Here is a 110,660-nt window from a genome sequence, read left to right as displayed (position 1 = left end):
GCGGCCTCATGATCACACCTGTGATCATGAGGCCGCTCTCTTTGCTTTTGCCGAGAGTCTGTCCGATAGCCGAACTGCGGGGCGAATGCTGAGGCCTGCGGAGGTATGCGCCCGTCGGTGAACTTGCCGTTGGCTCCTATGCCTTGCAGCTGATGCGGCTGCCCCGGAATCGGCCGCAGCGGTCGTCCCTGGGGCAGCCGCCGGGTTCTGCGGACCATGACCGCCTCGGTGCTGTGGAGGGCGATCCCAGCACATCGTGACGACCACAAAACGACACAGACGCCCGGAGGGACACGTTGCGCCTTCATTCAGCTACTCAACGTAACGACACGAAGGATCGCATGGACCCGTCACTCCTGATGACCGGTCGTCAACGAGTCACCCAGTACATGGAATCGGTATTCCGCCAGACCAGCGATACCGTACGGCTTCGGAGACGTACATCGGCCACCGCGGGGCTCGCCAGCGCTCGACGCAGTCACCGGCGTGGTCTACGGGCCCTCCAGCATGCTCGAGGAAATTCAATGCCGCCCGCGTGTTTCGCGGCCTTGGTCGCCAGCGGCTGGATTAAGGTGGCGTTGCCGACATCGCATGATCACTCTGTGATACGAGGCGATCTCCCCTCATGCCCAGAAAAGCCGAGGTTGAGGAGAGACTCCATGCCCCGCAGCCATGCCGTGAGTACGGGATGCGCCCTCGCGATCACTGCCCTTGGTCTGGCCGCCATCCCGGCCGGCGCCGAAGGCCAGACAACAACCATCCCCGCCGCGATCCCCGCCGCCATGACCGCCGCGACCATGCTGAAGCCGCCGCCGGGCATGCTGGAGGCGCTCGCACGCGACCTGCATCTCAGTATTGCGCAGGCCCAGGCCCGCCTGCTCAATGAGGCCCGCCTGACTCCGATCGCGGCGCAGCTGACCAGGCGGCTCGGCAGCCGCTTCGCCGGCACCTGGCTCCGGGGAGGCAGCGCGCACACCCTCGTGGTGGCCACCACCAGCGCCGCCGACATTCCCCAGATTCTCAACGCTGGCGCCGCTGCTGAGATCGTCACCAGGTCGCTGGGGGAACTGGCCGCGATCAAGACGAAGCTCGACCATGCTCTGCCCGTGAAGCCGCTGCTGTCGAGCGCGCGCTACGTCGACGTCAAGCGCAACAAAGTGGTCATCCTGGCCCCGAAACCCGACGAGACCCAGACCGTCGTCGAGGGCACCGGCGTGAACAAAGAGTCGGTGCTCGTGCTGCCCTCCACCGAAGTCGCCCAGCCCTTGCATGACCTGGTGGGCGGCAATGCCTACTACATCGGCACCACCAGCCGCTGCTCGATCGGCTTCCCCGTGGTCAAGGGCACCCAGAGCGGGTTCGTCAGCGCCGGCCACTGCGGTAAAGCCGGCGACACCACCACCGGCTTCAACCGCGTAGCCCAAGGCGTCTTCCAGGGATCGACCTTCCCCGGCAGCGACTACTCCTGGATCGCGGTGAACTCCAACTGGACACCCCAGCCCGCGGTGGACAACGGCGAGGGCGGCACCGTGCCCGTCGCCGGCGCCAGAGTCGCCATCGAAGGCGCGTCGGTCTGCCGGTCCGGCTCCACCACCGACTGGCACTGCGGCGTCATCCAGCAGCGCGACGCCAGCGTCACCTACCCCCAAGGCACCATCTACCAGCTGACCCGCACCAACGTCTGCGCCGAACCCGGCGACTCGGGCGGCTCCTTCATCTCCATCGACCAGGCCCAAGGAGTCACCTCCGGCGGTTCGGGCGACTGCAGTTCGGGCGGCACCACCTACTTCCAGCCGATCGGCGAGATCCTCACCGCCTACGGCCTGACACTGAGGACCACCGCGGGCAACCCGCCGCCGCCGGTCACGGGCACCTGCACCGGCTTCCCGAGCACCTACACCGGCTCCCTGACCAACGGCCAGTCCGCCTACCAGCCGGGCGGCTCGTACTACTACTCGAACGCCACAGGCGTCCATGCCGGCTGCCTGGACGCGAACGACGGCGCCGACTTCGACCTGTACCTGCAGAAATGGAACGGCCGCACCTGGCCGACTGTCGCCACCTCCAACAGCGCGAGCCCCGACGAGAAGATCACCTACACCGGCACAGCCGGCTACTACCGCTACCAGGTGGTCTCCTCAAGCGGCTCCAGCCCCTACACCCTCGGCTACCGCAAGCCGTAACCCACTCCGGCCCTTGCTGCGGCGGTGGGAAGGAAAAGTCGCGGTTGAGCGGTCGTCCCGCTGGCAACGGAGTGAGACGCCGAAAACGCAGGGCACTATCTAACACTGAGCAAGGCGCGGGAACGGTCTAGGAAGCTGCGGGCGGCTGGTCCCGTTCTGTAGGGGGCTATCAGCTCGATGTGAGCCGACCGAGGGAAAGATCGCGAGGGCATCGGATCTGTGTAGGAGTAGCCCTGGCCGGTGGTAGCCCTGGCCGGTGGTAGGCCGGGGCGGTGCCATGGTTGGGGCGGTGGGCTCGCACAACCACGGCGCCGGGATAAGCCTATTTCAAGAGGTGGCAATCGTCATCTCGGCCACGACGGCTCTGTGGTCCGATTTCGGCTTCTTTTCCTGGATGACGTGGTGACTGATCAGCGCCTTCTGCGGCAGATTGGTGGTTGGGTCGGGTCCGAACGCGGTGCCGAGATTGCTCCCGGTCCGTTTCCCGGACCCGCCCGCCGAACCCGGCGTGCCCGTCTCCGAGCACCGGGCTCTCCACGTGTTCATGTCAATGGGCTTGCGGTTGTGGGGCCCACGGTGAGGGGATCCTGTCCCCGCGATAGCGATAGCGGACTACTGCGACGCTGGAAGCGCCGTTGTAGGTGGCCCCGTTGTAGGCGAGACTCCATCCCTCGACGCAGAACCGTTGCCGGATCACTTTGAGAGAGATGCGGGAGTGCTTCCGGCGTATCCACTGGACAAGCCGCCACCAGACAAAGTTGTCGAGGGTGTTGAATACGGCCTTTGATACGCCGTGCCTGAAGTAGTTCGCCCAACCCCGAATCATGCGGTCCACCGTGCGGATCATGACGTCGGTGGCCGTGTTCCGAGTTGATCTGTGTGTCAGACGTCTCACCTTGTCGCGGATCGCCATAACGGCTTTCTTTGATGGAATGGTGTAGATGTACTGCTTGTTTGTTCCGCGTTTCCTTCTCCGTTGGATTTGGAATCCGAGGAACTCAAAGCCCTCATCTATGTGGACGATGCGGGTCTTCTCCGGCGACAGACGCAGCCCAAGGGGCTTTAGTACGCCTGCCACTTCGGCTCGTAGAGCCTCGGCGTGGTCACGTTTCCCATACACCATAATCACGAAATCGTCGGCGTATCGGATCAGCTTCCAATTCCCATGCCCTTTACGACGGAGATATTGCCGTTTCTACCCTCTGGGCTCCCACTGCCGGGCGATGTATTCGTCCAGCGCGGAGAGCGCAATGTTCGCGAGGACGGGCGACAGAATGCCGCCTTGCGGTGCACCTGCCGGTGACTGCTCCCATCCATCCGAGGTCATGACCCCAGACTTAAGAAACGCCTTTACCAGAGTACATACTTGCTTGTCCTTGATCCTTGCCCGAAGGCGTTCCATTAGTGCCGTATGCGAAATCTCGTCAAAGCATGCGGCGATGTCGGCGTCGAGCACCCATTCGTATCCGACGCCGCTGGAGGCCAGCTGGTGGATCTCGGCGATAGCATCGTGTGCTCTGCGGTTTGGGCGGAACCCATACGAGCACGGCAGAAAGTCCGCCTCGAAAATCGGCTCCAGTACCAGTTTGAGCGCCGCCTGCACCACCCGGTCAGTCACGGTTGGGATCCCCAGCTTCCGAGTCTTCCCGTTGGCCTTGGGGATGGCCACTCGTCGGACCGGGTCCGGTTGAAACGTTCGCGATTTGACCTCCTCGCGGACGCGGTGCAGGTAAGGGACGACACCGAACCTGGCCTCGATCCAGCGGACCGTGACCCGGTCGATGCCTGCCGTCCTTGACCCGGTATTCCTGGAAACCCGCTCCCACGCGTGTACCAGAAAGGCCGGATCATAAATGAGATTGAACAGATCATAAAACCGGCGCGAAGGATTGTCCTTCGCCCATTGATGCAATTTGGCCTGCATCTTCCGTACCCTGAAGTAGGCCGCGTCTGGATGCGGCCACTCCAAGACACCGGTGTTCACCGGCGTATCTCCGGACATTACAGTTCCTTCCTTGCTGAACACGCTGCCGCCCTTTCCCATGTGGCCGGTTTTCCCGACCTCGGAGTACTACGGCGGCTCCGTCCCGCCCGCATCGTTCGGCAGGCATCGCACCTATCCAGGACTCCGTCGCGGCAGCGAAAGTTCCCTGGAATGGAATGCGGGCGGTTCCCACGTTCACTGCCATCCGGTCGGCAGGTTAGGCACCCGACTCTGCTCCCGCGGCATCGCCACGGCTACGCCGTGGGCTTTCACCGTGGCCTCCCAAGCCTGAGATCCATCACGGGCTTGAGAGTTCTCCCACAGGTGTATCAGTGGGAGACGCACCGCAATTCCAGCCCGAATCCACCGGGTTTTGAGCTGGCGCGACTTTAGGAAGCTTTCCCACACATCGGTTCCTCTCGTATACCTTCCTGCCTTGCTCACCGGGCCCGGCCCATCCGGTAGTCCTGGACCGTCCCGACTTTGTCGAGGCTGCTCCCAGCTTTCCCGGCAATCCCCGGGTTAGCCTGCCTCCAGCTTCACTCCGCTGCCACGACAGCGAAGCGACGAAGGTCTTTCACCTCCGTCCGGTAAATGGCAGCGCCTCGTGGCGCACTGGATGCGGTCACAGCGGTACGCCAGGCCGCTGCGATGTCCCACAGTCGGGGCAGCATCACCTAGGAGCGCGCCCATGTCGCGTAGGCCCGCCCCTTCCAGCTCTTTTGCCGGTCCGCGCTTGTACTTCTTGCGTTCCTTCAACGGCAGCTTGCTACCGGCGGGGAGGTGCGGGTCGCTGATGGAGAAAGCGTTCATATCCCCCACCACGATCGCAGGCCCCTGCTGCGGGATCAGGCTGCACGCCTCGGCTTCCATTTTCCGGATGCTCGGTGCCGAAGGGGCGAAATGAACGTTGGCCAGGTGTACTTTAACCCCGTCGATGTCCACCCGCAGGCCGCATAAGGCGTGCCACCAGGGTGTTGCCTGGTCGTGGCACTCCTCGATGACCCGGATGGGCTCGCGGATCAGCCAGGCCAAGTGGCATCCGTGATGATTACTCTTCACGGGGTAGGCCCGCATGCCCAGGACCTGTTCCACCTGCCGGAGCCGCCACCACGGTCTCCACCACGACCTTCCAGCGACGTCGAAATGCTTCAGCTCTTGCAGCGCCAGCGCATGCAGGTTGAGGCCGGCCAGCTGTCGAGCTGCTGCCGGAGCCGGGCATCGTGTTTGCCGTCCAGCCCTCCCTCCTTCAGGTTGTACGTGCCAACTCGGATGATTGTCACTGAGGCCTCCGGAACAGTGCAGGTAAGCGGCTGATGCTGTCGATCACGTAGCCGCGTTCAGGCAAGTCCTCGCCCTCGCGGAGTTGGCCTTCCGGGCGGATGAGGAACGCCTCGCCGAACCCACAGGCCAGTGGCGCCGTCACATCCGTGAGGAGGTTGTTGCCGACCATTGCTATCTCGGCCGCAGGCAGTCCCAGCGCATCCGTCACGCGGCGATAGAACGCCGGGTCGGGTTTGCTGACGCCGACCTCCTGCGATTCGATCACCGCGGCGAACAGGTCCAGCACCCCGGCCGCCTGCAGGGCCTTCCGCCGGGACTGGCCTGGTCGGTTGTTGGATCCAAGCGCCAGCGGCACCCGGAAACCGTGGAGTGTCCACAGCACCGCGGCGGCGCCCGGCGACACCAGCCGCTGACCGAGCTCAGGGCAGAAGTCGGGGCCCGTGAGGGTGCCGCCGTAGTCCACCACTAGGGCCTGGCAGGGCACGGAACCTCCGTCTCTGTGGTCTGGTCCGTACCGCTCGAAGGGCGTCGGCCTAACAGGTTGGCTAGACGCGTCCAGCACGGGCGGACCTCCGCGGTTCCCAGGTCCGGTACCCAGCCGTAGAAGCCGCCGTCAGGGGGTGCGGGGAGAGAGTCCATGGGGGTTCTTCGCGCAAACGGTCGGTCGGGGAGGTGCCGTGGGACGGCGGGCGGGGGTCCGCCGTCCCACGGCCGCGCCGCCCGACCGGGCCGGTGCCGGGCGGCTGCCGTGGCTGGTGCGGGGGTGCGCAACCACGGCCGGGATGGTTCCTAGGCGGGCGCATGCCTGTTGACTCGCGTATGCGTGCCCAGGCTGCGCTCTATCACCGTCTCGCTCTTACGCATTGCGGCGAGGAGGTCGTCCATCAGCGGGGCCGGGACGGCGCCGAGTCCGAGCCCGGCGTCATGCACGGCCGAGGAGAGTTCGTGCTGCTCAGCGAGGCTGAGCAGCGCGCTGCAGCGACAGCCGCTCACGCTGGCCGGGCAGGTGGCCATGCTCTCGGGAGGTCACTTCGTGCGGGAGGCGGGGCGGTTCGGCGGGTCTGCCGGCCGCGGTGAGCGGGATCACGATCTCGTGGGCGTGACCGCCGATCCATCCGGCCGCGTCAGCGCCGGGTGCGACGCGCAGCACGGCGGTGCCGGCGCGGTCCACCTGGCAAAACGCGATCATCGTGGCCACCACCGAGCGCCTGGCGGCGAGCTAGGCCTTCGCCAGCGCCGCGAGCAGCCGGTCCTCGGTCACCTCCGCGCCGGTGAGCTGCTCGCTGATCGCGCCGTCGCGCAGGACCACCACGCTGTCGCAGTTGCCCGCCAGCTCGGCCACGTCCGAGGAGATCAGCAGGATGGCCAGCCCGTCGACGGCCAGCTCGTCGAGCAGCGCCTGCATCTCCAGCTTGGTCGCCACGTCGACGCCGCGGGTCGGCTCGTCGAGCAGCAGCACCTTGGGGTGCATGGCCAGCCAGCGGGCCAGCAGCACCTTCTGCTGGTTGCCGCCCGACAGCTCGCCCGCGGGCTGCCGGGGTGAGACGGCCTTGATGCCGAGCCGCTTCATGAACGTCTCCACGATGCCGTCGATCTGCGCGTCGGAGACGATTCCGGCGCGGGACAGCCGGGGGAGCGCGGCCAGGGCGATGTTGTCGCGTACCGAGAGGGTGGGGACGATGCCCTCGGTCTTCCTGTTCTCGGGCACGAGGCCGACGCCGGCGCGGATGGCGCTCCTGATCGACCACTTGCGCGCCGCCGCCCCGGCCACGGTCACCTGGCCCGCGTCCACCGGCATGACGCCCGCGATCGCTCTGGCCGTCTCGCTGCGCCCGGCGCCGAGCAGGCCGCCGAGGCCGACGACCTCGCCCGCGCGCACCGCCAGCGACACGCCGTCGAGCACATGGTGGCGGGTCAGCCCCTTCGCCTCCAGGACGGGGTCGTCGCCGGGTTCGTCGGGCTGGGCGGCGGAGTGCGGCTCCTCGACGGGGTGGAACGGCCGGCCGAGCATGAGCGACACCAGCCGGAGGCGATCCAGTCCGGCCAGCGGGCCGGTGTGCACGACGCGGCCGTCACGCAGCACGGTGACGCGGTCGCAGACCTCGTACAGCTCCTCCAGCCGATGGGTGACGTAGACGACCGAGCGGCCCTCGTCGCGCAGCCGGGCCACCGCGCCGAACAGGGTCTCCAGCTCGGCGTGTTCGAGTGCGGAAGTGGGCTCGTCCATGATGACCAGCCGGGCGTCGGCGGTGGCCGCCCTGGCCAGGGCCACGAGCTGCCGGGCCCCCTCGCCCAGCGTGCCGAGGGGTCTGCGGACGTCGGTGCGCAGGCCGTACTCGGCCAGGATCCGCTCGGCGCGGGCGTTGGCGGCCGTGAAGTCGATCAGCCCGAGGCGGCCGCGCGGCTCCCGGCCGAGCAGCAGGTTGCGGGCGATGCTCATGGTCGGGACGAGGTTCGTCTCCTGGTGGATGGTGGCGATGCCGGCCCGCCTGGCCTCGGCCGGGCTGCCGAACCTGATGGGCTCGCCCAGGTAGCGCAGCTGGCCCGCGTCCGGCTGGCACACGCCGGAGAGCACCTTGACCAGCGTGGACTTGCCGGCGCCGTTGCCGCCGATCAGCGCGTGCACCTCGCCGGGGCGCACGGAGAGCGTGACGTGGTCGAGCGCGGTCACGCCCTGGAACGTCTTGAGAACTCCAGCCACCTGTAGCACGGTTGCCTCCGCCTCGATCGTGGTCGCGGCAGGAAACAATCCAGTAACAGAAGCGTCACATTCGATCAGATCCGGGCGACGTGCAGTCTGACGCCCCTGCCGCTCAGCTCGTCGAGCACGTCGCCGGGCGCGCCCTCGTCGGTGACCAGGTGACCGATCTGCTCGGCCGCGACGGTCTGCACCATCGTGTCGACGCCGATCTTGGTGTGGTCGGCCAGCACCACGACCTCCTCGGCCGCCGCGGCCAGCGCCCGGTCGACGCCCGCCACCTGCATGTTGGGCGTGGACAGGCCGCGCTCGGCGGTGAGCCCGTTGCCGGAGATGAACGCCCGCCGCACCCGCAGCCCGGACAGCGAATGCTCGGCCGCGCTGCCCACCAGGGCCAGGATCGAGCCGCGCAGCGTGCCGCCGGTCAGCATCACCTCGATCCGCGGCGAACCGGCGAGAACCTGGGCGACGAGCAGGGAGTTGGTCACCACGGCGAGCTCGGCGTGCCTGGTCAGACGGCGGGCGAACTCCTGCGTGGTGGTGCCGGGGCCGATCACGATGGCGTCGCCGTCCTCGACCAGCGCCGCGGCGAGGTCGGCGATGGCGCCCTTCTCGGCGGACTCCAGCGAGACCTTGTGCGCGTAGCCCGCCTCCCGCGACAGCTCGCCGGGCAGGGTGGCGCCGCCGTGGTGGCGGTTGAGCAGGCCCTCCGACTCCAGCGCGCGCAGGTCGCGGCGGACGGTCACCTCGGAGGAGTGCACGGACTGGGCGAGCTCGCGCAGGGACACGGCACCGTTGGCGCGCACCAATTCGAGGATGCGCTGCCGGCGTTCCGCGGCGAAGACCGGCCGTCGGCCGTCGCTCTGCGTGTCGCTCACGTCCCGATCATAGTCGAATGCTCAACTCCGGCTCACCTATGATCATATGAGAACGAATTTGATCGGAAATCTTGACCGGCTCGGTCCACGGGTGCTTATTTGGGAGCCAGGCAGGGTCATAACCTGTCCGATCCTGATCGAAGGACATGCCATGCGCACTCCCGGTCTCGCCTTTCTGGTCGCCCTCCTCTTATCGCTCATCGCTGTACCCGCGCAGGTCCGAGCGCAGCCGCGGACACTGCTCGACCACGGCTCCTACCTTGAGGGATTCAACGACCCCGGCTGGTACGAGGCCAACATCCCGTTCGTCGACCTGCCCGACCAGCAGATCCAGGACGTCTACTACTACCGCTGGCGCGTCTGGAAGGAACACCTGCGCTACACCGACCCGGCGAACGGATGGGTGCTGACGGAGTTCCTCGACTGCTGCGGATACGCCGCGCCGTACCAGGCGATCAACGCCGCGGCCGGGCACCACGTCTACGAAGGACGCTGGGTGCGAGACCAGACCTACTTGGACGACTACCTCAAATTCTGGCTGACCGGCCCCGGACAGCGCGCGCAGCAGGTCAACGCGAACGCGCCCGACTGGGCGCACGAGTACAGCTTCTGGGCCGCCGACGCCGTCCACGCCAGAGCCGAGGTGACCGGCGACTGGGCGTTCGCCAAACGCCTGCTGCCCGCTTTGATCAAGCAGTACGACGGATGGAACGGCCAGTACGACACCGCCACCGGCCTGTACTGGCAACTGCCCGCCTGGGACGCCAAGGAGCTGTCGCCCGCCTCGTACCAGAGCAGCGACGCCTTCAACGGCGTCAGGACGCTCCGCCCGTCGATCAACGCCTACCAGTACGGCGACGCGGTCGCGATCGGCCGCATCGCGGCCATGACCGGCGACCGGGCGACCGCCAGGCGGTTCGAGCAGCGCGCGGCCGCGCTGAAGCGCAACACGATCCAGCGGTTGTGGGACGGCGACCGGGCGTTCTTCTACGACGTCGTCCAGGAGAACAACCCCGGGCTGAAGATGCTCGACACGCGGGAGGACGTCGGCTTCGTCCCCTGGCAGTTCGGCCTGCCGGACGCGGCCCAGTCGCGGGCCTGGCAGCAGCTGCTCGACCCGCAGGGGTTCGCCGCGCCGTACGGGCCGACGACCGTGGAGCGCCGCAGCACGTGGTTCATGCACGAGACGGGGCAGGGCTGCTGCCGCTGGACCGGCCCGAGCTGGCCGTTCACCACCTCGCAGGTCCTCACGGGGATGGCGAACCTGCTCCTGGACTACCCGGCGCAGCCCTACGTCTCCAAGGACGACTACTACGGGCTGCTGCGCACGTACGCGCTCACGCAGTACCGCGACGGCAAGCCGTACGTGGCCGAGGCGCATCACCCTGACGAGAACCGATGGCTGTACGACGGGCGGAACCACAGCGAGGACTACCTGCACTCCTCCTACACGGACCTGGTGCTGTCGGGCCTGCTCGGCATCCGCGGCCAGGAGGGGGCCACGCTCCGGCTCGACCCCCTGGTGCCCGCCACCTGGGATCACTTCGCCGTCGAGAACGTGCCGTACCACGGGCACGACGTCACCGTGGTCTGGGACCGTGCCGGCTCCCACTACGGAAGCGGCGCGGGCCTGCGCGTCTCTGTCGACGGCGTCCAGGTACGGCAGGCGGACCGGGTACGCGCGCTCACCGTGCCGATCGGACCGGCCCGGCAGGACGACGGCGAACGGCTGGTCAACGACGCGGCCAACCCGCTGCGCACCGGCTTCCCGAAGCCGATCGCCTCCTTCACCTCGCGCTACGACAACCCCTGGAGCGCGATCGACGGCAAGGTCTGGTTCGACGAGGTGCCGCAGAACACCCGCTGGACCAACTACACCTCCCCGAACACGGAGGACTACTACGGTGTCGACTTCGGCGGCCCGACCCCCGTCGGCGACGTCCGCTGGTACGGCTACGACGACGGCGGGGGAGTGCGCACCGCCACCGCCTACCGCCTCCAGCAGTGGACGGGCAGCGCCTGGCAGGACATCCCCGGCCAGATCCGCTCGCCGGACAAACCCCTGGGCAACGGGCTCAACCGGATCACGTTCCCGGAGATCACCACCAGCAGGATCCGGCTACTGTTCGGCGCCGAGTCGGTCGGCGTGGTCGAGTTGCAGTCGTGGAGCCGCTCCAGTGAGGCCATGAGCCTGGCCGTCACGCCCGGCGAGGTCGTCCCCGGGAAGACCGGCACCGTGACGACCACGCTGGTCAATCAAGGGCGGCAGGCGCGGGACGTGGCGGTGCGGCTCCGGCTGCCCGCCGGGTGGGCGGCCAGAGCGCTCACCGCCACCACGAAAGAGCGGCTGCCGGCCGATGGGCGCCTGGTCACGCGATGGGAGCTGACGCCCCCGGGCGGTGCGAGCCCGTGTCAACAGGCCGCACTGAGCGCCGAGGCACGCTACACGGCCGGCGCCCGGCAGCTCACCAGGGCGCGGGCGGCACTCGACCTGGTCCCCGACCCCGTCGAGCGACACGGCCTGCGCGGCGACTATTACCTCGCCTCGGCGCCCGGCGCGTTCGACTTCGGCGAGCTCAAGGCCAGTGTCGTGGACCCGGTCATCGACTTCGCCGACCTGAACCCGGTGCTCGCCAAGCTCACCGGGCGCGAGGACGACGTCACCGTCCGGTGGATGGGACGGCTCACCGCCGGCAGCACCGGGGACCACACGTTCTCGATCACCGGCGACAACGGCTTCCGGCTCTGGGTGGACGGCAAGGCCGTCATCGACCACTGGGTGGACGACTGGGACATCGAGCAGACCGGCGCCCCCGTCCGCCTCGAAGCCGGCCAGAGCTACGACATCAAGCTCGAATACTTCGAGCACTTCGGCGGCGCCCATCTGCAGCTGCGCTGGCAGCCGCCCGGTGCCGGCAAGGAGACCATTCCGACCTGCTCCCTCCGCCCCTCAGCGTGAAAGGACAATCTGTGCGAAAGTCACTCGCGGCAATGATCGCCGTGCTGCTGGCCGTGTTATGGCAGGCTCCCACCCCCGCGGGCGCGGCGGCCGAACGGCACGGGCTGCGCGGCGACTACTACCTCGCCTCGGCGCCCGGCGCGTTCGACTTCGGCGAGCTCAAGGCCAGTGTCGTGGACCCGAGCCTCGAACAGGGCGATCTCAACCCCGTCTTCAAGCTGCTGACCGGCCGGGAGGACGACGTCACCGTCCGGTGGACCGGCAAGATCCGGCCCTCCTACTCCGAGACGTACACCTTCTCGATCATCGGCGACAACGGCTTCCGGCTCTGGGTGGACGGCAAGGCCGTCATCGACCACTGGGTGGACGACTGGGACAGGGAGCAGGTGGGCACGCCCATCGCGCTGGAGGCGGGCAAGGACTACGACATCAAGGTCGAGTACTTCGAGCACTTCGGCGGGGCGAACCTGCACCTGCGCTGGCAGAGCGCCAGCCAGCCGAAGGCCGCGGTCCCGGCGGCGGCGTTCACGCTGCCGGACGGGTTCGACCCGCCCGGGCCGGCGGCCGCGTCGGTCGGCGCCTCCGGTGACCTGGCCACGCTGACGTTCGCCAAGCCGCTGAGTTCGTTGCCGACGACTCTGACCGACCATCTGACGCTGACGGTCGCAGGCACCAAATGGCCCATAACCTCCGTAGCCCTGAAAAATCGGGACACGGTGGTTCTTAAGCTGCAATATCCGGTTCCGGCAAAAGCCGGCAACACGCTCCGCGCCACCTACGACGGCACCGGCCTGAGCTACGCCGACGGCACGCCCGTGGCGGCCTTCCCGTACGCGTACGTCGTCAACGACTCCACCTACATCCTCAGCACCCGCTGGTCCAAGGACGTCGACCCGAAGAACCCGCTGCCCGAGTACCCCCGCCCCCAGCTGGTCAGGGACAGGTGGCGCAGCCTCAACGGCGTCTGGCAGTTCGCCGCCGCCAAGCAGGGCGAGGCCGCTCCGACCGGCCGCGACCTGGCCGAGCGCATCGTCGTGCCGTACCCGGTGGAGTCGCGGCTGTCGGGCATCGGCCGCCACGAGGACCGCATGTGGTACCGCAGGACGTTCGAGGTGCCGCGCTCGTGGAGCGGTGAGCGGCTGCTCCTCCACCTGGACGCGGTCGACTGGGACGCCACGATCTACGTCAACGGCAAGCAGGTCGGCACGCACAAGGGCGGCTACGACCGCATCACCGTGGACGTCACCGACGCGCTCAAGCGCGGTGGCCGGCAAGAGCTCGTCGTCGGCGTCGCCGACCCGACCGACTCCGGCGCGCAGCCGATCGGCAAGCAGCGGCTCGACCCGAGCGGCATCTGGTACACCGCCGTCTCCGGCATCTGGCAGACGGTCTGGATGGAGCCCGTCGCCAAGGACCACATCGAGCGCGTCGACACCGTCCCCGACGTCGCGGGCCAGGCGCTGCGCGTGACCGTCCAGGGCGCGGCGGGCACGGCCACCGTGGTCGCCAAGGACGGCCACCGCGTCGTGGGCACCGTGACCGGCCCCGTCGGCACCGAGCTCAGGCTGCCGGTCCCGAACCCCAAGCTGTGGTCGCCGGACAAGCCCTTCCTGTACGACCTGAAGGTCCGCACCAAGAAGGACGAGATCTCGTCCTATTTCGGGATGCGCTCCATCGAGCTGAAGAACAACCGCATGCTGCTCAACGGCCGGCCCGTCTTCCAGCTCGGCCCCCTCGACCAGGGCTTCTGGCCTGACGGCATCTACACCGCCCCCACCGACGAGGCGCTCAAGTACGACCTCACGCAGACCAAGAAGCTCGGCTTCAACACCGTACGCAAGCACACCAAGGTCGAGTCCGACCGCTGGTACTACCACGCCGACAAGCTGGGCCTGCTCGTCTGGCAGGACATGCCCGCCATGTTCAGGACCAGCGACAAGCCCCAGTTCGAGGCCGAGCTGCGGGAGATGGTCGACCAGCACCGCAGCGTCCCGTCGATCATCATGTGGGTGCCGTTCAACGAGGGCTGGGGCCAGTACGACCAGGCGCGCATCGCCGACCTGGTCAAGAGCTGGGACCCCTCGCGCCTGGTCGACAACATGAGCGGCATCAACTGCTGCGGCGCCCAGGACGGCGGCAACGGCGACGTCAAGGACTACCACATCTACCCGGGCCCCGGCGTCCCCGGAAAGCCCACCGACACCCGGGCGGTCGTCATCGGCGAGTACGGCGGCCTGGGACTCCCGCTCATCGGCCACACCTGGTCGGGCGGCGGCTGGGGCTACGCGGTCGAGCCCGACCCGGCGGCCCTCACCACCCGCTATGTCGGCATGATCCAGGAGTTGCAGAAGCTGCACGCCTGCGACCAGCTCAGCGCCGCCATCTACACCCAGACCACCGACGTCGAGACCGAGCTCAACGGCCTCATGACCTACGACAGAGCCGTCACCAAGCCCGACATCCAGCGGGTCAGCGCCGCCAACCGGGCGCTCACCGGGCAGATCAGCCCGGCCTGCGCCTGATAGGAAGGAACCCCCATGAATCTCCGGACAGCCTGCCTGGCGCTGGCCGTACTCCTCACCGCGTCGGCCTGCGCCAAGGCGGAGGAGCCGCAGAGCGCGCCCGCCGCCACCAGCACGGCCGGGCAGCAGGTCGTGCAGAGCCCCAGCGGCACGGCCGGGCCGACGTGCACGCTCGACCAGTTCGGCGGCAAGAAGTTCGACCTCAAGACGGCCACCGTCGGCTTCTCCCAGTCGGAGAAGGAGGCCAATCCGTTCCGCATCGCCGAGACCAAGTCGATCAAGGACGAGGCGGCCAAGCTCGGCATCGCCCGCCTGAAGGTCACCAACGCCCAGTCGCAGTTCTCCAAGCAGATCACCGACGTGCAGCAGCTCATCGCCCAGGGCGCGCAGCTGCTGGTCATCGCGCCGCTGAACTCCGACGGCTGGGAACCGGTGCTCCAGCAGGCCGCTGCCAAGAAGGTGCCGATCATCACGGTCGACAGGAAGATCAACGCCAAGGCGTGCAGCGACTACCTGACCTTCATCGGCTCCGACTTCTACGAGCAGGGCAAGCGGGCCGCCGACCGGATGATCGACGCCCTCTCCGGCAAGGGCAAGGTCGCCATCCTGCTCGGCGCGCCCGGCAACAACGTCACCACCGAGCGGACGAACGGGTTCAAGGACCGGATCAAGGAGAAGGCCCCCGGCATCACGATCTCGTTCGAGCAGACCGGCGAGTTCGCCCGCGAGAAGGGCCAGCAGGTCACCGAGCAGCTCATCCAGTCCAACCCCGACATCAACGGCATCTACGCCGAGAACGACGAGATGGCGCTCGGCGCCGTCACCGCCCTGAAGGGCGCGGGCAAGGAGGCGGGCACCATCAAGATCGTGTCCGTCGACGGCACCCGCAGCGCCGTCCAGGGCATCGCCGACGGCTGGCTGCACGCGGTCATCGAGTCGAACCCCCGCTTCGGGCCGCTCGCCTTCGAGACCGCGCAGAAGTTCCTCGACGGCCAGGCCATCCCCGACAAGGTGATCATCTCCGACCGCGACTACGACACGTCCAACGCCAAGGACTCCCTCGGTGAGGCGTACTGAGTTGGCAGCGGTTCTCGAGGCGAAGGGGATCAGCAAGCGCTTCCCCGGCGTCCTCGCTCTCGACGGTGTGCATCTCGCCCTCCTCCCCGGCGAGGTGCACGCCCTCGTGGGGGAGAACGGCGCCGGCAAGTCCACCCTGATCAAGGTCTTCACCGGCGTGTACCATCCCGACGGCGGCGAGCTGCGCCACCACGGCGCGCCCGCCGCCTTCGGCACGCCGCTCGACGCGCAGCGCGCCGGGATCTCCACCATCTACCAGGAGGTCAACCTCGTCCCGATGATGAGCGTCGCCCGCAACCTGCTGCTCGGCCGCGAGCCACGCGGCCGATTCGGGGTCATCGACGCCACGAAGATGTACGCCGAAGCCGCCCGCGTCCTGTCCGGCTACGGCGTCGAGACCGACGTCCGGCGGCCGCTGCGGACGCTCGGCATCGGCGCCCAGCAGATGGTCGCCCTGGCCAGGGCCGTGGCCGTCGACGCCCGCGTGGTCATCATGGACGAGCCGACCTCCTCCCTGGAGCCGCGCGAGGTCGAGACGCTGTTCGGGGTGATCAGGCGGCTGCGCGACGAGGGCATCGCCGTCATGTACGTCAGCCACCGGCTCGACGAGCTCTACCAGGTGTGCGACCGGGTCACCGTGCTGCGTGACGGCCGCGTCGCGCACACCGGGCCCCTCGCAGGACTGGACCGGCTCAAGCTCATCTCGCTCATGCTGGGCCGCGAGCTGAACGAGGTCAAAGCGGATGGCCTGACCAGGTTCTCCCGCGACCGCCACCGCGCCGCCGACGGCCAGGGGCCACCGGCCGTCGAGGCGCGGGGTCTCACGCGGCGACACGTCCTGGACGGGATCGACGTGTCCGTACGGCCCGGCGAGGTCGTGGGTCTCGGTGGCCTGCTCGGCGCCGGCCGTACCGAGACCGCCAAGGCCATCGTCGGCGCGATGCCCCTCGACGGCGGGCAGGTGCTCGTGGCCGGGCTGCCGCTGCGCGGCGGCTCCACCACCGCGGCCATCAGGGCGGGCGTCAGCCTGCTGCCCGAGGACCGCAAGGCCGAAGGCATCGTCCCGACCCTGTCCGTCCGGGAGAACATCGCGCTGGCCGCCCTGCCCGCCCTGGCCAGGGCGGGCGTGGTGTCAGACGCGAAGATCGACCGGATGGTCGAGATCTTCATGCGGCGGCTGCGCATCAAGGCGGCCTCGCCGAACCAGCTCGTGTCGGAGCTGTCCGGCGGCAACCAGCAGAAGGTCCTGCTGGCCCGCTGGCTGGCCGTCCGCCCCAAGGTGCTGCTGCTCGACGAGCCCACGCGGGGCATCGACGTGGGCGCCAAGGCCGAGGTGCAGGCGCTGATCGACGAGCTGGCCGAGGAGGGGCTGGGCGTGCTGCTGATCTCCTCCGACCTGGAGGAACTGGTCGAGGGCGCCGACCGCATCCTGGTGCTGCGCGAGGGCGCGGTCGTCGGGGAGCTGACCGGCGACGAGGTGACCGAGGAGAGGATCATGGCAACGATCGCGGATGACCGCGCTCACCTCGACGGCGACGATCGCGGGGCGGTCCGATGACTGAGCTCACCTCGAAACCGGCGCCGCCGAGCGGGGCGAGGTCGATGGCGGACCTCAAACCGCGGATCTTCGCCTGGGTGCAGGACTACGGCGTGTACGCGGCCGTGCTGGCGTTGCTGCTGTTCAACGTGCTGTTCACGCCGCACTTCCTCGACGCCTCGAACTTCCGCACCCAGTTCGTCCAGGTCACGCCCATCGTGATCGTGTCGCTGGGCATGGCGCTGGTGATCGGCACGCAGGGCATCGACCTGTCCGTCGGGTCGGTCATGGCGCTGGCCGCCGCGCTCGTCGCCCTCTACCTGGGCTACGGCGCGCTGCCCGCGCTGATCGTCGCCGTGATCGGCGGGGCGGTCGTCGGCGCGGCGGGCGGTGCCCTGGTCTCCTACGTGGGCGTCCAGCCGATCGTGGCCACACTGGCGCTGCTGGTGGGTGTACGCGGCATCGCCAACGTCCTGGTGCCGCAGCTCGTGGAGTTCCGCAACCCGGAGCTGATCGCGCTGGGCAGCAGCTCGGTGGCCGGCATCCCGGTCATCGTGCTGATCGCGGCGGCGCTGACGCTGATCGTGCTGTTCGTGGTGCGGCGCACGACGTTCGGCCGTCAGGTCGTCGCGATCGGCGGCAACCGGTCGGCCAGCGAGCTGTCCGGGCTGCCGGTCAAACGGGTGCTGCTGATCGTGTACGTCATCTCCGGGCTGCTCGCCGCGCTGGCCGGGGTGCTGGCGACGGCCCGCCTGCAGGCCAGTGACCCGACGTCGCTCGGCCTGTTCATCGAGCTGTCGGCGATCACCGCCGTCGTGGTCGGCGGCACGCCGCTCACCGGCGGGCGCATCAGGGTGCTCAGCACGGTCATGGGCGCGCTGCTCATGCAGTTGCTCGCGGCCACACTGATCAAGCACAACCTGCCGCAGTCGTGGACCCAGATGGTCCAGGCGGTCATCATCCTGGCCGCCGTCTACGCCACGAGGGAGCGTGCGAACCGATGACCTCTGCTTCTTTTGCTTCTTTACGGCGTGAGCAGGTGAGCCGGGTGCTCCAGCAGCACGGGGCGCTCATGGTGCTGGCGCTGCTGGTGATCGTGGGCAGCGTGGCCTTCGACTCCTTCGCCACAGCGGGGAACGCGGCCAGCGTGGTGGTCTCGTCGTCGTTCCTGGCGATCATCGCGATCGGGATGACGTTCGTGATCATCAGCGGCGGGATCGACCTGTCGGTGGGATCGCTGTTCGTGCTGGGCGGGGTGCTGGCGGCCTATGGGTCCCAGTACGGCCTGCTCGTGGCGCTGGCCCTGCCGCTGGGCGCGTGCGGGGTCGTCGGCCTGCTCCAGGGCTTGGTCATAGCTCGCACCGGTATGGCCCCTTTTATCGTGACATTGGCGGGTTTGTTGGGTGTGCGGGGGTTGATGCTCGCCATTTCCGGTGAAGGGGCAACCACCTATTTAGTGAAAAATCCCGCTTTCGCGTCCTTGGGGCAGGGGGAGTTGCTCGGCCTGACGTACCCCGTGTACATCACCGCGGCGCTGGCGCTGGTCGCGATGGTGCTGCTGCAACGGACCGGCTTCGGGCAGAACGTCTACGCGATCGGCGGCAACGAGCAGGCGGCGGCGCTCATGGGCGTGCCCGTGGCGCGTACCAAGGTGACCGTGTACGTGATGTCGGCCCTGCTGGCCGGCCTCGCCGGCGCGCTGAACGCGGCGCGGCTCTCGTCCGGGGTGACGATCCTGGGCATCGGCCTGGAACTGGACGCGATCGCCGCCGTCGTCATCGGCGGCACCCTGCTGACCGGGGGCGCGGGCGGGATCACCGGGACGGTGGCGGGAGTCCTGCTGCTGGGCGTGATCCAGAGCCTCATCAACCAGGTGGGTAACCTGACGTCGGCCTTTCAGCAGGTGGTCAGCGGGGCGTTCCTGGCGCTGGTGGTGGTGGCGCAGCGACTGCTGAGCAAGGCGCAGCGGCTGTCGTAGTCGGTGGCGTGGCCTCCGGGGAGTTCCGGGGGCTGTGTCCTCTCGAACCAGCGAGACGATTACGCACTGAGGTTTTATTCACCTTTGCTTTCCCTGTCCGGGGAAGTCCCTTTCGGCGTGGCGTCGAGAGGAGACCGGTGGCGACTGTAAGCATCTTTATCGTCACGCTGGGTTGCTCAGCGGGCAGAAATGGGCCGTCTTCCGGCCAATGGGTTAGCCGCGACCGCTGGCCGCGCTCCAAAAGAAACGGTACCTCTATGTTCACGCACACTTCGAGAGCCGACGCCACAGGCATACCGACCCGACCGGCGAAGCGGCGGGTGACAAGAAGACGGATGATGCTGTCCGTGGCGGCCCCCCTGTCCGTGGCCCTTGCCGGCATCACGACCATCCCGGCCAACGCCGATCCGGTGCCGGACCCTCGGTTCCACCGCCACCACCACTTCTTCCATAAGTTCCACAAGACAGTCCTGACCGACAGTGGGAACGGCTGCGAGCCGGGAACCTTCATCAGGGCTCACTCGCTGAGGCCCCACAACTTCTTCATTCCTCGCACCAGGTACACCGACGGTCCCGGCGGCTCGATGACCGTCTCGGTCCACCACGAGTATGAGGTGCTCGCCTTCGTGGAGGCCGACAAGACCAAGACCAAATCGGTCACCGACTCGGTCGCCAAGACGATCGGCAGCACGGTCACCACCGAGGACATCCTCCGCGCGCTCACCAGGGAGGTCACTCCACACCTCGAGAAGAGGCACATGATCTTCACGGGGCACGACTACACGCAGACAATCAGCGCGGGCAAGTACGGAAACATGTGGTACCGCGTCTTCGGTTACCGCATCGGCTGGGGCCAGTGGGCCCGGCTCCACAACTGCGCCGAGGTCAGAATCGCCACCGGTATCGCCGACATTCCGTCGAGAATCGAAGGCTGGCGCTACTGGGAGACCGACCACCCGATTTTCCGCGGCCACAAACTCTCCGACAAGTAAGGGCCGAGGCGCCCGGGGCCTCCCGGCCTCGGGCGCCAAAGGCGAAGCCGGCTATCCGTTCTTCCTCTTCCCGAAGGGCAGCTATGACGGGCCGTCTTCCTCGGCTCCTCGGAGGGGTATTCCTCCATGGGGCCCGTGTCGCGACGAGCCGTCTTCTTTGCCTCCTTCGGAGGAGGTATCCCTTCAGGGGGTCTGTGCCACGACGGGCCGTCTTCTTCCTGTCCCCCGAAGGGGCATTCCGCTAAAAGGACCCCAGCCGCCACGGACCGTCACGGGCATCGGGACGGTCGTGTGGCGAACTGCCCGGGAGCCATCGTGGTCGCCGCACTAGTTGTGCTGGGGGTCTTCGGCGGGGAGGGGGATGCCGAAGTGGGCGAACAGCGTCTCGAACATCCGAGTGTGCTTGGCCAGCGTCTTACTGTGCTCGGCCAGCGTTTGGGTGTGCCCGGCTAGCGTCTTACTGTGCCCGGCTAGCGTTTGACTGTGCCCGGCTAGCGTTTGACTGTGCCCGCCCACCACCGTGGCGAGCTCATTGAGCTTCTCGTCCAGTGCGTCGATTTTCGACGTGTGCGTACGCTGGACCTTCAGGATCTCGTCCTGAGTCAGAAGGATCTTGGAGACCTCTGAGCCGATGACCTTGATGTCTTCTCGCTGGTTGTCCGAGCGCTCTTCGAGGCGCGTTACCCGGATCTCCAGCTCCTGGAGGGTTGTCATGCCGAGAATACTAACGGTGATCAATACATCGCGCTGCGTCACAAGTCGAGATCGAGGAGGGCTTCTTTACTCCCGGGATGAAGATCCTGTAACCGGGGCCCGGCCGCCGTCATGAGCGCGGCGGAGAGGAAGCTCGCCACGAGCAAGCCGCCCGCGACGCAGCAGGTCACCTGCACCGCGTCACCAGGCGAGCCGGCTATGGAGCCGTCGAGGTAGACGCTGCCCAGGACGGCGACGCCGAGCGTGGCGCCGAGTTGCTGGACGGCGTTGAGCAGGCCGGCGGCTGAGCCGATCTCTTGAGGATTGAGGGGTTTCAGCGCGGCGGTGAAGAACGACGGCGTGAACACCCCGACGCCGAGACCCGCGACTCCCAGAGCGCCGAGCAGCGGCGTGGGATAGGTCATGGGGGCGGCCGCGTGGTACGCGGCGACAGCGGCCACTATGCCCAGCGCCAGCGTGGCGAGTCCGGCGAACATCACTCGCCGTCCGTAACGAGGAACCAGATACGCGCCCGCGACCCACGACGACACCGCCAGGCCCACCGACCAAGGCGCCATGGTCAGTCCCGCGGTGCGCGCGTCGGAGCCCGCTCCCAATTGCAGGTGCAGGACCACGACGAACATCAGCCCGGTCGTCACCGCGAAGAACAGCGCGGACGTCACCAGCGCGGCCGGAAAGGCGCGGTGCGCGAACAGGCTGGTCTCCACCAGCGAGCTGCGGCCGAGCCCGGCTCTCCGTCGCTGCTGCAGGGCGAAGCCGAGGACGGCCGCCAGGCCGAGACCGATGGCCACCCAGCTCCCTGTCGACATGTGCGCCGTCCCGGCCCCGATCAGGGGGTAGACGATCAGAGCGGTGCCGAGCATCGCCAGTGCGGTGCCGACGGGGTCGAGACTCGGCCGCCGCGGCGCGTGGTCCTCGATCAGGGTCGGCGCCACGGCCAGCACGGCGACGCAGAGCGGGACGTTGACCAGGAACGCCGCCCGCCATGACGAGCCGAACAGGTCGGCTTGGGTCAGCACGCCACCGAGAATGGGACCGCAGACAGCGGCCAGACCCATGACGGGACCGATGCTGCCCAATGCCTTGGACATCTCCTCGCCGGCGAACATGGCGCGGATCAGGCCGATGGTCTGCGGAATGATCGCCGCGGCCGCGGCGCCTTGCACGACGCGGAAGCAGATCAGCATGCCGACCGAGCCCGCCAGGGCGCAGGCCAGCGACGCGCCCAGGAACCCCGCGACACCGATCCGAAAGACCAGCCGCCGACCGGCGATGTCACCCAGCCGACCTCCGGTGATCAGCAGCAGGGCGAAAGGCAAGGTGTACGCCGTGCTGAACCACTGCATGTCCGACGCCGACCCGCCCAGGTCGGCCCGGATCGCCGGTGTGGCGACCTGCACGATCGTCGAGTCCAGCAGATTCATGGCCTCGGCCAGCAGCAATGAGGCCAGCGCCACCCACCGCCACGGATAAGTCGCCCTCGGGGGCGATGACACACGTACTGACATCCCACGTTCCTCTCCAACTCCGCGAACCCACGCCATCGAGGGGCGGGGTCCCAGAGTGGAAGAGGCTGGGCCGGTTGTTCCATCCGGAACAGATAGTTGGAGACTATCTTCCATGACTGACGGTTTTGTGAGGGAAATGCTCACGCTCGACGATGTGGACCGAGGGCTGATCCACGCCCTGAGCATTGACGGGCGGGCGCCCTTCGGCCGCATCGCCGAGGTGCTCGGCACCTCCGCGCAGACCGTGGCGCGCCGCTATCGGCGACTGCGCGCCGAGGCCGCGCTGCGCGTGGTCGGGCTCCCCAACCCGGACCGGGCAGGCCAGACCCAGTGGATGATCCGGCTCACCGCCACCCCGTCCACCGTGCGGGATCTTGCGCATTCGCTGGCCCGGCGAGCCGACACCTCGTGGGTCAAACTGGCCTCCGGAGGCACGGAGATCTTCGCCGTCATCCACGCGCCGAGCGGCGCGCAGGCCGTACCCTCACTGTTGCTGCACGACATCCCCCGAAGGGCAGGCATCACCGCGGTCTCCGCCCACTGCCTGCTGCACACCTATCTGGGCGGCCCGACCGGGTGGCGAGGCCGCCTCGAGACCCTCACCGACCAGCAGCAACAGCAGCTCGCACAGGCCCGCGACACTGATCCGCAGACCCGCCGGCCATCGCCGCCCGATCAGTCGGGCCACCCGCCATCGCCGCCACCTCATCCGTCGGTCCGCCAGTCAACGCTGACCGATCCGTCGGTCGGCCAGCCATCGCCGCCACCCCATCCGTCGGCCGACCAGCCGACGTCGACCCATCCGTCGGCTGGCCGACCGACGCTGGCGCGCGTCGATCATGACCTGATCGACGCTCTGCGTCACGACGGCCGGGCCACGCACGCCGACCTCGCCGCGGCCACCGGAGTGTCCCAGGCCACCGTCGCCCGTCGTCTGGCCGAACTTCGGGCCAGCGGAACGATCTTCTTCGATGTCGAGGTCGCCCCCGCCGTCCTCGGGGCCACCACCCAAGCCCTGCTCTGGATGTCCGTCCAGCCCGGCGACCTCGACCGCGTCGCGACCACCCTGGCCGGTCACCGTGAACTCGCCCTGGTGGCCGCCACCACCGGCCGGACCAACCTGCTGGCCAACGCGCTCTGCCGCAGCCCTGCCGATCTGCACGATTACCTCACCCATCGGCTGGGTGGCCTCAATGCCATTCACACCCTCGAAACGGCTCCCGTGTTGCACACCGTCAAGGCAGCGGGCCCACTGATTCCGACAGGCACCCGCGCACCGTCGTCCATGCGTACTGACACGAAATTTCCAGACAGAGCTAGTTAAGTCATTCGCAAGAAGCATGCCCATAATTTGGTCATGCCGTCGATGAGTGAGCTGAGAGCAGGAGATCCCGCCCGTCTCGGAGGTTATGAGATCCGCGGACGGCTGGGAGAAGGCGGACAAGGCGTCGTTTATCTGGGCGTCGACGAGCAGGGCGACCAGGCCGCCATCAAGTGGTTACGCCCGAACCTGGCGGGCGATGAGGTCGCGGCCGAGCGGTTCGCGCGGGAGGCGGCCGTGGCGCAGCGGGTGGCGCCGTTCTGCACCGCGAAGGTGCTGGCGACCGGGGTGTACGAGGAGCGGCCGTTCATCGTCAGCGAGTACGTCGAGGGGCCGCCGCTGCGGCAGGTGGTTACCGAGGAGGGGCCGCGCGCGGACGCCGCCCTGTACCGGCTGGCCATCGGTAGCGTCACCGCACTGGCCGCCATCCACCAGGCGGGCATCGTGCACCGCGACTTCAGCCCGAACAACGTGCTGCTCGCCGGCGAAGGCCCCCGGGTGATCGACTTCGGCATCGCCAAGGCGCTCGACGCCACCTCCACGATCACCTCCACCCCGGTGGGGACGCCCGCGTTCATGGCGCCGGAACAGGTGCTGGGACAGCCGGTGGGACCGGCCGCTGATATGTTCGCGTGGGGGAGCACCATCGTGTTCGCCGCTACGGGCACCGGGCCGTTCGAGGCGGAGTCGGTGCCGGAGATCGTCGACCAGGTGCTCTACAACGAGCCCGATCTGTCCTCGCTGACCGGGCCGCTGCGCGAACTCGTGGCCGCCTGCCTGTCGAAGGATCCCGTCCGGCGGCCCACCGCCGAGCAGGTGATCATGCGGCTGCTGGAGCATCCCACGTCGAACCCCGCCGAGCTGGAGCAGGCGGCCGCCGTGGTCAGCGGCTCCCCGCCCCACCCCTCGGTTCCACCTCAGCCTCCGTCCCACCCCTCGCCTGTGCCTCAGCCTCCGTCCCAGCCGGGGCCGGGGTTCCCCCTGCAGCCCCCGTATGGACAACCCTCATACGGTCAGGCTCCGTACGCGCAATCGGGGCCGTACCCCCAGGCTCCGTACGCGGAGTCGGGGCCGTATCCCCAGGGGCCGTATCCCCAGGGACCGCAACCGCACCCGTACGGACCACCACTCCAAGGTCCGATCCCACAGGGCCTGCCACCACAAGGCCCGATCCCACAGGGACTGCCACTACAAGGTCCGCCACCACAGGGCCCACCACTACAGGGTCCGATCCCACAGGGTCCGCCACCACAAGGTCCGCAAGCGCAGTCGGGGCCGCACCAGCAGCCGCAGTGGGCCCCCTCGACCACGCAGGGGCAGGCCCCGCAGTACGGCTCCGGCCCCCAGTTGCCGCCGCCCCGATCGGGCGCGAAGAAGAGCTATGTGGTGGCGGCGATCGCCGCGGCCGTGGCCATCGTCGCGACCGTCGCCGTGGTGGCCGTCGCGCTGACCAACCTGCCCGTTCCGTCGACCCCGACCTCCTCCCCGAGCGCCGAAGGCACGGCCACATCCGCGGTCCCGGCGGTCGTTCCCACCGCGAACCTGGTCACCTCGACGCTCCCAGGCACCGCCGCGGTCATCTACGAGAATCCGGGCGACGCCGTCAGGCTCACCACCTACATGGTCCGCGACGCCAAGACCCAGGACTGGATCTACTACGCCCGGGACTCGCTGGCCGGACCGTTCACGAAATATCCGGACATGTGGGAGAGCATGCTGTCGCCCAACGGCCGGTACCTGGCCCAGCGCGGCAAGATCTTCGTCGACGGCTACGACAGCGTCAAGATCACCGACAAGGTGTCGGGTGAGACGTTCACGGTCAAGACCTCGCGCCAGCCGCTCAGCGCGTACGTGCAGGGGTGGTCGCGTGACAGCGGCCGTCTGCTGTTCAACGTCGGCAACCCGGTGAAGGGGGTCTGGCAGTCGACCGGGTTCGCGATCGTGACCGTCGCCACCAGGCAGGCCACGGTCGCCTCGCTCAGGGAGGGCTCGCTGCACGGCATCCGTTACGGCTTCGACCAGGCAGACACGGGCGTGGTGGCCCTGTCGAACGACGCCAAGCAGCAGGCGCTGCGCTTCTTCGACGCGAACGGGCTGCGGGTGCGCCGGATCCCGAACGTGGGGTCGGGTATCGCCGAGTCGCTGTTCTCGCCGTCGGGCAAGCAGTTCGTCACCAACTGCCCCGGTCTGGGCAGCGGCAACAACTGCGTCTACGACGCCCAGACCGGCGCCGAGCTGAAGCGCTTCGAGTCCCCCTGCACCGGCCTGGCCACCTGGTACGACGACAGCCATCTAGTCTGCTGGGTCAGGCCCGACGCGAGCGCGGACAAGCAGCAGATACAGGTGGTCGATTTCACGGGCACCGCGCTGCGCCTGCTGGCCGAGATACCGACGAACAGCTCGAACATGGACGTGATCTACACCTTCCCACGCCGGAACTAGCCCAATTCCCGCAGGCACCGGAACCAGCCCAGAACAACTAGCCCAGCTTCGGCACGTCTCCGGAACCAGCCCGGTTCTCCGCAGGTCGCTGTCCACGAGCTGCACCGATGACACCGAGTGCTGGATCAGCCCTAGCGGCTGACCTACGACAAGGCGGTATGTGCGAAAAGACAGGACTAGCGGACGCGACCCCTGGGCCGCAGCCGGGTGCCCGGCAGGATGGGCGCGGGGAGCGGGCCGCCGTCGAACCCCTCGACGGCGCCGAACCCCTCACCCTCCATCCACTCCTTGCGGAACGCGACGATCTCGTCGTGGCCGCGGCCGACGAAGTTCCACCACATCACGATCTCCTCGCCGAACGGCTCGCCGCCGATCAGCAGCACCCGCCCGCGCCCGCTCAACCGCAACAGGTCGCGGCCCGGCGGCAGATAGAGCAGCGGTCCCGCCTCCAGCGGGTCGACCTCCCCGTCGAGCAGCAGCACTCCGTGCTCGAAGGCGGGGTCGAGCGGCACCTCGGCGCTCCCTTCGACGGCCAGCTCGGCGCCCACCAAGGGGCTGTAGGTGGTCGCGGGCGAGGTCACGCCGCCGAGCGACCCCATGATCACCGTGGCGTCGAACCCGGGGCCGGACCGCACGGGCAGTGACGCGTGGTGCTCGAACCCGGGCGCGGTCCGCCGGTCCGCGCCGGGCAGCGCCACCCACAGCTGAACGCCGTGCAGCAGCGTCTCGGGCGACTCCTCCGAGTGGGAGATGCCGTGCCCGGCGGTCATCAGGTTCAGCTGGCCGGGGCGTACCTCCTGGAGACTGCCGACGCTGTCGCGGTGCAGCACCTCGCCGGCGAGCAGCCAGCTCACGGTCTGCAGGCCGGTGTGCGGATGCGGAGGCACCCGCATCACCGCCACCTCGGGGCCGTAGGCGTCCACGAAGCACCAGGCGCCGATCATGCGGCGGTGCGCGTTGGGCAGTGTCCTGCTCACCGACATGCCGCGCGGACCGCCCAGCGGCACCGCGCGCCCGGCGAGCACCTCGGTCTCGCCACCGCTCTCGGCGCCGCAGCGGATCTCGTTGGGGTCCTGCTCCAGGTTGCTCACGTTATGAACTGTACGACGGCATGGATCAGCTCTCGGCGGGGGCGGGAGCGGAGGCCCGGCGGCGGACCAGGAGCGACTGCGCGGTGCCGACCACGACCACCGCGAGCGGGAAGACGGTGCCGACCAGCAGCCCGGCACGGAGTCCGGAGCCATCGCCGAGCAAGCCGCCCTGGGGGACGAGCGGCCCCCCTTGGGCGACGGCGCCCGCCAGCCACGGACCCGCCGCCGCCCCCGCGTCGCCGAACATCGCCAGGACCCCGAACATCGCGGTCCCGCCCAACGGGAAGCGGGCGGTCGTCAGGCTGAACGTCCCCGGCCACATCAGGCTGACCGCCAGCCCGCACACCGCACACCCGACCAGGCTGAGCACCGGGTCCCGGGCCAGGGCGGCGGCGAGGTAGCAGGCGGTGGCCAGCGCGCCGCAGGCGATCACGGCCGGCAGCAGGGGGATCCGACTGCCCCAGAGACCGTAGGCGATCCGGCCGAGCCCCATGAGTACCGCGAACAGGCATGGTCCCGCGAGGTCCCCCCACACCTTGGCCACGCCCAGCCCCTGCTCGGCGAAGAGCGAGGACCACTGCGACATGGTCAGCTCGGCCGCGCCCGCGCAGAGCATCAGCAGCAGCGCCGCCGCGAAGGACGGTGTCCGCAGCAGTGTCCCGAGCCCGGTCCGGTGCTCGTCGGGCACCGTCGCGGGCAGCGGGACCCGCAGGAAGAGCACCAGGCCGGCCAGGGGTACGCACGCCCACAGCAGCGGCAGCGCCTGCCAGGCCGCGTCGCCGATCCAGGCCAGCACCAGCGTCGTGCCGAGCACGACGGCGACCTGGCCCCAGCAGTAGAAGGAGTGCAGCAGGCTCATCCTGGCGGCGCGGTGCTCAGCCGGTGCGGGCAGGGCGTCCACCACCGGGCTGACCAGGACCTCCAGCAGACCGCCGCCGATCCCGTAGACCACCACGGCCACAGCCAGCCCTATGTACGGCGAAGGCAGCGCCGACGGAGCGACCGCCAGCAGCACCAGCCCGGCCACGCTGAACACGTGCGCCAGCACCAGGGGCGCGCGGTAGCCCGTCCGGTCCACCACCTTGACCGCGATCAGGTCGGTGACGAGCTGGGTGGCGAAGTTGAGCAGGACCAGGCGGCCCAGCATCTCGTACGGCACCTGGTAGCGCGTCTGGAAGACAATGAACAGCAGTGGCGCCAGGTTGTTGACGATGGCCTGGGTGACATATCCGGCGTAGCAGGCCCGCCGGGTGTGGTCGAAGGTGGTCAGCCCAGGGTCTCCCACCAGCCGTCGACGGCCGGAGCGCCGTCGGTGTCCACGGCCTCACCGGGGCGCGGCACCACGATCTCGACGTCGCGGGCCTTCGCCTCGCGCCACAGCCGCTCCACCGGCTCCGCCCACGGGTGCAGCGCCAAGGTGAACGTCGCCCAGTGCACCGGCAACAGCAGCCGGCCGCCCAGGTCGAGGTGGGCGTTGACCGCCTCTTCGGGGTTCATGTGGATGTCGGGCCAGGAGGGGCTGTAGGCGCCGATCGGCATCAGCGTCAGGTCGAACGGGCCGTGCGCCGATCCGATGCCCCGGTAACCCTCGAAGTAGCCGGAGTCGCCCGCGTAGAAGACCCGCTTGCTCGCTCCGGCCACCACCCAGGAGCCCCACAGCGTGTCGTTGCGGGTGAGCACGCGGCCGGAGAAATGGCGGGCGGCCGTCGCGACGAAGCGCAGCCCGGCCACCTCGGCCTCCTCGTTCCAGTCGAGCTCGATGATCCGGTAGGCGGGCACGCCCCACCGCTCCAGATGGGCGCCGATGCCCAGCGGCACCAGGAAGGGCGCCTTCTGCGTCGCGGTGAGCGAGCGCACGGTCCCCATGTCGAGGTGGTCGTAGTGGTCATGCGAGATCGCGATCGCGTCGACCTGCGGCAACCGGTTCAGCGGGACGGGCACCGGGTGGTGCCGCTTCGGCCCGACAAGCTGCGACGGCGACGGCCGCCTGCTCCACACCGGGTCGAACAGCACTCGACGCCCCTCGATCTCCACCAGCGTGGAGGCGTGGCCGTACCAGATCGCTCTCAGCCCGGTCGGCGACGGGTCGCCGGTCGGCGGGACACGCAGCGGAACAGGGCCGGACGGGCGGCGCAGGTCCCTGTCCTTGGACATCTCGCGCAGCAGACCCGCGGGCGGCGCGGTCATCATGGCGGTGGGTTCCGGCATCGGGTTGTAGAAGGCGCCGTCTTTGAACTGCGGTGAGCGCCGCACCCTGGCCGCCCGGTCCGGTCCCGAGGTCAAAGGCCGCACACCCAGCTCGGCGGGTACGTCGCGCAGGGCCCAGCCCGCCGCGGCCAAGGCCGCCCCGCCTACGAGAAGCCGTCGTATAGTCCGCAGTCTCGCCATCGCTCACACTCCCCTGAAAGTCGGTCCACACCACTCAACTGATCGCGATATCTCCGATGTTCCCGATTTGGACGATATATCGCGATAGATTCAGACCGTCTTGATCGCGCCGCCGTCGATGACGTAATCGGCGCCGTTGATGCTCGCGGCGTGCGGTGAGGCCAGATAGGTCACCAGGGCGGCGACCTCCTCGGGAGCGACGAACCTGCCCGTCGTCATCCCCGCGCTCGACGGCAGCCCGGCCAGGAGCTGCTCGTGCTCCAGGCCCATCTTGGCCGCGAGTGCCGCGCCGTAACCACTGGGGTCTTCCCACATCGAAGTGCGGCAGGCGCCGGGGGAGACGGTGTTGACCCGCACCCCCTGCGGCCCGAACTCCTCGGCCAGCGCCTTGCCGAACGCGGTCAGCGCGGCCTTGGCCGTGGTGTAGGTGATCGGGCCGGCGTGCGGCATGCGAGCGCCGTTGGAGGAGATGTTGACCACGGCCCCGCCTCGGCGCAGCAGGCTGGGCAGGGCGGCCCTAGTGGCGCGGATGGCGCTGAGGAAGTTGAGATCGTGGGTCTGGTGCCAGTGTTCCTCGGTGAAGCCCAGGAACCCGTCCAGTTGTCCCTCGCCGCCGTCACCGCCGCCCACGTTGTTGACCAGCAGGTCGAGCTCGCCCAGCTCGGCCAGGGCGGTGCCGATCAGCTCGGCCGGGCCTTCGGCGCTGGACAGATCGGCCGCGATCGCCGTCGCGCCCGTCTCCTTCAGCTCGGGTGAGATCGTCCGCGAACCGGCCACGACCCGCATCCCCTCCGCTCGCAGCGCGGCGACGATGGCGAGACCGAGACCCCTGCTGGCGCCGGTGACCACGGCGGTCTTGCCGGTGAGTCGCATGTCCATGGTGATGCGTACCTCCGTAAGTGCATCGATGGTGATGCCAAGAACGTAGCACTTGCAACATCAGTGTTGCAACTCTGGAGTGTATGGTTGCACCGTGGAAGCGAGTCAGCAGGGGCGCGCGCTGCGTTCCGACGCCGAACGGACCGTACGCACGATCCTCGAGGCGGCCGAGCGCGTGCTCAGCAAGAATCCGTCGGCCAGCATGGAGCAGATCGCCGAGGCGGCCGGGGTCGCCCGCACGACCGTGCACCGGCGTTTCGCGTCCCGCGATGCCCTGGTCAGCGCGATGGAGGGGTGGGCCACGCGGCAGTTCGCGGCGGCGGTCGACTCCGCCAACCCCGAGACCACGCCGCCGCTGGTCGCGCTCTACCAGGTCACGGCCAGCGTGCTGCGGGTGAAGATCGATTGGGGCTTCGCGATGAGCCGCGCGTCGTCGGATCCCGAGGTGGCCCGCGTGCATTCAGAGGTCGAGGACAGGTGCGAGCGGCTGTTCCTCAAGGCGCAGGCCACCGGCCTGCTGCGGGCCGACGTGGATCCGGCGTGGGCCAGGCGCGTCTACTACGCGCTGATCCACGAGGCCGCGCAGAGCCAGGGCGACGACGCCGACACCCTGGCCACGCTCCTGGTCGACACCCTGCTCCGCGGCGTCGGCACTGACCGGGGCTTGGGCTAGTCGTCCTACGGGGTGGCGTCGGCGTTGACCGGGGCCCAGTACATTCCCTGCGACGCGGTGTGGGCGCTTTGGGCTAGTTGTCCTGCTGGGTGGTGTCGGTGTTGACCGGGTCCGGTCGATGCCCTGCGACGCGGTGTGGGCACCGATCGGGGTCAGGGTTGGTCGTCTGCCCGCCGTCCAGGGGCCGGAGGTCGATGGGTGGGCTCAGGTGGGAACGTGCGCGTACGGGCTGATGTCGATGAGTGGGCTCAGGCGGGGACGTACGCGTACGGGCTGATGTCGATGGGTGGGGTCTCGCCCAGGGCGAGCGCGGCGGCGAGCCGGCCGGTGAACGGGCCGGCCGTCAGGCCGTACGCGCTCAGGCCCGTCGCCACCACCACCCGCTCGGTGAGCCGGTCGATGAGCGCCGTGCCCGCCGCGTACACCGGCCGCAGGCCCACCCTCGTCTCCACCACCCTCGCGCCGTCCAGGCCGGGCGCCAGCCGCAGGCCCGCCGCCAGCACCTCGTGGACGCCGCCGACGGTGACGTACGGCGAGAACCCGGCGTCCTCCACGGTCGCGCCGACCACCAGTCGCGAGCCGGGGAACCCCAGCAGGTACGGCCCGCTCCGGGGCAGCACGATCGGCCAGGAGGCGGTGTCCACGCCGTCGAGGGCAGCATGCACGATCTGCCCCCGCCTGGGGAACACCGGGATCTCCACCCCCAGCCCCCGGCACACCTCCCCGCTCCAGGCCCCGGCGGCGACGATCACCACATCCGCCGCCACGCGCACCCCGGCCTCCTCGACCGGCCCGCGGACCCTCTCGCTCGGCACCCCCGGTCCCTCAGCCGAGGGCTTGAGCCGGTCGCCGGGCATCGCCGCTCCCTCAGCCGGGGACTTGGGCCTCTCGCTCGGCATCCGCGCCGGGGACTTGGGTCTGTCGCTGGGGCCTCCCACTCCATCGTCCGGAGACTTGAGTCTGTTGCTGGGAACTCCCGCTCCATCGCCCGGAGACCTGAGTCTGTCGCTCGGTATCCCCGACTCCCCGAACTGCGGCTCCGTTGTCGGCTCTGGGCCGGGCGCGCCGGGGGTGGTGCGGAGGAGCAGGCCGCCGTCGGGGGTGAGGGCCGCGGTGCCCGTACGGAGGTCGGCGCCTTGGCGGACGGCGGCGCGGAGGAGCGCGTCGCGTACTGCCCGACCGTCCACCCGAGCGGCCCCCGGCACGTGGATCGCGCTCAGGCCCTCCCTGAGAGGGGGGAACAGCGCCGACGGCGCCACGATTTCCGTAATGTCCCCCATCTCGGGTGCCTCCGGACGGCGGCGCTGCAGCAGGGCGCGTACCGGCTCCAGCTCGACCGGGTCCGGGGCCACCAGCAGTGCCCCCACCCGCGCGTACCCGATGTCCTCGCCCAGCGCCGACACCAGATCCGGGTAACTGCGAGCCCCCTCACGCGCCAGCGCGTACCAGGCGTCGTCGTCGGTATGGTCGACCCACGGGCACACGATCCCCGCGCCGGCCTCCGTCGCCCGCCCTGTGAAAGCCCCGTCCACCACCGTCACGGACACCCCGCGCCCGCTCAGGTGCCAGGCCGCGGCCGCTCCGACGATCCCGCTCCCGATCACCGCAACACGCATGTCCCCATGGTCGCAGCCCGGAGGAGGCCGAACGAAGCGGGTCAGCCGCTGGCGGTCCAGCCGTACGTGTTCATGAGCTGGCTCGCCACACGGGCGAACCGCGCGCCGTCGAGCACCGCGCCCTCGCGCCTGATGTCGTCCTCGTCCAGCGCGAACACGCGGTCCAGCCGCAGGTAGGACGTCTTGCCGTCGCGCCCCCACATGCCGACCTCCAGCCAGTCGGGACCGTCGTCGCCCTGGCTGGACAGCATCATGCCCAGCAGCCTGCGGCCGGTGCGGCCCACGATCAGCAGCGGCCGGTCCTTGCCGCGCTCCGGGTCCTCCTCGTAGGGCACCCACGCCCAGACGATCTCGCCGGGGTCGGCCAGTCCGTCGAGGTCGGGGGAGTAGGACAGGGTCGCCGCCTGGCTGAGCGAGTGGATCTCCCGCACCGCACCGCGGGCGGGCCGGGGGTCCTCACCTGAATCACGCACGCGAGGGAGCTTACGCCACCGGGCCGTCGTTGATCGAATCCGGTGCGGCTGTCCGGGAACGCCACGATATGTCGGCAAACGGGAGGCGGCGATCGTGCTCAGATCCGCGAGGCAGGGGCGGGAGTCCTGCTGTGGATCCAGCGTGCTTCGGGAGCGAGGGCCACAGATCCGGCGGTATGCAGAGTGAGGTGTACACGCCGGCGTGCTTGAGGAGCGAGCGCCACAGACTCGGCGGCACACGCAATGAGGTGCACAGGTCGCCACCCGCCGAATGCGCGGAATGCTCCTTCTCGCCTGGGATGCCGGATAGGCCTGGACCAACCCCGAGCGCGCCACTGGGTGGGTGAGCAGGTGCCAGACCGTCCCGAACGGTGCGGCGCCGGGGAGAGGGACCGCGACGGGGGACAGCGACCGGGGACAGGGATGGGGGATAAGGACAGGGACAGCGACGGCGCTAGGGCCAGGGGCGGAGCCGGGGCAGTGACGGGCGTCGGGGGCGAGTGACGGGGGGCGGAGGCGAGGTCGGCGCAATGGCGGGGGACCGGGGACCGGGGACCGCGACGGCGATGTCAACACGTCAACGGTCACGAGGCGGGCCCTCCGTCGGCGATCCAGAAGGGGCGAGCAGGCGGCGCAGCGCCGCCGGGGTGCGGCCGGCGTGGCGGCGGACCGTGCGGGTCAGATGGGCCTGATCGGCGAACCCCAGCTCGGCGGCCAGTAGCGCCAGGTTCGCCGCGCCGCCCTCCAGGTGGTCGAGGGCCCGCCCGACGCGTACCCGGTTGCGGTAGTGGGTCAGGGAGATGCCGAGCTCTCGGGTGAAGGCCCGGCTCAGCTGGTACGGCGAGACGGCCAGGAACTTCGCCAGCGGCAGGAGCCCGTCGGCGGCGGGATGGCCCGCGACGATGGCCTCCCTGGCACCCTCCATGATCACCTCCGAGCTCGCCGGAGCCCTGCCCCGCCGCGCCGGCATGGGGGCGAGCTGGGCGAGGGCGGTGGAGAGGAGGGGCAGCAGGGCTTCGGCGAGCTCGAAAGCCGTGTCGCCGGTGCGGGCGGCGGCCAGGAAGCGGCGGTGCGCCAGGTCGAGGCGGGCGTCCACGTAGATCGTGGAGCGGGAGGGCGCCACATTGTCTCCCGCGAGCGAGCGCCACAGGTCAGGCGTCACGCACAGAGAGGTGCACACGTCGCCACCCGCCGGGTGTGCGAAATGCTCCTCTTCGCCAGGAATGCCGAGATAGGCCATCGTCGGATCCACCACGGCGGCCCGCCCGTCGGCCTTGCGGCGGAAGCGGCCGCGGCGCACCAGGACCACCCGGTAGGCGGAGCTCGTTTCGGGCGGCGACCACTTGCGGTGATCGTCGTGGCAGGTCACCGCGTCGAGGGTGAACCCGGACCCGGTGCCGAGACGGACTGCTGAACGCACGTGCCGCACCCTACGCTCCGGCTACGACATTTCCTGGCGCCGTCGCAACGCGCATCGCCGTTGCGCCGGCGCGCGGGTGCCGTCGCCGCCGGCCGGCGAACCGTCCAGCGGTGGCGCAAGGATGTTCAAGACCCTGCCGCCCGCCCCACCCCACCCTGGACCCATGACAACCACCATCACGGTCACCACCGTGATCTTCGACTGCCAGAACCCGGCCGTCCTTGCCGACTTCTACGCCAAGGCCACCGGCGGCCGGATCACCCACAGCGACGACGACTTCGCCACCGTCGAGGGCGGCCCCGTCGGGCTGGCGTTCCAGCGGGTCCCCGGCTACCGGAGCCCAGGCTGGCCCGACGACGCCAAGCACGTCCACCTCGACCTCCAGGTGACCGACGTCGAGATCGCCGTCAAGGAGCTGGTCGGGCTCGGTGCCGCCGTACCGGAGTTCCAGCCGGGTGGCGCCGACTGGACCGTGCTCACCGACCCTGAGGGTCACCCGTTCTGTGTCGCGGCAGGTGGCTGACCCATGGCCGCCATTCACAAGGAGGCGCTGATCGACGCCCCCGCCGAGCGGGTGTGGGCGGCCCTTCGCGATGCCGGCCGGGTTGACCGGCTCGCGCCCGGGTTCGTGCTCGAGTGCCGCATGGAGGGCGATGTCAGGATCGTCACGTTCTTCAACGGAGCCGTCGCCCACGAGCTCATCGTGGACGTCGACGACGAGGCCCGCCGCATCGCGTACGCCATCGTCGACAGCCCGCTCGGCCTGCGGCACCACAACGCGTCCTCGACGGTGTTGGACGAGGGTGACGGCCGTTCGCGGTTCGTCTGGCACGCGGACCTCTACCCTGACGAGGCGGTGCCCGTCGTCGCCGAGTTCATGGATCGGGGGCTGAGCGCCATGAAGAACTCCCTGATGTCCTCGGCGAGCAGCAGCGGCGCCTGAAGCGCGGCGAAGTGGCCGCCGCCGACGGGGAACTCCGACCAGCGCACCACGTCGTGCGCGACCTTGGCGTAGCGCCGCACCGTACTGTCGCCGGGGAGGACCGCCACGGCGGTCGGCGTCCTGCCCGGCTCGGCGGGCGGCTCCCAGGCTGAGGCGCCCTCGCGGTAGAGGCGCGCGGAGGAGCCCGCTGTGTCCGTGAGCCAGTGGATCGTCACGTTGGTCAGGATGTCGTCGCGCGACAGCCCGCCGATGTCCTGACCCCAGGAGGCGTACGCGTCGAGCTTCCGGGCGAGTCGACCAGGCCGCAGTACCTGGTCGGCTGGGACGTCGACCGGCGGGACCGGCGCACCTACCGCGCCGACCGCCTGCGCCTGCGCACGCCGAACGGCCCCCGCTGCACGCCGCGCGAGCCGCCGGGAGGCGATGTCGCCGCCTGGGTCGGGCACCGCCTGGGTCGAGCACCGCCTGGGTCGAGCACCGCCTGGGTCACGACATGGGGCCGATCCAGGCGCGTCCTGCTGTACGCCCCGGCCGACCAGGTCGCGGGCCGTACGGTGGGCGTCGTCGAGCCGGTCGGCGACGACACGGGCTCGGGCGGCGCCTCACCACCCTCTAGAATCTCATTCTGTGACGTCAGCGTTCTTCACGCGTAAGACGGGCGAGTTCGTGCCCGCTCCGCACGCCCGCAGCCCTTGGTCGCCCGACATGCTCCACGGCCGCCTGCTCGGGGGCCTGGCCGCCATGGCCGTCGAGCAGGAGTACGGTGAGGCGGACCTGCGGTTCGCCCGGCTCACCGTCGATCTCTTCCGCAACAGCCCGATGCTCCCGGTCACCGTCGAGACCGAGCTGGTCAGGGACGGGCGCCGGATCCGGGTGGCCGACGTGACGATCCGCACCGACCAGGGCGTGATCGGCCGGGCCAGTGCCGTACTGCTCAGGCAGAGCGAGCAGCCGGACGGCGAGCGGAACGACACGCCCGCGTGGGACGAGCCGCCGCCCGCCGGACCGCCGGTGACGGGCGGGCAGTGGGAGCCGCCGTTCGACCTGTGGCGGCTGACCGACTGGAGTGAGCCGGGCCCCAACCGGGTCTGGCTGCGCGAGACCCATCCGCTCGTCGACGACGAGCCGGTCACGCCGTTCACCAGGGTGGCGCTCGCGGCCGACTTCGCCAGCCCGCTCAGCACCGGCGGCACCGGCGGCGTGCACTTCATCAACGCCGACTACACGATCACGCTCGGCCGGGTCCCCGAGGGGGAGCTGGTCGGGGTGGAGGCGACCGGGCACCTCAGCGACGGCGGCGTCGCCACAGGGCAGTGCACCCTGCACGACGCCACCGGGCCGATCGGCTTCTGCCTCGTGACCGCCGTGGCCAACCCGGTCCCCTTGCGGACCCGCTGAAGTACGAAGCCGCTGAAAACTAGGCGGGGCGCTCGGTGCGGTCGCCGGTCCAGTCGGTGTGGTAGGCGCCCTCACGGTCCACCCGAAGGTAGGTGTGCGCGCCGAAGAAGTCGCGCAGCCCCTGGATCAGCGCGGCGGGCAGCCGCTCGCGGCGCAGTCCGTCGTAGTAGGCCAGCGCCGAGGAGAAGCCGGGCGTCGGCACGCCGATCTGCACCGCCGTGGTCACCACGCGCCGCCAGGACTCCTGCGCCAGGTTCAGCGCCGCCGCGAACGTCGGGTCGGCCAGCAGCGTCGGCAGCGCCCGGTCGGTGTCGTAGGCGGCGCGGATCCGGTCGAGGAAGCGGGCCCTGATGATGCAGCCGCCCCGCCAGATCGTGGCCATGGCGCCCAGGTCCAGGTCCCAGCCGTACTCCTTGGAGGCGGCGGCCATCTGGTCGAAGCCCTGCGCGTAGGCGACGATCTTGGAGGCGTACAGGGCCTGCCGTACATCCTCGATCAGCTCCCGCCCGCCGACGCCCGACAGCTTCGGCCCCTCCAGGGACGCGGCGGCGGCGCGCTGCTCCGGGTGGCCCGACAGCGCGCGGGCGAACACCGCCTCGGCGATGCCCGTCACCGGAACGCCCAGGTCGAGCGCGCCCTGCACGGTCCAGCGGCCGGTGCCCTTCTGCTCGGCCTGGTCCACGACGATGTCCACGAACGGCTTGCCGGTGGCCGCGTCCACCTGGTCGAGCACCTCGGCGGTGATCTCGATCAGGTAGGACTCCAGCTCGCCCTCGTTCCACTCGCGGAACACCCCGGCGAGCTCGGCCGGGGTGGCGCCGAGAGCCTGACGCAGCAGGTCGTAGGACTCGGCGATGAGCTGCATGTCCGAGTATTCGATGCCGTTGTGCACCATCTTGACGAAGTGTCCGGCACCGTCGGGGCCGACGTGCACCGCGCACGGGACGCCGTCGACCTTGGCCGAGATGTCCTGCAGGATCGGGCCGAGCGCCTCCCATGACTCCTTGGAGCCGCCGGGCATGATGCTCGGGCCGTTGAGCGCGCCCTCCTCGCCGCCGGAGATGCCGGTGCCGACGAAGTGGATCCCCTTCTCGCGCAGGGCAGCCTCGCGCCGCCGGGTGTCGGCGAAGTGCGCGTTGCCGCCGTCGACGATCATGTCGCCCGGCTCCATCAGCTCGGCGAGCTGGTCGATCACCGCGTCGGTGCCCGGACCTGCCTTCACCATGATGATCGCCCGTCGCGGCCGCTTGAGCGAGGCCACGAAGTCCGCCAGCTCCTCCGACGGGACGAACGTGCCCTCCCCGCCGAACTCCTTGACCAGCTGCTGCGTCCGGCTGGGCGTGCGGTTGTGCACGGCCACCGCGTAGCCGTGCCTGGCCAGGTTGCGCGCCAGGTTCCTGCCCATGACCGCCAGGCCGGTGACCCCGATATCTGCCAAGTCCATATCAAGCTCCTCTGTGGGGGATACGCATGATCCAGCGGTAGAGGTTCGGCTGGATATTCCAATATTTCAATCGCTTTGGCGTACGCCCAGCTCGTCGAGCCGATGCAGCATGTCGGCCGGATCCGCGTACACGCGGAAAGCACCCGCGCGCTCCAACTCGTCCCTGCCGTATCCGCCGGACAGCACCCCGATCCCGAGCGCCCCCGCACGGCGGGCGGCGAGCAGGTCCCAGACACTGTCTCCTACCACCATCGCATGCCGCACATCGACGTTCAGCAGCGCCGCACCCGCGAGGAACAGGTCGGGGTCCGGCTTGGCCCGGCGCACCAGGTCGCGGGTCACCATCGGGGTGTCCTCCGGCAGGTCCAGCATGCCCAGCGCCAGGCGGGCCGTACGCGCGTAACCGCTGGTCGCGATCGCCCACGGCACGCCGCGCGCGGTCAGCTCGCTCAACAGCTCGGCGGCGCCCGGCAGGGGGCGTACGGAGTCGATCTGCTCGGTGTAGGCGTCACCGTGGATCGTCTGCAACTCGTCGATCTGCTCCGCCGACAGCTTCAGCCCCGTCTCCCGCAGCAGCGCGCTCACGAACAGCCCGCCGCTCATCCCGATGCGGCGGTGGATGCGCCACACCGACAGGTCGATGCCCAGCCCCGACAGCGCCTGACGCCAGGCGATGACATGCTGGTAGACGCTGTCGATCAAGGTGCCGTCGAGGTCGAAGAGAAATGCCGGTGTGGGTGCGTGCGGGAACTCCGTCATGGCTCCATGACACCACGGCCGCCATGAACGCCACCATCGCGGTGCGGATGCCCGCCGCCCAGGCGGTCATGCCAGAGTGAGGGGCATGACGGAATATCGCGTACTCGGACATACCGGTCTTAAGGTCAGCCCTCTTTGCCTCGGCGCGATGATGTTCGGCGGGTTCGGTGAGGAGTCGGCCGAGAAGTCGGCCGACATCATCGACCGCGCCCTCGACTCGGGCATCAACTTCATCGACACCGCCGACGTCTACTCGCGGGGCCAGTCGGAGGAGTTCGTCGGCCAGGCCCTGGCCAGGTCGGGCAAGCGCGACGACGTCGTCCTGGCCACCAAGTGCCACGGCGCCATGGGTGACGGCCCCAACGAGGGCGGCAACTCGAGGCGCTGGATCTTCCAGGCCGTCGAGAACAGCCTGCGCCGCCTCGGCACCGACTGGATCGACCTTTACCAGATCCACCGCCCCGACCCCGCCACCGACATCGAGGAGACGCTCGGCGCCCTCACCGACCTCGTCCGGCAGGGCAAGGTCCGCTACATCGGCAGCTCCACCTTCCCCGCGCACCAGGTGGTCGAGGCCCAGTGGGCGGCCGAGCGGCGCGGGCTCGAACGCTTCGTCTGCGAGCAGCCCCCGTACTCGCTGCTCGCCCGCGGCATCGAGGCCGACGTGCTGCCCACCGTCCAGAAGTACGGCATGGGCGCCATCGTCTGGAGCCCGCTGGCGGGCGGCTGGCTGAGCGGCCGCTACCGCAAGAACCAGGAACTGCCGGAGAGCCGCCGCGCGAGCAGGCTGCCGCACCGCTACGACATGAAGCTGGAGGTCAACCAGCGCAAGCTCGACGCCGTAGAACAGCTCGCCGTCCTGGCCGAGGAGGCCGGGCATACGCTGATCGAGCTGGCCCTGGCGTTCACGCTCAGGCACCCGGGGGTCACCTCGGCCATCATCGGGCCGCGCACGATGGAACACCTGGAGGGCCAGCTCAGCGCCCCCGACGTACGGCTCGGCGACGACGTCCTGGACAGGATCGACGCCATCGTGTCACCGGGCGTCACCATCAACCCGGGCGACGAGGGCTGGCAGCCCCCGGAGCTGTCCGACGCGAAACTCCGCCGGCGCCCCTGACCGTCACCGGGCGAGTGCCGCGAGCTTGCGGCACTCCTCCAGGGTGTGCTGGGACAGCTCCTCGCGTACGGCCGGCACGCACACCGCCGCCATGGACAGGCTCGTCACCCCCAATCCCACCAGCACCGGGGCGAGCCGGGGATCGCCGGCGGCCTCGCCGCAGACGCCGACCGGCTTGCCGGCGGCGCGGCCGGCGTCCGCGCAGGCGGCGATGAGCTTCAGCAGCGCGGGCTGCCAGGGGTCCAGGAGGTCGGCCAGGCCGGGGTGCTGGCGGTCGGCCGCGAAGGTGTACTGGCTGAGGTCGTTGGTGCCGATGCTGAGGAAGTCCACCTCCGCCAGCAGGCGGTCGGCCAGCAGGGCGGCGGCCGGCACCTCGACCATCGCGCCGACCCGGGTGAGCCCCCGTGCGCGGGCGCGGCGGGCGAAGCCGGCCGCCTCCGCCGGAGTGGTGACCATCGGGGCCATCACCCAGGCGTCGGCGCCCGTCGCTCGGGCCGCCTCCGCTATCGCGTCGAGCTGGGTGTCCAGTACGGCCGGGAGCACGCGGTCCACCCGCAGGCCGCGGATGCCGAGCGCCGGGTTCGGCTCCGGGGGCAGGCCGAGGAACGGCAGCGGCTTGTCCGTGCCCGCGTCGAGCGTGCGCACCACGACCGTCCCGGCCCGCGCGAACACCTCGGCGTAGGCGGCCACCTGCTCATCGAACGACGGCTCCTGCTTGCGGTCCAGGAACAGGAACTCGGTCCTGAACAGCCCCACCCCCTCCGCGCCCGGCCGGAGGTCGGCGGCCGAGCCGATGTTGAGCAGCAGCTTGACCGGGTGGCCGTCGGCCGTCCGGCCGGGGCCGCTGCTGTGCGCCAGGCGCTCGCGCTCCTCCCGGTCGCTCCTGCGGACCTCCGCCACGGCCTCGTCCGTCAGGCCGACGCCGATCCGGCCCGTCTTACCGTCGACCGAGATGACCGTGCCGTCGGCCAGGGCGGTGATGCCCGCGCAGGCGACCACGGCGGGCAGGCCGCGGCCGCGCGCCAGGATCGCGGTGTGGCTGGTCGGACCGCCCTTCTCGGTGACCAGCGCCACCACGTCCGTGCCCAGGCCCGCCGTGTCGGCGGGGGAGAGGTCCTCGGCCACCAGGACGTACGGGTGGCCGGGCGCGGGGATGCCGGGCATCGGCAGGCCCAGGCAGGCGGCGACGGCGCGGTGCTTGAGGTCGTCCAGGTCGGCGGCCCGCTCGGCGAGGTAGCCGCCCAGGGCGGCCAGGGTCTCGCGGTGGTGGGTGAAGGCGGCGTCCAGGGCGTGGGGCGCGTCCAGGCCGTCGCGGACGGCGGCCTCGGCGTCCTCGCGCAGCATCGGGTCGTCGGCGATCATGGCGAGGGCGTCGAGGATCTCGGCCGCGTCGTCCGCGCCCGCCGAGGCCGTGCCGTCACCGCCGCCCTTGCCCTGCGCGGCGGTGGCCGCGCGTTGCCGCAGGTCGGCGGTGACCGACTCCAGAGCCTTCACCACCGCGGCGGCCTCCGCGGCCGGGTCTGTGACCTGCCGGGGGCCGGGAAGTACGGGCGGCGGCGCCATGCGTATCACCGGCCCCGCGGCCCGCCCCTGGCTGACCCCCAGCCCCGCCAACTCCGCCCCTGCCGGCCCCGCATCCGCCCGGCCCGCGCTCGGCGGGCCCTCGCCCGGCGCGACCGGCCGGCCGGGGTCAGCCATCGAGGGCCCCTTCCGCGTCCAGGTCCTGGGCGAGCAGCGCCACCAGCGCGTCCAGCGCGGCGTCCGCGCCCGGCGCGTCCGACTCCAGCGTCACCTCGGTGCCCTGGGTGGCGCCGAGCGACAGCACGCCCAGCATGCTGTTCGCGGGCACCGACTTCTCGCCCACCCTGATCCGCACCGGAACCCCCAGCCGCACCGCCTCCTGGACGAACAGCTTCGCGGGCCGCGCGTGCAGGCCGCTCGCCGACGCCACCGTCACCGTACGTTGTGCCATCACAAACCCCCTCAGGGCTCGATCGTGACCTTGATGGCCGCGCCCCGGCTGACGAGGTCGATCCCGTCGAGCACCTGGGAGAGCGGCAGCCGGTGGGTGATCAGGTCCGCCACCGGCACCAGACCTTCGGCGATCAGCCCGAGGGCCTCGGCGTTGTGCGCCGGGCTGGAGCCGTTCGCGCCGACGATGGTCAGCTCGCGGTAGTGCACCAGGTTGGAGTCCAGGGCGATGATCGGGGCGTCCTTGGGCAGGCCGCCGAAGAAGCTGATCCTGGCCTGCCTGGCCGCCATGCGCAGCGCCTGCTCCTGGGCCGCGCCGGAGGCCGCCGCCGTGATCACCACGTCGGCGCCGCGGCCACCGGTCAGCTTGAGCACCTGGTCCACCGCGTCGGTGTCGACGACGGCGTCGGGGCGTACCAGCTCCGCCGCCATCGCCAGCCGGTCGGCGTTCACGTCGACCAGGAACACCCGCGTGGCGCCACGCGCGCGGGCCAGCCGCACGTGCAGGCAGCCGATCGGGCCCGCGCCCATGACGACCACGTCGTCACCCGGGCCGACCCGCGCCAGCGACTGGCCGTTCAGCACGCAGGCGAGCGGCTCGGCCACCGACGCCTCGGCGAAACCGACGCCTGACGGGATGACGTTGACGCCGTTCACGGCCCGCACTTTCGCCGGGATCACCATGTACTCGGCGAAACCGCCGTCGTAGTGGTAGCCCATCGACTCCTGGTTCGGGCAGACGGTGAGGCGGCCGCGCCGGCACTCCTCGCAGGTGCCGCACGGGATGGCCGCGATCACCTGCACGCGTTCGCCCGTGCCGACCACCTCGCCGGCGATCTCGTGGCCCATCACCCGGGGCGGGCGGATGTGGTGATGGCCGTGCTTGAAGATCTTGGCGTCGGTGCCGCAGGTCGAGCAGTTGCGTACCCGGATCTTCAGCTCGCCAGGACCGGCGACCGGCTCCGGCGCGTCCTCCACCCGGATGTCCCCTGGGGCGTGGAAACGGGCGACCTTCACGATCTGAGCTCCTTCATCACTTGGCCGACCTCCGTCGCCTCACGGAGTGCTCTGGCGCGTTCGGGGTCGAGCAGGATGTCGGCGAGCGCCGCCAGCAGCCGCACATGCCCGTCGTTCTTCGCGGCGATGCCGACGCAGAGGGTGACGGGCTCGCCGCCCCAGTCGACGCCGTCCGGGAAGCGTACGACGCAGATCGCGTCGTGCCGGACGACCTCCTTGGCGGCCGCGGTGCCGTGCGGGATGGCCACGCCCTCGCCGACGTAGGTGGAGATGGTCTGTTCACGTTCGAGCATGGCGTCGATGTACGGCTCGGCGACCGCGCCCACGTCCACCAGGGCGCGCCCGCACCGCCTGATCGCCTCGTCCCGGTCGGCCGCGCTCTCGTGCAGGAGTACGGCCCGTGGATCGAGCAGGTCGTCACGCATCGACCGTGCCACCGTTCTTGATGGTGGCGACCAGCTTGGTCACGGCCGGGTCGCCGAGGAAGATCTGGAAGGGCACCAGCACCTTGCCCGGCGCCGAGACCCTGGCCCGGGCGGCCAGCCCGGAGTGGCAGACCACCACGTCGGCGTCGGCCGGGATCTCGTTGACCGGCGTGTGCTCCACGGTGACGCCGGTGTCCTTGAGCTGCTTGCGCAGCTGGCTGGCGAGCATGACGCTGCTGCCCATGCCCGCGTCGCAGGCCACGATGATCTTGTGAATGTCCTTGCTGTCGATGCTGGCCATGGTTCACGCCTCCTTGGCGACGGGCTGGGCCTGGGTCTCGCGGTCGTTGTCGCCGGCCTCCCCGACGCGGCCGCTCTCCTCGACGCGGTCGGCGGCGGGTTCAGGGGCGTCGGCGGCAGGTTCGGGAGTGTCGGCGGCGGCCTGCGGGGTGTCCTCCGGTGGCTCCTCCTTTTCGCCGCGGCCGAAGCCGAGCAGGAGCGAGGAGGCCGCGAACGACACCGCCGTGGCGACGAGGATGCCGGCGATCACGCCCAGCCAGCCGCCCTTCGGCGTCACCGCCAGGTAGGCGAAGATGCTGCCCGGTGAAGGCGTCGCCACCAGCCCGGCGCCGGTGATCATGAAGGTGAACACGCCGGCCGCGCCGCCCGCGATGACCCCGAGGATCAGGCGGGGCTTCATCAGGACGTACGGGAAGTAGATCTCGTGGATCCCGCCGAAGAAGTGGATGATCATCGCGGCGGGCGTGCTCGGGCGCAGCGGACGCGGGCCGAACAGCAGGAACGCGATGAGCAGGCCGAGCCCGGGACCCGGGTTCGACTCCAGCATGAACAGGATCGACTTGCCGTGCTTGACGGACTCGGCGACGCCGAGCGGACCGAGGACGCCGTGGTTGACGGCGTTGTTGAGGAACAGCACCTTGGCGGGCTCGATCAGGACCGAGGCGAGGGGCAGCAGGTTGTTGACGATGAGCCACTCGACCGCGTTGCCCGCGGCTGTGGTCACGACCCGGACGACCGGACCGATGGCCCACATCCCCACGATGGCCATGACGGCGCCGACGATGCCGGCGGTGAAGTTGTCGACGAGCATCTCGAAGCCGGACTTGGTCCGGTCCTCCGTGAACTTGTCCACATATTTCAGGATCAGGGCGGTGAGTGGGCCGATGATCATGGCGCCCAGGAACATCGGGATGTCCGACCCCACGATGACGCCCATCACCGCGACCGCGCCCACCACCGCGCCGCGTTGCCCGTGGACCATCCGGCCGCCGGTGTAGGCGATGAGGATGGGCAGCAGCGTCTTGATGATCGGGTCGACCATCGCGCCCAGCGCCGCGTTCGGCAGCCAGCCGGTGGGGATGAACAGCGCGGTGATCAAGCCCCAGGCGATGAACGCGCCGATGTTCGGCATGATCATGCCGGCCAGGTGGCCGCCGATGCGCTGGATGGTGGCCTTGACCCCGGTCCCGTAGACCGGGGGTGTGTAGGTTTCGGCCATTGGACGTGCTCCTTCGGGGGGATGAGCAGGTTCCTGGTATGTCGAGGTCAGGTGGGGTCGGCGGGGGATTCCAGGGGGCGGGTCAGAAGGGGCGGGCCGGTGCGGACGCCGTCGCGGCGGATGTCGCCCGGCCCGGGCATCCGGCTGCCCGGCAGGCATACCGCCGCTGCGCCCCAGGCCAGCGCCTCGACCAGTGCCCGCTCGCCGTGCGCGCCGCCGGCCAGGAAGCCCGCCAGCATGGCGTCCCCGGCGCCGACCGAGCTGCGCGGCTCGGTCACGGTGGCGTGGCCGTACCAGATGCCGTTGTCCTCGACGAGAACCGCGCCGTCGGCGCCCAGGCTGGCCAGGACGGTACGCGCGCCCGCCGCCCGGAGCTTGCCCGCGGCCTCCACCACGTCGCCGACGCAGCGGATCGGCATGCCGGTGGCGGCGGCGAGCTCGTCCAGGTTCGGCTTGACGAGGGCGGGTCCTGCGGCCAGCGCGTTGGCCAGCGCCGGGCCGCTGGTGTCGACGGCGACGTGGATGCCTGCGCCGGCGAAGCGGCGGCAGAGCCTGGCGTAGACGTCGGCGGGCACCTCCGGCGGCAGGCTGCCCGAGGCCACCACCCAGTCGGCCTCGTGCGCGGCGGCCAGTACGGTATCGGCGATCGTGTCCAGCTCGCCGGGGGACAGGGCGGTGCCGGGCTCGTTGATCTTGGTGATGGTGCCGTCGGGCTCGGCCAGGGTGACGTTCGACCGGGTCGTGCCGGTCACCGGGACCGTCACCATGTCGAGCCCTTCGAGGGTGAGCAGGCGGACGAGCTGCCTGCCCTCGTCGCCGCCGAACGGGACCACGGCGCGCGAGGCGACCGCGTTGGCCAGCAGCGCGCGCGAGACGTTCACGCCCTTGCCCCCGGGGTCCAGGCGGGCGGCGGCGGCCCGGATGACGGCGCCCCGGTCGAGCGAGCCGATCTCGATCGTGCGGTCCAGGCTGGGGTTGAGCGTCAGTGTGAGGATCATGCTCGAACCACCTCCGGGCCCGCTGCGGACAGGTCGGCGGCCAGGGCGAGGTCGAGCCCCGTGTCGGTGATCACCACGTCGATCTCGCTCAGCTCGGCGAAGCTCGCGAGGTAGGTGTTGGTGAACTTGGTGTGATCGGCCAGCAGCACGCTGCGCTCCGCAGCCGACACCATCGCCCGCTTGATCGCCGCCTCCGCCGGATCCGGGGTGGTCAGGCCCTTGGCGACCGAGCAGCCGTTCGTCGCCATGAACGCCACGTCCACGTGCAACTGCGACAGCGGCCGCAGCGCCCAGTCGTCCACGGTGGCCAGCGTCCGGCCGCGCAGCCGGCCGCCGAGCATGATGACGCTGATGTTGGCGCGGGCGGCCAGCGCGGTGGCCAGCGGCGGTGAGTTGACCACGACCGTGAGCTCCCGGTCGGCGGGCAGGATCTGCACCAGGCGGCCGGTTGTGCTGCCGGCGTCGATGATGACCGAGCCGTCCTCCGGCAGCTCGGCCAAGGCGGCCTTGGCGATGCGCTCCTTCTCCGCGGTCATCACCTCGTCGCGGGTGGCGAGCGCGGGCTCGAACCCCATCCGCTCCACGGGGATCGCGCCGCCGTGCACCCTGCGCAGCACGCCCGCCCGCTCCAGCGCGGTCAGGTCGCGGCGGATCGTCTCGGTAGTCACGTCGAGCTCGCCGGCCAGCGACACCACGTCGACACGGCCCGCGGCACGGGCCCTGCGAAGGATCTCCTGCTGCCGCTCCTCGGCGTACATGATGTTGATTCACCGCCGTTTCAGTGTGGTTTCATCTGTGTTTATACCCGATTCTGTTGGCAGGTCAAGACTCTGGTAGGTATGTCGAATGCGAACCAAGCCCTGGGCCGCCGTCGCGGCAGCCTTACCTCTCGCGGTGGCATGCGTCGCCGGGACGCCGGCAGCCGCCTCCACCGGTGGCGTCAAGCCTCCGACGGTGCCGGCCGGTACGACGGCGTCGTGGCTGGTGTTCGACAGGAAGGCGGGCACGTTCGTCGCCACCCGCAACGCGCACCGCAAGTTCCGCTCGGCCTCGGTCGTCAAGATCCTCATCGCGATCGACTACCTGGAGAAGCGCAAGACCGTCCCCGCCGCCGACGCCCGGCTGCTCAAGGTCATGCTGCGCTCCAGTGACGACCACGCGGCCACCACGTTCTGGAACCGCGACGGCAAGGGCGCGATCGTCCAGCGGATGGCGCGCAAGCTCGGCCTGTCCGACACCGCGCCGCCGCCCGCGTCCAAGCCCGGGTTCTGGGGCTACACGTCGCTGAGCGCGTACGACATCGTGCGGACGTACCGCTACCTGCTCGACACGGCGGCGCCCGGCGTGCGGGACACGATCCTGGGGCACCTGCGCAACTCCACGCCGTGCGGCACCGACGGGTTCGACCAGTACTTCGGCATCCCGCGCGCGGTGCCCAGGCCATGGGCGGTCAAGCAGGGCTGGTCGGGCTTCGGCGACGTGGCGCCCACCAAGTGCGGCACCGGCGCCTCGGCGAACCCGGTCCCCCTGCGGGCGCCGGGGGCCGACCTGTCGATCAGCGGGGTCGCGTCACGGGCCACCGGCTCCGGCGTGCCCGACTACGGCCGTCCGGTGCTGCACACCACCGGCCTGTTGGGCAAGGACGACCGGTTCATCATGGCGGTGCTCACGGCCCACCCCGTGGGCGGCACCTGGAGCTCCTCGGTCAAGCGCATCACCGGGCTGACCGAGGGCCTCTACCGGAGCGTGTCCTAAAGGAAGGTGAACATCCGGACGCCCGGCTCCAGCGGCCTGGGCGGCCCGGTGTAGCGGTGCACGCCGACGCCGTAGTGGCCGTCGCTGTCCAGGTGGATCCGCTCGAACCCGTCCTGCTCGAACCAGTCGCAGATCGTCGTCAGCAGGTCGGGCGCGTGCCGGCTCAGGGACGAGCCGGGCGTGTCGTAGTGGTCGTGCCAGGTAATCCAGTCGCGCTCGCTCATGATCACGATCATGCTTGGGTGATGGGTGACGAATCAACAGCGTTGCAGCGGGTGCTCAGGAAAGCGGGCGGTCCCGAGATCCTCGACGTGCTGGCCGAGCGGCTGTCCGGCGCCGATCTGACCACGCTGCTGCTCGAGGTCATGCGGGTGCGGGCGCGCGGCCTGACCCCGGCCGACGTGCTCCGCCGCTACACGACTGACCGGTTCGTGGGGCCGGCCACGGTGCCGTTCGAGCGCATCCGCCGGGTCGAGGACGCGGTGCTGTCGGTCGTACCGGCCGATTTCGAGCTGCTCACTCTGGCGCCGGTCGCGCCGCTCGGGGCGCACTCGGCGCCGGCCACCGTGGACCAGAACAAGGTGATCACCACGATCAGGAACACCGAGGTCGCGGCCGACCCGACGAACGCCCTCGCGCTGGAGGCGGCCGTCCGGCGGCGCCGTTCCACCGACCCGGTGCGGCTGGCCGCGTTCCAGCGCGTGGTGCGGGCGCAGCACTTCGCGGGCGCGGGGGCGTACGCGCACTTCGGCCTGTTCGCGCTGGTGTCGGGCGACCGGGATACGGGGAATCTGGCGTTCGAACGTCGTCACCTGGCGGAGCACCTGCGCGTGCTGACGGACGCCGTCCGGGCGTGCGGCATCCCCGACCCGGAGGTACGGATCACCGTCCTCGATCCCCGCTTCGAGCGGGTGGCGGACGGAGTCGGCGGGACGGACGATCCGGACCGGCGGTCCGGGCGGGGCTACTACACGGGGTTGTGCTTCAAGATCTACGCGGACGGCGTCGAGGTGGGCGACGGGGGCTTCGTCGACTGGACGGCCCGCCTGCTCGGCAACCGCAAGGAACGCCTGCTGATCAGCGCACTGGGCGTTGACCGGCTGAGCTGATGTAGGCGGCGTAGACCTTCTTCGGGACCACCAGCCGCCACGCCTCGACGACCAGCTCCCGCATCTCGTCGGCGTCGATGGCGGCCATGCGCGCGACGACCCAGTTGAACCGCATGTCGGACTCGCGAGGCAGCAGGAACTTGTCCGGCTCGGCCGCCACCAGGGCGGCCCGCTCCTCCTTGGGGAAGCCGAAGCCCATGAGGGTCTCGTCGCGGGAGAAGGCCACGTAGACGATCGAGCCGACGCGGAACTTGATCCGGTCCCTGATGAGATGCTCCGACGAGCGGGGGAGCGTTATCGCCAGCCGCCGCACGTCCTCCACCGCGATCACATCGCCACCGTAGTCCATCACCCCACGGCGCGGGACTCCTCGTACGCCGCCAGTACCTGCTTGCGGCGCTTGGCCGGAAGGCGGTCGATGTAGAGATAGCCGTCGAGGTGGTCCGTCTCGTGCTGCAGGCAGCGCGACAGCATGCCGGTGCCCTCGACGGTGACGGGCGCGCCCTCGGCGTCGAAGCCGTGCACGGTGGCGTGGTCGGGGCGGGGGAGCGGGGCGTACTGGCCCAGGACCGACAGGCAGCCCTCCTCGCCCGCGTCGAGGTGCCGCTCGCCGAGCCCGGGCAGCTCGAGCGACGGGTTGACCACGACGCCCTTGTGCCGGTCGCCGTTCTCGTCGGGGCAGTCGTAGACGAACACCCGCAACGCCACGCCGATCTGGTTGGCGGCCAGGCCCACGCCCTCGGCCGCGTACATGCTCGCGAACATGTCCTCCACCAGCGCGGCCAGCGCTCCGTCGAACCGGGTGACCGGCTCGCAGGGCGCGTGCAGCACCGGGTCTCCCACCTGAACGATCGGCCGGACCTCTCCCACGACCAGTGCCCTTTCCACATGCGGATGTGTCGCCACAAAGTCTACGAGCGCCCAAGAGATGATCAGCACCCCAATGATGCTCACATAGTGAGACATATGTTCTTGGATAGTGAGATTGACGCTACTGTCGTCGTACCGAGGCGAGACGAAGGAGTTTCGATGGACGCCGTCTACACCCATGGCCACCACGAGTCCGTGCTGCGCTCCCACCGCTGGCGCACCGCCGAGAACTCGGCCGCCTACCTGCTGCCCCACCTCAAGCCCCAGATGAAGCTGCTGGACGTGGGCGCCGGGCCCGGCACCATCACGGCCGACCTGGCCGAACGGGTGGCGCACGTGACGGCCTCCGAGGTGAACGCGGAGACGCTGGAGCTGACCAGGGCCGGAGTGGGAGCCGCGGGCAACGTCGACTTCGCCGTCGCCGACGTGCACGCGCTCGACTATCCCGACGCCACGTTCTGCGTCGTCCATGCCCACCAGGTGTTGCAGCACGTCGGCGACCCCGTACAGGCGCTGCGGGAGATGCGCCGGGTGACGAAGCCCGGCGGGCTGGTGGCGGCGCGTGACAGCGATTACGCCGCCTTCGCCTGGTACCCGCTGCTGCCGGAGCTCGACGAGTGGCTGGCGCTCTATCAGCGGGTCGCCCGGAGCAACGGCGGCGAGCCGGACGCGGGGCGGCGCCTGCTGTCGTGGGCCAGGGCCACGGGCTTCGACGACGTCACCGCCACCTCGTCCACCTGGTGCTTCGCCACGCCGGAGGACCGGGCCTGGTGGGGCGGGATGTGGGCCGACCGGATCAAGCAGTCCGCCATGGCCACGCAGGCGCTCGCCACGGGCGCCGCCACGGAGGCGGACCTACAGCGCATCTCCGAGGGCTGGCTGAAGTGGGCCGCGGCCGACGACGGCTGGATCTCGATCACCCACGGCGAGATCCTCTGCCACATCGCGCGCTAGCCCGTTCTCCCCCTGACGAACCGCCTGCCTCTTCTCCGCCGGAGGGCGTATCCGTCCCTAGGGACCCGTGCCACGACGGACCGCCTGCCTCTTCTTCCCCGAAGGACCAGCCACAACGGACCGTCACAGGGAGCGGACCAAACCTGGGGGCCGTTGCTAAAGGCCGGAGGTGCGGGCCCACTGCGGGTCGCGGTAGAGGACCACGTCGGCGCCGTCCAGCAGCTCGTCAGGAGCCGACAGCATGGTGATCTCGCCCGCCGCCTGCAGCCGCAGCAGCAGGTCGCGGACCCGTGGCCCCACCGGCAGGCGGCCGGGCGGGAGCCCGAGGCCCGATCTGACCGCGTCCGCGACCTCCGACAGGTGGAACGGGCCGGCGAACTCCGCCACCACACCCCGCACCAGGCTCATGGTGATCACCTGTTCGGCCTCGGAGTGGGCCAGCTCCCAGACGATCTGCTCCTTGCGGCGGCCCGTGGCCGCGCAGGCCGTGCAGGGGCGCATCAGGCCACGCGAGAGGCCGGGCAGGATGCCGGGCGCCAGACCGGGCAGCACCGGCTGCTCCGCCGAGCCGAGGCAGACGGTGCACTGGTTGGTCTCGGAGGCGTGCAGCTCGGCGGACATGAGGTCGGGCAGGTCCGCCTCGCAGTCGCAGGAGTACGCGCCGAGAACGCCGGTCCGTGGGCTGATCGTGTGGTTCGTCATCTCCGGAGACTTTACCCTCGGGCGTCCATCAGGCCGTGCCGGCGCAGCGCCTTGCGGGCCGCCGCCACCACGCGCTCGTCCGGATGGTGGTCGATGAACACCCGCAGCACCCGTTCGGTCCAGGGATGGTCGCCGAGGGCCAGCAGGGCGATCGTGCCCGCCTGCTCGTCCTTCTCCATGCCCTGGGAGACCGACTTGATGACCTCGGCCGCCTCCCCGCCGAACTCCAGCAGCGCCGCCGCCATGTCCACGAACGCCCACGCGATCTCCTCGGGCGTCGGGGGCCGTTCCTCGCGGCCCAGCCGGGCGGCCACGACGGCGCCCAGCCTCGGCGCGCCGAGCAGCCCGTCGAGCACCTTCGTGCCCGCCTCGCCCAGCCCTGTGGCGAGCAGTTCCACGCCGACGGCCCGGCTCAGCGGGCTCACCTCGCCGAGCGCGGCCGCGATCTCGGCCGCCGCCTCGGCCTGATCCCGGCCGGCCAGCCAGCCGGCGAGCTCCTCGTCGCGCTCCGGCTCCGGGTAGGAGCGCAGGCCGTGCAGCAGCGCGCCGGCGTCCCGGCCGGCCAGCGAGCCCATGACCGGGATGTCCTGCCCGGTCGCCTCGCCGATCACCAGCCCGGCCGCCCAGATGCCGAGCGGGGTCAGGGTACGCGGCGGCGCCTGGCGTACCAGGCCCAGGTCCGTCAGGACGGCGGGCACCTCGTCGGTCAGCGGACCGCGGCCCAGGTAGAGGCGTACCACCTCCATGAACAGCGTCTCGTCGGTGCTCAGCGTGCGGCGGCAGACGTCCGCCCACACCTGGAGCACCTTGTCGTCGGAGCCGTCACGCAGGGTCTCGACCGCATCGGGCGGGGGCGCCGGATGAGCGGCGCCGCCGGTCGCCACAGGAGTCTCGCGTACGGCCGCCACCAGCTCGTCGTCGGCCGGCAGCCGGACGGGAGGCTGGAGCGGAAGTGTGTCATCGTCGTAGGAGTCCACGTCCTTATCCTGTCGGAACCCGCCTTACATTTGCGATAAAGTCCCCGCTGACCGCGAAAAGTCCGGAAGAAGGGAGGCGTCGAGATGGTCCGCAGTTTCCGGGCGCTCCACGCGTCCGCTGTTGTCACTCTCCGGAGGAATCTTGCTTTTCCGCTCCACGGTCGAGACTGACCTCGACCGACTGCTCGACTGCGCCGTCGACGAGCCCATCAGCTGGGCCGACCCCGACCGGCTGCTCTCCTTCCTCAAGAACGGCCATTACCGCCACGACCGCATCTGGGTCGCGGAACAGGACGGCCGGATCATCGCCCGCGCCGTCTGGTGGGGCCTGCCCGACGGCGACCGCCCGCTCGCGCTCGACTGCCTCTGGGTCCACCCGTCGGTGCCCGACCGCGTGGAACTGGCCGCCGAGCTGCTGCGACACGCTCATGAGGGGTACGACGACGCGCCCGCCTATCACGTGTTCGTCGCGAACGGCTGGCGGGACGACCCGGAGGTCACGGCCGCCATCGACTGGCGGTGGCGGGCCGGGGCCCTGGCCGGGCTGACCGCCGAGCTCGAACGGCTCAGGTACGCCTGGACGCGCGGCACACCGGTGCCGGCGGCGTCGGACCGGCTGGTGTTCCGGGCGGAGGCCGATGACGAGGTGTTCGTCGAGGCGTTCAGCCGCGTGGCCGTCGGCACGCTCGACCACCACACCCGGCAGGCCCTGGCCACGACCACCCCCGAGGCGCAGGCCCGCGAGGATGTCGAGGGCTACCGGAGCATGCCGGGCGACAGGGACTGGTGGCGCCTGGCGTACACGCCGGACGGCGACCTCGCCGGTGTGGCGCTGCCGTCGGCCAACGCGGGCGGGCCCGTGGTCGGCTACCTCGGCGTGGTGCCCGAGCACCGCGGTCACGGCTACGCCGACGACCTGCTCGGCGAGATCACCCGGCTGCACGCCGAGCGCGGCGCCGAACGGATCGTCGCCGACACCGACGCCGGGAACGTCCCGATGGCCAGGGCCTTCGAGCGGTCCGGCTACCACAATTTCGCGGTCAGACTCGTCCTGTCGGCGGCCACGCCTGATGCCCTGAACACCTGATCCGGCGGCGCCACTTGATGTCCTGAACACGTGATCCGGCGCCGCCGCCGGATCACGTGGACACGGTGGCGAGGCGCGCCCGGACCACGAGGTCGTGCATGGCGTCCCGGACCGTGGCGGCGTCCGGCAGCGGTGAGGAGTCCCTGGCCGCCTCCAGCTCGGCGGTCAGCCGCGCCACGTCGTCGGCCGCCGTGCTCACCCCCGGCGCGCGGCCGTGCTCGGCGTCCCGCTTGGCGGCCACCAGGTCGGGCAGGTACGCCGGGACGTACGAGAACAGGTGGGTCAGGTCGGCGTCCAGCTCGCCGGTGCGCATCAGGTGGATGCCGGTGGCCAGCACGCGGAAGGTGTAGAGCAGCGGCTTGAGCTCCCCGTTCTTCTCGAACAGCCGCCACTGCGTACGCGCGAACCCCAGATAATGGTGGGCGTGGTGCCGCGTCAGGCAGCCGGGCGCCAGGGCCTTCAGCTCCTCGTGCAGCGGTGAGGAGGACACGACCAGGGGGGAGAGGAGCTGTTCCAGGACGTAGCCGTTGCGGTTCAGCAGCAGCCCGCAGAACTTGGCCAGGTCGTGCGTGACCAGGTCCACCTCGACGCCGTCGCGCGTCCAGGTCCGGTCGAGGGTCGCCGGTCCGGTACGCAGGCCGACGACCTCCCGCAGCGGCAGCAGGTGCACCCCCCGCAGGTCCACGTCCGAGTCGGCCGAGGGGAAGCCGTAGAGGTGCGCGCCGCTGATCGTGGCGAACACCAGCGGGTACGGCTGCTCTGCGGGGATCTCCGGCAGCCAGGCAGGCAGGTTCACACGCGCTCCCGGGACAGGTGGGCCCTGCGTACGGCCACGAGGTACGTCTCGACGGACGCCCGGTCCGGCACCGCCGGCAGGACGCCGGCCGCGTCGGCCAGGTCGCCGGTCAGCTTGGCCCGCCAGGCGGCGATCTCCGCCCACGCCACCTCGCCCCGCCTGATCGCCAGCAGCCGGTCTCGGTAGTCGCCCACCTGGATCAGCGGCTCGCCGTGGCGTACCAGATGCCGGCCGCTCAGCAGCAGCCTGATCAGGTGCATCGCCTGCTTCCACTTCGGCGCGGCCGGGTCGAGGCGGCGGAACTGGGCGTCGGCGTACCGGGTGAACGTCTCGTGCGCCCGCCGCGACAGGAACGCCCCGCGCAGCTCGCGCAGCCGCTCGCCCTCCGGCGTGAGCACCTCCGTGAGGGGAGACCACAGGCACTCCAGGACCGTGGGGTTCGCGTCGAGGGCGAGGCCGCAGAAGCGCTCGACCTCCCACGAGAACTGCTCCGGCAGCGGCCCGTCGCGGTGCGTCACCGGCTTGTCCAGCCGCCAGAACGCCTCCGTCGGCGCCACGAACACGCCGCGCCGGTCGGTGTCGGAGCCGGCGGTGTCCAGACCGTAGGCCCGCGACCCCACCACGACCGAGAGGATCAGGTCTTCGCTCACGTGGCCACTTTCACGGGGTCGGGGGACAGCTCGCTCAGCAGGTCGGCCGCGCCCAGCCGGCGCACGTCGCCGAGGCCGTCCGGGTGCAGCGCGTACGCCGCGCAGCCGCCGGGAAGGGGCAGGTCGCCGTGGACGAGCATGGCGAGCTCGACCCCGTCGAACGACGCGGGCCGCCCGACGGGCGGGGCGTCGGCGCGGGCCATCAGCCGGTCGGCGAACGCGGCCACGTCCTCGCCCGGCCGCCGCTCATAGCGGACCAGTTCGCCGTGGCGGTCCCGTACCAGGACCTCGGTGGCGCGCGCGGCGGCGTGCCGGCAGCCCACCTCCCACAGCGTCACCCGGTGCGTGAACGCCTGCTCGAGCGCCGCGCCCAGCAGGCTCAGCTCGTCGGCGCTACCGGCCACGCTGTGCCGGAAACCGGCGGCGGACAGGTTGAAGTCCGCCCACCGCATCGTCCGCGTCCACAGGTCGGCCACCAGCGGCACCAAAATCTTGGCCTGCCCCGTCAGATCGAAGCGCTGCCGGACGGCCAGCGGGTCGAACAACCCCTCCGGCTGCTCCATGAACCCGGCGAATCCGCGTACCAGCTCTTCGAAGGGCACGTCGTTGTAACTGAACACGACCGGGACGAGGTAGCGGCCGCGCAGGGCCCGCACGTTCACGTCGATGAACTCCGACGAGCCCAGCGGCTCGGGCGCCGACGTCAGGTCGCCCGAGTGCGTGACGGCCGTGCCCAGCCGCAGCTGCGTGTAGTCGCACACCCCGACGAACGCCCAGCGCTCGTCGAAGACGGCCACGGACAGGTCGAGGTCCACCAGGGTGCCCTTCGGCTCGGCCCAATGGAGGAAGAACCGGAGCCGCTCGCCGGCGGGGATGGGCTGGAGGCTGCCGCGCGGCAGCCGTACCAGCGCCTTGACCGCCGTCCGCTCGGACGTCGGCGCGACCAGGTCGGCCAGGCCCTCGTCCAGCAGCACCCGCCGCAGCGATGGGAGCGCGGCGGCGCGGCGCAGCAGCTCGGCGGCCAGCGTCCGCTCGGCCTCCAGCACGATCTCGTCCGGAAGGGGCGGCCGGTCGTCGGGCCGGGTGTGGAAGCGCGCGGTGCCACCGCGCGGCAGGAACAGCCGCCGCCCGCCGGGCGGCGTCCGCAGCTGCCCCAGGGCGGCGATCAGCACGCCGGGCGCGACCCGCGCCGCCACACCCGCCAGTCCGGCGGGCGCCGGCTCGGACGCGGGCGTGTCCGTCTCCACGCGGCTCGCGAACGACGTGGCCACCAGCCGCCCGTCGCGCACCCGCAGCAGCCCTGGCCGCCGCGCGGCCAGTTCCAGCAGGGTCCGCCCGAAGGCCGTCCCCGGGTCGAGCCGGGTGCCGCGCAGGGCGGCGAAGGCCAGCGCGGCGTTCGGGTAGCGGGCGTGCTGCTCGTGGGGGTGCAGCACCTCGGCCATGCGCTTCCACTGCTCGCCGTACCGGAGCAGGTCCTCGATCGCGTACGGCATGGCGTCCAGGCACGACAGCAGGGTCCGGCGGACGGCGCGCGGCAGCGACACGCGGCGCCGCGGGCGGATCCGCAGCCCGGGGTCGGCGTCCATCAGCACGTACAGCAGCCGCAGCACGTCCGTGGCCGTCTCCAGATGCTTGCTCAGCAGCTCGGGGGCGTCCCGGCGCAGGGCGACGGCGAGCACGACGGCGCGCGTCTCCTTGACCGGGACGCTCTCCGGCAGCCAGTCGCCCGACTCCGGCCAGAACGCCTCCAGCAGCGTCTCCAGGTCGCCCCGCAGGATGTGCAGCAGCCGCCGCCCGACGCGCGTCAGCTCCTTCGACGACAGCGCCGCCAGCGCCCGATACAGCTCCGCCGAGACCAGGAAGCCCAGCTGCAGCAGCTCGAACTCCAGCGCCGCCACCCCGGACCGCACATCGGCCCCCGTCATGTTCAGGCGCTTGGGCAGCTCGCCGACGGCTTCGGGCACGCGCGGATCGGTGGCCAGCAGCGCGGGCGCGACCACCCGCGTACGGCGCAGCAGGATCTCGGCGGGACCGTTCATCCAGGCACCTCCGGCGAGCATTGAGAGAGGCCGCGTGGGAGCACCGCGCGACCTCTGAAGAGGTGGAGAGCAGGTGCGCTGAGATCATTTGAAAAATGAAGAAGGAAGCACACCCAAAGAGCCACCCCGGTGATCCACCGTAGCGGCACAAATCACGAAATGTCCCCCGAATTTCCAGTCCGGTAAGGCCCGGCATGCGCGAGAGCCGCCTCGATGGATAGGGTCTCCGAATTCGTTCAGGACAGAGACCAGGAGAGAAGGGCCGACCGGTGACCATGCGGAGCTGGCTGCTACACGGGCTGCAGCCGACGTCCGGGATGCACGACGAACATCCCGGCAAGCGTCACTCCTGGTGGCAGGTCATGTGCCTGACAGGCGTCGACTACTTCTCCACCCTCGGCTACCAGCCGGGCATCGCCGCGCTGGCCGCGGGCGCGCTGTCGCCGATCGCCACGCTCATGCTGGTGGCGCTGACGCTGTTCGGCGCGCTGCCCACCTATCGCGTGGTGGCGGCCGAGAGCCCCAACGGCATGGGCTCCATCGCCATGCTCGAACGGCTGCTGCCGAGCTGGTGGGGCAAGCTGCTGGTGCTGGTGCTGCTCGGGTTCGTGGCGACGGCGTTCATCTTCACGATCACGCTGTCGGCCTCCGACGCCACCGCCCACATCCTGCAGAACCCGTTCTTCCCTGACGCGCTCGCCGGCCAGCAGGTGCCCATCACGCTGCTGCTCATCGCCGCGCTCGGCGCGATCTTCCTGCGCGGGTTCAGCGAGGCCATCGGCCTGGCCATCGCGCTCGTGGCCGCCTATCTGACCCTGAACCTGGTCGTCGTCGGCACCGCCGTCGCCCAGGTGCTGTCCCGCCCGGAGCTGGTGGGCGACTGGCAGGACGCGCTCACCGCGGGGCACTCCAGCCCGCTCGCGATGATCGCGCTGTCCGCCTTCGCGTTGCCCAAGCTGGCGCTCGGCCTGTCCGGGTTCGAGACGGGCGTCGCCGTGATGCCGCAGATCGAGGGCGACCTCGAGCAGCGCGTCAAGGGCGCCAAGCGGCTGCTCACCACGGCCGCGTTGATCATGAGCGTGTTCCTGGTGTTCAGCGGGTTCGCCACGGCCGTGCTCATTCCGCACAAGGAGTTCGAGGAGGGCGGCCACGCGGCCGGGCGCGCCCTGGCGTACCTGGCGCACGAATACCTGGGCGACTGGTTCGGCACCCTCTATGACATCAGCACCATCGCCATCCTCTGGTTCGCCGGCGCCTCGGCGCTGACGGGGCTGCTCAACATCGTGCCGCGCTACCTGCCCCGCTACGGCATGGCCCCGGACTGGGCGCGGGCCGTACGACCGCTGGTGCTGGTGTTCACCGCGATCTCGTTCGTCATCACGATCCTGTTCGGCGCGAACGTCGAGTCGCAGGGCGGCGCCTACGCCACCGGCGTGCTCGCGCTGATCCTGTCGGCCGCGGTCGCCGTCACCATCTCGGTCGCGCGCGCCGGGCGGCGGGGCGCGGCGGCGGCGTTCGGCCTCATCTCGCTGATCCTCGCCTACACCTTCGTCGCCAACGTGATCGAACGGCCCGACGGCCTGTCGATCGCGGTGTTCTTCGTCGTGGCGATCATCGTCACCTCGATCATCTCGCGCGCCACGCGCTCCACCGAGCTGCGGGTGACGGGGGTGTCGCTCGACAAGGAGGCCGAGCGGCTCATCGACGAGCTGCCGCCGGGCGAGCTGCGCATCATCGCCAACGAGCCCGACGCCCGCGACGAGGCCGAGTACGCCGAGAAGGACCGTGAGACGCGCCAGTACCATCACCTGCCCGACGACGAGCCGATGCTGTTCCTGGAGGTCACGCTCGGCGACACCTCGGAGTTCGAGTCCGAGGTGCTCGTACGCGGCGAGGTGCGGCACGGCTACGGGGTGCTGACCGCGACGAGCGCGGCGGTGCCCAACACGATCGCCGCGATCCTGCTGCACCTGCGTGACACGTCCGGCCGCCGTCCCCACGTGTACTTCCACTGGGCGGAGGGCAATCCGGTGCTGGCGCTGCTGAGATACCTGCTGTTCGGCGGGGGTGACGTGCCGCCGCTCACGCGTGAGGTCCTGCGCCAGGCCGAGGAGGAGCCCGGCCGCCGGCCTCAGGTACACGTTGGCTGATCTGTTACGGCACAGCCGCACCCACCGCCACCCGCCGCACGGGGCGGGCGGCCTCCAGGAATACGGCCGCTGAACCCGCACGGGGCCGGCCGCCGTTACGCGCGTCTTCTTGGCCATGGCTTCCGTTTGTGCTTGCCATCGGGGGTGAGGCGCTGATCTGATCGGATTATGAGTGCTTATGATGCGGTCTACCAGCGGAGCATCGTGGAGCCCGAGGCGTTCTGGGGAGAGGCGGCCCGGGACATCGAGTGGGATGTGGCCCCCACGATCGTGTTCGACAAGGGGCGCTGGTTCGTCGACGGGCGACTGAACACCTGTCACAACGCCGTCGATCGGCACGTCGCCGGTGGGCGGGGTGAGCAGGACGCGTTGATCTACGACAGTCCGGTGACCGGCGTCGTGCGGCGCTTCAGTTACGCCGAGCTGCTCGACGCGGTGTCCAGGACCGCCGGGATGCTGCGTGACCTCGGCGTCGTCGCCGGCGACACCGTGGTGATCTACATGCCGATGGTGCCCGAGGCGGTGATCGGGATGCTGGCCTGCGCCCGGCTCGGCGCCGTGCACTCCGTGGTGTTCGGCGGATTCGCCGCCAATGAGCTGGCCGTACGCATCGACCACGCCAAGCCCAAGGTGGTGCTCTCGGCCTCCTGCGGGATCGAGCCGACCCGGATCGTGCCGTACAAGCCGCTGCTCGACACCGCCCTTGAGCAGGCCGAGCATCGGCCGGCGCGCTGCGTGATCCTCCAGCGGCCCGAGTCGCCCGCCGATCTCGCAGAAGGGCGGGACCTGGACTGGGCCGAGGCCGTACGGGACGCGGCGCCCGCCGAATGCGTCAGCGTGGCGGCCACCGATCCGCTCTACATCCTCTACACCTCCGGCACCACCGGCGTGCCCAAGGGCGTCGTCCGCGACAACGGCGGGCACGCCGTCGCGCTGCACTGGAGCATGTCCAACGTCTATGGCGCGGCGCCGGGCGAGGTCTACTGGGCGGCCTCCGACGTGGGGTGGGTCGTCGGCCATTCCTACATCGTCTACGCGCCACTGCTGGCCGGGTGCACGACTGTGCTGTACGAGGGCAAGCCGGTCGGCACACCTGATCCGGGCGCGTTCTGGCGGGTCGTGGCCACGCACGGGGTGCGGACGCTGTTCACCGCGCCGACCGCGCTCCGGGCCATCAAAAAAGACGACCCCTCCGGAAATTTCGCGCAAAAGTGGGATTTGTCGGGACTGCGGTATCTGTTCATGGCGGGGGAGCGGCTCGACCCCGACACCTACCACTGGGCGTCCGACCTCCTCGGGATCCCGGTCATCGACCACTGGTGGCAGACCGAGACCGGCTGGCCGATCGCGGCCAACTGCGTCGGCCTCGAGCCGCTGCCGATCAAGCCGGGCTCGCCGACCAAGCCCGTGCCCGGCTGGGACGTGCGCGTCCTGGACCCGGAGGGTAAGGAGTGCCCGCCCGGCGTGGAGGGCGCGGTCGCGATCAGGCTGCCCCTGCCGCCCGGCGCGCTGCCGACGCTCTACCACGACGACGCCCGCTTCACCGAGTCGTACCTGTCCCGCTACCCCGGCCACTACCTGACCGGCGACGGCGGCTTCCTCGACGACGACGGCTACCTGTACGTCATGGGGCGCATCGACGACGTCATCAACATCGCCGGCCACCGGCTGTCCACGGGCGCGATGGAGGAGGTCATCGCGGCCCACCCCGACGTGGCCGAGTGCGCGGTGATCGGCGTGGACGACGCGCTGAAGGGCCAGCTCCCGCTCGGCTTCGTGGTGCTCAAGGCGGGCGCCGAGCGCGATCCGGCCGAGGTCGAGCGCGAGCTGGTGGCCCTGGTCCGCGAGCGCATCGGCCCGGTCGCCGCCTTCCGCCGCGCCGTCGTCGTGGGCCGCCTGCCCAAGACCCGGTCCGGGAAGATCCTGCGCGCCACCATGCGCGACATCGCGGCCGGCCGCGACTACCGCGCCCCTTCGACGATCGAGGACCCGGCGGCCCTGACGGAGATCGCCGACGCCCTCTGACCTATTCCGTCTGAACCCTCATCGTTGAAAACTCTCCCTCAAGGCGATGGAACGCGCCATCATGGGAATTCCTCTGCTCTTCAGAGACCTGATGACGGAGACCGTGATGACGGAGACCTTGAGCTACGCCGACGCTCTGAAGATCCTCGGTTGCAAGGACAGCAGGCTCATCAAGGTGATCGACTTCGCCGCGACGGCCGCGCTGACCGGATGGGCGCTCGCCGGCGGCGCCGACCTGGCGCTGGGCCTGCGCGATCTGCAGGAGGACGCCGTCCGTTACGGCAACGACGTGGTGCGGCGGGTGCCCGAGTGGCGCGGCGGCGCGGGCCGGTTCGCCCGTACCCAGCGGCTGGCCGCCGTGCACGCGGTGGTGATCGTCTCGGCGTACTTCGAGGCGCTCGGCCGGGCAAGCCTGCCCTTCGGGCTGGACCGGCTCGACCGGGACCGCGCGGCCGGCGGCACCCGCGCGGCGGCGTTCGCCGAGCTGGTGGAGGAGCTGCTCACGCGGCCACTGCCCATGCCGGAGCCGTACCGCCCCTACGCGGAGACCCGTGAGGCCGTCGAACGCCACTACCGGCGGATGTCGGAGGCCGTGGCCGGGTACGTGCGCGAGGTGGCCGCCTGGGACGAGCTCCCGGCCGACGAGCGGGCCCGCGTCCCTCTCATGCTCGTGGAGGGACCGTCGGCGCACGCCCTGCGGATCTATGACGAGGACTACCGCTCGCTCACGCTCGACAGCCCCGAGTTCCGGATGTGGAGCCTGGTCACCGAGACGCAGACGTTCGCCCCCGGACTGTCGCGCGTGGCGCGGCTGCTGGCGGAGCTGGCGCCGCCGCGCGTCGGCGACCGGCCGATGATCCACCTGGTCAGGATGGCCGCCGCCGCGCTCGACCAGTCGCTCATGGCCGTCGGCAGGGCGCCGGACGACGTCACGCTGCCGCTGCTCGGCGAGGGGTACATCAGCCCCCGGTGCAAGGTCGCGGAGATGACGCGCGAGTCCGCGCCGGCGGCGAAGAGCTGGTGGAAGGGCCGGCTGGAGCTGCCCGACGCGGAGGCGTTCCTGGTGGGCCATCTCACCTCGCCGCACGCCACCCAGGCGCCCCTGGTCGTGCTGGGCGAGCCGGGGTCGGGCAAGACCAAGCTGACCGAGGTGCTCGCGGCCCGGCTGGCCGCCTCGGAGTTCCTGCCGATCAAGGTGGAGCTGCGCGACGTCGCCGCCGAGTCGTCCGTGATCTCGCAGATCGAGCAGAGCGTCTCCCCCTTACTCCGCGAGAAGGTGAAATATCGGGACTTGGTGGAGGCGGCGGAGGGGATGCTGCCCGTCGTCATGCTCGACGGGTTCGACGAGCTGCTCCAGGCCGCCGGCACCGACCGCTACGACTACCTGGAGCAGGTCCAGGAGTTCCAGGACGAGCAGTCCAGGCACGGCCGCCCCGTCGCGGTGATCGTGACCAGCCGGACCGTCGTGGCCGACCGGGTCCGCTTCCCCGAGGGCGTGCTCACGATCGAGCTCCAGCCGTTCGAGAAGGAGCAGGTCCGCCAGTGGCTGGAGATCTGGGCGGAGACCAACCGCGCGGTCCTGTCCAGGCGCGGCCGGACACCGCTGCCGGCCGATGCCGCGCTGGCCCAGGGCGAGCTGGCCAGGCAGCCGCTGCTCCTGCTGCTGCTGGCCATCCACGACGCCGCCGAGAACGCGTTGCAGCGCGACGAGGAGGTCCTCGGCCGCGGCCGCCTCTACGAGTCGCTGATCAGGGACTTCGCCTACCGCGAGCTCCTCAAGGACCCCGAGGTGCGGGCGCTGCCGGCCGCCCGGAGCGGCGGGCTGGTGGACCGGGAGCTGGTGCGGCTCGGGGCTGTGGCGCTGTCGATGTTCGTCCGCGGCCGGGCGGTCGTCTCGGAGACCGCCCTCGACCGGGACCTGCCCGCCCTGTGCGGGGCGCCGGGCGAGGAGCGGGACGACGAGGGCGGCTGGGCGCGGCGGGCGACCGAGCGGTTCTTCTTCGTGCACGCGAACGACCCAGGCGGCACTCGGGGTTATGAGTTCCTGCACGCCACGTTCGGCGAGTTCCTGGTGGCCTGGCTGGCCGTGTACGCGCTGCGCGACCTGATCAGGCGGCACGGCCACGACGAGGAACTGGCGGGCCAGCTGGTCGACGACGACCTGCTCTACGCGATCACGTCGTTCTCCTGCCTGGCCGAGCGGGGGCCGACGGTCGGCTTCGCCATGGAGCTCATGGGCGCGCTGCCGGCCGAGGTCCGGGCCAGGAGCGTGACGCTGCTCGGCGCGCTGCTGCGCGAGTCGCTCCACGAGCGCCCGCGCCGCTCCTTCCTCGCCTTCCGCCCGGTACGCCATCCCGTGCCGCGCCGCCTGGCCGCCTATTCGGCCAACCTCACCCTCCTGGTGGTGGCCGCGTCGGACAAACCGGTCAGCGTCGCAGAGCTGCTCGGCGACTCGGGGGACTTCGCCCGGTGGAGCTCGTACACGCATCTGTGGAAGAGCCAGCTCGGCGGGGAGGGCTGGACCGGCCTCATCGGCGCCATGCCGGCGCGCCGGGTCGTCGACGGCGGCAAGCGCGACATCCGGCTCGGCGGGAGCGGCGAGTCGTGGGAGTTCGAGGGCGCGGGCTGGTGGTTCGGCCGCCCGGAGCCCGCGGCGCGCACCAGGGCGCTGGGCCGCTACAAGTCCTACGCCCTGCTGGAACGGCCCTACCTGCTCAACATCGACGCCGACCTGCTGACCGACTCGCTGCGCGCCGACGACGAGACGCACCCGAGCCTGATCGTCGTGCAGCGGAGCTCCGGTCAGGTGGTGAGCTGCACCCGCCTGGTCGAGGAGGTGCTGATGAACCGCCCGTCGAGCATCGAGGCCCGCGTCGCGCTCTACGCCGACGCGATCGCGGCCGTCACCGCGTTCCGCACGCTGGAGCACCGGCGGCTGCTCGACCTGGTGCTGCGGGCGCTCGCGCTGGAGGGATCGGCCATCCCCTTCAAGGACCGGGCCGGCCTGCTCGGCGGGCTGGCCGGCGACGGCGTCGACCCGGCGCTGTGGCGGCCGCTGCTGGAGTCGATGTTCTTCGAGCGGTCCGACAGCTGGGAGCTCCTCCTGCGGGCGGGCGTCCCGGAAGCGGCCATGCGCGAGGTGCGCTCGCCCTGAGCGCCCTAAGCGGCCGTCTAAGCGGCCAAGGCGCTCAGAGCGGCTTAGGCGGCCGACCGGTCCAGGGGCAGCTCGACCGTGATCGTCAGACCGCCCTCCTCGCGCGGCCGGGCGACGACCGTGCCGCCGTGGGCCTCGGTGATGACGCGCACGATCGACAGGCCGAGGCCGCTGCCCCGGTCGGAGCGCAGCCGGTCGCCGTGCAGCCGCCGGAACGGCTCGAAGATCGTCTCGATCTCGTACGACGGCACGTGCAGGCCGGTGTTGGCCACCACCAGCTCCACCTGCTCGGTGCGCCGCCGGGTCGTCACCCACACCTCGCCCTTGGGCAGGTTGTGCCGGATCGCGTTCTCCACCAGGTTCTGGACCAGCCGCTCCACCAGCACCGCCTCGCCGGTCGTCGGCGCGGCGTCCAGCAGCCGGTGGATCGTCACCTCCCGCTCGGCCGCCTCCTCCGCCGCCTGGTCCAGCACGTGCTCGGCCACGTCCGTCAGGTCGAACGGGCGCCGGTCCAGCACCGCCTGCTCGCCCTCGGTCAGCGCCAGCAGCCCGTCGATGAGCCGCTCGTGCCGGGCGTTGACCAGCAGCAGCGACTCGCCGAGCCGCTTGACGTCGTCGGTGGCGTCCGGCCGCCGTACCGCCACGTCGACCAGCGTCCTGTTGATCGTCAACGGGGTGCGCAGCTCGTGCGAGGCGTTGGCGACGAAGCGCCGCTGGCCGTCGAAGGAGCGGGCGAGCCGGCCGAGCATGGTGTCGAAGATGCCGGTCAGCTCCTTCACCTCGTCGTTCGGCCCCTCGTACCCGATCCGCTCGGCAAGGTCGTGGCTCTGGGCGACCCGGCGCGCGGTCTCGGTGACCGACGTGATCGGCCGCAGCACCCACCCGGCCGCCCGCCAGCCCAGACCGAACGCGCCGCCCGTAACGGCCAGCACCGCCAGCGCGCCGATGTTACGCACGCTGGTCAACGTGTCGCGCTGGTAGGTCGCCATGACCTGGAGGGTCCGGGTTCGCGCCACCTCGTAGTAGTCGTCGTATCTGTAGAAGCCCCTGCCGTTGGGCAGGGTGATGGACTTGGGGGTGAGGAGATCGGCGCGGTAGGAGAGGTTCGACCGTACGAGGAAGTAGACGGCCGCCAGCAGCAGGCCGCCGCCGACGAGGAACACCCCCGCGCATGCCAGGGCGAAACGCAGACGGACGCTCATGAAATGCGATACCCCGATCCCGGCACGGTCTCGATGACCTGCGGCTCGCCCAGCTTCTTGCGTAATTTCATCATCGTGGTCCGCACCGTGTTCGTGAACGGGTCGATGTGCTCGTCCCAGACCTTCTCCAGCAGCTCCTCGGCCGAGACCACCGCGCCCTGCGCCCGCAGCAGCTCGGCCAGCACCCCGAACTCCTTGCGCGCCAGCGGCACATAGCGCCCCTCGCGGAACACCTGCCGGTGCGCCCAGTCCAGCCGCACCCCGGCGCGTTCCAGCATCGGCGGGTCGGCCCGCCGGGCCCGCCGGCCGAGCGCGTGCACCCGCGCCACCAGTTCCTCGAACGCGAACGGCTTGGTCAGGTAGTCATCGGCCCCCAGCGACAAACCCGCCACCCTCGCCCGTACGTCCCCGGCGGCGGTCAGCATCAGCACCCTGACCGGCCACCCCCGCTCCACCACCGCCCGGCACACCTCGTCGCCGTGCACCAGCGGCAGGTCCCGGTCCAGGATCAGCACGTCGTAGTCGTGCACGCCGAGCCGCTCCAGCGCCCCGTCGCCGTCGTAGGCCACATCGACGGCCAGCGCCTCCCCACGGAGCCCCTCGGCGATCGAATCGGCGAGCATGCGCTCGTCCTCCGCGACCAGAACACGCAATGTCGCCCCCATGAAGATCGAAAGTCCCGACAGTCTGCTCCAGCCTGCATAACGCGGACATAACCACTTTTGGTGACGCTCAGGTTAGCGCCGACTCGGTGGACTGCCCTCCCTACGGCCGGGACTCGCCCGGCCTCTCACGGGGGAGATGTTCATGGTTGCCGCTCTTGTGGCGCCCGCGCGGCCCCGCCCGGCCGATCCCGTCTCGGGGAGGACGGGCCACCGCCTGTTCGGGGTCGTCCTGACGCTGGCCGCGGCGCTGCGCGTGCTGGTCATGCTCGGGTACGACACCGCGCAGGTCTACTGGTACGACTCGTTCACCTACCTGAACACGGCCGTGCACATGCGGCCGCAGGGCGCCTTCCACCCGGCGGGCTACTCGTGGTTCCTGTGGCTGCTGCGCCCCTTCCACAGCGTCGAGCTGGTCGTCGGCGTACAGCACGCGATGGGCCTGGGCGTCGGTGTGCTGATCTACGTGCTGCTGCGCCGCTGGTCGCTGCCCGGCTGGGGGGCCGCGCTGGCCGCGGCGCCGGTGCTGTTCGACCCGGCGTTCCTGCGGCTGGAGCACGCCGTGCTCTCGGACCTGCAGGTGATCTTCCTCGTCATGTCCGCGCTCACGGTGCTGATGTGGCGCCAGGAGGTGTCGTCGCGCGCCGCCACGCTGGCGGGGGCGCTGCTCGCGCTGGCCGGACTGACCCGGACCGCCGCGGTGCCGCTGCTCGCCCTGGCCGCGCTCTACCTGCTGCTGCGCCGCACCCCGTGGCGGAAGGTCGTCGCCCTGGTGGCCGCCGGGGCGCTGCCGCTGCTCGCCTACGCGGGCTGGTACGCCCAGTATCACGGCAGGTTCGCGCTGAGCGGCTCCGACGGCGTCGCCCTCTGGGCCCGCACGATGACGTTCGCCGACTGCTCGATCATCAAGCCGCCCGCGGCGGAGGCCAGGCTCTGCCCGAACGGCACCGTCGTCGACGCCGCCTCCGAGTACGTCTGGGCGCCCGGCGCCGCGCTCAACCGGTTGCCCGGCGACCGGTTCGCCTACAACGACCTGGCCAGGTCGTTCGCCCTGAAGGCCATCGCCGCGCAGCCGTTCGACTATCTGCGCGAGATCGTCAAGGACACCTCGCTGGCCTTCACCTGGGAGCCGGTGCCACACCCCAGGCGGGTGGGCGCCATGTCGAACTTCCCGCACGGCTCGTGGGGGCTGCCGGAGGAGCACGCCCTCATCGGGCAGGTGCGCAAGGAGTATGACCCGGCCATCCGCGGCATGAGCTCGGTCGAGCCGTTCGGGTCCGTCCTCGCCGCCTACCCCTACCCGTGGTTCCTGCACGGCACGCTGTTCGGCGTGATCCTCCTGGCGGGGACGGCCGGGGCGATCGGCCGCCGCCGTCCGGCCCTGCTGCCGTGGGCGTTCGCGATGTTCCTGCTCGTCGCGCCGGTGGCGGCGCTGGACTTCGACCACCGCTACGTGCTGCCCGCCATCCCGGTCGCCTGCGTGGCCGCCGCGCTGGCCGTGCATGGGCTGCCGCGGCGGCGGAATCGCGCGGCGGGGAGTGAGCGGATTACCGTACCGGTGTGATCCGGATTCTGATCGCGGAGGATATGCACATCCTTCGCGAAGCGCTGGTCGAGCTGCTGTCGCTCGAGGACGACCTCACGGTGGTGGCGGGGGTCGCCTCAGGTCTGGAGATCGTCTCCGCCGCGCTGGAGCACCGGCCTGACGTGGCCGTGATCGACATCGATCTGCCGGGACTGGACGGCATCTCGGCGGCTGCCGAGCTGCGCCGCCGGCTGCCCGGCTGCCGCGTCCTGATCCTGACGGCGCTGGCCAAGCCGGGCGTCCTGCGCCGGGCGCTCGGTGCGCAGATCGCCGGATTCGTCCGGAAGGACATCCGCCCGGCCGAGCTGGCCGCGGCGATCAGGACCGTCGCCGCGGGGGGACGGGTGGTGGACCCGGCCCTGGCCCTGGTGGCGCTGGAGGCGCCGGAGAGCCCGCTCAGCCAGCGGGAGACCGAGGTGCTGCGCCTGTCGGCCAGCGGGGCCCAGCCCGCCGAGATCGCCGAGCGGCTCTTCCTGACCTACGGCACGATCCGCAACTACCTCACCTCAGCCGTCACCAAGCTGGGTGCTCGCAACCGGGTGGACGCCATCCGGATCGCCACCGAATCCGGCTGGATCTGAGCTGGGTCCCGCCGGGCCTGAGCTGGGTCCGGCTGGTCCTGAGCTGGGTCCGGTCAGGTCTGAGCCGAACTCGGCGACCACCTCGAACCTGCCGCCGGGCAGGAGCACCGCCGCCAACCGCCCGCCGGTGCGCTGCGCCAGGCTGCCGAGTCCGGAGCCGTGCCGCCCCGGCTCCACCGGCGTGGCCGGTTCGGCCCGCGAGACGGGCAGGGCGCCGTCGTTGACGACGCGCAACCGTACGAGCCCCTCACCGCCGGAGACGGTCACCTCACAGGTCCTGGCCTGGCTGTGCCGCAGGACGTTGGTGACGGTCTCGCGGAGCGCGGTGGCCACCGCCGTGTCGACCCCGGCCGGCAGCGGGCCGGTGGTGACCCGTGCCGTCGCCTCGATCCCGGCGGCCGTCAGCACCTCGCGCGCCGCGTCCAGCTCGGCCGCCAGCCGCAGCTCGACCCGGTCGCCGGCGATGGACCCCAGCTCCACCAGCGCCCGTTCGACCAGCGACACGAGCGAGGCGAGCTCGGTCCTGGCCCGGTCGGGGTCGGTGTCCAGCAGCCGCTCGGCCAGCTCGCCCTTGAGGGCGACCGCCGACAGGCTGAACCCGAGGACGTCGTGCAGGTCGCGCGCGATCCGGGTCCGTTCCCGCCGTACCGCGGCCTCGGCGAGCTCGTGCCGGGCCCGGTCCAGCACGGTGATCAGCCCGCTGAGGCGCCCCAGGCTGTAGGCCAGCCACGCGAGCATGACATGACCACCGAAGTTGGCCAGCCCGTTCAGGACGCCGGTGCCGGCGGTCATGCTGTCGTACAGGAGCCAGGCCAGATGCCCGGCCAGGACGGCGCCGGCGATCGCCCACGATCGAGGCGGCCGTACCGTGAGCAGCACCTTGCCGGTGAAGAAGCTCAGCACGCGGTCCCAGGAGCCGGGGATGACCGCGAGGGGCAGCAGGAACAGCAGACCCTGCACGACGAACGTGACCCGGGTCTGCGGCGCCACCTGCAGGATGACGATCCCGATGAGCCCGAGCAGCGCCCAGGCGAGCGTCTGCGGGGCGGCATGCTCCCAGTAATAGAGGTTGAGCAGCACGAGCACGCACTGGATGAGCAGCACCGCGAGCAGGACGAACCGCGCCAGCCGCGGTGACTCGATCCGCGCCGCGGGCTCGGCGATCGGGTCGGCGCGGTAGGCGCCCGCCGTCGCCCGCACCTCCGCCAAGGTCCGCCGGGCGAGCCCCACGCCCTCGCGAATGTCCTGCCGGGCGTCCACCGGCGCTTCCCGCGTCTGGAACGCGGCCGCTTTCCGCATCCGGAACGCGATCGCCCGCAGTTTCCCGCCCAGGACGTTCCGCAACTCGCCGTCCAGCCGCAGGCGTTCCCTGAGCAGCGCCAGCCGAGCCAGCTCTCCTTGGGCGTCGTGCAACCGCCGTACCGTCCTGACGAGCGCGGCGAGGCTGAACACGATGAGGGCGTCGTCCGCCGTGACGATCACGAACCAGACCGAGTCGTAGACCCCGTACCCGAGCAGGGCGGCCGTCGTGCCGGTGGCGGCCACGACAAGGCCGAACAGCGGCCAGGCCGGCCGCGCCGGGAGCACGCAGAGCACACCGGCGGCCACCGTCCAGGGCATCCAGTCCCACGCCGAGCCGACCACGAAGAAGGGCAGAAGGTAGAGCAGCACCAAGGCCGCCAGCAGCCCGTACCGGACGGCCGGGCGCCGGTGCCGCGCGAGGATCGCGATCAGCGGCGGATACGACGCCATGGTGAGCAGCAACGCGAGCGGGGCGGCGTCGCGCGACACCCCGCTCATCGTGCGGATGTAGACCAGGATGCCGAACGAGGCCCACAGCATGCCCTGGGCGACCCGCAGCGGGAGGTCGTCAGCGGTCCGTGCCAACCCGATCTCCCGATGAACTATGCAAAATGCATAACCGCCTGATTACAGGGACACTATCGGCGCCTTCTCGGTCGCTGTCACCCTTTGGGGAGATCACCTGAGCGGACATCCGTTCACCATGACCTGCGTCATGGCCGTACAAGAGCAGGGAGCCTGATGGAGCCCACCGAGGTTTTGCCGATCATCGCGATCGCCTCGCTGGTCACGGTCGAGTTCGGCGGGCACGCGCTGCTGCGCTTCATCACCACCGATCGCGGCAGGCTGGGCGAGTTACGCGAGCGGTTCTTCCGCGCCGGCCACGCGCACGCCGGAGTGCTGCTGCTGCTGTCCCTGGTGTACCTGCTCTACCTGCCCCGCGCCGGTTTCTCCGACGGGCTGGAGTGGCTGGCCGGCGGTGTCCTGCTGGTGGGGGTGCTGGCGCAATCGGGTGGGTTCTTCCTGCACCTGGCCGTCGGCGAGCCGGGGGCCCGCTCGTCCGGCACGATGCTCACCCGAGGCGGGGGCCTGCTCCTCGCCGCCGCGCTGATCGCCCTGGCCGTGGGCCTTGCCGGTGGGGCATAGCACAAGTCGATGACCTGATGGGAGAAATGATGATCTTAGTGACCGGCGCCACCGGCAATGTCGGATCGGCACTGGTGGCCGCTCTGGCTCAGGCCGGGCAGGGGGTGCGCGCGCTCGTACGCGATCCGCGGGCCGCCACGTTGCCGCCCGGCGTCCAGCCCGTCACCGGCGACCTGAACGAGCCCGGCAGCCTGACTGATGCCCTGAACGGCGTGCGAGGGGTGTTCTTGCTGCCGGGATATGCGGACATGCCCGGACTGCTGGCCCAGATACGGCGGGCGGGGGTGGAACGGGTCGTGCTGCTGTCGGGCGGCTCGGCCGAGCAGGCGGACATGAGCAACGCGGTCTCCCGCTACATGGCGCTGTCCGAGCAGGCTACGCGGGAGGCGGGTGTGCCCTGGACCTTCCTGCGCCCCAGGGCGTTCATGTCCAATGCGCTGCGCTGGCTGCCGCAGCTTCAGGCCGGCGACGTGGTGCGCGTACCGTTCGCCGGGGTGGCGGCCGCCGCCATCGACCCCGCCGACATCGCGGCGGTCGCGGCCCTGGCGCTGACGGGCGACGGGCACGAGGGCCGGATCTACGAGCTGACCGGCCCGGACTCGCTGCTGCCCGCCGACCAGGTCGCCGTGCTGGCCAAGGTGCTGGGCAGGGACCTGCGCTGCGAGGGACTGCCGGACGAGGAGGCGCGGGCACAGATGGAGGCGACCATGCCCGTCGAGTACGTCGACGCCTTCTTCAGCTTCTACGTCGACGGCACACTCGACGAGTCCCAGGTCCTGCCGACCGTTCAGGAGGTGACGGGACACCCGCCCCGCACCTTCGAACAGTGGGCGCAGGCACACTCCGACGCCTTCCGGTAGATCGAGGCGGACAAGCTGGGCGTGTTCACCACGGCCCGGCTCGTCGACACCGGGGTGCAGAACGTGCTGTACCTGAGCAGCATCGCCCGCATCCGCGGCTACTACCGCGAACTCGACCGCGAGGCGGCGCGCTACTTCGCCAGGTGGGACGCGGACGGCGGGGAGACCGCCGACGCGCTCGGGTCGCTGGCCGTCAAATCGGGCCCGATGGCCGGGCTCTTCACCGCCGCCAGCACCACCGCTACCGGAACATCCCGCGCTGAGCCGGCCCCGCACAAGAGCCCTGGTCCGGGGGCTGTCGATCATGGAAGCGATCGGTGAGCGCGACCGGCGGTTTCCCGGACTGTCCTCGGCGAGGCTGCCGCTCCGGCGAAATGTTACGTAGTATCCGGACATCACGAGCGTTGGGGGCGCCAGGGTGCCAGGACAGAGCGTGGGTGTGGTCGTCGATCCGGGAGTACCCCCGGAGGTCGCCGGAATGCTGCGTGCGAACGCCCCGCTCCTGTCCAGGATCAGAGCGGGCTGGGTGCCCCCTGTCGTGCAGCCGGTCGAGCGGCGCTGGCCGTCGAGCCTGGCGCTGCTCGCCGCCACGCCCCTGGTCGTCGCGCTGATGTCCGCGCTGCTGGCCTCCCCGGTGAAGCCGATCGGCTTCGTGCTGCTGGGCGGCTTCGTCTTCGTCGTGCTCGTCAAGATCGCCTCCATCAACGAGGTGTCGCCGCACGATCGCCCCTACGAGCGCGGTGTCTACGAGCGCGGTGTCTACGAGCGGGCCCGCTGGTACGACGGGCGCTACCTGCTGGCCGACGACTTCGACGCGGAGGCCAAGGTGGTGCTGGCCAGGGCGCAGCGGGCGATCGGCGCCGTGTTACGCTCCCACGTCAACGCCGAAGGACTGCTGGACGACGCGCGCAACGCCGTGATGCTGCCGGAGCAGGAGTGGGAGATCGCCCGGCTGCTGGCCAAGCTCGCGGCCCTGCGCGGCGAGCACAAGGAGTTACTGGCCCGCGGCATCGCACCGGAGGTCGCGGCGGTGATCGAGCCGCTCGACCGCGCCCTGGTCACCAGCGAGGCCGCGGTGGTGGCCCGCGTCGAGGCACTGGAACGTTACGCCGGGCACGTCGCCGAAGCCGAGCGCGCCTACCACGCCCGCGGCCAGATCGAGGAGCTGCGGGCCCGGCTGCCGCGCTACGAGGAGCTCCTGGCCGAGTCGGGCGCCGACGCGCTGGCCGTACCCGAGATCGAGAGGCTCGCCGAGGACGCCGACAGCCTGGAGCGGCTGCTGCGCAGGAGCGTGAGCTCGGCGCACGAGGCGTTCCGCCATCTGGAAGGCTGAGGCCGGAACCCGCGCGCAGGCACACGTCGCGGCAGTCGCACCTGGCCGTATGACACGTTTCAACACCTCTCCGGGTGACAATCCCATAAAATCCGTTTTCGTGGCGGATGTGGTGGTCGATCCAGATGTCCCGGAGGATGACGCCCAGCTGATCACGGAGAACGAGCATCTCCTGATCCGCATGCGGCGCGGCTGGGCGCCCGACCCCCTGCCGTCCAGGGCGTCCGGCAAGGCCGGGCGCGTGGCCCTCGCGGCGATCGCGCTGATGGCGATGTCCCTGCTGCTGTCCGGGACGCACACCTACCGGGCGGGCGGCCTGCTGCTGCTCAGCCTCATCGCCATCCCCGTCCTGCTCGTGGTCTTCCTCCGCAAGGACCTCGACGAGGACGAGGAGATGGCCGTGGACCGGGAGACCTACGAGCAGCTGCGCTGGTACGAGGGCCGCTACGTGCTCGCCGCCGACCTCGACGAGTCCTCCCGCAGGCTGCTCGCCCGCGCCAGGCGGGCCGTCGCCACGGTGACGCACTCGGCGGTCAACGTCGAAGGACTGCTGGACGACGTGCGCAACGCCGTGATGCTGCCCGCCCAGGAGTGGGAGATCGCCCGGCTGCTGGCCAAGCTGTCGGCGCTGCGGACCAAGCACCGCGAGACCATGTCGGAGGTGAACTCCCCGGAGGTCGCCGCCGTGGCCGAGCCGCTCGCCCGGGCGCTCGACAGCAGCGAGGAGGCCGTCGTGGCCCGGGTGGAGGCGTTGGAACGGTACGCCGCCAACGTGGCCGACGCCGAGCGCGCCTACCGGGCTCACCATCAGATCGAGGAGCTGCGGGGCCGGATCCACCAGTATGAGGAGCTGGTCTCGGAGTCGGGCGCGGACGGTTTCGCCGTACCGGAGATCACCAAGCTCGCGGAGGACGCCGACCAGCTGGAGCGGGCGCTGCGGCGGAGCGTGCGCTCCGCCCACGAGGCCTTCCGCTACCTGGACCCCTGAGGGGCTACCGGATGTGCGCTGCCTCCAGCAGCACGTCGCACAGAGCGTCGGCCGCGTCGATCCGGCCCAGCTTGCGCGCCGCCTCGGCCATCGCCCCGCGCAGGCCCGGGTCGGCCAGCAGCGGCATCAGCTCGGCCAGCAGCTGCTCGCCCGTCGGGCGCGGCTCCAGCAGCGCGCGGGCCGCGCCCGCCGAGGCCAGGTAGCCGGCGTTCTTGCGCTGCTCGTCGCCGCCGGTCGGGATCAGCGGGATCAGCACCGACGGCCGGCCGATGGCGGTCAGCTCGGACACCGTGCCGGCGCCGCTGCGCGAGATCACCACGTCGGCCGCGGCGAACAGATCGGCCAGCTCCGAGCCCACGTACGGCACCGGGTGGTAGCGGTCGGCCAGGTCCGGCGGTAGCTCGATGGCGCGCATCTGGTCGATCCACGCCGGCCCGCACTGGTGCACGATCTGGGCGTGCGGCAGCAGCCGCGGCAGGATCTCCGCGATCAGCGTGTTGATCTGCTTGCTACCCTGCGCGCCGCCCGTCACGTAGATCAGCGGCACCTCGAACGTCAGCCCGAACAGGTCGTACGCCGCGGCCCGGTTGCCCTGCAGCAGCTCCGGCCTGATCGGATTGCCGGTCACCACGGCCTTGGCGCGCGCCGACGGCGGCAGGTATTCGAGCGACGACTCGTGCGACAGCGCGATCCGCGTCGCCAGCCTGGCCAGGATCCGGTTGGCCAGCCCCACCACCGTGGTCTGCTCGTGCATCACCAGCGGGCGGCGGATCAGCTTGGCCGCCACACCGATCGGCACCGCCACGTAACCCCCGGTCGACAGCACCACGTCGGGCAGGTAGCGGGCGGCGTGCCCGATCGCCTGGACCACGCCCACCGGGATGCGGAACACGTCGGCGACGTTGGTGCCGAGCTCCTTGAGGTTGGGCCGGCGCCGCAGCTTTCCGGTGGTGATGGCCTTGAACGGGATGCCGTGCTCGGTGGTGATCCTGGCTTCCAGGCCGTTGGCGGTGCCCACCCAGAGCACGTCGTGCGGCACCTGACGTCGCTGGACGGCCGACAGGGTCGTCAGGGCCGGATAGGTGTGACCGCCGGTGCCGCCGCCGGTGATCAACAGTCGCAGGGTTCGTGACATGCGATCAGACTAGGGCCCCGGCGGGAAAGGTCGTCGCGCCGCTCGGTCACTTGGGGCTCGGCTTCGCCGGACAGGCTGCCGACCGGTAGCGTTTCCCCATGCGACTCGGCGTGCTGGACATCGGCTCGAACACCGTCCACCTACTCGTCGTCGATGCCCACCGCGGCGCGCGGCCCCTGCCCGCCTACTCGCACAAGGAGGAGCTGCGGCTGACCGAGCACCTCGACGAGCGCAACGAGCTGTCCGCCGAGGGCATCGAGCGGCTCGGTGAGTTCGTCGAGGAGGCGCTGAGCATCGCCGAGGACAAAGGCGTCGAGAACTTCCTGGCCTTCGCCACCTCGGCCGTGCGCGAGGCCGCCAACGGCGAGCACGTGCTCGCCCAGATCAACGACCGCTGCGGCGTGCACATCGAGGTCCTGTCCGGCAGCGACGAGGCCAGGCTGACGTTCCTGGCCGTGCGGCGCTGGTTCGGCTGGTCGTCGGGGCGGATGCTCGCCTTCGACATCGGGGGCGGCTCGCTGGAGATCGCCGCCGGGGTCGACGAGGAGCCCGACGTGGCCGTCTCGCTGCCGCTGGGCGCGGGGCGGCTCACCCGCAGCTGGTTCGCCTCCGACCCGCCGTCCGCCGACGAGGTCCGCAACCTGCGCCGGCACGTACGCGCCCAGATCGCCCGCACGGTCGGCGACGTCGTCCGATACGGCGAGCCCAACCGGGCCGTGGCCACCTCCAAGACCTTCAAGCAGCTGGCCAGGATCGCCGGGGCCGCGCCCACCAACGACGGCCTCTATGTCTCCCGGTCGCTGTCGCGGCAGGACATGGCCGAGTGGGCCGTCAAGCTGACCACGATGAGCTCCGCCGAGCGGGCCGCGCTGTCCGGCGTGTCCGACGGGCGGGCCGCGCAGCTGGCCGCGGGGGCCATCGTGGCCCACGCGACCATGGACCTCTTCGAGGTCGACCGGCTGGACGTCTGTCCCTGGGCGCTGCGCGAGGGGGTCATCCTGCGTCGCCTCGACATGCTGCCCAGTCGGCCGGTGTGACGTCGCGGTAACCGTGATCTACCCGAATCTCGCGCATAAGTGGCGGTTCTCGGGGCATCTCCGGCTGATGTTGGCAGTGCTCAGCACGATCGCCTCGCTGGTGATCGTCCTCATTCTGGCGTTCCTGGCCGTCTTCCTCATCTCCGTGGCCGTCCTGCTCGCGCTTGCGCTGATGGCGGGATCGACGGGCCGCAAGCCCGAGGTACGGCCGGTCATGGGAGGGCTCGAGGCACGGTTCCGGGGGACGACGATTGGGAGAACACGATTGGGGGGAACAGGAGAGCAGGTAAGACCGTCCGCCTGAGCGTGGGGGCCGTGCTTCGGAAGCCCGTTCAGTTGGCGATGAAGTGCGGCCCGGCCGCGCCCGGCGCGAAGCGCAGGCGCTTCTCCAGGCACACCACCGACCCGTCCTCGTGCCGGTTGGTGAAGCGGATGTCGTCGGCCAGCGCCCGCATGATCTGGATCCCCCGGCCGGACTCGGCGTTGGGCGCCGCCTCGTCGATGCTGGGCGGTGGGTCGAAGCCGCCGCCCATGTCGATCACTCTGATGACGCAGAGCTTGTCGTAGACCCCCGCGCTCACCACGTACTCGTCGCTGGGGCCCGCATGCCTGACAACGTTGGAACACGCCTCGGTGAGCATGAGCTCGATGTCGTCGCGGATCTGCGGCTCCACCCCCAATGACCTCAGTGTGCCGTCGAACATCTGCCTGATCAGGGGGACGCTGGCCGCATCCCTGGGCAGCCGGAGCGCTATCGTGGCCTCCACCGCACCTCCTCCAATAGTCCCTTGGACGCGTGGAGGCCTCTGCCCATTCAGACCCGCCCCAATCGTCCCTACGGTTCCATGAGGCGGAGCGCGACCTCCAGCGCGGCCGCGCTGATCTCCTCTTCGGTCAGCTTCTCGTCCTGCGTCATCCACTTGCCCGCGTGCAGCGTGAACAGCGCCATCGAGCGGCTGATGCGCACGGCCAGCGGGTCGGCGGGATCGTTGAGCTCGGAGGTCAGCTCCAGCATCACCTCGCGCATCCGATGGATCTTCGGGTGATCGCGCAGCGCCGTCTGGTTGCGCTCCATGAAGCGGGCGATCTGGAGGTAGCGCTGGTTCGTCAGCTTGTCGGCGTAGCGCAGGAGCAGCTCGCGGCGCGTCTCCGGCGTGTTCGCCTGGCTCCTGAACCAGACGAGCAGCTCCTCCGTGTCCGCCACCCGCAGGTCGGCCAGGCTGGTGACGATGTCTTCCTTGGTCTTGAAGTGGTAGTAGAGCGCCGCCTTCGTCACGCCGAGTTCCTCCGCGATCTCTCGCAGCGAGGTCGCCTCGTAACCCTGCTCGATGAAGAGCTTGAGCGCGATCTCCTGGATCCGGCTCCGCGTGTCTTCCCGCAATGTGCACCTATTTCGACTTGTATCGACTTGACCGGCGGCAAGTAAGGTTTCTAGCTTATTCTATGCTTGCCGGTCGGCAGGTAAGCAAGGATGTCCAGTGGGGTGGTGTGGATGGCGGAAGCGGTCGCACGGCGGCGTGAAGTCATGGTGGTCCTGCCCGGGCTGATGCTCGCGATGGCCCTGGCCATGCTCGACAACATGATCATGGGTACGGCGATGCCGCGCATCGTCGGCGAACTCGGGGGACTGACCCATCTGTCGTGGGTCGTCACAGCCTACGTTCTCGGTACGACGGTCTCCACCCCCATCTGGGGAAAGATCGGTGACCTGTACGGTCGTAAGTCCATCTTCATGATCTCGATCGTGATCTTCATGATCGGCTCCATGCTCTGCGGAATGGCGGGCTCCTCCCTGCTCGGCGGCCCCGACGGCGGCATGGCCGAGCTGATCGGGTTCCGCGCGCTGCAGGGTCTGGGCGCGGGCGGCCTCGTGGTCAACGTGATGGCCATCATCGGCGACCTGGTGCCGCCCCGCGAGCGTGGCCAGTACCAGGGCATCATGGCGGGCGTCATGTCGCTGACCATGATCGCGGGCCCCCTGGTGGGCGGCTTCATCACCGACAACCTCAACTGGCGCTGGGCCTTCTACGTGAACCTGCCGGTCGGCGCCATTGCCCTGGTCGTGCTGGCGATCAGGCTGAAGCTGCCCAAGCTGCACAACCAGGTGCGGATCGACTGGCTGGGCGCGATCCTGCTGTCCGTCAGCATCACCGCGATGGTCCTCATCACCACCTGGGGCGGCAACCAGTACGGCTGGGGCTCCTGGCAGATCCTCACCCTGGTGGCGATCGCCGTGGTCTCGCTGGCGCTGTTCATCTTCGCCGAAGGTAGGGCGGCCGAGCCGATCATGCCGCTCCAGCTGTTCCGCAACCGCAACTTCGCCCTGATCTCGGGCATCGGCTTCCTGCTCGGCTTCGCCATGTTCGGCGCCATCAACTTCCTGCCGCTGTTCCAGCAGACCGTCCAGGGCGCCTCGGCCACCAACTCGGGCCTGCTCCTGCTGCCGATGATGGCTTCGGCCATGGTGGTCTCGCTGTTCGTCGGGCGGGCCATCACCGCCACGGGCAGGTACAAGATCTACCCGGTGCTCGGCGGCGTCGGCATGGCCGTGGCCATGTGGCTGCTGTCGACCATGGACGTCGCCACGCCCAGCTGGCGGACGGGCCTCTACATCGCCGTCCTCGGCCTCGGCATGGGCTTCCTCATGCAGACCACGATGCTCATCGCGCAGAACAGCGTCGAGCAGAAGGACCTCGGCGTCTCCAGCAGCGCCGCCACGTTCTTCCGCTCGATCGGCGGCTCGTTCGGCGTCTCGATGTTCGGCGCCATCTTCAACAACCACCTCCTGTCCGAGCTGACCGGCCGGTTCGGCCCGCAGGCGGCGGACAAGATCGCCAAAGGCGGCGGCCGGTTGGACCCGGCGGCGCTCGGCCAGATGCCGCCGCAGATGCGCACCGGGCTGCTGGAGTCGCTCGCCGTGTCGATCTCCGGCGTCTTCTGGTGGGCCATCCTGTTCGCCGTGGCCGTGCCGGTGCTGGCGGTCTTCATCAAGGAGATCCCCCTACGCGGGAGCCCGTCGGCCGACGCCGCCCAGCAGGAGACGGTCAGCCCGGCGGCAGGCTGAACAGCTTGTCGAGCCCGGTCATCCGCATCAGGTTACGCAGATAGGGCGTCAACGCCACCACGCGCAACTCGGCGTCGGCGCCCTCGACCTGCCGCTGGAGGCGTACGAGGGCGGCCAGACCGGACGAGTCGATGAAGGCCAGCTCCGACAGATCAACGTCGAGCCGGCGATAACCGGCGTCGAACGTCAGCCCCGTCAGATCGGCGGCGGTGTCGAAGTCAAGGTCGCCGCTCAGCGCCAGCCGGATCGTCATTCCGTCCAGCGTGGCGACATCGATGCGCAGCGGCGTCTTGTCGAGCACCGTCTCAGCTTATCCACAGCGCGGATAATGGGAGGCGTGGGGCGCCCGGGTTCGGGAAAATCGCTGCTATGAAGCCCTCCGGTGCCCATCAGTTCAGCCGTCCACGGGCGGCGGACGCCCCCGCCATCCACGAGCTCGTCGCGGCCTGCGACCTCGCCGTCATCGGCGTTCCCGACGCAACGCCGGCCGACATCGCCGACGAGCTGGCGGAGCCGGACTTCACCCTCGACACCGACGGCTGGCTCGTCCACGACGCCGACGGCACGCTGGTCGGCTGGGCCTGGGCGTGCGCCAAGGGCGACAGCGACATGATCGACATGGAGGTCCTCGTGCGCCCCGGCGTCGAGGGGCTCGCCGACGAGCTCTGGCGGCTCGTCCTCGACCGCGCCGGGGAGCTGGCACGGGAGCGGGGCCACGACGCCGCCACGGTCGACATCGGCATCTACCGGGCCGACACCGCCAAGCAGGCGCTGGCCAAGGAGCACGGCTTCGAGCCCGGCACCAGCTTCCACCGGATGCGCGTCGACCACGAGGGCCCGGTCGAGCCGCCCGCCCCGATCCCCGGGCTGACCCTCCACAGCGGGGAGACGGACGCCGTCCGCCGGGAGGCGCACCAGATCTACCAGGAGGCGTTCGCCGACCACTTCGGCTTCATCAAGGTCGACTACGACCACTGGCTCGAACGCAGGCAGGCGCAGAGCATCACCGACTGGGCCCAGCTCGCCGTCGCCAGGATCGACGGGCGGCCGTCGGCGGTGGTGATCGGCAACAACCAGTTCGTGCCGGACGAGGACTGCGGCTATGTCGCCACGCTGGCCGTCCTGCCCGAGCACCGGGGGAAGGGGCTGGGCCGCTTCCTGCTGCGGCACGCCTTCGCCGCCGACGCGGCGCGCGGGCGGCGGGGGACGTTGCTGCACGTCGACTCCAACAACACCTCGCCGGCGCTCGACCTCTACCTGTCGGCGGGCATGCGACCGGTCCTGGTGATAGACGTCTGGCGCCGCCTGATCCGATCCACCCAAGCCTCCTGATCCGATCCACCCGAGCCTCCTGACCCGCTCCGTCCGAGCCGCCTGACGGGCGGCTCTCACGGGTGGTGCTCCTTGCGGTCTAGCCTACGAACGTACTAGTTCGTACATTTGATGGGACTGGAGGAGAGTGAGAGCGGATGAGCTCCTATCTGATCGGCCTGATCGGCGCCGGGATCGGCCCGTCGTTCAGCCCCGCGCTGCACGAGCGCGAAGCGGACGCGCACGGCCTGCGCTACATCTACCGGCTGCTCGACATCGGCGAGCTGGGGCTGGGGGCCGACGCCGCGGGAGAGCTGATCCGCACGGCGCGGCGGCTCGGGTACGACGGCCTCAACATCACCCACCCGTGCAAGCAGACCGTGATCCCCTTCCTGGACGAGCTGTCCGCGGACGCGGCGATGCTCGGCGCGGTCAACACCGTCGTGTTCGAGGGGCGGCGGGCCGTGGGGCACAACACCGACTGGACCGGGTTCGCGGAGTCGTTCGCCCGGGGACTGCCCGACGCGCCGACCCGGCAGGTGGTGCAGCTGGGTGCCGGCGGGGCGGGGGCCGCGGTGGCGCACGCCCTGCTGACCCTCGGCGCCGATCAGGTCGTCCTGGTCGACGCCGCGGAAAGCCGGGCGGCCTCGCTCGCCGCCGACCTGGCCGGACGGTTCGGGCCCGATCGGATCCGCACCGCGGCCCAGGCCGAGCTGGGCGGGCTGCTCGCGACGGCGGACGGGCTGGTGCACGCGACCCCCACCGGGATGGCGCAGCACCCCGGGCTGCCGCTCCCCGCCGAGCTGCTGCGGCCGGAACTGTGGGTGGCCGACATCGTCTACCGGCCCCTGGAGACCGAGCTGCTGCGCAGGGCCAGGGCGCTCGGCTGCCGGACCATGCACGGCGGCGGCATGGTGGTCTTCCAGGCCGCGCATGCCTTCCGCCTGTTCACGGGCCGTGAGCCCGACGCCGAACGGATGCTCACCCACCTCACCGACCTGATCGACGCCTGACCGGGAGGTCTCCCCATGCGTAAGTCCATCGCCACCGTCTCGGTCAGCGGGACGCTGGCGGAGAAGCTGACCGCCATCTCCGCCGCGGGCTTCGACGGCGTGGAGATCTTCGAGAACGACCTCCTCGTCTCCCCACTGAGCCCGGAGGAGGTGCGGGCCCGGGCCGGGGACCTCGGCCTCGGCATCGACCTGTACCAGCCGTTCCGTGACTTCGAGGCGGTGCCGGGCGACGTGCTGGCCCGTAACCTGCGCCGGGCCGAGCGCAAGTTCGAGCTGATGGAACGCCTCGGTGCCACCCTCCTGCTGGTCTGCTCCAGCGTGTCGCCCGACGCGGTCGACGACGACGAGCTGGCCGCCGAGCAACTGCGCCTGCTCGCCGAACGCGCCGCCGAACACGGCATCAGGATCGCCTACGAGGCGCTGGCCTGGGGCAGGCACGTCAACGAATACCTGCATGCCTGGCGGATCGTCCGCATGGCCGGCCACCCGAACCTCGGCACCTGCCTCGACAGCTTCCACATCCTGTCGCGCGGCTCCGACCCGATCGGCATCGAGGCGATCCCGGGCGACCGGGTGTTCTTCCTCCAGCTGGCCGACGCGCCGCTGCTGGCGATGGACGTGCTGCAGTGGAGCAGGCACTACCGCTGCTTCCCCGGCCAGGGCACCTTCGACCTGGCGGGACTGGTGAGCCACGTGCTGGACACCGGGTACGCCGGGCCGCTGTCACTGGAGGTGTTCAATGACGGCTTCCGGCAGGCGGAAGCCGGCCGTACGGCCTTGGACGCCATGCGGTCGCTCATCGCCCTGGAGGAGGCCACCGCCCAGCGCCGCGCCGCGACCCCGCCGATCGCGTCCCCGTCGACCGCGTCCCCGTCGATCCCGCGCCCGGTCATCCCACCCCCGGTCATCCCGTCCGGCTTCGCGTTCGCCGAGCTGTCCGTCCCGGGAGATGACACTTCCGAGCTGGGCGGGCTGCTGGCGGCCCTCGGATTTGTTTGCACCGGGACGCATGCCCACAAGCCGGTCGAACTCTGGGAGCAGGGAGAGGCCCGGATCCTGCTCAACGCCACCGGCGACGGACCCGCGCTCGCGGCGATCGGGCTGGAGAGCCCGGACCCCGCCGGTTCCGTACGGCGCGCCGAGTCCCTGCTGTCGCCGGTCCTGCCCCGCCACCGCGCCCCTCGGGACGCCAGGCTGGACGCGATCGCCGCGCCGGACGGGACCGAGCTCTTCTTCTGCCGCACCGAGCATCCCGACCATTCCAGCTGGACCGACGACTTCGAACCCCGCGCGGCGGGTGAACCGGTGGCGGGGGGCATCACGCACATCGACCACGTGGCGCTCACCCAGCCCAGGCACCACTTCGACGAGGCCGCGCTGTTCTACCGCACTGTCCTCGGCCTGCGCCCCCAGGAGAGCCTGGAGGTGCCCGACCCGTACGGCCTGCTGCGCAGCAAGGCGATGTCCACCGGGGACGGCGCCGTACGGATGGTGCTCAACATCAACCAGGTCGGCGCCCAGCACATCCCCTGGCAACACATCGCCCTGGCCTGCGACGACATCGTGGCCACCGCCCGCAGGCTGGGCGCCGTACACCCCGAGCTGCTGCTCGCCGTCCCCACCAACTACTACGACGACCTCGCCGCCCGGTACGACGTGCCACCCGAGCTGCGGGAGCTCGGCCTGCTGTACGACAGGGACGAGCACGGGGAGTTCCTCCACCTTTACACGATCACGGCCGGGCGGGTTTTCTTCGAGCTCGTCCAGCGCGTCGGCGGCTACCAGGGCTACGGCGCCGCCAACGCGCCCGTCCGCCTCGCCGCCCAGCACGCCCGGGTGGGACACGCCTGGGAAGGCGACGCCTCGCAAGGGCACGCCTCGCGAGGGCACACCTCACAAGGACAACGTTCATCTAGGATGAACGCGACCCCCGTCGGCCCGACCGTGGAGCCCCATGACCTCGCAGCCACTCGCTCGCGCCGCCGGTGAACGTCAGCGTGACGCCGACCGGACCAAGGCGGAGATCCTTCAGGTCGCGCAGCGGGAGTTCGCGCGGCACGGGTACGCCGGCGCCAGGGTGGACGAGATCGCCGAGCGGACGCGCACCACCAAGCGCATGATCTACTACTATTTCGGCGGTAAGGAGCAGCTCTACATCGCGGTCCTGGAGAAGGCGTACACCGAGGTGCGGGCCGCCGAGCAGACCGTCGACGTGGCGCACCTGGCGCCGGTGGAGGCCATCCGTACACTGGCGGAGCTGACCTTCGACCACCACGACGCGCACCGCGACTTCATCAAGCTGGTCGGCATCGAGAACATCCACGAGGCCGAGCACATCCGCAAGTCCGAGCTGCTCGCCAACCTGGGCGCGCCCGTGCTCGACATCATCTCCCGCATCCTCGACGCGGGGCAGGAGTCCGGCGACTTCGTCACCGAGGCCGATGCCATCGACGTGCACATGATGATCAGCGCGTTCTGCTTCTTCCGGGTCGCCAACCAGCACACGTTCGGGGCGCTGTTCGGCCGCGACATGACCGCGCCGGAGCACCGCGCCAGACTGCGCACGATGGTCGGCGAGCTGACCGTCGCCTACCTGCGTGCGGCCGGCGCCCCGGCGTAGTGCCACCCACCTGCGGCCGGACGTTCGCACCCCATCTCGGCCGCTCGGGAGAGGGTTTGGACACACTCTTGTAATGTACGAACCAGTGAGTTACTTTCGGGGCTATTCTCACCCGGGAGGAGCCCCGTGACCGACATCCCCACTCCCCAGGGAAAGCCGCGCAAGGCCGCGATCGCCGCCTGGATCGGCAGCGCCCTGGAGTACTACGACTTCTTCATCTACGGCACCGCCGCCGCCCTGGTCTTCGGCAAGGTCTTCTTCCCTTCGTCCGCCCCGGGCACCGGAACGCTGCTGGCCCTGGCCACGTTCGGCGTCGGCTACCTGGCCAGGCCCGTCGGCGCGTTCGTGCTCGGGCATGTGGGGGACAAGTTCGGGCGCAAGAAGGTGCTGGTCTCCACACTGGTGCTGATGGGGCTCTCGACGTTCCTGGTCGGCTGCCTGCCCACCTATGACCAGGTCGGGGTGCTGGCCCCGGTGCTGCTGGTGGTGCTGCGGCTGATGCAGGGGTTCTCCGTCTCGGGTGAGCAGGCGGGCGCGAACTCCATGACGCTCGAACACGCCCCGGAAGGACGCCGCGCCTACTACACCAGCTTCACCCTCAACGGCACGCAGGCCGGACAGATCATCGCGACCGCGATCTTCCTGCCGATCGCGGCGCTGCCCGATGCGCAACTGCTGAGCTGGGGCTGGCGGGTACCGTTCTGGCTGAGCATCGTGGTGGCGGCCGTCGGGTTCGTGATCCGCCGCACGCTGGAGGAGACGCCCGCCTTCGAGCGGGAGGTCGCCGAGAACGGCGTGGCCAAGCTGCCGCTGGTCGTGCTGTTCCGCGAGCATGGGACGGACGTCCTGCGGGTGATCGTGGCCGCGGTGATCGCGTCGGTGAGCACGATCTTCACCGTCCACGCGCTGTCGTACGCGGTCAACACGGTGGGGCTGGAGCGTGCGCCGATACTGTGGGTCGGCGTGCTGGCCAATGTCGCGGCGGTGATCACGATCCCGCTGTGGGGGAGGCTGTCGGACCGGGTGGGGCGCAAGCCGGTGTTCATCGGCGGCTCGCTGGGGTGCGCGGTGCTGATCTTCGCCTACCTCTGGGCGATCTCGGCCGGTGGCTATCCGCTGATCTTCGTGGTGGGGATCCTGATGTTCGGTGTCGTGCACAGCGCGACCAGCGGGGTCTGGCCGTCGTTCTACGGGGAGATGTTCAGTACCCGGGTACGGCTGTCCGGGATGGCGATCGGCACGCAGATCGGGTTCGCCATCGCCGGGTTCGCGCCCACGCTCGCCACGGCGGTGGCCGGCACGGGCCGGGACAGCTGGCTGGGCGTCTCCCTGCTCACCGCGGCGCTGTGCCTGATCAACGTGGCCGCCGTGGCCACCGCGCGAGAGACCTACCGGACTCCCACCGACCAGCTCGGCGTCAAGCCCGCCACCCCCGCACCGACCGCGACGGCACGCGCGACGTGAGCAGCGAGGGCGGCGAGGGTGGCGTGGGTGGCGAGCACAACGTGAGGGACGAGTACAGCGCAGGTGGCCGGCACAGCGCAGGTGGCGGGCACAGCGCGGATGGCGGGGAGTTCCGCGTCTACGCCTTCCAGTACGCGCGGCGCGCCGCCCTGCGCGGTGAGCACTTCCACGGCCACGACAGGCGGGCGGGCGAGCCGCACCCGACGGCCTACTACACCTGGCTGGCCGTCTCCGACCGGCACACCGTCGTCATCGACACCGGCATCAGCCGCGCCCGCGCCGCCCGGATCGACGGCCTCGACTACCTGGCCGCACCCGCCGAGACGATGGCCGAGCTGGGCGTGCGCGCCGACGCGGTCGGCCACGTGGTGCTCACCCACCTGCACTACGACCACACCGGCACGGCCCGTGAGTTCGGCGCCGCCCGGTACGTCCTGCAGCGGGCCGAGCTCGACTACTGGACCGGCCCCTGGGCCCGGCGCATCACCAGAGAGCGCTGGCTGATGGACGAGGACGACGTCGCGCACCTGCGGGCGGCGGAGAAGGAGGGCCGGATGGACCTGCTCGACGGCGACGCCGAGGTGGTCCCCGGGCTGAGCGTCCACCTGGTCGGCGGGCACACGGCGGGTATGCAGGTGGTACGGATTCGGACCGCGCGCGGCCACGTGGTGATCGCCTCGGACGCGAGCCACTTCTACGAGAACATCGAGGACGACCGGCCGTTCCCGATCCTGCACAGCATGACCGGCATGTACGGGGCCTTCGACCGGATCAACGAGCTCGCCGACGGTCCGCACCTGGTGGTGGCCGGCCACGACCCCGAGGTGCTCACCCGCTTCCCGCCACTCACCGAGGCCCTGAGCAGCCGGGTCGCCGTGATCGCCCCGTAGCACCGGCGGAGGCCCTGCGGAGGGCCGGTGGGAGGACCGGCGGGCTCACAGGCCGAGGTAGATGCGCCGGACCTGGGGATCGACTCGCAGGGCGGCCGAGGTGCCGGTGGCCGCGATCTCCCCGTTCTCCATGACCAGGCAGGCGGAGGTGACATCGAAGGTGAGCTTGGCGTTCTGCTCGACCAGCAGGATGCTCAGCCCGTCGGCGTTCAGCCTTTTCAGCCCGGTCACGATCTCCTCGACCAGGATCGGCGACAGTCCCATGGACGGCTCGTCGAGCAACATCACCCGGGGCCGGCACATGAGCGCGCGGCCGATCGCCAGCATCTGCTGCTGACCCCCGGACAACGCCCCGGCCAGGCGGTGCCGCATCTCGCCGAGCACCGGGAACAGGTCGTAGACCTCGCCGATCGGCGTCCGCTTCCAGTCGCCGGTGTAGGCGCCGAGCAGCAGGTTCTTCTCCACGGAGAGCCCCGGGAACACGTGCCGCCCCTCGGGGACGTAGCCGATGCCGTGGCGGACCAGGGTGTGCGCGGGCGCGCGCAGCAGGTCGTGCTCACCGAAGGCGATGCGTCTGGCCTGCCGGGGCGCCAGGCCCATGACGGCCTTGAGAGTGGAGGTCTTGCCCGCCCCGTTGGCGCCGATGATGCCCAGCGACTGGCCCGGCTCCACCGTGAAGCTCACGTCCCGGGCGGCCCGCACCCCGCCGTAGTGCACCGACAGTCCTTCGACGATCAGCGTGCTCATCTGGCGGCCTCCTCGGCAGCGGAATCGGTGGCGGATTCGGTGGCGGATTCGGTGGCAGCCCCGGCAGCGGACTCGGGGGCGGGCTCGTCGGCGGGCTCGGCGGCGGTCCTGGACGGTGCGGACATCGAGTCGCCGAGGTAGGCCGCGACCACGTCGGGCTGGACGGCGACGTCCGCGGGCGCGCCGTCGGCGATGACCTTCCCGCCGGACAGCACGGTGACCCGGTCGCACAGCGACATGACCAGGCCCATGTTGTGCTCGATCACCACGACCGTCACGCCGGAGTCCCTGATCGAGCGGACGATCGCGGCGAGTTGCCGTACCTCCTCGCCGTTGAGCCCGGCCGCCGGCTCGTCGAGCAGCAGCAGCGCGGGCGTCATCGCCATCGCGCGGGCCATCTCGATCCGCCGCTGGATCCCGTACGGCAGGGCGCGCGGCGCGGCGTCGGCGAAGTCCCGCAGCCCGAACCGGTCGATCAGCTCATCGGCCCGCACCCGCAGCACCCGCTCGAATCCGAGCACGCTCCAGGGAAGCGCGAGATATCGCCAGACCCAGCGCGTCCGCGTGCGATCCAGGCCGACCAGGATGTTCTCCCGGACGGTGAGGTCGCCGAACAGCCGCAGGTTCTGGAACGTGCGGGCCACCCCCAGCAGGGACAGCCGGTACGGAGCCGCGCCGGTGACCTCCCGCCCCCGGAACAGGACGCGGCCGGACGTCGGCGTGTAGAAGCCACTCACGACGTTGAACAGCGTCGTCTTGCCCGACCCGTTGGGCCCCACGACCCCGCGGATCTCGCCGGCCGTGATCGTGAGCGACACCTGGTCGAGCGCGGTCAGCCCCTTGAACCGCATGGTCACCCCGTCGACCTCCAGCAGGTCCGCGCCCGACCCCACACCCGCGTCCGCGACAGCATCCGCGCCCACCCGGTCGCGCGCCTGGCCATCTGTCCGGCCGTCCTCCCGGTCATGCACGCGGTCGTACGGCTGGAAGGAACCCAGTGCGGCCCTCGCCCCGGCGGCCCGGCGCCGCCGGAGCCGGGCGGGTAGCCCGGCCAGCCCGGTGGGGGCGAAGACCACCACGAGGACGACCACGCTGCCATAGCCGAGCTGGGCGTAGGCCGACACGTCCAGCAGCGCCTCCCTGACCAGCGACAGCGCCACCGCCCCGACGACGCAGCCGAGGATGCTCCGCCTGCCACCGATGATCACCATGGCCAGCAACAGGAACATGTTGGCGATGCTGAACGTCTCCGGCGCCACGAACCGGATGAGCCCGGCGTACAGCACCCCGGCGATGCCGCCGTACAGGCCGGACAGCACGAAGGCGGTCATGCGCAGCAGCGGGATCTCCGCGCCGAGCGCGCCGGCGGCCAGGTCGTCGTCGCGCATGGCGCGCAGCCGGCGGCCGAGCGGCGAGTGGGTCAGGAACAGCGCGAACGCCAGCGCGAGCGCGAACACCACCAGCTCGACGTAGTAGAAGAGGTACTCACTGGCCAGGTCCACCCCGAACAGCGGCGGCACCGGAATGTCGCTGATGCCCTCGGCCCGCCCGGCGACGGTCGCGTTGGTGATCCAGTTGACGAAGGCCAGCGCCAGCCCGAGCGTGACGATGCCCAGATAGTGCGACTGCATCCGCAGCGCGGGCAGGCCCACCAGCAGCCCGACCAGGACGGCGGCCAGCAGGGCCAGCGCGGCGGCGGTCCAGAAGCCGAGCCCGGCCCGGGTGGTGAGGATGGCGACGGCGTAGGCGCCGACGCCGAAGAAGGCGATCTGCGCCAGGTTGATCTGCCCGGCCACGCCCATGGCCAGCCCGAGGCCGATGCCGAGGACCGCGAAGATGATCGCCACGTCGACGACGTGGATGGCGTAGCCGCCCAGCCCGTACGGCAGCAGCCAGGCCGCCACGGCGGCGGCGATGAGAAGGATCAGCCGTTTCACGCTCGGTTCACCGTCGTCTCTCCGAAGATGCCGGTGGGGCGGACCATCACGATGGCGGCGAAGACCAGGAACGTCACCAGCTCCGAGTACTCCTGGAAATGGCCGGCCGCGAAGGAGTCGAGCAGCCCGAACGCCATGCCGCCGGCGATCGCGCCCCGCATGCTGCCGAAGCCGCCGAAGATCGCGGCGGCGAAGCCCTTGATGCCCAGCGAGCCGCCCATCGTGGGGTTGACGTAGAGCATCGGCCCGATAAGGCCGCCGGCCAGCGCCGCCAGGCCCGCGCCGATGGCGAAGGCCATGGCGTTGCTGCGGCCGACGTGTATGCCGACGGCGGTGGCCGCCTCGTGGTCCATCGCGACCGCCTGCATGGCCGCGCCGCGCTTGGTGCGCTGCAGGAACAGCCCCAGCAGGACCGTGGCCGCGGCCGCCACGGCGATGACCAGCAGGCTGTAGGTCGGGATCTTGATCCCGGCCACGTCCAGCGGCGCGGTCGCCACCGGGGACGGCACGGCGTGGCCGGTCGCGCCGAACACGCGGATCGCCCCGGCCTCCAGCACCGTGCCGAAGCCGATCGTGCCGATCAGCATGAGGTCGAAGTCCTTGTTCTCCAGCGGGCGCAGCACCCGCTCGATGACCAGGCCGATCAGCGCCGTCACCGCGATCGCCACCGCGACCGCGACGGGGAAGGGCAGCTTGGCGAACATGTACAGGTTGGACGCGGCGTAGGCGCCGATCATCACCACGTTGCCGTGGGCGAAGTTCACCAGGCCCATGGTCCGGTAGACGATCGAGAAGCCCATGGCGACCAGCGCGTACACCGCGCCGAACGTGACGCCGCCGATGAGGGTCTGCAGAAAGACCTGCACGGTGCTCCTAGCCGGCCGACTCGGCGACGATCTTCCCGGCCTTGATGAGGCCGATCTGGGTCGCGTGGATGCCTACCCCGGAGCCGTCGTAGGCGAAGTCGCCGAGCAGGCCGTCGTGCTTGACCGCGCGGATCGCGTCGGCGAGCGGCCGGCCGCCGGCGCCCTTGGTCTGCTTGAGCGCCTCGATGAGGATCTTGGCCCCGTCGTAGGCCTTGGCGCCGTGCAGTTCGGCGGCCTCGCCGAACGCGGCCTGGTAGGAGGCCGAGAAGGTCTTGCTCGCCTGGCTCGCGTCGTTGCTGAGGTAGGGCGAGCTGATGACCGAGCCCTCGGCGTTGTCCGCGCCCGCGGTGGTCACGTACACGTCGGTGCCCATCGGGGCGCCGCCCGCCAGGACCGCCTTCAGTCCCAGCTCGCGGGCCTGCTTGGCGATCAGCCCGGACTCGACCTCCTCGGCGCCGACGAACAGTACGTCGGGGTTCTTCTGCCGGATGGCGGTGAGGGAGGCGCTGAAGTCCTTCTGGTCGGGGGTGACGGCCTCGTCGGCGATGGGGGTGACGTTCCTGCTCTTGAGGGCGGCCAGGAACGCGTCGTGCTCGCCCGCGCCGTACGTGCCGTTGTTGCTGATCAGCGCGATCTTCTTGTACCCCTTGCCGTCGACCAGGTACTTGGCCAAGGTCTCGTCGTAGGTCACGCTGGTGGGCGCGTTGAGGAACAGGAACGGGCTCTTGAGCGCGGCGAGCTTGGGCGACTGTCCCGAGGTGATGTTCGGGATCCCGGCGTCCTTGAGGATGGGCGCCATGGCCAGGGTGACGGCGCTCTCGGCGGTGCCGAGCATGGCGACGTAACCTTCACCGGCGATCTTCCTGGCCAGGTTCGTGCCCACGGTGGGGTCGCCCTGGTCGTCGAACAGGTCGAGCTGGATCTGCCGCCCGTTGACGCCGCCGGCCTTGTTGGCCTCGTCGACGGCCAGTTTGACGCCCTTGTTCTCCCATTTGCCGAGCGAGCTGAGCTGGCCGCTCTGCGCGTTGATGTTGGCGACCTTGATGGGTCCTGTCGCGACGGCCTGCTTGCCGGACTGCTGTCCCGGGGCCGAGCAGGCGGTCAGTGTGACGATGAGCGATGCGGCGGCGATGGGGAATCTCGCGGGAAACACGGTTCACCTCGTTGGGGGGAAGTCGACATGGCCGCGTAATGCACGAACTAGTACGTTAGTTATACGGCCGGGTGTGACCGGAGGAAATATCGAACGCGCAACGGTTTCAGGCGGGGAAGACGCCCTGGTAGATGTCCTTGATGTTCCAGTGGCCGGGGGTCGGGACGGGCTCGTTGACCATGGGTACGTCGATCACCGCGGGCCGCCGGTCCGCCACCGCCTGGCGCAGCGCCGTACGGAGATCGCCGGGCGCGGCGACCGTGTGCCCGTCGGCCCCGCAGGCCCGCCCGAGGGCGGCGAAGTCCGGGCTGTAGGGCCGTCCGGCGGGATCGGTGAAGTCGCAGCCGTGGCTGCGGCCGAAGTGGGCGGACTGCAGGTCGGAGATCGTGCCGTGCGACCGGTTGTTCATCACCACGAAGATCACCGGTGCGCCCAGCTCCACGGCCAGCGGTACGGCGGGGAGCTGGGCGCCCATGCCGCCGTCGCCGATCAGCGCCAGCACGGTCCTGTCCGGCGCGGCGAGCTGCGCGCCGACGGCGGCGGCGGGGCCGAAGCCCATGGTGGACGCGCCGCCGGGGGTGATGAAGCGGCCCTCGGGCGGCAGTTCGTAGCACTGCGCCACGCCGTTCTTGTTCCAGCCGACGTCGGTGACCAGAATGGTGTCCGGTGGCACCGAGTCGCGCAGGTCGGCCAGGATGCGCTCGGGCCGAAGGGGAAAGTCGTCACTGCTCCCGCGTTCCCTGCTCGCGCCGAACAGCTCCGACCTGGCCGCGCGGATCCGCTCCCGCAGCGCGGGACGGCTCACCGCCGGGTGCGCCGCGGCCGCCGCGGCGATCGCCCTGATCGCCAGAGCGGCGTCGGCGACCGCGCCGATCTCCGCCGGATAGTTGCGGCCGATCTCGGCCGGGTCGAGGTCGATCTGGAGCAGCCGGCCCTTGTCCCCGAGCGCCCAGGTGAAGCGCGGGTCCCAGGAGCTCGAGTCGGTCTCGGCGAAGCGGGTGCCCAGCGCCAGCACCACGTCGGCCTCCCGGGCGTAGTCGTTGGTGAGCTCCAGCCCCCAGAACCCGGTCATGCCGAGGACCAGAGGGTGCGCGTCGGGCACGGTCCCCTTGGCCATCAGCGAATGCGCGATCGGGACGTCGAACCGCTCGGCCAGGCGGAGCAGCGCGTCGGCGGCGTCGCGCAGGCCGCCGCCCGCGTAGATCAGCGGCCGCTCGGCGCCGGCGAGCGCGGCCGCGATCCGCTCGGCGACGTCCGCGGGCAGGCCGGGCGGCTCGGCGCGGCTGATGGCCGGGTACGGCTCGGCGGGCCTGGAGAAGACGTCCATGGGCACGTTGACCAGCACCGCGCCCGGCCGGCCCGTCGTCGCCGTCCAGAAGGCGCGCTCCACGGCCCGGCCGAGGTCCTGTGCGCGGCCCACGTTCCACACCCGTTTGACGAACGGCCTGAAGACGGCCGCCTGATCGGCGTCGGCATGCAGGTTGATCTCCTGGTGCGGGTGCCGCCCGTGGTAGTAGGAGGGGACGTCGCCGGAGATCACCACCATCGGCACCGAGTCGAGCACCGCGGTCAGCACCCCGGTGGTGGCGTTGGTCAGGCCGGGGCCGACGTGGACGAGCAGCACGCCCGGCTTGCCCGACACGCGGGCGTAGCCGTCGGCGGCGTGCGCGGCGGCCTGCTCGTGCCGGGCGATGACGAACCGGATCCGGCTGTCGGCGAGCGCGTCCAGCACGGCGATGTTGGTGTGGCCGCAGGTGCCGAAGACGTGCGTGACGCCCAGGTCCTCCAACTGCCTGACGAGCGCGTGCGCGGAGGTGTCGGTCACTGTTCTCCCCAGATGCTCAGGCCCCGCAGCAGGAGGGTCTTGGTCACGGTGAAGTCCTCGATCATCCAGCGCGGCGACTCGCGGCCGATGCCGGAGTCCTTGACGCCGCCGAAGGGGACGTGGTCGAGGCGGAAGTTCGACGACCCGTTGACCACCAGCCCGCCGACCTCCAGCTCCCGCCACGCCTGGACGATCCGCCGCACGTCATGGGTGAACAGACCGGCCTGTAAGCCGTACCTGCTGCTGTTGCACGCCTCGATGACCTCGTCGAAGCCGTCGTAGGGCAGCACGGCGACGAGCGCGCCGAACACCTCCTCGCGGACCAGCCGGGCGTCGGCGGGCGGCGCGGCGACCACGGTCGGCTCCATGACCGCCCCCGACCGGGCGCCGCCGGTCGTGATCGCGGCGCCCTGGCCGGCCGCCTCCCCGGCCCGGCGGACCACCCGCTCGGCGGCGTCGTCGTCGACCATCGAGCCGACGTCGGTCGCCGGGTCCAGCGGGTCGCCCACGATGAGGGACTTCACCTCGGTGGTCAGCGCGGCCACGAACTCCTCGAACCGGCCGCGCTGGACGTAGACCCGCTGCACCGAGATGCAGCTCTGGCCCGAGTTGCTGTAGCCGGTGCGCGCGCAGACCCGCGCCGCCTCGGCCACGTCGGCGTCCTCGCACACGATCGTGGCGGCGTTGCCGCCGAGCTCCAGCAGCACCCGCTTGGGCCCGGTGGCGCGGGCGACGGCGGCGCCGGCGCTCACGCCGCCGGTGAAACTGACCACGGCGATCTCGGGCGCGGCGCACAGCCGCGCGCCCACGTCGGCGCCGCCGTGCAGCACCTGTACGGCCTCGACCGGCATCCCGGCGCCGAGCAGGATCCGTACCAGCTCCGTCGAGACCCCGGGCGCCTGCGGCGGCGGCTTGACGATCGTGGTGTTGCCCGCGGCGAAGGAGGCGCCGAGCTTGTGCGCCAGCAGGTTCGCCGGGGCGTTGAACGGGGTGATCGCCAGCACGGGACCGGCGGGGGCGCGGCAGGTCAGCGCGGTGTTGCCCACGCCGCGGGCCCAGCCGGCCACCGGCAGCACCTCGCCGCCCAGCGCCCTGGCCTCGGCCGCCGAGACCGACAGCGTGTCGGCCACCCGCAGCACCTCTCCGCGCCCATCCTTGACCGGCTTGCCGAGCTCGACGGCCAGCAGCCGGGCCAGCTCCTCGCCGCGGGCCGTGACCTCGGCCGCGGCGCGCTCGAGGATCGCGGCCCTGGTCGCCGGGGCCAGCCGCGCCACCGCCCCGGCGGCCGGTCCGGCGTAGGCCAGGGCCCGGGTGATGTCGTCCGGGGTCGCCGTGCGGGCCCGGCTGACCGTCCGGCGCAGGTAGGGGCCGGTCCGCTCGGCCGCCGGGCCGTCTGTCAGCCACGTCCCGGCGACCAGGCAGCCCGCTTGGTAGATCGCATCCATCTCGACTCCACTAGGTGGTGCATCAGAACCGCACTGTGGACTTGCTCAAAGTATGAGCACATCCCAGTCCGCGCAAGAGGAACCGCGTAGTGGAACGTCTGGACCGTATAATGGACCGAGTGTTAGCGTACGGACCGCATGAGAGGGTGAGCAGGAGTTCACCTTCGACCGACAAGTGAGGACCCGTGCCCGCGAACTTTCCGGCAGAATCCGGCGAGACCGGTGGCGTGCGCAGCGTTCAGCGAGCGTTCGACATCCTGTCCCTGCTCGGCGAGGACCGGCGGATCCTGACGATCCGCGAGGTCGTCGACGAGACCGGCCTGGCGAAGACGACGGCGCTGCGCCTGCTGCAGACCCTGGAGCACATGGGCCTGCTGTGGGCCGCGCCCAAGGGCTACACCGCCGGGCCCGCCCTGTGGCGCTGGGCGCACCTGGCCCGTAGCGCGTGGGAGCTGCCGCCGGAGACCGTCAAGCTCATGCGTGACCTGGCGGCCCGGCAGCGGGAGACCGTCAACCTCTACGTCGCCAGGGACGTCCACCGGATCTGCATCGCCCAGCAGGAGAGCCCGCAGCCGCTGCGCCACGTGGTGCGGGTCGGCGACGAGCTGCCCATGTGGGCGGGCGCCTCCTCGAAGGTCCTGCTCAGGGACGCGCCGGCGCGGCTCCTGTCACGGATCGCCCGCTCCTCCCCGTACGGAGAGGCGCACCTGGAGACGCTGCGGCACTGGATCGCCCAGGCGGCGGACGACGGCCACGCGGTCAGCCACGGCGAGCGCGAGCCCGGCCTGTCCGCCGTCGCCGTGCCCGTGACCGGCGGCACCAAGGCGATCGTGGCGGCGCTCACCCTCAGCGGGCCGACCGTGCGCTTCACGGACGAGCGCGTGGCGGAGTTCGTCGCGGACCTGGGCGAGGTGGCGGGGCGGATGTCGGAGCGCGGGTTCGACCATCCACTGACTTGACCGATGGGGAGCCTTAAGTGATGGGGAGAGCGTGAATGCAGTTGCCACTGGACGGGGTCAAGGTCGTCGATCTGACCAGCGTGCTCGCCGGACCCTACTGCGGCTACCAGCTGATGCTGTTCGGCGCCGAGGTCGTCAAGGTCGAGCTGCCCGGCAGCGGCGACCTGGCCAGGCGCCTCGGCCCTGACGACGAGCTCAACCGGGACCGGATCGGCGCCTCCTTCCTGGCCCAGAACGCGGGCAAGAAGTCGGTGGAGCTCGACCTGAAGAGCCCGGCGGGGCGGATGGCCTTCGAAGCGATGGTCACCGGCGCCGACGTCCTGCTGGAGAACTTCCGGGCCGGGGTGCTGGCCAGGCTCGGCTACGACCATGACCGGCTGCGTGAGCTCAACCCGCGGCTGATCTACTGCGCGATCTCCGGCTTCGGGCAGAGCGGCCCGATGAGCGGGGCCCCCGCCTACGACCAGATCATCCAGGGCTTGTCGGGCATGATGAGCGTGACCGGCACCCCCGACACGGTGCCGATGCGCGTCGGCTTCCCGGTCTGCGACACCATCGGCGGGCTGATGGCCGCCATGGCGATCTGCGCCGCGCTCGCCGGACGGCACCGCACCGGCCGCGGTAGCTTCCTCGACCTGTCCATGCTGGAGGCGTCGATCTCGGCCATGGGCTGGACCGTGTCCAACTACCTGGTCAGCGGCGTCGAGCCGGAGCCGATGGGTGACCAGAACGCCACCGCCGCGCCGTCCGGCACGTTCGAGACCGCCGACGGGCCGCTCAACATCGCCGCCAACCAGCAGACACAGTTCGAGACGCTCTGCCGCCTGATCGGCCGCCCCGAGCTGCCGGCCGACCCGCGCTTCGTCCTCCCGGAGGGGCGCAAGGCCCACAGGAAGGCGCTGAACGCCGAGCTCAACGCCGCGCTGCGGGCCAGGACCGCGCTGGAGTGGGAGGAGCTGCTGTCGGGTCACGGCGTGCCCGCGGCCCGCATCCTCACCGTCCCGCAGGCCCTGGCGCTCGACCAGCTGCGTCATCGCGGCTTCCTCACCGAGCTGAGCTTCCCCGACGGGACCGATCGCCGCCTGACCGTGACCGGCAACGGCGTGCTCGTGGACGGCGAACCGCTGCGTCCCCCGGCCTCCCCACCGCGGCTGGGCTCGCACAACGAGGAGTACGCGCATGAGTGAGGCGGCCGACTGGTGGGGCACCGCCGTCTCCAGGATCGAGCCGGACGTCATCGAGCTGCGCGGCCGGCCGGTCCAGGAGCTGATCGGCCGGGTGGGGTTCGCGGAGATGGTCTGGCTCATGCTCCGCGGCGACCTGCCCGACCCGCGGCGGGCCGCGCTGCTGGAGGCCGCGCTCGTCTCCTCGGTCGACCACGGCCCGCACGCGCCGTCCATCGCCGTCGCGCGGATGGCGATCACCTGCGGCGTCGGTCTGAACAACGCCGTCGCCACCGGCGTCAACCTGCTGGGGGACGTCCACGGCGGCGCGGGGGAGCAGTGCGTGGAGCTGCTGGAGGAGGCGCTGGCCGGCGGCGACACCGCGGCCACGGTGGCCCGCCGACGGGCCCGCGACAAATACCTGCCCGGGTTCGGGCACCGTTTCCACTCCCGCGACCCGCGCCGTGACCCGCTGCTCGGCCTGGTGGAGCAGGCCGTGGCGGACGGTGTCGTGCCGGGCGACCATCTGCGGGTGGCCAAGGAGGTCGAGGAGCTGATCAGCCCGGTCCCGATGAACATCGACGGCGCGACCGCCGTCGTCTACGCCGAGCTCGGCTTCCCCGCGCCGCTGGCCAGGGGGCTGTTCGTGCTCGGCCGCAGCGTCGGCATCCTCGCGCACGCCTGGGAGGAGTCGGGGCAGGGGCGGCGCAACAAGGGCCCCCTGCCCCCCTCGATCCGGCCGACCTACCTTGGCCGGCACGGTCCCGGTCAGTAGACGACGATCTTCCCGGTGTTCTGCGGGAAGATCGCGTCGTTGTAGAAGTACTCGCCGGGCGTGGCGAACGTGTGCGTGAACGACTGCCCCGGCATCAGCACGCCGCTGTCGAACTCGTACTCGAAGAATGACACGGCGGCGTGCGCGAAGGCGTTGTCCGCCGGATTGACGAACGTGACGGTCGTCCCCTTGGGCACCCGCAGGTGCTGCGGCGACATGGCGTTCTGGGCGACGGTGTTCTCGGCCGGGCCCGGACGCTGGTTCGCCGCGTCCCAGACGCGGCCCAGCGTGACCGTCGTGCCGGCGACGGCGGCGGTCCTGATGTCGTTGCGCTTCTTGGGCGGGACCGGGGCCGCCGCGGGCGCCACCTTGCCGCCGAGTTTGAACGCCCACAGGTGGTCACCACGCGGGATGTCCGGATACGGCAGCCCGTTCCCGCCCGCCAGGACCGCGATGTACTGCTCGCCGGCGATCTCGTAGCTGATCGGGCTGGTGTGCACCCCGGCGCCGCACTGGAAGCTCCACAGGATCTTCCCGTCGGTGTCGTCCATCGCGTGCAGCACCCCGTCGGGGCCGCCCTGGAACATGACCCGCCCCGCCGTGGTGAGGATGCCGTTGCCGTGCGCCAGCGACCACTCCCTGTCGAGCGTCCACACCGGTTTGTTGGTACGGGGATCGACGGCCGCGATGCCCCCGGCGAAGTACTCGCCCAGCGGGCGCGAGGTGTTGACCCGGCCGTCCCGGCTGTTGGAGAAGCCGGAGTTGATCAGCCCGTAGCCGACGTAGATCCAGCCCGTGTGGGGGTTGAACGACAGGTGCGCCCAGTCGGCTCCGCCGCCCGCGCCGGGGAAGATGATGGTCGCCCGGTCCCAGTGCGGCGTGTAGAGGCCGCCCCAGGCGTAGAACGGCACCGGCCTGGTCGCCTTGCCGAACTCCGGCGCCTGGGTGATGAACGGCGCGCCGCCGGGGAACGGCTGCGTCGCCGCGGTCTTCTGGCGTAAGTCCTGGGGCACGGGCCGCTCCGTGACTCCATGGACCGGCTCACCGGTGGCCCGGTCGAGGAAGTAGAACATGCCGGCCTTGCTGCCATAGACGACGACCTTGCGCACGCCGCGGCCGATCCGTACGTCCACCAGCACCGGCGCCATGACGTTGTCCAGGTCCCAGATGTCGTGGTGCACCGACTGAAAGTGCCACTTCCGCTTGCCGGTCTTGGCGTCGATGGCCACGATCGAGTTGGCGAACAGATTGTCGCCACCCCTGCCCGAACCGTCCAGCCGGGGGTAGGAGCCGCCGAACGTCCAGTAGACCAGCCCCAGGTCCGGGTCGATGGCGGGGTGGATCCACGGCACCGCGCCGCCGGTCTTCCAGGACTCGCCCTCCCAGGTGTCGTTGCCGAACTGGCCCTCGCCGGGGCACGCCCAGAACGTCCACGCCACCTCGCCGGTGGCCGCCTTCAGGGCGTAGGCGCGGCCCCGGGCGCCGCCGGTGCTGCCCTGCATGCCGACGTAGATCAGGCCGTCCCAGTAGACGACCGCGCCGGCCAGGGTGCCGGTCAGGCCGCCGCACTGTCCGTTCTGGGGATCGCAGCCGCCGGTGTCGCCGCCGCCCTCGTCCTCGGTGATGAGCTGCCGCTGCCACACCACCTGGCCGGTCTCCTTGGCCAGGGCGTACACGATGTTGGCGCCGGAGGTGGAGAAGACCAGGCCCTCGCCGAGCGCGACTCCCCGCATGTTCGTCTGCTTGGTGCCGAGGTTCGTCTTCCACTTCAGCGCCCCGGTCCTGCCGTCCACGGCGAAGACGTTCTGCTGGGTCGTCTGGACGTACAGGATGCCGTTCTCCGCGACGCAGGTGCTCTGCTGGGGCGCGGCGGTGCTGCCGCCTTCCAGGTTCAGGTGCCAGGCGCCGCCGAGGCGGTCCAGGTTGCGCGCGGTGATCTTCTTGAGCGGCGAGTGATTGTGGTTGCCGAGGTTGCCGCAGACCTTGGGGAAGTCCTTGCCGGCCGCGCCCAAGGCGGCGGACTGTTCCGGGACGTCCTGCTCGGGAACGGGGGCGTCCGGACGGGCGGGTACGGCGGCCAGTGTCGCGGCCGCGCCGAGGAGGAAGTTGCGTCGTTCCACTGGCACCACGCCTTCTTGTGGTCCACTAGATGGACCTATAGATCCGCTTAACGGACGCACAATAAGCCGGTGCCGCGGTGAAGACAAGACCTTGCCGGGCTCCGGCCCGCTGGCTACGCTGTGGAACGATCGATCCACCTGGTGGACTCCGGAGGTGCCCGTGAGACCCTCGACGCTCGTGACCGCCGCCCTTCTGCTGGCGGTCGCCCTGCCCGCCTCAGCCGCCTCCAACGATCCCGCTCCCGCCGGCGGCGTGTGCCGGGGGACCGACGCCCGCTGCTACCACGACTGGGGCAACTTCGACCCGGCCAAGGGCTACCGCCTGCTGGTCTACACGCGCACGGCCGGGCCTCGCCACGCCCACCTGGGCACCGTGCTCGGGCCGGGGCTCAACCCGCCGCTCAACGACGACAACGTGGCCGTGAAGGCCGTGCTCAAGCTGGGTCAGGACAACGGCTTCGCCGTCGACTACACCGAGGACGTCACCCAGCTCGCCTCGGCGCAGAGCCTGCTGAAGTACAACGCGGTGATGTTCCTGAGCACGACCAGGGACGCGCTCGACGACGCGGCGCAGACCGCGCTGCGCCAGTACGTCAGGGCGGGCGGCGGCTTCGTCGGCGTGCACAACGCCTTCGGCACCGAGTACAACTGGCCCTGGTACGAAGGGCTGCTCGGCGAGGCCAACTTCTACGACCACGGGCCCGTCCAGCCCGCCACCGTGCGCACGCCCGATCGGCGCGACGCCTCCACCGCGGGACTGCCGCCGGCCTGGACGTTCAGCGACGAGTGGTACAATCTGGTCCCGGCCCCCACCCGCGTCCGCGTCCTGGCCCAGGTCGACGAGAGCACCATGCTGAAGGGCACCCGCGGCAACCTCGGCCACCCCGGGCACGGCAGGGACCACCCGGTCTCCTGGTGCCAGTACTACGACGGCGGCAGGTCGTGGGTCACCACGCTCGGCCACGAGGTACAGGCGTGGACCGGCGACCAGCGCTTCCTCGGCCACCTGACCGGGGGCCTGCGGTCGGCTATGGGCATGACGCCCTTCTGCCGCTGATCACTTCCGGGCGGTGTGGTGCAGACCGCGCAGGGCCAGCACATAGCCGTGCACGCCGAACCCGACCACGATGCTCCGCGCGACCGGCGAGATGTAGGAGTGGTGCCGGAACGGCTCGCGCGCGTGCACGTTGGAGATGTGCAGCTCCACCACCGGCAGCTCCACGCCCTCGATGGCGTCGTGCAGGGCCACCGACGTGTGCGTGTAGGCGCCGGGATTGAACACCGCGCCGACGCACCGCCCGGCCTTGACCTCGGCCCCGGCCTCGTGGATCCAGTCGATCAGCTGACCCTCGTGGTTCGACTGCCGGAACCGGAGGTCGAGGCCGAGCCCGGCGGCCTCCTCGCGGCACATCTCCTCGACGTCGGCCAGCGTCGTCGTGCCGTACACCTCCGGCTTGCGGGTGCCGAGCAGGTTGAGGTTCGGGCCGTTGAGAACGTAAACGGATGTCACACATGCCTCGCTTCGTGATCGTCGCCGCTACACCCGGTGGCGGGCCAGGTGCTCCAGGACCGACTGGTTGGCCTCCCAGCCGTCGGGGAACTTCACCGGCACGCCCAGCCGTACCGGCTCCGCCGACGGATGGGCGTCGAGCAGCTCGGCGATGCCCGCCCTGGCCACCACCACGCACGCGTGCCGGTGCCGCGAGGCCAGCACGCACAGCCGCCCCGACTCCAGATGGAACGCGGTGGCGTCCCGGCGGCCCGACAGGGGGTGCAGCACGATCGTCACGTCGTACTCGCGGCCCTGCAGCCGGTTGGCGGTGTCGACCGTGATCTCCGTTGGCAGCCCGGCGGCCCTGATCGCGGCCACCTGGTCGCGGTGGGCCGCGCCGACCGCGATCCGGTCGGCGGTCACCGGCCGTTCGCCCTGCTCGGAGCCCGCCACCGCGCCGCGCTGCAGCAGCCGCTCCGCCAGCAGCGCCACCGCCTGCACGGCCTCGCCGTCGGTGCGCACGGTGTGGCGGTTGGGCAGCTCCAGCAGCGCCCAGCCGGAGCGGGCCGCCTCCTCCAGCGCCCGGTCGTGCACGGTGCCCATGCCGCCGGTGGCCAGCTCCAGCCGCCGCTCGCCGGCCCCGGTGCCCGCCCGGAACCCGGTGAACGGGTAGAACGCCCGCGACACCACCGGCGCGGCAGTGGCGGGCAGCCGCCACGACACCGGCAGCCGGTGCACCGGCAGGTCGGGGTTGTGGCGCAGCAGCACCGAGACCGCGCTCTGCAGCGGGTCCCACGACAGGCCGGACCAGCGGTCGCCGTCCACGATCGAGAACGGGTCGAGCTGGCCGGGATCGCCCACGAACAGCGCCCGCTCGAACAGCCCGGCGATGCGCAGCAGCTTGTCCGAGCGCATCTGGTACGCCTCGTCCACGATCGCCCACGGCCAGGTGCGGCCGGAGATCCACGCCCACTTGTCCGATGTGGCGATCACGATGTCGGGGTCGCCGAGATCCTGGATCCGCGTGCCGACCGTGACCCCGGTCAGCTCCAGCAGCCGCAGCGGCGGCACGTAGCCGCTCGCCGACAGCCGCCCGACCGTCAGCCGCGGATGCCGCTCGGAGATCCGCGTCACCAGGTCGTCGACCTGCTCGTTGGTCTGGGCGACGATCATCAGTGGCTCGCCGGTCTCGGCGAGGTGCGCGGCGGCCCGGACGACGAGGGTGGACTTGCCCGCCCCCGGCGGTGAGTCGACCACCACGCCGCGATTCCTGGGCAGGTCGGCGAGCACGTTCCTGATGACCTGCTCCGGACTGATGGCCTGCTCCGGGCTGGCGTCCTCGCCGGTCACGACCACTCCTCGCGGGCGTCCTCGTCGGTGGGGCGGTATTCCCGCGGCGGGCCGCCGTGCGTCCACGGCGTCGCCTCCGCGTCGGGCAGGCTCGGCGCGCCCTGGAAGTCGTCGGTGAGGGAGGTGTAGCAGACCCGCTCGCCCACCTCGGGCACCGCGCCGGGAGTGGGCGTCTTGCCCCGGCCCATGCCCTTGGTGATCTTCAGGGTGACCAGGCCGTCGCTCGCCGACACCAGCTGGGCGCCCTGGCCGCGCCGCTGCGGGGTGCCGAGCGTGGTGCCGGGTGCCAGCCGTACGGGATCGTCGGTCTTGACCACCACGAGCGGGCGCAGCTTGCGCGAGCGGCCCTCGCCCTCGAAGTTCTCCGGCTCGGTCTCCACGACCTCGCCCGCGAACGCCTCGCCGGTCAGCCGGTATTCGGCCATGACGAGCGGGTCGTCGTAGGCGCGCTGCACCTCGTAGGCGGCCTGGGCGCGCTCCATGCGCGCCAGCCGCGCGGCGGCGGCGATCGCGCCGTCATGCCTGGCCTGCGGCGGCGCGCCGTCCTCGATCTGCGCGGCCAGGCCGCTGAAGGAGGCGCGGTCCTGCTCCCACCGCTGCGCCACGCTTGCCCCCTCGGGCAGGCCGCCGAGCAGGTCGATCGCCTGCCACATGAGCCGCCAGGTGGGTTCGAGCTGGGTACGGAGGGCTTCGGTGACGCGTTCGGCCGAGCCCTTCTCGATCGCCGGTGCCAGCACCTCGGCGTCGAACCCCGGATCGGTGACCGGTCCCGCGGGCGGCCAGATCAGCGGGTCCTCCGCGTCGTCGCTCGGCCCGTCGGTGATCCAGGCGAGCAGCGCCGCCAGGTTCGCGTCCTCCAGGCCGCTCTGCCCGCTCGCCCAGTGCCTGCCCAGCTCGTCGGTGGCGGCGATCGTCAGCGACGACCCAGGATATCCGGCCCGCTCGGCGAACCAGGTCAGCCACCTGCCGAGCAGCGGCACCCCCGTCGGCACCGGATAGGGCCCGTCGGCCCGGCGGAACCGGGTGGACCGGCCGAGCAGCCGGGTGAACGCCACCCCCGCCGGGTTCGGCACGATCAGCTGCGGCGCGTCGAGCGCCCGCTCGTAGGGGTCGGCGTTCTTGCGCTCCACCGTCTCCGTCTCGCGCAGGAAGCCCTGGATGTACGGCAGGAGCAGCCCGGCCAGCTCGGCGGCCCAGGCGAAGCGCAGATCACGGTTACGCGGCTGGGTGACCACCAGCAGGCGGGGCTCGGCCCGGTCGGTGCCGAGCATGGCGGCCAGCGGCGCGGCGGCCTCGCCGGAGAGCTTGAGCGGGATGAACACCATCGGCCGCGCCGACAGATGACAGTGCCGGACGGTCGCGATGGGCTGCGCGATGCCCTCGTCGAGGGCCCGCAGCCGGGCGAGCGAGGTGAGCAGGCTCACGTCAGGCACTCTCTGCGCAGGCGTTCGGCGTTGCGCAGGAGCCGGGCGATCTCCTCCTGGCCCGGCGCCGGGTCGCGGGTGCCGTCGGCCAGCCCGAGCGCCTCGCCGACGGAGGCCACGCCGCCCAGCTCGTCGCGTACGTTACGGCCGAGCAGGTCGGAGGCGCCCTCCTGCCGGGCCTCGTCACGGCAGAAGAAGCACAGGTCGCAGGTCGACAGGCAGTCGGGCGCGTAGCGGGCATCGGCCCGACGCAGCGCGTCGGCCAGCTCGGCGGCGGAGCGGGTCGGCAGCCCGTCCTCGCCGGGCAGCAGGTCGAACGTGACCTCGTCGGGCAGGACGTCGAGCAGCCGGTCGAGCCCCGTCATCCGGTCGAGCTGGCGTTCCAGCACGGCAAGCTGCTTGCGCACGTCCACGAGCGTCGCGACGGGCCGGTTGGCGAAGTTCTCCGGGCAGACCAGCACGACCTCGTGCGAGACCCGCAGCGGGTCGTGTCCCAGCTCGCCGAGCAGCCTGCGCAGCGCCAGCACGTACACCGCCGCCTGCCGGGCCGCCGCGGCCACCGCGGCCGGGTCCGCCTGCCCGTCGATCACCGCGAACGACTTGATCTCCACGATGTGGAAGCGCCCGCCGAGCTGGAAGGCCACCACGTCCGGCTCCAGGTAGGCGGCGTGCCCGGCGATCTCCAGGGCGAGCAGCGGATGGTCGTAGACCGTGCCCGCGTCGTGCCCTTCGGCCACCGCCCGGTCGAACAGCGCCCGGGTGTGGGCGTGGCGCAGGTGCGCGCCGACGTTCTCCACGTCGTGATAGGCCACCTCGGCGATCGGCAGGCCGAGCTGCTCCCGGAGCATGCGCAGTAGTTCGGCGCAGCCGTCGGCCTTCACCAGCGCCTCGAACACGTTCCCGCGGGTGATCGCGAACGGCGACTGGCCGAACGGCGCGGGGAAGCCCAGATGCCGGGCGGCGGCGTCCTTGTCGATCCCGGCGCCGTCCATGAGCGCCCGGCGCGAGCAGCCGGGGTTCGCCGCGAGCGCGGCGATGGCGCGGGCGTCGTGCGGCTTCGGTGGCGTCGTGCCTCGCAGCGCGTCAAGCCGGTTCATCGGCCGCCTTTCGTCTCGCTGTTGCGCTCGCCGTTGCCGGTGTGCTCGCCGACGACGCGCTCGCTGTTGCGCGTGAGGCCGGTGCAGGCCTGGTGCCCCATCGCTCTCACCCAGTGATCCTTTTCTTCGCGACAGTGCTCAGCGTAGCGGCGCCGAACAGCCGCGCCGTGTCACCGAGCTGCGTCGTCGCGCGTTCGGCCAGCTCAGCGCGGTCCTGCGTGTCGCGCTCGACGTGCACCGCGAGCTCCGCCCGCGCCGCCTCGATCACCCGGGCGGGGTCGGGCGGCCCCAGATCGCCGTCGATGGCGCCGGGGATGTTACGCGCCATCCTGGCCAGCAGCCGCGCCCCTCCGGGTTCGATGAGGGCGTCGCCCACCTGCTCGGCCACCGCTATGGCGCAGGTCAGGAAGTCGACGCGGGGGCTGAGGGGGCCCACCATCCGGCGCGCCTGCGGCCACGTACTGGCCGCCAGCAGGCCGCGGGCGGGGGAGAGGCGGTCCGTCAGCGCCGCGCACAGGTAGTACGGGCGGCCGTACGGGGAGGACTTGAACGAGCGTTCCTCGTCCCGTCGCAGGCTGGTGAGCTGATTGCTGCGCAGCGTGCCGCCGCAGAACGCCGCGCCCACGGCGACGATCAGCCTGGGCTGGGCACAGGCGCCCAGCAGGAGGAGACCCTGATGCACCTGCTCGCGCACGGTCACCAGCCGCTTCGCCGGGGGCAGGGGTTCGCTGTCCTTCGGATCGCTGTCTTTCGGATCGCCCGCCGGGGCCGTGCTCACCAGGGCGTCCCACGTGCGCTCGGCGCCGCGCAGCTCGGCGCGGAGGGTCCTGGCCGTGGCCGTGTCCTTGACCCGCATGGCCCTGCGCACACCGGCTCGGAGCTCGTCGATCCGCCTCTCGAGATCGTCCAGCCGGTCACTCATGGCGCGAGCGTAGCAAGAGTTCCAGTATTTCCCAGTATTTTCAGGATATATCAGCTCTTGATCTACGTTGTAAAGGACGCCGCCCGGCGGGACATCCGGCTCACCTCACGGTGTACCGGCGATGGCACAGGCCCGGCACGGGGGGCGCCCGCAGATGCACTGCATGATGGCCTCGAGAACGTCCTGGTCGTGATACAGGCACCGATCATTGCAGGTGTGGCGCGGAACGAAGCCCGCCTGGATCTCGTCGGGCCACGGCTCTTCGCCTTCGCGGCAGCGGACGAACTGCTCAGGGTCTTCCGCGTGGAGGCCGTGCATGCGTTCCCGGGCCTGGGTCTCCAGGGTTCGCGTCTCCGCCACCATGGCCTTGAGCTCGGCGGCGAGGTCGGAGTACCTGTCATCGCCGGTTCGTACGTGCGCGGCCCGCAGCGCCATCACCGCATTGCCCAGGAATCGGCCGGCGTCCTGGAGGTCTGTGGTGTGGTGCAGTTGGATGCCGGTCACGCTGCGGACCCACACGGCGTCGTTGTTCATTGATCAATCCTTCGGAGTGGCAGACGCACACCCGTTTGGGAATTGCCCTAGGTCGGGAGGCATGTCAGGGGTTTGTGCGACTACACCTGAGGATAACCATGCGTTTGCGCTTTTTTCGAGCTAGGCGTGCGGGGTTGACCGTTGGCGGAGCGACTGCGGTGGTTGAACAATCCGGCAGGGGGCCTGTCGAAATGGCCTCCAGCCCGGCGTGGAAGGGGCATTGGGCAATCGGATCGCACTCTGGCGCGGTAAACAACTCTTGGGGATGAAGAGGGGAAGATATTAATCGTGCATCGCGGTGGCCACCGCGCGATCTGTGTTCCTCTCTTCCACGATCGGTCGACGCGCGGTGGCCGTTCTGGTTCTCAGGCGCCGCTCAAGCAGGAAGATCACTCCCTGGGCCGTCGCATGCGTCATGCGGTGGCGGTCAGCTCGTCACGGCGCACTGTCCGCGCTCCTTCCTGACCGGTCCCTCGGCATTCGGACGTACGTCGAAGTCGAAGATCGCGGTGGGCAGGTAGAGCGAGCAGCAGGCGTTGGGAATGTCGACGATCCCGCTGATTCGCCCTTCGATCGGGGCCGAGCCGAGGATCAGGTAGGCCTGTTCGCCGGTGTAGCCCCACTTCTTGAGATACTCGACGGCGTTGAGGCATGCCCTGCGGTAGGCCACCGTCGCGTCGAGGTAATAGTTGGTGTCGGTGTCGTGGTCCACCGAGATCCCGATGAACGACATGAACTCGGAATAGCGCGGCTCGACGTTGCCGGGCAGGAAGACCGGGTTGGTGGAGACACCGTACTTCTCCATGCCGCCCTTGATGAGGTCGACGTGGAAGTCGATGAAACCGCCCATCTCGATCGCGCCGCAGAAGGTGATCTCGCCGTCGCCCTGGCTGAAGTGCAGGTCACCTCCGGAGAGTTTCGCATCCTTCACATGGACCGGGTAGAAGACCCTGGCTCCGCGGGTGAAGTTCTTGATGTCGTGATTGCCGCCGTTCTCCCTTGCCGGCACGGTACGGGCGCCCTCTTCGGCGATCCGCCGCGCCACGTCGCCACTCGCCGTACCGGCGATGGTGTTGTCGGCCAGCGGTGGCAGGCCGAGCGGCGGGACCCGTTGCGGATCGGTGTCGATGAGCGCCTGCTCCCTGCGGTTCCAGGAGGCGAGCAGCTCGGCTGACGGCGCGGTGCCGAACAGCCCTGGGTGGGTGATGCCGGTGAACCGGACACCTGGCAGGTGACGGGATGTGGCCACCTGGCCGTGGAAGTCCCAGATCGCCTTGTACGCGTCGGGGAAGTAGTCGGTCAGGAATCCGCCGCCGTTCGCCTTGGCGAACACGCCGGTGTAGCCCCATCCCTGGCCTGGCGCCTGCCCGATCTGCTGGGGAACCGCGCCGAGGTCGAGGATGTCGAGGACCAGGAGATCGCCCGGCTCGGCTCCTTCCACCCCGATGGGCCCGCTCAGCACGTGCGCGACGGTCAGGTCGACGTCCCGTACGTCGTTCGCGGAATCGTTGTTGCCTATCTGGGCGTCGGTCCATTCCCTGCATTCGATCCGGAATTCATCTCCGGGGCGGACCATCTCGGTCGCCGGAACATCCGGGTGCCATCGATTGTGTCCCGGGACTTGCTGGTCGCGCATTGACTTCGATTGATCGATGCTGAATACGACGTTCGGCATGATGAATGCCTTTCTTGAATACGGATGCCGTCAGGCATGAAACGCATCGACCACCTCCTTGCAGGCGTCGCGGGTCTTCTCCTCACGTCCATCGAGGGCGATGTGTCCGGTCACCGGCGCCCATCGCCTCATCGCTCGGTGCCGCCGCCGCGGGTTCACGTCCGCGTGTCAGCGGCCACAGCCCGATGAAGACCACCACGCCGAACACGGCGAGGACGAAGGCGATGAGGTTGGTGTTCTGCCAGTAGCCGGTCAGGATCATGAATGCCGGGATCGCCGCCGTGACCCACCCCTGGATCGCCGTGACCCAGCCCGTGTACCTGGTGATCTGCTCGTGCTTCAAACCCAGCAGCACGAAGAAGAGGAACCACAGGAATCCCCAGTAGAGCCAGATGACCCCGAACGCCGGATCGCCCAGGAGCCGGAAGTTCGCGTACGAGTATCCGAGCGCCATGATGGCCACGAACAGGGAGAAGTAGCCGACTCCCGTGGAGTCGAAACCGCCCAGCAGGTTGATCCCGACGTACAGGTAGGTGAAACCGAACAGATAGATCCCCGACGCGCCGAGGATCTGGGCCGGCCTCTCGAGATTGGCGATGATCAGCACGGTGGGCGTGATCACTTGCAGGGCCCCGACGAAGAGGTTGAAGATGCCTGCCGCGCGTGGATCGATCTTCTTCAGCAGCATCATCCCGTTGATGAAGAGCACTGCGCCGACGTAGAGAAGTCCGACGGCTCCCATGAGCGACGCACCTCCTGGTGTTGTCGTGTGGCGGCATCACTCACGCCGGGCGGCCTGTCACCGCCTCGGGACCGGCGGAGCCGCGTGTGTGAGCGGTTCACACGCACGCGCCGCGTTGTTCGCGTTTCTGGTTGTTGGCGTTTCCGTTGGTCAAGTTTCTGTTGGTCAAGGCCGAGGCAGGCGTGGCAGCGCCGGGTGCGGCGGTGGCTGTCGGCGCCGCTTGGGAGGCACGCTCGTGACCACCTCGGGTGCTTCCCGGCTCTGCTCTTCGCGGGTGAGCCCGGCAGCGACTACTGAAGACACCCGGCTGAGGTACGGCGAGGAGAAGACTCGACGGGACGGGCGGTGGCACGCGGGGCATTCGTATGCCGCCGCGGCGGTCCCGATCGGTAGGTGCATGTCGAATCGTCCGCAGTCGGGGCAGCGATACTCATACGTCGCCATAGGCATTCCTCCGCAGAGACCCAACTCGATCTTCTCCGGCCTTCGGCACCGCAGAGCCATCGCCGGCCTGCGGCGATCTCCTTCAGGTAACCTCCGCCGCCAACCCCATGTCAAGGTCGCCGAATAGTGCGGCGATTTCCCGGAAAACCAGCTCCGCGCGAAAAGGGGAGTAAGAGTAGCGGAACCGCGCCCACGGAGCCGGTAAACGTGGTCTGACTTTTAACATGGGCGCGCGCATAATTGCCTGATCGGCCGGGAGAATTTGCCGGACGTTTGGCGGCCGGGACGCCTCAGGCCGCCGAGGGATAGCCGATCTCCACCAGATCCTCCTCGAGGCCGGAGAGATCGACCTCCGGATTCAACGCGGACACGATGCCCTGCGTCAACGGCCGCAGCGCATAGATCGACCGCACCGCCTCAAGGTCCACCGCGACCTCGTAGTACTCCTCCGCGAACTCCTGATACGCCTCCGGTCTGCCGTCGAGCAGAACATCGAACAGCCACTCGGCACTGCCGTCGTCCTTCACCCCGGCCGGCAGGCTTTGAAGAGCCCCGGTCCGCCACTCCACGTCGCCATGCTCGCGCCAGAAGCACACCGTCGCCAAGGGCGTGCCCGCATCGCTGAACGCGGGCTCTGTGCTCAGGGCACGAAACGCCTCCGGCACGGACTCGAACAGACCGGGCCACGGCGCTGGAGGATCAACGCGATACGGGCTCATCGGGGACTCGTGGTCGAAGCCGCGAGCATACGCACCCGCCGGCGAGAAGACGATCGAGTAGTCGTTCCCGCTCCCGTCACGCATCGAGGCCATCTCCTCGGTCGGTGACCACCGGCAGTTGAACGAGTAGTACCGGGACTCCCACTCAGGGCTCATGATCGCATCCAGCATGGCCATGGCGCGGGAGCGATCGCGCACGATCGAGATGCTGGGCAATTGACGGATCACTTCAAAGACGGACACGGGCCCATCCAAGCCGATCCCACCGACAACAGCGCCTGCCCAGGGGCGCGTCCGAGGTCAACGCGCGGCTACGGAAGTCCGGGGACGGCGAGTGCCCAGCTGCGGTCCTCCGTGAGGAAGCGGTCCAGGCGGAGCCCGCACTCGGCCAGTGCCGCGCGGAGGTCGTCGTCCGTCAGCCGCCGGGACGTGAACGACTGGGTCCACACCCGGTCCCGGTGCGTGTAGCGCATCGTCGCGTTGACCTGGTCCCGCCCGGTCCTCTCCAGGGCGGCCAGCGTGATCGTCATGTCGCCGTCCGTCCTGACCCGGCCGGGTCGCCAGGCGTCGTGCGTCTCGGGCGGCGTCCACTCGATCAG

102 protein-coding genes and 1 pseudogene (1 of these 103 running past the window's edge) are annotated in these 110,660 nt (G+C 70.5%); 43 read left to right on the top strand and 60 right to left on the bottom strand.

Annotated features, from left to right (window positions below; all coding sequences use genetic code 11):
* Positions 1-659: 659 nt before the first annotated feature.
* The gene (locus tag LDL49_RS21955; protein WP_225292979.1) at positions 660-2,183 is read left to right on the top strand and encodes a S1 family peptidase; all 1,524 of its coding nucleotides are present in this window, start codon (positions 660-662) and stop codon (positions 2,181-2,183) included.
* Between the two features lie 547 nt (positions 2,184-2,730).
* Here the strand turns inward: LDL49_RS21955 and LDL49_RS21950 are convergent.
* The 7 genes and pseudogenes from LDL49_RS21950 to LDL49_RS21920 form a co-directional block, all read right to left on the bottom strand.
* Positions 2,731-3,096: a group II intron maturase-specific domain-containing protein gene (locus LDL49_RS21950; RefSeq protein WP_225292997.1), complete on the bottom strand. Its 366-nt coding sequence runs from the start codon at positions 3,094-3,096 to the stop codon at positions 2,731-2,733.
* A 78-nt stretch (positions 3,097-3,174) separates the two neighbouring features.
* Positions 3,175-4,107, bottom strand: a pseudogene (gene ltrA / locus LDL49_RS21945) (group II intron reverse transcriptase/maturase); the annotation flags it as partial.
* Positions 4,108-4,689: 582 nt separating this feature from the next.
* Positions 4,690-5,361 (bottom strand): hypothetical protein, encoded by a 672-nt coding sequence (locus LDL49_RS21940; RefSeq protein WP_372470393.1) that lies wholly within the window; start codon positions 5,359-5,361, stop codon positions 4,690-4,692.
* Positions 5,362-5,446: 85 nt separating this feature from the next.
* Positions 5,447-5,914, bottom strand: a complete 468-nt coding sequence (locus LDL49_RS21935) for an HAD family hydrolase (protein WP_225292977.1) — start codon at positions 5,912-5,914, stop codon at positions 5,447-5,449.
* 489 nt (positions 5,915-6,403) lie between these two features.
* Positions 6,404-6,640, bottom strand: coding sequence for a hypothetical protein (locus LDL49_RS21930; RefSeq protein ID WP_225292976.1), 237 nt, complete (start codon positions 6,638-6,640; stop codon positions 6,404-6,406).
* A gap of 30 nt (positions 6,641-6,670) precedes the next feature.
* Complete coding sequence (locus LDL49_RS21925; protein WP_225292975.1) at positions 6,671-8,152, bottom strand: sugar ABC transporter ATP-binding protein; 1,482 nt, start codon at positions 8,150-8,152, stop codon at positions 6,671-6,673.
* 74 nt (positions 8,153-8,226) lie between these two features.
* Positions 8,227-9,027, bottom strand: coding sequence for a DeoR/GlpR family DNA-binding transcription regulator (locus tag LDL49_RS21920; protein ID WP_225292974.1), 801 nt, complete (start codon positions 9,025-9,027; stop codon positions 8,227-8,229).
* 151 nt (positions 9,028-9,178) lie between these two features.
* Here LDL49_RS21920 and LDL49_RS21915 point away from each other — a divergent pair, with 151 nt between their 5' ends.
* The 7 genes from LDL49_RS21915 to LDL49_RS21885 all read left to right on the top strand — a co-directional run bounded on the left by LDL49_RS21915 (position 9,179) and on the right by LDL49_RS21885 (position 20,092).
* Positions 9,179-11,986, top strand: coding sequence for an MGH1-like glycoside hydrolase domain-containing protein (locus LDL49_RS21915; RefSeq protein WP_225292973.1), 2,808 nt, complete (start codon positions 9,179-9,181; stop codon positions 11,984-11,986).
* 11 nt (positions 11,987-11,997) lie between these two features.
* Entirely contained in the window at positions 11,998-14,508 is a 2,511-nt protein-coding gene (locus tag LDL49_RS21910; RefSeq protein ID WP_225292972.1) for a PA14 domain-containing protein, read from the top strand.
* A 15-nt stretch (positions 14,509-14,523) separates the two neighbouring features.
* Entirely contained in the window at positions 14,524-15,585 is a 1,062-nt protein-coding gene (locus tag LDL49_RS21905; RefSeq protein ID WP_225292971.1) for an ABC transporter substrate-binding protein, read from the top strand.
* A gap of 1 nt (position 15,586) precedes the next feature.
* Positions 15,587-17,143 carry a sugar ABC transporter ATP-binding protein gene (locus LDL49_RS21900; RefSeq protein WP_225292970.1) on the top strand — a complete coding sequence of 519 codons (1,557 nt, stop codon included), beginning with the start codon at positions 15,587-15,589 and terminating at the stop codon, positions 17,141-17,143.
* Positions 17,140-18,126: an ABC transporter permease gene (locus tag LDL49_RS21895; RefSeq protein WP_225292969.1), complete on the top strand. Its 987-nt coding sequence runs from the start codon at positions 17,140-17,142 to the stop codon at positions 18,124-18,126. The genes LDL49_RS21900 and LDL49_RS21895 overlap by 4 nt, the downstream gene beginning before the upstream one ends.
* A 44-nt stretch (positions 18,127-18,170) precedes the next feature.
* Complete coding sequence (locus LDL49_RS21890) at positions 18,171-19,100, top strand: ABC transporter permease (protein ID WP_225292968.1); 930 nt, start codon at positions 18,171-18,173, stop codon at positions 19,098-19,100.
* Between the two features lie 335 nt (positions 19,101-19,435).
* Positions 19,436-20,092, top strand: a complete 657-nt coding sequence (locus LDL49_RS21885; RefSeq protein WP_225292967.1) for a hypothetical protein — start codon at positions 19,436-19,438, stop codon at positions 20,090-20,092.
* Positions 20,093-20,419: 327 nt separating this feature from the next.
* On the opposite strand, the gene LDL49_RS21880 is transcribed toward LDL49_RS21885, so the two are convergent.
* Positions 20,420-20,806: a hypothetical protein gene (locus tag LDL49_RS21880; protein ID WP_225292966.1), complete on the bottom strand. Its 387-nt coding sequence runs from the start codon at positions 20,804-20,806 to the stop codon at positions 20,420-20,422.
* Positions 20,807-20,844: 38 nt separating this feature from the next.
* On the bottom strand, positions 20,845-22,314 hold the full coding sequence (locus tag LDL49_RS21875; RefSeq protein ID WP_225292965.1) for an MFS transporter: 1,470 nt from the start codon (positions 22,312-22,314) through the stop codon (positions 20,845-20,847).
* 136 nt (positions 22,315-22,450) lie between these two features.
* Between LDL49_RS21875 and LDL49_RS21870 the strand changes: the two genes are divergently transcribed.
* Together LDL49_RS21870 and LDL49_RS21865 are read left to right on the top strand one after the other, a co-directional pair.
* Positions 22,451-23,638: an Lrp/AsnC family transcriptional regulator gene (locus LDL49_RS21870; RefSeq protein ID WP_225292964.1), complete on the top strand. Its 1,188-nt coding sequence runs from the start codon at positions 22,451-22,453 to the stop codon at positions 23,636-23,638.
* Positions 23,639-23,671: 33 nt separating this feature from the next.
* A complete protein-coding gene (locus tag LDL49_RS21865; protein ID WP_225292963.1) occupies positions 23,672-26,077 on the top strand; it encodes a protein kinase domain-containing protein in 2,406 nt (801 codons plus the stop codon).
* A 176-nt stretch (positions 26,078-26,253) separates the two neighbouring features.
* On the opposite strand, the gene LDL49_RS21860 is transcribed toward LDL49_RS21865, so the two are convergent.
* The 4 genes from LDL49_RS21860 to LDL49_RS21845 form a co-directional block, all read right to left on the bottom strand.
* The gene (locus LDL49_RS21860) at positions 26,254-27,168 is read right to left on the bottom strand and encodes a pirin family protein (RefSeq protein WP_225292962.1); all 915 of its coding nucleotides are present in this window, start codon (positions 27,166-27,168) and stop codon (positions 26,254-26,256) included.
* A gap of 25 nt (positions 27,169-27,193) precedes the next feature.
* Positions 27,194-28,453, bottom strand: a complete 1,260-nt coding sequence (locus LDL49_RS21855) for an MFS transporter (RefSeq protein ID WP_225292961.1) — start codon at positions 28,451-28,453, stop codon at positions 27,194-27,196.
* Positions 28,435-29,556: an MBL fold metallo-hydrolase gene (locus LDL49_RS21850; protein ID WP_225292960.1), complete on the bottom strand. Its 1,122-nt coding sequence runs from the start codon at positions 29,554-29,556 to the stop codon at positions 28,435-28,437. Before LDL49_RS21850 ends, LDL49_RS21855 begins: the two co-directional genes overlap by 19 nt.
* Before the next feature lie 90 nt (positions 29,557-29,646).
* Complete coding sequence (locus tag LDL49_RS21845; RefSeq protein WP_225292959.1) at positions 29,647-30,435, bottom strand: SDR family oxidoreductase; 789 nt, start codon at positions 30,433-30,435, stop codon at positions 29,647-29,649.
* Positions 30,436-30,529: 94 nt separating this feature from the next.
* On the opposite strand from LDL49_RS21845, the gene LDL49_RS21840 reads away from it, so the two are divergent.
* On the top strand, positions 30,530-31,108 hold the full coding sequence (locus LDL49_RS21840) for a TetR/AcrR family transcriptional regulator (protein WP_225292958.1): 579 nt from the start codon (positions 30,530-30,532) through the stop codon (positions 31,106-31,108).
* 248 nt (positions 31,109-31,356) lie between these two features.
* Here the strand turns inward: LDL49_RS21840 and LDL49_RS21835 are convergent, their stop codons facing one another.
* From LDL49_RS21835 to LDL49_RS58440, 3 genes are all read right to left on the bottom strand, one after another.
* Entirely contained in the window at positions 31,357-32,724 is a 1,368-nt protein-coding gene (locus LDL49_RS21835) for an NAD(P)/FAD-dependent oxidoreductase (protein ID WP_225292957.1), read from the bottom strand.
* 41 nt (positions 32,725-32,765) lie between these two features.
* Positions 32,766-33,197, bottom strand: coding sequence for a type II toxin-antitoxin system PemK/MazF family toxin (locus tag LDL49_RS21830; RefSeq protein ID WP_225292956.1), 432 nt, complete (start codon positions 33,195-33,197; stop codon positions 32,766-32,768).
* A 577-nt stretch (positions 33,198-33,774) separates the two neighbouring features.
* Positions 33,775-34,617, bottom strand: a complete 843-nt coding sequence (locus LDL49_RS58440; protein WP_225292955.1) for an AraC family transcriptional regulator — start codon at positions 34,615-34,617, stop codon at positions 33,775-33,777.
* A gap of 163 nt (positions 34,618-34,780) precedes the next feature.
* On the opposite strand from LDL49_RS58440, the gene LDL49_RS21820 reads away from it, so the two are divergent.
* Both LDL49_RS21820 and LDL49_RS21815 read left to right on the top strand, forming a co-directional pair.
* Positions 34,781-35,140 carry a VOC family protein gene (locus LDL49_RS21820; RefSeq protein ID WP_225292954.1) on the top strand — a complete coding sequence of 120 codons (360 nt, stop codon included), beginning with the start codon at positions 34,781-34,783 and terminating at the stop codon, positions 35,138-35,140.
* 3 nt (positions 35,141-35,143) lie between these two features.
* Positions 35,144-35,560, top strand: a complete 417-nt coding sequence (locus LDL49_RS21815; RefSeq protein WP_225292953.1) for an SRPBCC family protein — start codon at positions 35,144-35,146, stop codon at positions 35,558-35,560.
* Here LDL49_RS21815 and LDL49_RS21810 read toward each other — a convergent pair.
* Positions 35,458-35,775 carry a hypothetical protein gene (locus tag LDL49_RS21810; RefSeq protein WP_225292952.1) on the bottom strand — a complete coding sequence of 106 codons (318 nt, stop codon included), beginning with the start codon at positions 35,773-35,775 and terminating at the stop codon, positions 35,458-35,460. The two genes, LDL49_RS21815 and LDL49_RS21810, sit on opposite strands and share 103 nt — an antisense overlap.
* Between LDL49_RS21810 and LDL49_RS58435 the strand changes: the two genes are divergently transcribed.
* The gene (locus LDL49_RS58435) at positions 35,764-36,213 is read left to right on the top strand and encodes a WYL domain-containing protein (protein ID WP_225292951.1); all 450 of its coding nucleotides are present in this window, start codon (positions 35,764-35,766) and stop codon (positions 36,211-36,213) included. The two genes, LDL49_RS21810 and LDL49_RS58435, sit on opposite strands and share 12 nt — an antisense overlap.
* Positions 36,188-36,958 (top strand): thioesterase family protein, encoded by a 771-nt coding sequence (locus LDL49_RS21800; protein ID WP_225292950.1) that lies wholly within the window; start codon positions 36,188-36,190, stop codon positions 36,956-36,958. The genes LDL49_RS58435 and LDL49_RS21800 overlap by 26 nt, the downstream gene beginning before the upstream one ends.
* Before the next feature lie 19 nt (positions 36,959-36,977).
* Here LDL49_RS21800 and gnd read toward each other — a convergent pair whose 3' ends face one another.
* Positions 36,978-38,402 (bottom strand): NADP-dependent phosphogluconate dehydrogenase, encoded by a 1,425-nt coding sequence (gene gnd, locus LDL49_RS21795; RefSeq protein ID WP_225292949.1) that lies wholly within the window; start codon positions 38,400-38,402, stop codon positions 36,978-36,980.
* Between the two features lie 66 nt (positions 38,403-38,468).
* Positions 38,469-39,161, bottom strand: a complete 693-nt coding sequence (locus LDL49_RS21790; protein WP_225292948.1) for an HAD family hydrolase — start codon at positions 39,159-39,161, stop codon at positions 38,469-38,471.
* A gap of 85 nt (positions 39,162-39,246) precedes the next feature.
* Between LDL49_RS21790 and LDL49_RS21785 the strand changes: the two genes are divergently transcribed.
* Positions 39,247-40,281 (top strand): aldo/keto reductase, encoded by a 1,035-nt coding sequence (locus LDL49_RS21785; protein WP_225292947.1) that lies wholly within the window; start codon positions 39,247-39,249, stop codon positions 40,279-40,281.
* A gap of 3 nt (positions 40,282-40,284) precedes the next feature.
* Here LDL49_RS21785 and ptsP read toward each other — a convergent pair whose 3' ends face one another.
* Genes ptsP through LDL49_RS21745 form a run of 8 tightly spaced genes read right to left on the bottom strand, consistent with a single transcriptional unit; the run spans position 40,285 to position 46,969 of the window.
* A complete protein-coding gene (ptsP, locus tag LDL49_RS21780) occupies positions 40,285-41,979 on the bottom strand; it encodes a phosphoenolpyruvate--protein phosphotransferase (RefSeq protein WP_225292946.1) in 1,695 nt (564 codons plus the stop codon).
* The gene (locus LDL49_RS21775; protein ID WP_225292945.1) at positions 41,972-42,253 is read right to left on the bottom strand and encodes an HPr family phosphocarrier protein; all 282 of its coding nucleotides are present in this window, start codon (positions 42,251-42,253) and stop codon (positions 41,972-41,974) included. Before LDL49_RS21775 ends, ptsP begins: the two co-directional genes overlap by 8 nt.
* Before the next feature lie 11 nt (positions 42,254-42,264).
* The gene (locus LDL49_RS21770) at positions 42,265-43,269 is read right to left on the bottom strand and encodes a zinc-dependent dehydrogenase (protein ID WP_225292944.1); all 1,005 of its coding nucleotides are present in this window, start codon (positions 43,267-43,269) and stop codon (positions 42,265-42,267) included.
* Positions 43,266-43,706, bottom strand: a complete 441-nt coding sequence (locus LDL49_RS21765) for a PTS mannitol transporter subunit IIA (protein WP_308016168.1) — start codon at positions 43,704-43,706, stop codon at positions 43,266-43,268. Before LDL49_RS21765 ends, LDL49_RS21770 begins: the two co-directional genes overlap by 4 nt.
* Positions 43,687-43,995: a PTS sugar transporter subunit IIBC family protein gene (locus tag LDL49_RS21760; RefSeq protein ID WP_225292943.1), complete on the bottom strand. Its 309-nt coding sequence runs from the start codon at positions 43,993-43,995 to the stop codon at positions 43,687-43,689. The genes LDL49_RS21765 and LDL49_RS21760 overlap by 20 nt, the downstream gene beginning before the upstream one ends.
* Before the next feature lie 3 nt (positions 43,996-43,998).
* Positions 43,999-45,213, bottom strand: a complete 1,215-nt coding sequence (mtlA, locus tag LDL49_RS21755; protein WP_225292942.1) for a mannitol-specific PTS transporter subunit IIC — start codon at positions 45,211-45,213, stop codon at positions 43,999-44,001.
* 47 nt (positions 45,214-45,260) lie between these two features.
* Positions 45,261-46,211 (bottom strand): 1-phosphofructokinase, encoded by a 951-nt coding sequence (gene pfkB / locus LDL49_RS21750; protein WP_225292941.1) that lies wholly within the window; start codon positions 46,209-46,211, stop codon positions 45,261-45,263.
* Entirely contained in the window at positions 46,208-46,969 is a 762-nt protein-coding gene (locus LDL49_RS21745; protein ID WP_225292940.1) for a DeoR/GlpR family DNA-binding transcription regulator, read from the bottom strand. The genes pfkB and LDL49_RS21745 overlap by 4 nt, the downstream gene beginning before the upstream one ends.
* 88 nt (positions 46,970-47,057) lie before the next feature.
* On the opposite strand from LDL49_RS21745, the gene LDL49_RS21740 reads away from it, so the two are divergent.
* Complete coding sequence (locus tag LDL49_RS21740) at positions 47,058-47,966, top strand: D-alanyl-D-alanine carboxypeptidase family protein (RefSeq protein ID WP_225292939.1); 909 nt, start codon at positions 47,058-47,060, stop codon at positions 47,964-47,966.
* Here the strand turns inward: LDL49_RS21740 and LDL49_RS21735 are convergent.
* Positions 47,963-48,190 (bottom strand): hypothetical protein, encoded by a 228-nt coding sequence (locus tag LDL49_RS21735; protein ID WP_225292938.1) that lies wholly within the window; start codon positions 48,188-48,190, stop codon positions 47,963-47,965. The two genes, LDL49_RS21740 and LDL49_RS21735, sit on opposite strands and share 4 nt — an antisense overlap.
* Positions 48,191-48,211: 21 nt before the next feature.
* Between LDL49_RS21735 and LDL49_RS21730 the strand changes: the two genes are divergently transcribed.
* Complete coding sequence (locus tag LDL49_RS21730) at positions 48,212-49,075, top strand: hypothetical protein (protein WP_225292937.1); 864 nt, start codon at positions 48,212-48,214, stop codon at positions 49,073-49,075.
* Here the strand turns inward: LDL49_RS21730 and LDL49_RS21725 are convergent.
* Positions 49,044-49,424, bottom strand: a complete 381-nt coding sequence (locus tag LDL49_RS21725) for an MmcQ/YjbR family DNA-binding protein (protein WP_225292995.1) — start codon at positions 49,422-49,424, stop codon at positions 49,044-49,046. The two genes, LDL49_RS21730 and LDL49_RS21725, sit on opposite strands and share 32 nt — an antisense overlap.
* Positions 49,424-49,963, bottom strand: a complete 540-nt coding sequence (gene def, locus LDL49_RS21720) for a peptide deformylase (RefSeq protein WP_225292936.1) — start codon at positions 49,961-49,963, stop codon at positions 49,424-49,426. The genes LDL49_RS21725 and def overlap by 1 nt, the downstream gene beginning before the upstream one ends.
* 141 nt (positions 49,964-50,104) lie before the next feature.
* Between def and LDL49_RS21715 the strand changes: the two genes are divergently transcribed.
* A complete protein-coding gene (locus tag LDL49_RS21715; protein WP_225292935.1) occupies positions 50,105-50,899 on the top strand; it encodes a class I SAM-dependent methyltransferase in 795 nt (264 codons plus the stop codon).
* Between the two features lie 156 nt (positions 50,900-51,055).
* On the opposite strand, the gene LDL49_RS21710 is transcribed toward LDL49_RS21715, so the two are convergent.
* Both LDL49_RS21710 and LDL49_RS21705 read right to left on the bottom strand, forming a co-directional pair.
* Positions 51,056-51,601, bottom strand: a complete 546-nt coding sequence (locus tag LDL49_RS21710) for a hypothetical protein (RefSeq protein WP_225292934.1) — start codon at positions 51,599-51,601, stop codon at positions 51,056-51,058.
* 11 nt (positions 51,602-51,612) lie between these two features.
* Positions 51,613-52,578, bottom strand: coding sequence for a hypothetical protein (locus LDL49_RS21705; protein ID WP_225292933.1), 966 nt, complete (start codon positions 52,576-52,578; stop codon positions 51,613-51,615).
* A 142-nt stretch (positions 52,579-52,720) separates the two neighbouring features.
* Between LDL49_RS21705 and LDL49_RS21700 the strand changes: the two genes are divergently transcribed.
* Complete coding sequence (locus LDL49_RS21700; RefSeq protein ID WP_225292932.1) at positions 52,721-53,665, top strand: GNAT family N-acetyltransferase; 945 nt, start codon at positions 52,721-52,723, stop codon at positions 53,663-53,665.
* A 52-nt stretch (positions 53,666-53,717) separates the two neighbouring features.
* Here LDL49_RS21700 and LDL49_RS21695 read toward each other — a convergent pair whose 3' ends face one another.
* From LDL49_RS21695 to LDL49_RS21685, 3 genes are read right to left on the bottom strand one after another with little or no spacing between them, the layout of a single operon-like run.
* The gene (locus LDL49_RS21695; RefSeq protein ID WP_225292931.1) at positions 53,718-54,461 is read right to left on the bottom strand and encodes a nucleotidyltransferase domain-containing protein; all 744 of its coding nucleotides are present in this window, start codon (positions 54,459-54,461) and stop codon (positions 53,718-53,720) included.
* Positions 54,458-55,111: a nucleotidyltransferase domain-containing protein gene (locus LDL49_RS21690; protein WP_225292930.1), complete on the bottom strand. Its 654-nt coding sequence runs from the start codon at positions 55,109-55,111 to the stop codon at positions 54,458-54,460. The genes LDL49_RS21695 and LDL49_RS21690 overlap by 4 nt, the downstream gene beginning before the upstream one ends.
* Entirely contained in the window at positions 55,108-57,150 is a 2,043-nt protein-coding gene (locus LDL49_RS21685; RefSeq protein ID WP_225292929.1) for a TerD family protein, read from the bottom strand. Before LDL49_RS21685 ends, LDL49_RS21690 begins: the two co-directional genes overlap by 4 nt.
* Positions 57,151-57,425: 275 nt before the next feature.
* Here LDL49_RS21685 and LDL49_RS21680 point away from each other — a divergent pair, with 275 nt between their 5' ends.
* The 3 genes from LDL49_RS21680 to LDL49_RS21670 all read left to right on the top strand — a co-directional run bounded on the left by LDL49_RS21680 (position 57,426) and on the right by LDL49_RS21670 (position 64,479).
* A complete protein-coding gene (locus LDL49_RS21680; RefSeq protein ID WP_225292994.1) occupies positions 57,426-59,300 on the top strand; it encodes an APC family permease in 1,875 nt (624 codons plus the stop codon).
* A 168-nt stretch (positions 59,301-59,468) separates the two neighbouring features.
* Positions 59,469-61,325, top strand: coding sequence for a propionyl-CoA synthetase (locus LDL49_RS21675; RefSeq protein ID WP_225292928.1), 1,857 nt, complete (start codon positions 59,469-59,471; stop codon positions 61,323-61,325).
* A gap of 106 nt (positions 61,326-61,431) precedes the next feature.
* Positions 61,432-64,479, top strand: a complete 3,048-nt coding sequence (locus LDL49_RS21670; RefSeq protein WP_225292927.1) for an NACHT domain-containing protein — start codon at positions 61,432-61,434, stop codon at positions 64,477-64,479.
* Between the two features lie 44 nt (positions 64,480-64,523).
* On the opposite strand, the gene LDL49_RS21665 is transcribed toward LDL49_RS21670, so the two are convergent.
* Both LDL49_RS21665 and LDL49_RS21660 read right to left on the bottom strand, forming a co-directional pair.
* Positions 64,524-65,681 carry a sensor histidine kinase gene (locus LDL49_RS21665; protein WP_225292926.1) on the bottom strand — a complete coding sequence of 386 codons (1,158 nt, stop codon included), beginning with the start codon at positions 65,679-65,681 and terminating at the stop codon, positions 64,524-64,526.
* The gene (locus tag LDL49_RS21660; protein WP_225292925.1) at positions 65,678-66,334 is read right to left on the bottom strand and encodes a response regulator transcription factor; all 657 of its coding nucleotides are present in this window, start codon (positions 66,332-66,334) and stop codon (positions 65,678-65,680) included. The genes LDL49_RS21665 and LDL49_RS21660 overlap by 4 nt, the downstream gene beginning before the upstream one ends.
* Before the next feature lie 154 nt (positions 66,335-66,488).
* On the opposite strand from LDL49_RS21660, the gene LDL49_RS21655 reads away from it, so the two are divergent.
* Positions 66,489-67,907 (top strand): hypothetical protein, encoded by a 1,419-nt coding sequence (locus LDL49_RS21655; RefSeq protein ID WP_225292924.1) that lies wholly within the window; start codon positions 66,489-66,491, stop codon positions 67,905-67,907.
* Complete coding sequence (locus LDL49_RS21650) at positions 67,904-68,509, top strand: response regulator transcription factor (RefSeq protein WP_225292923.1); 606 nt, start codon at positions 67,904-67,906, stop codon at positions 68,507-68,509. The genes LDL49_RS21655 and LDL49_RS21650 overlap by 4 nt, the downstream gene beginning before the upstream one ends.
* On the opposite strand, the gene LDL49_RS21645 is transcribed toward LDL49_RS21650, so the two are convergent.
* Positions 68,435-70,396 (bottom strand): sensor histidine kinase, encoded by a 1,962-nt coding sequence (locus LDL49_RS21645; RefSeq protein WP_225292922.1) that lies wholly within the window; start codon positions 70,394-70,396, stop codon positions 68,435-68,437. The two genes, LDL49_RS21650 and LDL49_RS21645, sit on opposite strands and share 75 nt — an antisense overlap.
* 156 nt (positions 70,397-70,552) lie before the next feature.
* Here LDL49_RS21645 and LDL49_RS21640 point away from each other — a divergent pair, with 156 nt between their 5' ends.
* The 5 genes from LDL49_RS21640 to LDL49_RS21620 all read left to right on the top strand — a co-directional run bounded on the left by LDL49_RS21640 (position 70,553) and on the right by LDL49_RS21620 (position 74,138).
* The gene (locus LDL49_RS21640; RefSeq protein ID WP_225292921.1) at positions 70,553-70,957 is read left to right on the top strand and encodes a hypothetical protein; all 405 of its coding nucleotides are present in this window, start codon (positions 70,553-70,555) and stop codon (positions 70,955-70,957) included.
* Positions 70,958-70,983: 26 nt separating this feature from the next.
* Positions 70,984-71,817 (top strand): NmrA family NAD(P)-binding protein, encoded by an 834-nt coding sequence (locus tag LDL49_RS21635; RefSeq protein WP_225292920.1) that lies wholly within the window; start codon positions 70,984-70,986, stop codon positions 71,815-71,817.
* Positions 71,818-71,838: 21 nt separating this feature from the next.
* Positions 71,839-72,138, top strand: coding sequence for a hypothetical protein (locus tag LDL49_RS21630; RefSeq protein ID WP_225292919.1), 300 nt, complete (start codon positions 71,839-71,841; stop codon positions 72,136-72,138).
* Positions 72,139-72,250: 112 nt separating this feature from the next.
* Positions 72,251-73,150 carry a coiled-coil domain-containing protein gene (locus LDL49_RS21625; protein ID WP_225292918.1) on the top strand — a complete coding sequence of 300 codons (900 nt, stop codon included), beginning with the start codon at positions 72,251-72,253 and terminating at the stop codon, positions 73,148-73,150.
* Between the two features lie 100 nt (positions 73,151-73,250).
* Positions 73,251-74,138: a hypothetical protein gene (locus LDL49_RS21620; RefSeq protein WP_225292917.1), complete on the top strand. Its 888-nt coding sequence runs from the start codon at positions 73,251-73,253 to the stop codon at positions 74,136-74,138.
* A 4-nt stretch (positions 74,139-74,142) separates the two neighbouring features.
* Here LDL49_RS21620 and LDL49_RS21615 read toward each other — a convergent pair whose 3' ends face one another.
* On the bottom strand, positions 74,143-75,273 hold the full coding sequence (locus tag LDL49_RS21615; protein ID WP_225292916.1) for a UDP-N-acetylglucosamine--N-acetylmuramyl-(pentapeptide) pyrophosphoryl-undecaprenol N-acetylglucosamine transferase: 1,131 nt from the start codon (positions 75,271-75,273) through the stop codon (positions 74,143-74,145).
* A gap of 98 nt (positions 75,274-75,371) precedes the next feature.
* Between LDL49_RS21615 and LDL49_RS21610 the strand changes: the two genes are divergently transcribed.
* Together LDL49_RS21610 and LDL49_RS21605 are read left to right on the top strand one after the other, a co-directional pair.
* Entirely contained in the window at positions 75,372-76,310 is a 939-nt protein-coding gene (locus LDL49_RS21610; RefSeq protein ID WP_225292915.1) for a Ppx/GppA family phosphatase, read from the top strand.
* Positions 76,311-76,377: 67 nt separating this feature from the next.
* A complete protein-coding gene (locus tag LDL49_RS21605) occupies positions 76,378-76,614 on the top strand; it encodes a hypothetical protein (protein WP_225292914.1) in 237 nt (78 codons plus the stop codon).
* A 28-nt stretch (positions 76,615-76,642) separates the two neighbouring features.
* Here LDL49_RS21605 and LDL49_RS21600 read toward each other — a convergent pair whose 3' ends face one another.
* Together LDL49_RS21600 and LDL49_RS21595 are read right to left on the bottom strand one after the other, a co-directional pair.
* Positions 76,643-77,077, bottom strand: coding sequence for an ATP-binding protein (locus tag LDL49_RS21600; protein WP_225292913.1), 435 nt, complete (start codon positions 77,075-77,077; stop codon positions 76,643-76,645).
* Between the two features lie 68 nt (positions 77,078-77,145).
* Positions 77,146-77,691: a TetR/AcrR family transcriptional regulator gene (locus tag LDL49_RS21595; RefSeq protein WP_225292912.1), complete on the bottom strand. Its 546-nt coding sequence runs from the start codon at positions 77,689-77,691 to the stop codon at positions 77,146-77,148.
* 111 nt (positions 77,692-77,802) lie between these two features.
* Between LDL49_RS21595 and LDL49_RS21590 the strand changes: the two genes are divergently transcribed.
* A complete protein-coding gene (locus LDL49_RS21590) occupies positions 77,803-79,374 on the top strand; it encodes an MDR family MFS transporter (RefSeq protein WP_225292911.1) in 1,572 nt (523 codons plus the stop codon).
* Here LDL49_RS21590 and LDL49_RS21585 read toward each other — a convergent pair.
* A complete protein-coding gene (locus tag LDL49_RS21585; protein WP_225292910.1) occupies positions 79,355-79,675 on the bottom strand; it encodes an STAS domain-containing protein in 321 nt (106 codons plus the stop codon). The two genes, LDL49_RS21590 and LDL49_RS21585, sit on opposite strands and share 20 nt — an antisense overlap.
* A 68-nt stretch (positions 79,676-79,743) precedes the next feature.
* Here LDL49_RS21585 and LDL49_RS21580 point away from each other — a divergent pair, with 68 nt between their 5' ends.
* From LDL49_RS21580 to LDL49_RS21555, 6 genes are all read left to right on the top strand, one after another.
* A complete protein-coding gene (locus tag LDL49_RS21580; RefSeq protein ID WP_225292909.1) occupies positions 79,744-80,706 on the top strand; it encodes a GNAT family N-acetyltransferase in 963 nt (320 codons plus the stop codon).
* A 137-nt stretch (positions 80,707-80,843) separates the two neighbouring features.
* Positions 80,844-81,698 (top strand): shikimate dehydrogenase, encoded by an 855-nt coding sequence (locus LDL49_RS21575; protein WP_225292908.1) that lies wholly within the window; start codon positions 80,844-80,846, stop codon positions 81,696-81,698.
* 15 nt (positions 81,699-81,713) lie between these two features.
* Positions 81,714-83,687, top strand: coding sequence for a bifunctional sugar phosphate isomerase/epimerase/4-hydroxyphenylpyruvate dioxygenase family protein (locus tag LDL49_RS21570; RefSeq protein WP_225292907.1), 1,974 nt, complete (start codon positions 81,714-81,716; stop codon positions 83,685-83,687).
* Positions 83,653-84,318 carry a TetR/AcrR family transcriptional regulator gene (locus LDL49_RS21565; RefSeq protein ID WP_225292906.1) on the top strand — a complete coding sequence of 222 codons (666 nt, stop codon included), beginning with the start codon at positions 83,653-83,655 and terminating at the stop codon, positions 84,316-84,318. The genes LDL49_RS21570 and LDL49_RS21565 overlap by 35 nt, the downstream gene beginning before the upstream one ends.
* Positions 84,319-84,444: 126 nt before the next feature.
* On the top strand, positions 84,445-85,782 hold the full coding sequence (locus LDL49_RS21560) for an MFS transporter (protein WP_225292905.1): 1,338 nt from the start codon (positions 84,445-84,447) through the stop codon (positions 85,780-85,782).
* A complete protein-coding gene (locus LDL49_RS21555) occupies positions 85,779-86,672 on the top strand; it encodes an N-acyl homoserine lactonase family protein (RefSeq protein WP_225292904.1) in 894 nt (297 codons plus the stop codon). The genes LDL49_RS21560 and LDL49_RS21555 overlap by 4 nt, the downstream gene beginning before the upstream one ends.
* A gap of 45 nt (positions 86,673-86,717) precedes the next feature.
* Here the strand turns inward: LDL49_RS21555 and LDL49_RS21550 are convergent, their stop codons facing one another.
* The 6 genes from LDL49_RS21550 to LDL49_RS21525 form a co-directional block, all read right to left on the bottom strand.
* Positions 86,718-87,419, bottom strand: coding sequence for an ABC transporter ATP-binding protein (locus LDL49_RS21550; protein ID WP_225292903.1), 702 nt, complete (start codon positions 87,417-87,419; stop codon positions 86,718-86,720).
* Positions 87,416-89,356, bottom strand: coding sequence for a branched-chain amino acid ABC transporter ATP-binding protein/permease (locus LDL49_RS21545; protein WP_225292902.1), 1,941 nt, complete (start codon positions 89,354-89,356; stop codon positions 87,416-87,418). The genes LDL49_RS21550 and LDL49_RS21545 overlap by 4 nt, the downstream gene beginning before the upstream one ends.
* On the bottom strand, positions 89,353-90,222 hold the full coding sequence (locus tag LDL49_RS21540; RefSeq protein WP_225292901.1) for a branched-chain amino acid ABC transporter permease: 870 nt from the start codon (positions 90,220-90,222) through the stop codon (positions 89,353-89,355). The genes LDL49_RS21545 and LDL49_RS21540 overlap by 4 nt, the downstream gene beginning before the upstream one ends.
* Before the next feature lie 7 nt (positions 90,223-90,229).
* Entirely contained in the window at positions 90,230-91,375 is a 1,146-nt protein-coding gene (locus LDL49_RS21535) for an ABC transporter substrate-binding protein (RefSeq protein ID WP_225292900.1), read from the bottom strand.
* Positions 91,376-91,481: 106 nt separating this feature from the next.
* Positions 91,482-93,200, bottom strand: a complete 1,719-nt coding sequence (locus LDL49_RS21530) for a thiamine pyrophosphate-binding protein (RefSeq protein WP_225292899.1) — start codon at positions 93,198-93,200, stop codon at positions 91,482-91,484.
* The gene (locus LDL49_RS21525) at positions 93,197-94,645 is read right to left on the bottom strand and encodes an aldehyde dehydrogenase family protein (protein ID WP_225292898.1); all 1,449 of its coding nucleotides are present in this window, start codon (positions 94,643-94,645) and stop codon (positions 93,197-93,199) included. Before LDL49_RS21525 ends, LDL49_RS21530 begins: the two co-directional genes overlap by 4 nt.
* Before the next feature lie 185 nt (positions 94,646-94,830).
* Between LDL49_RS21525 and LDL49_RS58430 the strand changes: the two genes are divergently transcribed.
* Genes LDL49_RS58430 through LDL49_RS21510 form a run of 3 tightly spaced genes read left to right on the top strand, consistent with a single transcriptional unit; the run spans position 94,831 to position 97,542 of the window.
* On the top strand, positions 94,831-95,604 hold the full coding sequence (locus LDL49_RS58430; RefSeq protein ID WP_225292897.1) for an IclR family transcriptional regulator: 774 nt from the start codon (positions 94,831-94,833) through the stop codon (positions 95,602-95,604).
* A 35-nt stretch (positions 95,605-95,639) separates the two neighbouring features.
* Positions 95,640-96,791, top strand: coding sequence for a CaiB/BaiF CoA transferase family protein (locus LDL49_RS21515; RefSeq protein WP_225292896.1), 1,152 nt, complete (start codon positions 95,640-95,642; stop codon positions 96,789-96,791).
* A complete protein-coding gene (locus tag LDL49_RS21510; protein ID WP_225292895.1) occupies positions 96,784-97,542 on the top strand; it encodes a citryl-CoA lyase in 759 nt (252 codons plus the stop codon). The genes LDL49_RS21515 and LDL49_RS21510 overlap by 8 nt, the downstream gene beginning before the upstream one ends.
* On the opposite strand, the gene LDL49_RS21505 is transcribed toward LDL49_RS21510, so the two are convergent.
* Positions 97,536-99,668 carry an outer membrane protein assembly factor BamB family protein gene (locus tag LDL49_RS21505; RefSeq protein ID WP_225292894.1) on the bottom strand — a complete coding sequence of 711 codons (2,133 nt, stop codon included), beginning with the start codon at positions 99,666-99,668 and terminating at the stop codon, positions 97,536-97,538. The two genes, LDL49_RS21510 and LDL49_RS21505, sit on opposite strands and share 7 nt — an antisense overlap.
* Before the next feature lie 172 nt (positions 99,669-99,840).
* Between LDL49_RS21505 and LDL49_RS21500 the strand changes: the two genes are divergently transcribed.
* Positions 99,841-100,719, top strand: a complete 879-nt coding sequence (locus LDL49_RS21500; RefSeq protein ID WP_225292893.1) for a ThuA domain-containing protein — start codon at positions 99,841-99,843, stop codon at positions 100,717-100,719.
* Here the strand turns inward: LDL49_RS21500 and aroQ are convergent, their stop codons facing one another.
* The 11 genes from aroQ to LDL49_RS21445 form a co-directional block, all read right to left on the bottom strand.
* A complete protein-coding gene (gene aroQ, locus LDL49_RS21495; RefSeq protein ID WP_225292892.1) occupies positions 100,720-101,172 on the bottom strand; it encodes a type II 3-dehydroquinate dehydratase in 453 nt (150 codons plus the stop codon). It abuts the gene before it with no gap.
* 27 nt (positions 101,173-101,199) lie between these two features.
* Positions 101,200-102,504 carry an AAA family ATPase gene (locus LDL49_RS21490; protein WP_225292891.1) on the bottom strand — a complete coding sequence of 435 codons (1,305 nt, stop codon included), beginning with the start codon at positions 102,502-102,504 and terminating at the stop codon, positions 101,200-101,202.
* Positions 102,501-103,928 (bottom strand): hypothetical protein, encoded by a 1,428-nt coding sequence (locus LDL49_RS21485; protein ID WP_225292890.1) that lies wholly within the window; start codon positions 103,926-103,928, stop codon positions 102,501-102,503. Before LDL49_RS21485 ends, LDL49_RS21490 begins: the two co-directional genes overlap by 4 nt.
* A complete protein-coding gene (locus LDL49_RS21480; protein WP_225292889.1) occupies positions 103,925-105,025 on the bottom strand; it encodes a hypothetical protein in 1,101 nt (366 codons plus the stop codon). The genes LDL49_RS21485 and LDL49_RS21480 overlap by 4 nt, the downstream gene beginning before the upstream one ends.
* 106 nt (positions 105,026-105,131) lie before the next feature.
* Entirely contained in the window at positions 105,132-105,947 is an 816-nt protein-coding gene (locus tag LDL49_RS21475; RefSeq protein ID WP_225292888.1) for a hypothetical protein, read from the bottom strand.
* Between the two features lie 105 nt (positions 105,948-106,052).
* Positions 106,053-106,481, bottom strand: coding sequence for a hypothetical protein (locus LDL49_RS21470; RefSeq protein ID WP_225292887.1), 429 nt, complete (start codon positions 106,479-106,481; stop codon positions 106,053-106,055).
* Between the two features lie 427 nt (positions 106,482-106,908).
* Positions 106,909-108,156, bottom strand: coding sequence for a formamidase (gene fmdA / locus LDL49_RS21465; RefSeq protein ID WP_225292886.1), 1,248 nt, complete (start codon positions 108,154-108,156; stop codon positions 106,909-106,911).
* Between the two features lie 82 nt (positions 108,157-108,238).
* Positions 108,239-108,898, bottom strand: a complete 660-nt coding sequence (locus tag LDL49_RS21460; protein ID WP_225292885.1) for an AmiS/UreI family transporter — start codon at positions 108,896-108,898, stop codon at positions 108,239-108,241.
* Between the two features lie 165 nt (positions 108,899-109,063).
* The gene (locus LDL49_RS59235; protein ID WP_225292884.1) at positions 109,064-109,342 is read right to left on the bottom strand and encodes an FmdB family zinc ribbon protein; all 279 of its coding nucleotides are present in this window, start codon (positions 109,340-109,342) and stop codon (positions 109,064-109,066) included.
* 290 nt (positions 109,343-109,632) lie between these two features.
* On the bottom strand, positions 109,633-110,304 hold the full coding sequence (locus tag LDL49_RS21450) for a hypothetical protein (protein ID WP_225292883.1): 672 nt from the start codon (positions 110,302-110,304) through the stop codon (positions 109,633-109,635).
* A gap of 68 nt (positions 110,305-110,372) precedes the next feature.
* Positions 110,373-110,660: the 3' portion of a class I SAM-dependent methyltransferase gene (locus LDL49_RS21445; protein ID WP_225292882.1), read on the bottom strand. Its footprint extends 402 nt past the window's final position; the window shows 288 of its 690 coding nt (coding positions 403-690); its start codon lies off the right edge, out of view; the stop codon is at positions 110,373-110,375.

Source organism: Nonomuraea aurantiaca (assembly GCF_020215705.1).
Taxonomy (GTDB): Bacteria; Actinomycetota; Actinomycetes; order Streptosporangiales; family Streptosporangiaceae; genus Nonomuraea; species Nonomuraea aurantiaca.
The sequence above is the reverse complement of the archived record's forward strand: the minus strand, read 5'-3'. Positions and strand labels throughout refer to the sequence as shown.

Coding starts and splice junctions, on each gene's coding strand:
- LDL49_RS21955 (WP_225292979.1), top strand. CDS start 660: ATGCCCCGCAGCCATGCCGTGAGTACGGGATGCGCCCTCGCGATCACT.
- LDL49_RS21950 (WP_225292997.1), bottom strand. CDS start 3,096: ATGGCGATCCGCGACAAGGTGAGACGTCTGACACACAGATCAACTCGG.
- LDL49_RS21930 (WP_225292976.1), bottom strand. CDS start 6,640: ATGATCGCGTTTTGCCAGGTGGACCGCGCCGGCACCGCCGTGCTGCGC.
- LDL49_RS21915 (WP_225292973.1), top strand. CDS start 9,179: ATGCGCACTCCCGGTCTCGCCTTTCTGGTCGCCCTCCTCTTATCGCTC.
- LDL49_RS21905 (WP_225292971.1), top strand. CDS start 14,524: ATGAATCTCCGGACAGCCTGCCTGGCGCTGGCCGTACTCCTCACCGCG.
- LDL49_RS21895 (WP_225292969.1), top strand. CDS start 17,140: ATGACTGAGCTCACCTCGAAACCGGCGCCGCCGAGCGGGGCGAGGTCG.
- LDL49_RS21885 (WP_225292967.1), top strand. CDS start 19,436: ATGATGCTGTCCGTGGCGGCCCCCCTGTCCGTGGCCCTTGCCGGCATC.
- LDL49_RS21880 (WP_225292966.1), bottom strand. CDS start 20,806: ATGACAACCCTCCAGGAGCTGGAGATCCGGGTAACGCGCCTCGAAGAG.
- LDL49_RS21875 (WP_225292965.1), bottom strand. CDS start 22,314: ATGTCAGTACGTGTGTCATCGCCCCCGAGGGCGACTTATCCGTGGCGG.
- LDL49_RS21870 (WP_225292964.1), top strand. CDS start 22,451: ATGCTCACGCTCGACGATGTGGACCGAGGGCTGATCCACGCCCTGAGC.
- LDL49_RS21865 (WP_225292963.1), top strand. CDS start 23,672: ATGCCGTCGATGAGTGAGCTGAGAGCAGGAGATCCCGCCCGTCTCGGA.
- LDL49_RS21850 (WP_225292960.1), bottom strand. CDS start 29,556: ATGGCGAGACTGCGGACTATACGACGGCTTCTCGTAGGCGGGGCGGCC.
- LDL49_RS21845 (WP_225292959.1), bottom strand. CDS start 30,435: ATGGACATGCGACTCACCGGCAAGACCGCCGTGGTCACCGGCGCCAGC.
- LDL49_RS21835 (WP_225292957.1), bottom strand. CDS start 32,724: ATGCGTGTTGCGGTGATCGGGAGCGGGATCGTCGGAGCGGCCGCGGCC.
- LDL49_RS21820 (WP_225292954.1), top strand. CDS start 34,781: ATGACAACCACCATCACGGTCACCACCGTGATCTTCGACTGCCAGAAC.
- LDL49_RS21815 (WP_225292953.1), top strand. CDS start 35,144: ATGGCCGCCATTCACAAGGAGGCGCTGATCGACGCCCCCGCCGAGCGG.
- gnd (WP_225292949.1), bottom strand. CDS start 38,402: ATGGACTTGGCAGATATCGGGGTCACCGGCCTGGCGGTCATGGGCAGG.
- LDL49_RS21790 (WP_225292948.1), bottom strand. CDS start 39,161: ATGACGGAGTTCCCGCACGCACCCACACCGGCATTTCTCTTCGACCTC.
- LDL49_RS21785 (WP_225292947.1), top strand. CDS start 39,247: ATGACGGAATATCGCGTACTCGGACATACCGGTCTTAAGGTCAGCCCT.
- ptsP (WP_225292946.1), bottom strand. CDS start 41,979: ATGGCTGACCCCGGCCGGCCGGTCGCGCCGGGCGAGGGCCCGCCGAGC.
- LDL49_RS21775 (WP_225292945.1), bottom strand. CDS start 42,253: ATGGCACAACGTACGGTGACGGTGGCGTCGGCGAGCGGCCTGCACGCG.
- LDL49_RS21760 (WP_225292943.1), bottom strand. CDS start 43,995: ATGGCCAGCATCGACAGCAAGGACATTCACAAGATCATCGTGGCCTGC.
- mtlA (WP_225292942.1), bottom strand. CDS start 45,213: ATGGCCGAAACCTACACACCCCCGGTCTACGGGACCGGGGTCAAGGCC.
- pfkB (WP_225292941.1), bottom strand. CDS start 46,211: ATGATCCTCACACTGACGCTCAACCCCAGCCTGGACCGCACGATCGAG.
- LDL49_RS21745 (WP_225292940.1), bottom strand. CDS start 46,969: ATGTACGCCGAGGAGCGGCAGCAGGAGATCCTTCGCAGGGCCCGTGCC.
- LDL49_RS21740 (WP_225292939.1), top strand. CDS start 47,058: ATGCGAACCAAGCCCTGGGCCGCCGTCGCGGCAGCCTTACCTCTCGCG.
- LDL49_RS21735 (WP_225292938.1), bottom strand. CDS start 48,190: ATGAGCGAGCGCGACTGGATTACCTGGCACGACCACTACGACACGCCC.
- LDL49_RS21730 (WP_225292937.1), top strand. CDS start 48,212: ATGGGTGACGAATCAACAGCGTTGCAGCGGGTGCTCAGGAAAGCGGGC.
- LDL49_RS21725 (WP_225292995.1), bottom strand. CDS start 49,424: ATGGACTACGGTGGCGATGTGATCGCGGTGGAGGACGTGCGGCGGCTG.
- LDL49_RS21715 (WP_225292935.1), top strand. CDS start 50,105: ATGGACGCCGTCTACACCCATGGCCACCACGAGTCCGTGCTGCGCTCC.
- LDL49_RS21710 (WP_225292934.1), bottom strand. CDS start 51,601: ATGACGAACCACACGATCAGCCCACGGACCGGCGTTCTCGGCGCGTAC.
- LDL49_RS21685 (WP_225292929.1), bottom strand. CDS start 57,150: ATGAACGGTCCCGCCGAGATCCTGCTGCGCCGTACGCGGGTGGTCGCG.
- LDL49_RS21680 (WP_225292994.1), top strand. CDS start 57,426: ATGCGGAGCTGGCTGCTACACGGGCTGCAGCCGACGTCCGGGATGCAC.
- LDL49_RS21675 (WP_225292928.1), top strand. CDS start 59,469: ATGAGTGCTTATGATGCGGTCTACCAGCGGAGCATCGTGGAGCCCGAG.
- LDL49_RS21670 (WP_225292927.1), top strand. CDS start 61,432: ATGACGGAGACCTTGAGCTACGCCGACGCTCTGAAGATCCTCGGTTGC.
- LDL49_RS21665 (WP_225292926.1), bottom strand. CDS start 65,681: ATGAGCGTCCGTCTGCGTTTCGCCCTGGCATGCGCGGGGGTGTTCCTC.
- LDL49_RS21655 (WP_225292924.1), top strand. CDS start 66,489: ATGGTTGCCGCTCTTGTGGCGCCCGCGCGGCCCCGCCCGGCCGATCCC.
- LDL49_RS21640 (WP_225292921.1), top strand. CDS start 70,553: ATGGAGCCCACCGAGGTTTTGCCGATCATCGCGATCGCCTCGCTGGTC.
- LDL49_RS21635 (WP_225292920.1), top strand. CDS start 70,984: ATGATGATCTTAGTGACCGGCGCCACCGGCAATGTCGGATCGGCACTG.
- LDL49_RS21615 (WP_225292916.1), bottom strand. CDS start 75,273: ATGTCACGAACCCTGCGACTGTTGATCACCGGCGGCGGCACCGGCGGT.
- LDL49_RS21610 (WP_225292915.1), top strand. CDS start 75,372: ATGCGACTCGGCGTGCTGGACATCGGCTCGAACACCGTCCACCTACTC.
- LDL49_RS21605 (WP_225292914.1), top strand. CDS start 76,378: ATGTTGGCAGTGCTCAGCACGATCGCCTCGCTGGTGATCGTCCTCATT.
- LDL49_RS21590 (WP_225292911.1), top strand. CDS start 77,803: ATGGCGGAAGCGGTCGCACGGCGGCGTGAAGTCATGGTGGTCCTGCCC.
- LDL49_RS21580 (WP_225292909.1), top strand. CDS start 79,744: ATGAAGCCCTCCGGTGCCCATCAGTTCAGCCGTCCACGGGCGGCGGAC.
- LDL49_RS21575 (WP_225292908.1), top strand. CDS start 80,844: ATGAGCTCCTATCTGATCGGCCTGATCGGCGCCGGGATCGGCCCGTCG.
- LDL49_RS21570 (WP_225292907.1), top strand. CDS start 81,714: ATGCGTAAGTCCATCGCCACCGTCTCGGTCAGCGGGACGCTGGCGGAG.
- LDL49_RS21565 (WP_225292906.1), top strand. CDS start 83,653: ATGACCTCGCAGCCACTCGCTCGCGCCGCCGGTGAACGTCAGCGTGAC.
- LDL49_RS21550 (WP_225292903.1), bottom strand. CDS start 87,419: ATGAGCACGCTGATCGTCGAAGGACTGTCGGTGCACTACGGCGGGGTG.
- LDL49_RS21525 (WP_225292898.1), bottom strand. CDS start 94,645: ATGGATGCGATCTACCAAGCGGGCTGCCTGGTCGCCGGGACGTGGCTG.
- LDL49_RS21515 (WP_225292896.1), top strand. CDS start 95,640: ATGCAGTTGCCACTGGACGGGGTCAAGGTCGTCGATCTGACCAGCGTG.
- LDL49_RS21510 (WP_225292895.1), top strand. CDS start 96,784: ATGAGTGAGGCGGCCGACTGGTGGGGCACCGCCGTCTCCAGGATCGAG.
- LDL49_RS21480 (WP_225292889.1), bottom strand. CDS start 105,025: ATGAACCGGCTTGACGCGCTGCGAGGCACGACGCCACCGAAGCCGCAC.
- LDL49_RS21475 (WP_225292888.1), bottom strand. CDS start 105,947: ATGAGTGACCGGCTGGACGATCTCGAGAGGCGGATCGACGAGCTCCGA.
- LDL49_RS21470 (WP_225292887.1), bottom strand. CDS start 106,481: ATGAACAACGACGCCGTGTGGGTCCGCAGCGTGACCGGCATCCAACTG.
- fmdA (WP_225292886.1), bottom strand. CDS start 108,156: ATGCCGAACGTCGTATTCAGCATCGATCAATCGAAGTCAATGCGCGAC.
- LDL49_RS21460 (WP_225292885.1), bottom strand. CDS start 108,898: ATGGGAGCCGTCGGACTTCTCTACGTCGGCGCAGTGCTCTTCATCAAC.
- LDL49_RS59235 (WP_225292884.1), bottom strand. CDS start 109,342: ATGGCGACGTATGAGTATCGCTGCCCCGACTGCGGACGATTCGACATG.